This window comes from Pseudomonas sivasensis (assembly GCF_021391435.1).
Classification (GTDB): Bacteria; Pseudomonadota; Gammaproteobacteria; order Pseudomonadales; family Pseudomonadaceae; genus Aquipseudomonas; species Aquipseudomonas sivasensis.
The window spans coordinates 4,902,665-5,014,830 of sequence record NZ_CP090029.1 but is presented as its reverse complement, the minus strand read 5'-3'; the positions used below and the strand labels follow the sequence as shown (position 1 = coordinate 5,014,830).

107 protein-coding genes and 1 pseudogene (1 of these 108 cut by a window edge) are annotated in these 112,166 nt (G+C 59.9%); 45 read left to right on the top strand and 63 right to left on the bottom strand.

Features of this window, described 5'->3' with window-relative positions; genetic code table 11:
• The 5 genes in view from LRO94_RS22695 to LRO94_RS22675 are tightly spaced (at most 9 nt apart) and all read right to left on the bottom strand, a layout consistent with a single transcriptional unit that may run on beyond the window.
• A protein-coding gene (locus LRO94_RS22695; RefSeq protein ID WP_179179936.1) for a beta-ketoacyl synthase N-terminal-like domain-containing protein crosses the window boundary here: on the bottom strand, positions 1–1,118 show its 5' portion. The gene continues 100 nt to the left of window position 1, outside the view; 1,118 of the gene's 1,218 nt are visible here — the first part of the coding sequence; it begins with the start codon at positions 1,116–1,118; its stop codon lies off the left edge, out of view.
• Positions 1,115–2,413: a beta-ketoacyl-[acyl-carrier-protein] synthase family protein gene (locus tag LRO94_RS22690; protein ID WP_179179937.1), complete on the bottom strand. Its 1,299-nt coding sequence runs from the start codon at positions 2,411–2,413 to the stop codon at positions 1,115–1,117. Before LRO94_RS22690 ends, LRO94_RS22695 begins: the two co-directional genes overlap by 4 nt.
• On the bottom strand, positions 2,410–3,471 hold the full coding sequence (locus LRO94_RS22685; protein WP_233896887.1) for a beta-ketoacyl-[acyl-carrier-protein] synthase family protein: 1,062 nt from the start codon (positions 3,469–3,471) through the stop codon (positions 2,410–2,412). The genes LRO94_RS22690 and LRO94_RS22685 overlap by 4 nt, the downstream gene beginning before the upstream one ends.
• A gap of 1 nt (position 3,472) precedes the next feature.
• Positions 3,473–4,747: a beta-ketoacyl-[acyl-carrier-protein] synthase family protein gene (locus tag LRO94_RS22680; RefSeq protein WP_122680764.1), complete on the bottom strand. Its 1,275-nt coding sequence runs from the start codon at positions 4,745–4,747 to the stop codon at positions 3,473–3,475.
• 9 nt (positions 4,748–4,756) lie between these two features.
• A complete protein-coding gene (locus LRO94_RS22675; protein WP_032890945.1) occupies positions 4,757–5,326 on the bottom strand; it encodes an acyl carrier protein in 570 nt (189 codons plus the stop codon).
• Positions 5,327–5,651: 325 nt separating this feature from the next.
• Between LRO94_RS22675 and nadA the strand changes: the two genes are divergently transcribed.
• Entirely contained in the window at positions 5,652–6,710 is a 1,059-nt protein-coding gene (gene nadA / locus LRO94_RS22670; RefSeq protein WP_032890946.1) for a quinolinate synthase NadA, read from the top strand.
• 138 nt (positions 6,711–6,848) lie between these two features.
• Here nadA and LRO94_RS22665 read toward each other — a convergent pair whose 3' ends face one another.
• The 6 genes from LRO94_RS22665 to gcvH all read right to left on the bottom strand — a co-directional run bounded on the left by LRO94_RS22665 (position 6,849) and on the right by gcvH (position 13,967).
• On the bottom strand, positions 6,849–7,337 hold the full coding sequence (locus LRO94_RS22665) for an RDD family protein (protein WP_032890948.1): 489 nt from the start codon (positions 7,335–7,337) through the stop codon (positions 6,849–6,851).
• Between the two features lie 94 nt (positions 7,338–7,431).
• Positions 7,432–7,644, bottom strand: a complete 213-nt coding sequence (locus LRO94_RS22660; RefSeq protein WP_014339904.1) for a cold-shock protein — start codon at positions 7,642–7,644, stop codon at positions 7,432–7,434.
• Between the two features lie 392 nt (positions 7,645–8,036).
• On the bottom strand, positions 8,037–9,161 hold the full coding sequence (gene gcvT, locus LRO94_RS22655; RefSeq protein WP_179179938.1) for a glycine cleavage system aminomethyltransferase GcvT: 1,125 nt from the start codon (positions 9,159–9,161) through the stop codon (positions 8,037–8,039).
• A 39-nt stretch (positions 9,162–9,200) separates the two neighbouring features.
• A complete protein-coding gene (locus LRO94_RS22650; protein WP_179179939.1) occupies positions 9,201–10,577 on the bottom strand; it encodes an L-serine ammonia-lyase in 1,377 nt (458 codons plus the stop codon).
• Positions 10,578–10,735: 158 nt separating this feature from the next.
• Entirely contained in the window at positions 10,736–13,573 is a 2,838-nt protein-coding gene (gene gcvP / locus LRO94_RS22645; protein ID WP_179179940.1) for an aminomethyl-transferring glycine dehydrogenase, read from the bottom strand.
• Between the two features lie 10 nt (positions 13,574–13,583).
• Positions 13,584–13,967: a glycine cleavage system protein GcvH gene (gcvH, locus tag LRO94_RS22640; RefSeq protein ID WP_032890954.1), complete on the bottom strand. Its 384-nt coding sequence runs from the start codon at positions 13,965–13,967 to the stop codon at positions 13,584–13,586.
• 357 nt (positions 13,968–14,324) lie between these two features.
• On the opposite strand from gcvH, the gene LRO94_RS22635 reads away from it, so the two are divergent.
• Positions 14,325–18,989 carry a hypothetical protein gene (locus LRO94_RS22635; protein ID WP_179179941.1) on the top strand — a complete coding sequence of 1,555 codons (4,665 nt, stop codon included), beginning with the start codon at positions 14,325–14,327 and terminating at the stop codon, positions 18,987–18,989.
• A gap of 9 nt (positions 18,990–18,998) precedes the next feature.
• Here LRO94_RS22635 and LRO94_RS22630 read toward each other — a convergent pair whose 3' ends face one another.
• The 6 genes from LRO94_RS22630 to arcD (LRO94_RS22605) all read right to left on the bottom strand — a co-directional run bounded on the left by LRO94_RS22630 (position 18,999) and on the right by arcD (LRO94_RS22605) (position 25,954).
• Positions 18,999–20,507 carry a sigma-54-dependent transcriptional regulator gene (locus LRO94_RS22630; protein WP_032890957.1) on the bottom strand — a complete coding sequence of 503 codons (1,509 nt, stop codon included), beginning with the start codon at positions 20,505–20,507 and terminating at the stop codon, positions 18,999–19,001.
• Between the two features lie 190 nt (positions 20,508–20,697).
• The gene (locus LRO94_RS22625) at positions 20,698–21,060 is read right to left on the bottom strand and encodes a DUF5064 family protein (RefSeq protein ID WP_032890958.1); all 363 of its coding nucleotides are present in this window, start codon (positions 21,058–21,060) and stop codon (positions 20,698–20,700) included.
• Positions 21,061–21,078: 18 nt separating this feature from the next.
• The gene (arcC, locus tag LRO94_RS22620) at positions 21,079–22,008 is read right to left on the bottom strand and encodes a carbamate kinase (RefSeq protein ID WP_032890960.1); all 930 of its coding nucleotides are present in this window, start codon (positions 22,006–22,008) and stop codon (positions 21,079–21,081) included.
• Positions 22,009–22,166: 158 nt separating this feature from the next.
• Entirely contained in the window at positions 22,167–23,177 is a 1,011-nt protein-coding gene (locus tag LRO94_RS22615; RefSeq protein WP_032890962.1) for an ornithine carbamoyltransferase, read from the bottom strand.
• 68 nt (positions 23,178–23,245) lie between these two features.
• Positions 23,246–24,502: an arginine deiminase gene (gene arcA / locus LRO94_RS22610; RefSeq protein ID WP_032890964.1), complete on the bottom strand. Its 1,257-nt coding sequence runs from the start codon at positions 24,500–24,502 to the stop codon at positions 23,246–23,248.
• Between the two features lie 24 nt (positions 24,503–24,526).
• Positions 24,527–25,954, bottom strand: a complete 1,428-nt coding sequence (gene arcD, locus LRO94_RS22605) for an arginine-ornithine antiporter (protein ID WP_032890966.1) — start codon at positions 25,952–25,954, stop codon at positions 24,527–24,529.
• 450 nt (positions 25,955–26,404) lie between these two features.
• On the opposite strand from arcD (LRO94_RS22605), the gene arcD (LRO94_RS22600) reads away from it, so the two are divergent.
• Positions 26,405–27,832 carry an arginine-ornithine antiporter gene (arcD, locus tag LRO94_RS22600; RefSeq protein WP_179179942.1) on the top strand — a complete coding sequence of 476 codons (1,428 nt, stop codon included), beginning with the start codon at positions 26,405–26,407 and terminating at the stop codon, positions 27,830–27,832.
• A gap of 369 nt (positions 27,833–28,201) precedes the next feature.
• On the opposite strand, the gene LRO94_RS22595 is transcribed toward arcD (LRO94_RS22600), so the two are convergent.
• The 7 genes from LRO94_RS22595 to LRO94_RS22565 all read right to left on the bottom strand — a co-directional run bounded on the left by LRO94_RS22595 (position 28,202) and on the right by LRO94_RS22565 (position 33,659).
• Positions 28,202–29,551 (bottom strand): CoA transferase, encoded by a 1,350-nt coding sequence (locus LRO94_RS22595; RefSeq protein WP_179179943.1) that lies wholly within the window; start codon positions 29,549–29,551, stop codon positions 28,202–28,204.
• Positions 29,552–29,591: 40 nt separating this feature from the next.
• The gene (locus LRO94_RS22590) at positions 29,592–30,935 is read right to left on the bottom strand and encodes a sensor histidine kinase (RefSeq protein WP_095185748.1); all 1,344 of its coding nucleotides are present in this window, start codon (positions 30,933–30,935) and stop codon (positions 29,592–29,594) included.
• 68 nt (positions 30,936–31,003) lie between these two features.
• Entirely contained in the window at positions 31,004–31,468 is a 465-nt protein-coding gene (locus tag LRO94_RS22585) for an LTXXQ domain protein (RefSeq protein ID WP_032890971.1), read from the bottom strand.
• A 124-nt stretch (positions 31,469–31,592) separates the two neighbouring features.
• Positions 31,593–32,270 carry a response regulator transcription factor gene (locus LRO94_RS22580; RefSeq protein ID WP_032890972.1) on the bottom strand — a complete coding sequence of 226 codons (678 nt, stop codon included), beginning with the start codon at positions 32,268–32,270 and terminating at the stop codon, positions 31,593–31,595.
• Positions 32,271–32,277: 7 nt separating this feature from the next.
• Complete coding sequence (locus tag LRO94_RS22575) at positions 32,278–32,655, bottom strand: translation initiation factor 2 (protein WP_179179944.1); 378 nt, start codon at positions 32,653–32,655, stop codon at positions 32,278–32,280.
• 106 nt (positions 32,656–32,761) lie between these two features.
• On the bottom strand, positions 32,762–33,061 hold the full coding sequence (locus tag LRO94_RS22570; RefSeq protein ID WP_027605568.1) for a YciI family protein: 300 nt from the start codon (positions 33,059–33,061) through the stop codon (positions 32,762–32,764).
• A gap of 1 nt (position 33,062) precedes the next feature.
• A complete protein-coding gene (locus tag LRO94_RS22565) occupies positions 33,063–33,659 on the bottom strand; it encodes a septation protein A (protein ID WP_179179945.1) in 597 nt (198 codons plus the stop codon).
• A gap of 87 nt (positions 33,660–33,746) precedes the next feature.
• Here LRO94_RS22565 and LRO94_RS22560 point away from each other — a divergent pair, with 87 nt between their 5' ends.
• From LRO94_RS22560 to LRO94_RS22530, 7 genes are all read left to right on the top strand, one after another.
• Positions 33,747–34,610: a PHP domain-containing protein gene (locus LRO94_RS22560; protein ID WP_032890975.1), complete on the top strand. Its 864-nt coding sequence runs from the start codon at positions 33,747–33,749 to the stop codon at positions 34,608–34,610.
• A gap of 13 nt (positions 34,611–34,623) precedes the next feature.
• Entirely contained in the window at positions 34,624–35,253 is a 630-nt protein-coding gene (locus LRO94_RS22555) for an L-threonylcarbamoyladenylate synthase (RefSeq protein WP_015885581.1), read from the top strand.
• 120 nt (positions 35,254–35,373) lie between these two features.
• Positions 35,374–36,072, top strand: a complete 699-nt coding sequence (locus LRO94_RS22550) for a segregation and condensation protein A (RefSeq protein ID WP_177326464.1) — start codon at positions 35,374–35,376, stop codon at positions 36,070–36,072.
• A gap of 12 nt (positions 36,073–36,084) precedes the next feature.
• On the top strand, positions 36,085–37,011 hold the full coding sequence (scpB, locus tag LRO94_RS22545) for an SMC-Scp complex subunit ScpB (protein ID WP_032890978.1): 927 nt from the start codon (positions 36,085–36,087) through the stop codon (positions 37,009–37,011).
• A gap of 27 nt (positions 37,012–37,038) precedes the next feature.
• Positions 37,039–37,230, top strand: a complete 192-nt coding sequence (locus LRO94_RS22540; protein ID WP_032890979.1) for a DUF1289 domain-containing protein — start codon at positions 37,039–37,041, stop codon at positions 37,228–37,230.
• Positions 37,231–37,374: 144 nt separating this feature from the next.
• Positions 37,375–38,586 carry a 23S rRNA pseudouridine(2605) synthase RluB gene (rluB, locus tag LRO94_RS22535; protein ID WP_032890980.1) on the top strand — a complete coding sequence of 404 codons (1,212 nt, stop codon included), beginning with the start codon at positions 37,375–37,377 and terminating at the stop codon, positions 38,584–38,586.
• A 200-nt stretch (positions 38,587–38,786) separates the two neighbouring features.
• The gene (locus tag LRO94_RS22530; RefSeq protein ID WP_081797857.1) at positions 38,787–39,716 is read left to right on the top strand and encodes a tyrosinase family protein; all 930 of its coding nucleotides are present in this window, start codon (positions 38,787–38,789) and stop codon (positions 39,714–39,716) included.
• A gap of 126 nt (positions 39,717–39,842) precedes the next feature.
• Here LRO94_RS22530 and LRO94_RS22525 read toward each other — a convergent pair whose 3' ends face one another.
• Positions 39,843–40,802 carry a M29 family metallopeptidase gene (locus LRO94_RS22525; protein ID WP_122763784.1) on the bottom strand — a complete coding sequence of 320 codons (960 nt, stop codon included), beginning with the start codon at positions 40,800–40,802 and terminating at the stop codon, positions 39,843–39,845.
• A 70-nt stretch (positions 40,803–40,872) separates the two neighbouring features.
• Positions 40,873–41,010 carry a hypothetical protein gene (locus LRO94_RS22520; RefSeq protein ID WP_003175756.1) on the bottom strand — a complete coding sequence of 46 codons (138 nt, stop codon included), beginning with the start codon at positions 41,008–41,010 and terminating at the stop codon, positions 40,873–40,875.
• A 636-nt stretch (positions 41,011–41,646) separates the two neighbouring features.
• Between LRO94_RS22520 and LRO94_RS22515 the strand changes: the two genes are divergently transcribed.
• Together LRO94_RS22515 and arfB are read left to right on the top strand one after the other, a co-directional pair.
• Complete coding sequence (locus LRO94_RS22515; RefSeq protein WP_032890982.1) at positions 41,647–43,065, top strand: amino acid permease; 1,419 nt, start codon at positions 41,647–41,649, stop codon at positions 43,063–43,065.
• Positions 43,066–43,244: 179 nt separating this feature from the next.
• Positions 43,245–43,658, top strand: a complete 414-nt coding sequence (gene arfB / locus LRO94_RS22510; RefSeq protein WP_032890984.1) for an alternative ribosome rescue aminoacyl-tRNA hydrolase ArfB — start codon at positions 43,245–43,247, stop codon at positions 43,656–43,658.
• On the opposite strand, the gene LRO94_RS22505 is transcribed toward arfB, so the two are convergent.
• From LRO94_RS22505 to LRO94_RS22495, 3 genes are all read right to left on the bottom strand, one after another.
• Positions 43,655–44,851, bottom strand: coding sequence for an MFS transporter (locus LRO94_RS22505; RefSeq protein ID WP_179179946.1), 1,197 nt, complete (start codon positions 44,849–44,851; stop codon positions 43,655–43,657). The two genes, arfB and LRO94_RS22505, sit on opposite strands and share 4 nt — an antisense overlap.
• Before the next feature lie 105 nt (positions 44,852–44,956).
• Positions 44,957–45,139, bottom strand: coding sequence for a hypothetical protein (locus LRO94_RS22500; RefSeq protein WP_032890986.1), 183 nt, complete (start codon positions 45,137–45,139; stop codon positions 44,957–44,959).
• Positions 45,140–45,502: 363 nt separating this feature from the next.
• Positions 45,503–45,814 (bottom strand): DUF962 domain-containing protein, encoded by a 312-nt coding sequence (locus tag LRO94_RS22495; RefSeq protein WP_032890988.1) that lies wholly within the window; start codon positions 45,812–45,814, stop codon positions 45,503–45,505.
• Between the two features lie 162 nt (positions 45,815–45,976).
• On the opposite strand from LRO94_RS22495, the gene LRO94_RS22490 reads away from it, so the two are divergent.
• Positions 45,977–47,035 carry an AraC family transcriptional regulator gene (locus LRO94_RS22490; protein ID WP_032890989.1) on the top strand — a complete coding sequence of 353 codons (1,059 nt, stop codon included), beginning with the start codon at positions 45,977–45,979 and terminating at the stop codon, positions 47,033–47,035.
• Here the strand turns inward: LRO94_RS22490 and LRO94_RS22485 are convergent.
• The 7 genes from LRO94_RS22485 to LRO94_RS22455 all read right to left on the bottom strand — a co-directional run bounded on the left by LRO94_RS22485 (position 46,992) and on the right by LRO94_RS22455 (position 54,524).
• On the bottom strand, positions 46,992–48,446 hold the full coding sequence (locus LRO94_RS22485; RefSeq protein WP_032890990.1) for a TrkH family potassium uptake protein: 1,455 nt from the start codon (positions 48,444–48,446) through the stop codon (positions 46,992–46,994). The two genes, LRO94_RS22490 and LRO94_RS22485, sit on opposite strands and share 44 nt — an antisense overlap.
• A gap of 258 nt (positions 48,447–48,704) precedes the next feature.
• Positions 48,705–50,048, bottom strand: coding sequence for an imelysin family protein (locus LRO94_RS22480; protein ID WP_179179947.1), 1,344 nt, complete (start codon positions 50,046–50,048; stop codon positions 48,705–48,707).
• A gap of 126 nt (positions 50,049–50,174) precedes the next feature.
• The gene (locus tag LRO94_RS22475; RefSeq protein WP_179179948.1) at positions 50,175–52,226 is read right to left on the bottom strand and encodes a putative bifunctional diguanylate cyclase/phosphodiesterase; all 2,052 of its coding nucleotides are present in this window, start codon (positions 52,224–52,226) and stop codon (positions 50,175–50,177) included.
• Positions 52,227–52,422: 196 nt separating this feature from the next.
• A complete protein-coding gene (locus LRO94_RS22470; protein ID WP_163033191.1) occupies positions 52,423–52,587 on the bottom strand; it encodes a hypothetical protein in 165 nt (54 codons plus the stop codon).
• A 153-nt stretch (positions 52,588–52,740) separates the two neighbouring features.
• Entirely contained in the window at positions 52,741–53,337 is a 597-nt protein-coding gene (locus LRO94_RS22465) for a superoxide dismutase (RefSeq protein WP_032862548.1), read from the bottom strand.
• A 177-nt stretch (positions 53,338–53,514) separates the two neighbouring features.
• Positions 53,515–54,117 carry a LysE/ArgO family amino acid transporter gene (locus LRO94_RS22460; RefSeq protein WP_032890993.1) on the bottom strand — a complete coding sequence of 201 codons (603 nt, stop codon included), beginning with the start codon at positions 54,115–54,117 and terminating at the stop codon, positions 53,515–53,517.
• A gap of 5 nt (positions 54,118–54,122) precedes the next feature.
• On the bottom strand, positions 54,123–54,524 hold the full coding sequence (locus LRO94_RS22455; RefSeq protein WP_032890994.1) for an ACT domain-containing protein: 402 nt from the start codon (positions 54,522–54,524) through the stop codon (positions 54,123–54,125).
• A 97-nt stretch (positions 54,525–54,621) separates the two neighbouring features.
• Here LRO94_RS22455 and LRO94_RS22450 point away from each other — a divergent pair, with 97 nt between their 5' ends.
• The 10 genes from LRO94_RS22450 to LRO94_RS22405 all read left to right on the top strand — a co-directional run bounded on the left by LRO94_RS22450 (position 54,622) and on the right by LRO94_RS22405 (position 65,806).
• Positions 54,622–55,515, top strand: a complete 894-nt coding sequence (locus LRO94_RS22450; RefSeq protein ID WP_179179949.1) for a LysR family transcriptional regulator ArgP — start codon at positions 54,622–54,624, stop codon at positions 55,513–55,515.
• A gap of 52 nt (positions 55,516–55,567) precedes the next feature.
• The gene (locus LRO94_RS22445) at positions 55,568–56,566 is read left to right on the top strand and encodes an NAD-dependent epimerase/dehydratase family protein (RefSeq protein ID WP_032890997.1); all 999 of its coding nucleotides are present in this window, start codon (positions 55,568–55,570) and stop codon (positions 56,564–56,566) included.
• Between the two features lie 126 nt (positions 56,567–56,692).
• Complete coding sequence (locus LRO94_RS22440; protein ID WP_032890998.1) at positions 56,693–57,538, top strand: ATPase; 846 nt, start codon at positions 56,693–56,695, stop codon at positions 57,536–57,538.
• 250 nt (positions 57,539–57,788) lie between these two features.
• Entirely contained in the window at positions 57,789–59,048 is a 1,260-nt protein-coding gene (locus LRO94_RS22435; RefSeq protein WP_179179950.1) for a D-mannose isomerase, read from the top strand.
• Positions 59,049–59,152: 104 nt separating this feature from the next.
• The gene (locus tag LRO94_RS22430; protein WP_032891000.1) at positions 59,153–60,439 is read left to right on the top strand and encodes an ABC transporter substrate-binding protein; all 1,287 of its coding nucleotides are present in this window, start codon (positions 59,153–59,155) and stop codon (positions 60,437–60,439) included.
• Between the two features lie 80 nt (positions 60,440–60,519).
• Positions 60,520–61,428 (top strand): carbohydrate ABC transporter permease, encoded by a 909-nt coding sequence (locus LRO94_RS22425; protein ID WP_003175732.1) that lies wholly within the window; start codon positions 60,520–60,522, stop codon positions 61,426–61,428.
• Positions 61,421–62,266, top strand: coding sequence for a carbohydrate ABC transporter permease (locus LRO94_RS22420; RefSeq protein ID WP_032891002.1), 846 nt, complete (start codon positions 61,421–61,423; stop codon positions 62,264–62,266). The genes LRO94_RS22425 and LRO94_RS22420 overlap by 8 nt, the downstream gene beginning before the upstream one ends.
• A gap of 2 nt (positions 62,267–62,268) precedes the next feature.
• Positions 62,269–63,429, top strand: coding sequence for an ABC transporter ATP-binding protein (locus LRO94_RS22415; protein ID WP_179179951.1), 1,161 nt, complete (start codon positions 62,269–62,271; stop codon positions 63,427–63,429).
• An 85-nt stretch (positions 63,430–63,514) separates the two neighbouring features.
• Positions 63,515–64,861 carry a carbohydrate porin gene (locus tag LRO94_RS22410; RefSeq protein ID WP_032891004.1) on the top strand — a complete coding sequence of 449 codons (1,347 nt, stop codon included), beginning with the start codon at positions 63,515–63,517 and terminating at the stop codon, positions 64,859–64,861.
• 99 nt (positions 64,862–64,960) lie between these two features.
• The gene (locus LRO94_RS22405) at positions 64,961–65,806 is read left to right on the top strand and encodes a D-hexose-6-phosphate mutarotase (RefSeq protein ID WP_032891005.1); all 846 of its coding nucleotides are present in this window, start codon (positions 64,961–64,963) and stop codon (positions 65,804–65,806) included.
• A 122-nt stretch (positions 65,807–65,928) separates the two neighbouring features.
• Here the strand turns inward: LRO94_RS22405 and LRO94_RS22400 are convergent, their stop codons facing one another.
• Positions 65,929–66,789, bottom strand: a complete 861-nt coding sequence (locus tag LRO94_RS22400; protein WP_179180114.1) for a MurR/RpiR family transcriptional regulator — start codon at positions 66,787–66,789, stop codon at positions 65,929–65,931.
• Positions 66,790–67,008: 219 nt separating this feature from the next.
• Between LRO94_RS22400 and zwf the strand changes: the two genes are divergently transcribed.
• Genes zwf through LRO94_RS22385 form a run of 3 tightly spaced genes read left to right on the top strand, consistent with a single transcriptional unit; the run spans position 67,009 to position 69,858 of the window.
• Entirely contained in the window at positions 67,009–68,475 is a 1,467-nt protein-coding gene (gene zwf, locus LRO94_RS22395) for a glucose-6-phosphate dehydrogenase (RefSeq protein ID WP_032891006.1), read from the top strand.
• The gene (gene pgl, locus LRO94_RS22390; RefSeq protein WP_032891007.1) at positions 68,462–69,175 is read left to right on the top strand and encodes a 6-phosphogluconolactonase; all 714 of its coding nucleotides are present in this window, start codon (positions 68,462–68,464) and stop codon (positions 69,173–69,175) included. The genes zwf and pgl overlap by 14 nt, the downstream gene beginning before the upstream one ends.
• 17 nt (positions 69,176–69,192) lie before the next feature.
• Complete coding sequence (locus LRO94_RS22385) at positions 69,193–69,858, top strand: bifunctional 4-hydroxy-2-oxoglutarate aldolase/2-dehydro-3-deoxy-phosphogluconate aldolase (protein WP_017735662.1); 666 nt, start codon at positions 69,193–69,195, stop codon at positions 69,856–69,858.
• Positions 69,859–69,950: 92 nt separating this feature from the next.
• Here LRO94_RS22385 and LRO94_RS22380 read toward each other — a convergent pair whose 3' ends face one another.
• Positions 69,951–71,126 carry an aminotransferase class V-fold PLP-dependent enzyme gene (locus LRO94_RS22380; RefSeq protein ID WP_032891008.1) on the bottom strand — a complete coding sequence of 392 codons (1,176 nt, stop codon included), beginning with the start codon at positions 71,124–71,126 and terminating at the stop codon, positions 69,951–69,953.
• A gap of 14 nt (positions 71,127–71,140) precedes the next feature.
• On the bottom strand, positions 71,141–71,377 hold the full coding sequence (locus LRO94_RS22375) for a DUF3820 family protein (RefSeq protein WP_032891009.1): 237 nt from the start codon (positions 71,375–71,377) through the stop codon (positions 71,141–71,143).
• A 208-nt stretch (positions 71,378–71,585) separates the two neighbouring features.
• On the opposite strand from LRO94_RS22375, the gene LRO94_RS22370 reads away from it, so the two are divergent.
• Entirely contained in the window at positions 71,586–72,053 is a 468-nt protein-coding gene (locus LRO94_RS22370) for a ferritin-like domain-containing protein (RefSeq protein ID WP_032891010.1), read from the top strand.
• 136 nt (positions 72,054–72,189) lie between these two features.
• Here the strand turns inward: LRO94_RS22370 and LRO94_RS22365 are convergent, their stop codons facing one another.
• Together LRO94_RS22365 and LRO94_RS22360 are read right to left on the bottom strand one after the other, a co-directional pair.
• The gene (locus LRO94_RS22365; RefSeq protein WP_024077080.1) at positions 72,190–72,660 is read right to left on the bottom strand and encodes a MaoC family dehydratase; all 471 of its coding nucleotides are present in this window, start codon (positions 72,658–72,660) and stop codon (positions 72,190–72,192) included.
• 69 nt (positions 72,661–72,729) lie between these two features.
• A complete protein-coding gene (locus LRO94_RS22360) occupies positions 72,730–73,674 on the bottom strand; it encodes an alpha/beta hydrolase (protein WP_032891012.1) in 945 nt (314 codons plus the stop codon).
• A gap of 200 nt (positions 73,675–73,874) precedes the next feature.
• Here LRO94_RS22360 and fadD2 point away from each other — a divergent pair, with 200 nt between their 5' ends.
• Together fadD2 and fadD1 are read left to right on the top strand one after the other, a co-directional pair.
• Entirely contained in the window at positions 73,875–75,563 is a 1,689-nt protein-coding gene (gene fadD2 / locus LRO94_RS22355) for a long-chain-fatty-acid--CoA ligase FadD2 (RefSeq protein WP_032891013.1), read from the top strand.
• Positions 75,564–75,951: 388 nt separating this feature from the next.
• Complete coding sequence (gene fadD1 / locus LRO94_RS22350) at positions 75,952–77,643, top strand: long-chain-fatty-acid--CoA ligase FadD1 (RefSeq protein WP_032891014.1); 1,692 nt, start codon at positions 75,952–75,954, stop codon at positions 77,641–77,643.
• A gap of 191 nt (positions 77,644–77,834) precedes the next feature.
• Here the strand turns inward: fadD1 and LRO94_RS22345 are convergent, their stop codons facing one another.
• On the bottom strand, positions 77,835–78,212 hold the full coding sequence (locus tag LRO94_RS22345; protein WP_032891015.1) for a hypothetical protein: 378 nt from the start codon (positions 78,210–78,212) through the stop codon (positions 77,835–77,837).
• A gap of 199 nt (positions 78,213–78,411) precedes the next feature.
• On the opposite strand from LRO94_RS22345, the gene LRO94_RS22340 reads away from it, so the two are divergent.
• From LRO94_RS22340 to def, 3 genes are all read left to right on the top strand, one after another.
• The gene (locus tag LRO94_RS22340) at positions 78,412–78,597 is read left to right on the top strand and encodes a CsbD family protein (RefSeq protein ID WP_032891017.1); all 186 of its coding nucleotides are present in this window, start codon (positions 78,412–78,414) and stop codon (positions 78,595–78,597) included.
• A gap of 181 nt (positions 78,598–78,778) precedes the next feature.
• A complete protein-coding gene (locus LRO94_RS22335; RefSeq protein WP_032891018.1) occupies positions 78,779–79,735 on the top strand; it encodes a YihY/virulence factor BrkB family protein in 957 nt (318 codons plus the stop codon).
• Positions 79,732–80,271: a peptide deformylase gene (gene def, locus LRO94_RS22330; RefSeq protein WP_032891019.1), complete on the top strand. Its 540-nt coding sequence runs from the start codon at positions 79,732–79,734 to the stop codon at positions 80,269–80,271. Before LRO94_RS22335 ends, def begins: the two co-directional genes overlap by 4 nt.
• A gap of 70 nt (positions 80,272–80,341) precedes the next feature.
• Here def and LRO94_RS22325 read toward each other — a convergent pair whose 3' ends face one another.
• Positions 80,342–81,160: a class I SAM-dependent methyltransferase gene (locus LRO94_RS22325; protein ID WP_122680747.1), complete on the bottom strand. Its 819-nt coding sequence runs from the start codon at positions 81,158–81,160 to the stop codon at positions 80,342–80,344.
• Between the two features lie 59 nt (positions 81,161–81,219).
• Positions 81,220–81,657, bottom strand: coding sequence for a GNAT family N-acetyltransferase (locus LRO94_RS22320; protein WP_032891021.1), 438 nt, complete (start codon positions 81,655–81,657; stop codon positions 81,220–81,222).
• Between the two features lie 501 nt (positions 81,658–82,158).
• On the opposite strand from LRO94_RS22320, the pseudogene LRO94_RS28130 reads away from it, so the two are divergent.
• Both LRO94_RS28130 and LRO94_RS28125 read left to right on the top strand, forming a co-directional pair.
• Positions 82,159–82,935 (top strand): annotated as a pseudogene (locus LRO94_RS28130) (PAS domain-containing protein); the annotation flags it as partial.
• Entirely contained in the window at positions 82,909–83,478 is a 570-nt protein-coding gene (locus LRO94_RS28125; RefSeq protein ID WP_371854016.1) for a methyl-accepting chemotaxis protein, read from the top strand. The pseudogene LRO94_RS28130 and the gene LRO94_RS28125, both read left to right, overlap by 27 nt.
• A gap of 81 nt (positions 83,479–83,559) precedes the next feature.
• On the opposite strand, the gene LRO94_RS22310 is transcribed toward LRO94_RS28125, so the two are convergent.
• From LRO94_RS22310 to gntR, 4 genes are all read right to left on the bottom strand, one after another.
• Complete coding sequence (locus tag LRO94_RS22310; protein ID WP_179179952.1) at positions 83,560–84,066, bottom strand: hypothetical protein; 507 nt, start codon at positions 84,064–84,066, stop codon at positions 83,560–83,562.
• Between the two features lie 142 nt (positions 84,067–84,208).
• On the bottom strand, positions 84,209–84,946 hold the full coding sequence (locus LRO94_RS22305) for an NAD-dependent epimerase/dehydratase family protein (protein ID WP_179179953.1): 738 nt from the start codon (positions 84,944–84,946) through the stop codon (positions 84,209–84,211).
• Between the two features lie 10 nt (positions 84,947–84,956).
• On the bottom strand, positions 84,957–85,589 hold the full coding sequence (locus tag LRO94_RS22300; protein ID WP_179179954.1) for a glutathione S-transferase family protein: 633 nt from the start codon (positions 85,587–85,589) through the stop codon (positions 84,957–84,959).
• 121 nt (positions 85,590–85,710) lie between these two features.
• A complete protein-coding gene (gene gntR, locus LRO94_RS22295) occupies positions 85,711–86,742 on the bottom strand; it encodes an HTH-type transcriptional regulator GntR (RefSeq protein ID WP_163033195.1) in 1,032 nt (343 codons plus the stop codon).
• Positions 86,743–86,954: 212 nt separating this feature from the next.
• Between gntR and LRO94_RS22290 the strand changes: the two genes are divergently transcribed.
• Together LRO94_RS22290 and LRO94_RS22285 are read left to right on the top strand one after the other, a co-directional pair.
• Entirely contained in the window at positions 86,955–87,488 is a 534-nt protein-coding gene (locus LRO94_RS22290) for a gluconokinase (RefSeq protein WP_032891028.1), read from the top strand.
• Between the two features lie 84 nt (positions 87,489–87,572).
• Positions 87,573–88,925, top strand: coding sequence for a GntP family permease (locus LRO94_RS22285; protein WP_032891030.1), 1,353 nt, complete (start codon positions 87,573–87,575; stop codon positions 88,923–88,925).
• Positions 88,926–89,083: 158 nt separating this feature from the next.
• On the opposite strand, the gene alaC is transcribed toward LRO94_RS22285, so the two are convergent.
• Positions 89,084–90,295: an alanine transaminase gene (alaC, locus tag LRO94_RS22280; RefSeq protein ID WP_032891031.1), complete on the bottom strand. Its 1,212-nt coding sequence runs from the start codon at positions 90,293–90,295 to the stop codon at positions 89,084–89,086.
• A gap of 195 nt (positions 90,296–90,490) precedes the next feature.
• Between alaC and LRO94_RS22275 the strand changes: the two genes are divergently transcribed.
• Positions 90,491–90,970, top strand: a complete 480-nt coding sequence (locus tag LRO94_RS22275; RefSeq protein WP_032891033.1) for a GyrI-like domain-containing protein — start codon at positions 90,491–90,493, stop codon at positions 90,968–90,970.
• Between the two features lie 41 nt (positions 90,971–91,011).
• Here LRO94_RS22275 and LRO94_RS22270 read toward each other — a convergent pair whose 3' ends face one another.
• The 3 genes from LRO94_RS22270 to LRO94_RS22260 form a co-directional block, all read right to left on the bottom strand.
• Complete coding sequence (locus LRO94_RS22270) at positions 91,012–92,193, bottom strand: NHL repeat-containing protein (protein WP_179179955.1); 1,182 nt, start codon at positions 92,191–92,193, stop codon at positions 91,012–91,014.
• A gap of 175 nt (positions 92,194–92,368) precedes the next feature.
• On the bottom strand, positions 92,369–92,878 hold the full coding sequence (locus LRO94_RS22265; RefSeq protein WP_179179956.1) for a GNAT family N-acetyltransferase: 510 nt from the start codon (positions 92,876–92,878) through the stop codon (positions 92,369–92,371).
• A 124-nt stretch (positions 92,879–93,002) separates the two neighbouring features.
• Positions 93,003–93,860 carry a LysR family transcriptional regulator gene (locus tag LRO94_RS22260; RefSeq protein ID WP_179179957.1) on the bottom strand — a complete coding sequence of 286 codons (858 nt, stop codon included), beginning with the start codon at positions 93,858–93,860 and terminating at the stop codon, positions 93,003–93,005.
• A gap of 88 nt (positions 93,861–93,948) precedes the next feature.
• Between LRO94_RS22260 and LRO94_RS22255 the strand changes: the two genes are divergently transcribed.
• Positions 93,949–94,461, top strand: coding sequence for a multidrug/biocide efflux PACE transporter (locus LRO94_RS22255; RefSeq protein WP_032891040.1), 513 nt, complete (start codon positions 93,949–93,951; stop codon positions 94,459–94,461).
• Here LRO94_RS22255 and LRO94_RS22250 read toward each other — a convergent pair.
• Positions 94,360–95,118, bottom strand: a complete 759-nt coding sequence (locus LRO94_RS22250; RefSeq protein ID WP_179179958.1) for an SDR family NAD(P)-dependent oxidoreductase — start codon at positions 95,116–95,118, stop codon at positions 94,360–94,362. The genes LRO94_RS22255 and LRO94_RS22250 overlap by 102 nt on opposite strands.
• Positions 95,119–95,226: 108 nt before the next feature.
• On the opposite strand from LRO94_RS22250, the gene LRO94_RS22245 reads away from it, so the two are divergent.
• Complete coding sequence (locus LRO94_RS22245; protein ID WP_179179959.1) at positions 95,227–96,123, top strand: LysR family transcriptional regulator; 897 nt, start codon at positions 95,227–95,229, stop codon at positions 96,121–96,123.
• Here the strand turns inward: LRO94_RS22245 and LRO94_RS22240 are convergent.
• On the bottom strand, positions 96,120–97,037 hold the full coding sequence (locus tag LRO94_RS22240) for a LysR family transcriptional regulator (protein WP_032891044.1): 918 nt from the start codon (positions 97,035–97,037) through the stop codon (positions 96,120–96,122). The genes LRO94_RS22245 and LRO94_RS22240 overlap by 4 nt on opposite strands.
• A 105-nt stretch (positions 97,038–97,142) precedes the next feature.
• Here LRO94_RS22240 and LRO94_RS22235 point away from each other — a divergent pair, with 105 nt between their 5' ends.
• From LRO94_RS22235 to LRO94_RS22225, 3 genes are read left to right on the top strand one after another with little or no spacing between them, the layout of a single operon-like run.
• Positions 97,143–97,898, top strand: coding sequence for a 5-oxoprolinase subunit PxpA (locus LRO94_RS22235; RefSeq protein WP_179179960.1), 756 nt, complete (start codon positions 97,143–97,145; stop codon positions 97,896–97,898).
• Between the two features lie 59 nt (positions 97,899–97,957).
• Positions 97,958–98,836, top strand: a complete 879-nt coding sequence (locus LRO94_RS22230; RefSeq protein ID WP_122753097.1) for a 5-oxoprolinase subunit B family protein — start codon at positions 97,958–97,960, stop codon at positions 98,834–98,836.
• Positions 98,833–99,807 carry a 5-oxoprolinase subunit C family protein gene (locus LRO94_RS22225; RefSeq protein WP_032891050.1) on the top strand — a complete coding sequence of 325 codons (975 nt, stop codon included), beginning with the start codon at positions 98,833–98,835 and terminating at the stop codon, positions 99,805–99,807. Before LRO94_RS22230 ends, LRO94_RS22225 begins: the two co-directional genes overlap by 4 nt.
• Before the next feature lie 63 nt (positions 99,808–99,870).
• On the opposite strand, the gene LRO94_RS22220 is transcribed toward LRO94_RS22225, so the two are convergent.
• Positions 99,871–101,487 carry an inorganic phosphate transporter gene (locus LRO94_RS22220; RefSeq protein WP_032891052.1) on the bottom strand — a complete coding sequence of 539 codons (1,617 nt, stop codon included), beginning with the start codon at positions 101,485–101,487 and terminating at the stop codon, positions 99,871–99,873.
• Between the two features lie 264 nt (positions 101,488–101,751).
• The gene (locus LRO94_RS22215; RefSeq protein WP_179179961.1) at positions 101,752–102,771 is read right to left on the bottom strand and encodes a transporter; all 1,020 of its coding nucleotides are present in this window, start codon (positions 102,769–102,771) and stop codon (positions 101,752–101,754) included.
• Between the two features lie 260 nt (positions 102,772–103,031).
• On the opposite strand from LRO94_RS22215, the gene LRO94_RS22210 reads away from it, so the two are divergent.
• Positions 103,032–104,660: a methyl-accepting chemotaxis protein gene (locus LRO94_RS22210; RefSeq protein WP_032891055.1), complete on the top strand. Its 1,629-nt coding sequence runs from the start codon at positions 103,032–103,034 to the stop codon at positions 104,658–104,660.
• Here the strand turns inward: LRO94_RS22210 and LRO94_RS22205 are convergent, their stop codons facing one another.
• The 3 genes from LRO94_RS22205 to LRO94_RS22195 form a co-directional block, all read right to left on the bottom strand.
• A complete protein-coding gene (locus LRO94_RS22205) occupies positions 104,661–105,833 on the bottom strand; it encodes a GAF domain-containing sensor histidine kinase (RefSeq protein WP_032891057.1) in 1,173 nt (390 codons plus the stop codon).
• A gap of 181 nt (positions 105,834–106,014) precedes the next feature.
• Positions 106,015–106,329: a PepSY domain-containing protein gene (locus LRO94_RS22200; RefSeq protein ID WP_032891059.1), complete on the bottom strand. Its 315-nt coding sequence runs from the start codon at positions 106,327–106,329 to the stop codon at positions 106,015–106,017.
• Positions 106,330–106,424: 95 nt separating this feature from the next.
• A complete protein-coding gene (locus LRO94_RS22195; protein WP_032891060.1) occupies positions 106,425–107,552 on the bottom strand; it encodes a glycerophosphodiester phosphodiesterase family protein in 1,128 nt (375 codons plus the stop codon).
• 232 nt (positions 107,553–107,784) lie between these two features.
• On the opposite strand from LRO94_RS22195, the gene LRO94_RS22190 reads away from it, so the two are divergent.
• A complete protein-coding gene (locus LRO94_RS22190; protein WP_032891062.1) occupies positions 107,785–108,108 on the top strand; it encodes a DUF2025 family protein in 324 nt (107 codons plus the stop codon).
• Here LRO94_RS22190 and LRO94_RS22185 read toward each other — a convergent pair.
• Entirely contained in the window at positions 108,105–108,428 is a 324-nt protein-coding gene (locus LRO94_RS22185) for an antibiotic biosynthesis monooxygenase family protein (RefSeq protein WP_179179962.1), read from the bottom strand. The two genes, LRO94_RS22190 and LRO94_RS22185, sit on opposite strands and share 4 nt — an antisense overlap.
• Positions 108,425–109,126 (bottom strand): CTP synthase C-terminal region-related (seleno)protein, encoded by a 702-nt coding sequence (locus LRO94_RS22180; protein ID WP_179179963.1) that lies wholly within the window; start codon positions 109,124–109,126, stop codon positions 108,425–108,427. The genes LRO94_RS22185 and LRO94_RS22180 overlap by 4 nt, the downstream gene beginning before the upstream one ends.
• Positions 109,127–109,206: 80 nt before the next feature.
• On the opposite strand from LRO94_RS22180, the gene LRO94_RS22175 reads away from it, so the two are divergent.
• The gene (locus LRO94_RS22175) at positions 109,207–110,091 is read left to right on the top strand and encodes a LysR family transcriptional regulator (protein WP_179180115.1); all 885 of its coding nucleotides are present in this window, start codon (positions 109,207–109,209) and stop codon (positions 110,089–110,091) included.
• Here the strand turns inward: LRO94_RS22175 and LRO94_RS22170 are convergent.
• Positions 110,088–110,606 (bottom strand): DUF1003 domain-containing protein, encoded by a 519-nt coding sequence (locus LRO94_RS22170; RefSeq protein ID WP_032891067.1) that lies wholly within the window; start codon positions 110,604–110,606, stop codon positions 110,088–110,090. The genes LRO94_RS22175 and LRO94_RS22170 overlap by 4 nt on opposite strands.
• A gap of 84 nt (positions 110,607–110,690) precedes the next feature.
• Complete coding sequence (locus LRO94_RS22165; protein WP_179179964.1) at positions 110,691–112,010, bottom strand: methyl-accepting chemotaxis protein; 1,320 nt, start codon at positions 112,008–112,010, stop codon at positions 110,691–110,693.
• Positions 112,011–112,166: the final 156 nt, after the last annotated feature.

Sequence of the window (112,166 nt, the reverse complement as noted above, 5' to 3'; positions counted from 1 at the left end):
TAGGGAGCGCCCATCACAAAGGGCAGGTGCGCGGCCACGGGTTGGCTTAGCCCGGCAATCGGTGGCACACGCTGGGCGAGCAGGGCGCAGCGGGCCAGGATCAGGTCCGCCAGGCTGGCAGCCGCACTGAGCAGGCCGGTCACCGGCACGCCACTGGTGATGTGGGCGCCGCCGGTGCGGCCCAGTACGTGGCTCAATTGCCGATCTTTGTCGGGCGTGCCGGTGCCAGTGCACACCAGCAGATCGGTTGGCTGGTCTGGCAGGTTCAGTGCCTCGATAGAGACATGGGCGGTCATTGTTTGCAGGCAGACCTGGGGTTCATCCCCCAGATCTTCGCGACGGCGCAACACTAGGGCTGCCGCGCCTTCACCCGCGATACCGCCCGTGCCTTGCGCGTCGAAAGCTCGCAGGGTCTCCGAGCCGTCCGCACTGATGGTGCCGGCCTGTACCAAGGCGCTGAGTGCCAGGGCATCGAGTTCGCTGCCCGCACCGACAATGATCGCTACATCAATGCGCCCGCTCTGCAACGCGGCACAGGCTTCACGCAAGGCTGCCAGGTTGCCGGAGACGCCCTGCATGTAGGCGTTGCATTCACACTCCAGCTTGAGCGCCAGGCTGGTCACGCCCAGCAGGATATTGCTCAGGCCCTTGAGCACCAGGAACGGATCCTGCGCCCGCTCCTGCAAAATACGTCGGGCCAGCAGGTGCATGTCTGCCCCTTCGCCCTGGCGGCATTCGTGGAGCAATTCGCCGTAGGACGCCAGAGAAGGATGGGTGTATCCACCCTGGCAGCAATAGAGCCCATAGGTCAGGCCGTCTGCACCGGGTGTCAGGTCGGCATCGGCCAGTGCCTGACGAACCGCGCTGATACCCCAGATGACGGCGGGCGTGCAGTAGCGTTGCAGGTTCTGCGCGAGGTCCTGACGACTGCGTTGATGATCGTCATAGTGGATCTGGCCAAAGGCCGTGACCCGCTCGCTATGAAACTGCAAGGAACGCAATGGCTTGATCCCGCTGCGCGACTCGCAGGCCGCAGTCCAGAACGCGTCCACGCCCCATCCGCTGGCCAAGACACAGCCGCTGCCGGCGATAGCGATGGGTGTTTGTGCGGCACTCATTGTGCGTGCTCCTGGTATTTGCCCAGCACCAGGCAGGTATTGAGCCCACCGAAGCCGAATGAATTGCTCAGCGCCACGTCAACTCGGCGGTTGACCGTCTGATGGGCGCAGTAGTCCAGATCACAGTCGTCGGCGGCGCTGTGCAGGTTGAGGGTCGGGGTAATCCGGTCGTGCTGGCAGGCCAGTGCGGTGACGATGAACTCGGGTGCGCCAGCGGCGGCGATCAAGTGCCCGAACTGGGACTTGTTGGCGCTGATTGCCAGCCGTCGATAGTGCTCGTCCTGGGCGAATACCGACTTGATGGCCAGGGTTTCGGCGGCATCGTTGAGCGGGGTGGACGTGCCGTGAGCGTTGATCAGGTCCACCTGTTGCGGGCGGATGCCGGCATCGTGCAAGGCGGTCTGCATCGCCAGGGCGGCGCCTCGCCCTTGCGGGTCGGGTGCGGTGACCTTGTAGCCGTCCAGGCTGCTGCCAAACCCCAGCACTTCGGCATAGGGCACGGCGCCACGGGCAAGGGCGCTCTCCAGGGTTTCGAGCACTACAAAACCACCGCCTTCGCCAGCAACCAGGCCGCTGCGATGGCGATCGAATGGACGGCAAAGCCCGTCGCCCCAGCGTTGCTCGCTGCTGGCTGCGCCCAACAGGTAAAGCGCGGTCATGGTGTCCAGGCTCAACACCGAGTCGGCCCCGCCGGCGACAGCGACGTCGACTTCACCCCTGCGGATCATCTGGAAGGCATTCCCGATGGCCTGGGACGCCCCGGCGCAGGCGCTGCTGATGTTGATCACCGGGCCTTCGCAACCGCTGTCGTCAGCGATCACCCTGGCCAGCCGGTCGTTGCTCTGGCACAGCGAGTGGGCCGCACTGACCTGGTCAGCCTTGGCCATCAAGTGGCGCCATGCAGGGCAAGCCTGCTGCTCGCCGGACACGGTCAGCAGCATGTCCTGAATGTTGTGGGCCGGTGCGCCGGACGCGCACAGTACGGCCGCATCGCGCAGTTGTGCGGCGCTCAGGCCGCTGTCGGTGATCGCTTGGCTGGCCGCCACCCAACCCAACTGGCTGCGTTTTTCCAGGGGTATCTGCCAGGCGCGATGGCCTTTCAAGTAGTCCGGCAGTTGGCGGGTGTCTACTGGCGCAGCGTAACGCACCGGGAAGCTACCGTCGGCCACGCCTTCGGGTTGCCATGGGCGGATGCAGTGCTCACCGCGCAGCATCTGCGCCCACATTGATTGCCACTCGAAACCGAAACCGGTCACGGCACCCAGGCCGGTTATCACAATCCTTGGTGGGCTCATGCCTGTTTCTCCATGGCTTCTTTGGCCAGTAATACGGCGCCCCAATGGCCCGCACGGCTGTGATTGAGCAGCAATGTGTACCCATCGCGCTGGTCGTGAAGGGTCAGGGCGATTTCAGTCAACAGGGCGCTTGCTCCCAGATCGCCGGTCATGGGCCGGGAGCTGTGAAGCGTCGCCTGGGTGTCTGCGAGCAGAAGCGGCAGGAAGGGGGTGTCCGGCGCGGCGACGACATGTGCTACGTCGCGCAAACCTACTTTCTCTCGGCTTAATGCTTGTTGGATGACCTTGTGCGCCACGGCGTTCGAGCGTTCGGGGCAAGCACTGTAACCACGGGCGAACCCGGCGATGCGCAAGGCGCCGTGGGTTGGCGTGCACGACGTCAGCAACAGGCACGCTGCGCCTTCCCCATAACGATCCGGCGCCGGGAGTGCAGGCTGTTCGGTGCTGTCGCGCAGGTACAGCGCGGGCGAGAGGTTCGGGCTACTGCTGACCACAACCCCGGCGTCGGCCCGGCCACCGGCGATGTGTTCGAACGCCTCAATCAGCGCATCGACTCCCGCATTTCCCTGTGAGCAGAAACCGCCCATCGGGCCACGGCAGTGCAGCGCCTCGGCTACATAGGCCATGACGCTGCTGTTGAGCATCATCAGTGCGTGCAGCGGCGGGGTATAAGCGAAGAGTTGTGCGAGCAGTGCGTCCGGTTGTTCGGCGATGGCCTGCACGGCTTCCCAGCAGGAACTGGGGCCGTCCACTTCCGGAATGGCGGCCATCAGCGCCACGCGCTCGCCAGGCAGGTGCAAGTCATTCAACGCGCCGGCAAGCTGCCCGGCGCAATACAGCAAACGGGCGCCCTGAGGTTCGACGCTGCGTTGAATCTTGCGGTCGAACACCGTGGTGGGCAGTCGCGGTACGGTCACGGGATAGGCCAGGTGGTCCGGGGCAAAATCCAACGGCTGGGCGGCCCGCACCGGGCCATGTAAATCGGCGCACTCAGTGCCTGCGTGGTTGAACACCGACGCAGCGATCAAGTAGACGGGTTTTGTCTGGAGGCTGTTCATTTCATGCATTTCCCAACACCAGCGAACTGTTGACGCCGCCGAAACCGAACGAATTGGACAGCACCACCTTGATGGGCTGTTGCTGGGCTTCGGTCAGGAAGTTCAACTCAGGGAACTCGGCATTTGCCGGGTCATAGTTAAGGGTGGGGAGCAGCACGCCTTGCTGCAGACTCATCAGTGACAGCACCGCCTCAATGGCGCCGCTGGCCGCCAGGGAGTGGCCAATGGCCGATTTGTTGGCGGTGAATGTCATGGTGCTCACGGCGGTGCCGAATACCCGCTCAATCGCCAGGGCTTCACTGCGATCGTTGGCCTGGGTCGAAGTCCCATGGGTATTGACGTGATCGACGGCGTCGCAGTCCAAGCCGGCATTCGCGATGGCGGCTTGCATGCAGTGGGCGTAATGGCTGCCATCGCGGCTGCTGGAGGTGATTTTCTGCGCTTCGCAATAGTTGGCGTAACCCAGGACGCGGCCGATCGGGGTGGCCTTGCGTCGTTCGGCATGTTCCCTGGACTCCAGCACGATCATTGCCGCGCCTTCGCCGAGGACGAAACCGCAGCGGTCGTTCATGAACGGGCGGCTCTGTTGTTCGGCAGTGAGGTCGGCCCGCTGGCAAATGGCACCGAGGCCGTCGAAGCTGTAATAGGACAGTTCATGGGCCATCAACTCAACGGCGCCACAGATGGCCAAGTCGATCTCGCCGCGCTCAATGGCGCGAAACGCACTGCCGATCGCCATGGTGCCGGCCGCGCAGGCATCGGAATGGGTGCTGATATGGTCGCGAATGCCGAGCAGGTTGGCGATGTGCCAAGTCTGCTGATCAATCCGTCGAGCAAACGGGCCGCCCGCCAGTGTGTGCTGATCCAAGTAGCGATCAAGGTCGACGCTGCCGGCGTCGTCCATATAGCGGCTGGCCTCTTGCAGGTCACGGCTCACGCAATGCTTGTTGGCGCCGAGGAACACACCGCTGGCCGCGCGGGAGAAGTCCGCGGGAACCAGGCCGGCCTGCTGGAGCGCTTGCCTGGCAACAAACTCCGCGAGCAGGCACTGACGGGGCAGTGGCGTGGCGCCCACCGCAACCTGAGCGCCAATGGCGTGCCACTGATCGTGATCGATATAACCTGCGGCGTTTACCGCAAAACCCAGCTCGGCAAACACCGGGTGTTGACGAATGCACGACCGCTTGGAGCTGATCTGCGAAAACAACGTTGCAGCGTCCAGTACCGTGGGCGCTACCAGCCCGTAGCCTGTGACTAAAACCTCTCGCGGCCCCATGAAAAACTCCTAGGCCGTTTCTGGCAAACGGGACGCGGCAAACTGCTCTACCAGTTGGCGAGAAATTTCGTCGCCTTCCAGCGGCGTCAGTCGCGCACTGCAACCGCCGCACACCACTTGGCGACGCTCATTGAGACGTGCCTGCTCGGCGTTGCACTCAGGGCAGGTGGCGGGCAAGTGGTCAAACATCCGGTAGCACTGTTCGGCCCAATTGCGCACGGTCGTGGCCGCGAACACATCTGCCGGCTGCATGCCTGGACGCAATTGGCCGGGCGCAAATGCGCTCAGGCTTTGCTCCAGAAGGTCCACGCCGGACTGGGTGATACGGCCTTTTTCGACCAGCTCGCTCACGTCGCCAAACACCGCTACCGCATGGTCCAGCACGCTGGTCTTGGGCAATGTGCAGCCGTAATGGCGACCCAGCTGAAAACTCAGGTCGACGATATCCAGGGAGTCGGCATTGAGGTCCTCGACGATGCTGCTGTGTTCGTTCACCTCTGTGAGGTCCATCACCAACAGCTGCGCGAGGATTTCGCGGGTAGTGGTAATGACGCTGTTCAAGTCCAATGGATTGTTCATCGGCTATCTCCCTATAACGCGTGAATGGGGGGCTAAGCAGTGGCGCTGAGGGGCCATTTGCTTGAGGTGATGTGTGAAGGCGGCGCAGCGTAAACCCTCCCCTGAGGGGGAGAGTCAATGTGCCATTACCCTTTTTTGTCGGACAATCGAACGCGTCAAAAGCCAGATTAGGCTTTTGAATCCATTCGATATTCTGTAGCCTTGCGCAGCTTCACTTTTAGCCGTGCTTGATGAACACAATCACTTCGTCCGGCGGCGCCCGAAGGGCTCCAGAGCCGGTGGTACACTCGACTTTCGCGCTACTGCGCCTGCAGGTCTTGCGAACATGACGCAGATATCTGAACGCCTACTGGTTCAAGCCCACCTCGACGCCAAGCAGCCCAAGGCCCTCAGCGCCGATGAAGAGGCGAGCCTGCGTGCCGCCATCGCCGCCGAGCTGAAAGCTCAGGACGCGGTATTGGTTGCCCACTTCTATTGCGATCCGGTGATCCAGGCCCTGGCCGAAGAAACCGGCGGCTGCGTCTCCGACTCCCTGGAAATGGCCCGCTTCGGCGCCGCCCACCCGGCCAAGACCGTACTGGTCGCCGGTGTGCGTTTCATGGGCGAGACCGCCAAGATCCTCACCCCCGAAAAACGCATCCTCATGCCAACCCTGGAAGCCACGTGCTCCCTGGACCTTGGTTGCCCGGTCGATGAATTTTCGGCGTTCTGCGACCAGCATCCCGAGCGCACGGTGGTGGTGTATGCCAACACCTCGGCGGCAGTCAAAGCCCGAGCCGATTGGGTGGTGACCTCCAGTTGCGCGCTGGAAATCGTCGAAAGCCTGATGGACAACGGCGAGACCATCATCTGGGGACCGGACAAGCACCTGGGCACTTACATCCAGCGTCAGACCGGTGCCGACATGCTGCTGTGGGACGGTGCCTGCATCGTCCACGAAGAGTTCAAGTCCAAGCAGCTCGAAGACATGAAGGCGCTATACCCGGATGCAGCGATCCTGGTACATCCGGAATCGCCGACCGCGGTGATCGAACTGGCGGATGCCGTAGGTTCTACCAGCCAACTGATCGCTGCGGCGCAACGACTGCCGAACAAAACCTTTATCGTCGCCACCGACCGCGGCATCTTCTACAAGATGCAGCAGCTGTGCCCGGACAAGGTCTTCGTCGAAGCGCCCACGGCCGGTAACGGCGCGGCGTGCCGCAGTTGCGCGCATTGCCCGTGGATGGCGATGAACACGCTGGAGCGCACGTTGCAGTGCCTGCGTGAGGGCAGCAACGAGATTTTCGTCGAGCCGTCGGTGATTCCTCACGCTGTTCGACCGCTCAAGCGCATGCTGGATTTCACCCAGGCGGCGCGCCTGAAGCTGGCGGGCAACGCCTGAACCGAGGCAAGCTCGGTTAAAAATGTGAGAGGAGGCTTGCCCCCGATGATGGTGTGTCAGTCAATAGAAATATTGAATGTAGAGCCGCTATAGGGGGCAAGCCCCCTCCCACATGTAGATCTTTAATTAAGAAGGGTTTTATTTCTTTTGCTTCGGGATGCGCACTAACTGGGTGTCCGAATAGATGTCATGCCAGCCGCGTTTCTGTTTATCGAACAACGCCCAGATAAACCCCAGCCCCACGCACAACCACGACGCAATCGACACCACAAAGCGCAACAGCGCCTGCCACAGGCTGATGCGCGAGCCATCGGCGTTCTGCACGCGCACGCCCCACACCTGCATGCCCAGGGTCTGCCCGGAATGGGTCCAGAACTTGGCGAAGAAGCCGAACAGCACAAAGAACAGAATCGTCGACAGCAGCGGGTCGCCGTCCAGGGCACCGGATTCGGTGAGGGTGCGCATCCTGGCTTCGCCTAGAAATGCCATCCACACCAGCTTGTAGATAAATGCGGTGACGATCAGCAGGGCGGTGCACAACAGGAAGTCATAGAACATCGCTGCCAGGCGACGGCCCAGGCCAACGGCGGGGAATTCGCCTTGGGGGCTCAGCAGGGGTTTGGACATGGCAGGATTCTCTGAGGAAAAAACGCATTTTACGGAATCGCGTCCATAAAAAAGCCCCTGATGTCATATCAGGGGCTTTTTGTCGCAGTAAGGATCAACCTTCTGCTTGTACTTCGTCAGCCTGCATGCCTTTTTGGCCCTGCACCGCAACGAATGTCACTTTCTGGCCTTCTTTGAGGCTCTTGAAACCGTTGCCCTGAATAGCGCGGAAATGCACGAACAGATCCGGACCGCTTTCTGGAGTGATAAAACCAAACCCTTTTTCGTCGTTAAACCACTTGACGGTACCGCTCTGACGATCAGCCATTTTCTTATTTCCTTGACGCTATAAATTAATGACAGCCCCTTTCACATGAAAGAGTACTGGGCTGGGTTGCAGGAAAGTAAGAGACGTCGAACGGGTTGTAGCACAACTACTTCAGCTACTGCCCAGGTCCAGGTTCCAAGCGACCCATGCAAACACAGTGGGCAAACTCTACGCCAACTAATAGAGAAAAAACAAGCCCTGCAAAACCCCATGTTTTGCTCGGCCTCATGACACTTCGTTGAATAATGTAGAGCGGACTTATTCGATAGATTCGCTCACTTGTTATAGCGGTACACCTATAACAATAACTATCGTGAATGCACTGTTTTATGGCGGTTGCGTTACAGATTAGTGCACGTTAACGCAACCGCGTTACTTATAGGAACAGTCAATCAACCACGATAGTAACGCTGTGGCACGAATGGCATTTTACTTACACGAAGCGGCACCTTTTTCCCACGCACCAACGCAGAGACTTCGGTATCCAGTGCAATGTATGCGCTGTCCAGGTAACCCATGGCCAAAGGGCCGCCGAGGCTTGGGCCAAAGCCGCCGCTGCAGACGCTGCCGATCACAGTGCCGTGCTCATCGACAATTTCTGCCCCTTCGCGCACCGGAGTGCGTTCCTGGGGTAACAGGCCGACGCGTTTGCGGCTTACACCGGTCTGCTGCTGGGTGAAGATTCGGTCGGCACCCGGGAAGCCGCCGGCACGTGCGCCATCGGCACGGCGGGCCTTGGAGATGGCCCACAGCAGGCTGGCTTCAATCGGTGTGGTTTCGGTGTTCATGTCGTGGCCGTACAGGCACAGGCCGGCTTCCAGGCGCAGGGAGTCGCGGGCGCCCAGGCCGATGGCCTGTACTTCGCTCTCGGCCAACAGGCTGCGCGCGAGGCTTTCGGCATTGGCCGCAGGCACGGAGATTTCAAAGCCGTCTTCACCGGTATAACCGGAGCGGCTGACGTAGCAGTCCACACCCAGCAGGCGCAGCGAAGCGAACTGCATAAAGGTCATCTTGGTCACTTCCGGCGCCAGGCGCGCCAGCACCTTCACCGCTGCGGGGCCTTGCAGGGCGAGCAGGGCGCGCTCTTCGAACAGCGGCTCGATGGTGCACTGATCACCAATGTGTTTGCGCAGGTGCGCCAAGTCCTGGTCCTTGCAGGCGGCGTTGACCACCAGGAACAGTTCGTCGTTGCCCAAGTTGGCGACCATCAGGTCATCCAGGATGCCGCCTTGTTCGTTGGTGAACATTGCGTAGCGCTGCATACCTACCGGCAGGTCGATGATGTCCACGGGCACCAAGGTTTCCAGGGCCTTGGCGGCATTGGCACCGGTCAGGCGGATCTGGCCCATGTGGGACACGTCAAATAACCCGGCGTGTTCACGGGTGTGCAGGTGTTCCTTCATCACACCCAGTGGATATTGCACCGGCATGTCATAGCCGGCGAAGGGCACCATGCGTGCGCCCAGTTCGATGTGCAGGGCGTGCAATGGGGTTTTCAACAGGGTTTCGGTGGACATATTCAGCTCCTGAAAAACGTGCTGCCGCGCCTTTAGGCGTCAGCACTCGATAATGTTGACCGCCAAACCGCCACGGGCGGTTTCCTTGTATTTGCTTTTCATATCGGCACCGGTCTGGCGCATGGTGCGGATGACCTTATCCAGCGAAACGAAATGCTGCCCGTCGCCGCGCAAAGCCATGCGCACCGCATTGATGGCCTTCACCGAGCCCATGGCGTTGCGCTCGATGCACGGCACCTGAACCAGGCCGCCAATCGGATCGCAGGTCAGGCCGAGGTTGTGTTCCATGCCGATCTCGGCAGCGTTCTCCACTTGGGACACGCTGCCGCCCAGCACTTCGCACAGCGCCCCGGCAGCCATGGAACAGGCCACGCCGACTTCGCCCTGACAACCGACTTCGGCGCCGGAGATCGACGCGTTTTCCTTGTACAAAATCCCGATGGCGGCGGCGGTGAGCAGGAAGCGCACCACGCCGTCTTCGTTCGCGCTTGGGATAAAGCGCATGTAGTAATGCAGCACGGCCGGAATGATCCCGGCTGCACCATTGGTGGGCGCCGTGACCACGCGCCCGCCGTTGGCGTTTTCTTCGTTGACCGCCAGCGCGTACAGGTTGACCCAATCGAGCACCGACAACGGATCACGCAGCGCCGATTCCGGGTGCTTGCACAGTTGGCGATGCAGCGCGGCGGCACGGCGTTTGACCTTCAGGCCACCGGGCAAAATCCCTTCATTGCGACAACCGGCGTCCACGCAGTCCTGCATCACCTGCCAGATTTTCAGCAGGCCAGCGCGGGTTTCCGCTTCAGGGCGCCAGGCACTTTCATTGGTCAGCATCACTTGGCTGATGGACAGGCCGTAAGTGGCGCAATGGCCGAGCAAGTCCTTGGCGTGCTTGAAGGGGAATGTCAGCGGCGTGGCATCTTCGACAATCCGGTCGGCACCGGCGGCGTCTTCATCCACTACAAAACCACCGCCGACCGAGTAGTACTCGCGGCTGCGAATCTGGATGTTGGCAGCGTCGAAGGCACGAAAAATCATGCCGTTGGGATGGTAGGCGAGGGGCTTGCGAATCATCGCCAAGTGTTCTTTCTCGTTGAACGCAATGCTGTGTTCGCCGAGCAGGTTCAAGCGGCCATCGCTGCGCATCTGTGCCAGGCGTGCGGCGACGGTTTCAGTGTTCACGGTGTCCGGGTGTTCGCCTTCCAGGCCAAGCAACACAGCCTTGTCGCTGCCGTGACCTTTACCGGTGGCACCGAGGGAACCGTAGAGTTCCACCTTGATGCTGCAGGTGGTGGTCAGCAGGTTGTCACGTTTGAGGCCTTCGACGAATCGAGCGGCGGCGCGCATGGGGCCGACGGTGTGGGAACTGGAGGGGCCGATGCCAATCTTGAACAGGTCGAACACGCTTAAAGACATGAGTGGTTCTCCGGTTTCTTATTATGTTTTGGGTGTACTCGGTCAGTGTGGGAGGGGGCTTGCTCCCGATGGCAGTGCGTCAGTCAACAGAGATGTTGAATGTAAAACCGCCATCGGGAGCAAGCCCCCTCCCACATTTGATTGAGTTCAGCCTCAGGTTACGCGTAGCTCTCGATTGAAGGGCATGCGCATACGAGATTGCGATCACCAAACACGTTGTCGACCCGACCAACCGGCGGCCAGTACTTGCCTTCGATCAGCGAAGCAACCGGATACACCGCCTGTTCACGGCTGTAGGGGTGGCTCCATTCGCCCACCAGTTCCGCCGCAGTGTGCGGAGCGTTCTTGAGTGGGTTGTCGTCCTTGTCCAGTGTGCCGTTTTCCACTGCGCGGATTTCTTCGCGAATGGCGATCATGGCGTCGCAGAAGCGGTCCAGTTCTTCTTTGGATTCACTTTCCGTCGGCTCGATCATCAAGGTGCCGGCCACCGGGAACGACATGGTCGGTGCGTGGAAACCGAAGTCGATCAGGCGCTTGGCCACGTCATCCACGCTGATGCCGCTGCTGTCTTTCAGTGGGCGCAGGTCGAGGATGCATTCATGCGCCACCAGGCCGTTGCTGCCGGTGTAGAGCACGGGGTAGTGCTCTTCCAGGCGGCGGGAGATGTAGTTGGCATTCAGGATCGCCAGTTGCGAAGCGCGCTTCAGGCCCGCGCCGCCCATCATGCTGATGTACATCCAGGTGATCGGCAGAATGCTCGCGCTGCCGAACGGTGCCGCACAGACCGCGCCTTCCTTGCGCTCCATGGCCGCGTGGCCCGGCAGGAATGGCGTGAGGTGGGACTTGACGCCAATCGGGCCAACGCCCGGGCCGCCACCGCCGTGAGGAATGCAGAACGTCTTGTGCAGGTTCAGGTGGGACACGTCGCCGCCGAACTTGCCCGGGGCGCAGAGGCCGACCATCGCGTTCATGTTAGCGCCGTCGATGTACACCTGGCCGCCGTTGTCGTGGATGACGCCGCAGATCTCGCGGATGCCTTCCTCGAACACACCGTGGGTAGACGGGTAGGTGATCATCAGTGCCGCGAGGTGATCGCGGTGCTCGATGGCCTTGGCGCGCAGGTCTTCAATGTCCACGTTGCCACGTGCGTCGCAGGCGGTCACGACCACGCGCATGCCAGCCATGTTGGCGGTGGCCGGGTTGGTGCCGTGGGCCGAAGACGGGATCAGGCAGATGTCGCGGCGTTCTTCGCCACGGCTCTGGTGATAGGCACGAATGGCCAACAGACCGGCGTATTCGCCTTGGGAACCGGCGTTCGGCTGCAGCGAGATCGCGTCATAGCCGGTGGCCGCGCAGAGCATGGCTTCCAGGTCGGAGGTCAGTTGCAGGTAGCCGGCGCTTTGTGCGGCCGGTGCGAAGGGGTGCAGGGCACCGAATTCGGCCCAGGTCACCGGGATCATTTCGCTGGCGGCGTTGAGCTTCATGGTGCACGAGCCCAGCGGGATCATGGTGCGGTCCAGGGCCAGGTCTTTGTCTGCCAGCTTGCGCAGGTAGCGCATCAACTCGGTTTCGGAGTGATAACGGTTGAACACCGGGTGGCTGAGGATCGGCGACTGGCGCAGCAGCGCGGCCGGCAGGGTGCTCTCAGTTTCCGCGAAGGCTGGCAGGGCCTTGCCGTCGGCGAAGATCGCCCACAGGGTTTCGATATCGGCTGGGGTGGTGGTTTCGTCCACCGACAGGCCAACACGCTCAGCGTCCACCACACGCAGGTTGATGCGCTGGGCGCGGGCCTTATCGTGCAGGGCGGCGGTGTGGGCGCCGGTGTTGAGGGTGAGGGTGTCGAAGAAGTGTTGCTGCTCGACCTTCAGGCCCAGCGCGGTCAAGCCCTTGGCCAGGATCGCGGTCAGTTGGTGAATGCGCTGGGCGATCTGGGTCAGGCCTTTAGGCCCGTGGTACACGGCGTACATGCTGGCGATGTTGGCCAGCAGCACTTGGGCTGTGCAGATGTTGCTGGTGGCCTTCTCGCGGCGGATATGTTGCTCGCGGGTCTGCATGGCCAGGCGCAGGGCCGGCTTGCCGAAGCGGTCAACAGACACACCGACCAGACGGCCCGGCATGTCGCGCTTGAACGCATCCTTGGTGGAGAAGTACGCCGCGTGAGGGCCACCGAAGCCCAGCGGCACGCCGAAGCGTTGCGCGCTGCCGATGGCGACGTCGGCGCCGAATTCGCCCGGAGGGGTCAGCAGGGTCAGGGCCAGCAGATCGGCGGCCACGGCTACCAATGCGTTGGCGGCGTGGAAGCGTTCGGTCAGTTCGCGGTAGTCGAACACGTCACCGTTGCTGGCCGGGTATTGCAGCAGGGCGCCGAAGAACGGGCTGACGTCGGTCAGTTCACGCTCATCGCCCACAACCACATCAATGCCCAGCGGTTCGGCGCGGGTACGCAGCACGTCGAGGGTCTGCGGGTGACTGTGCACCGAGGCGAAGAAGGCGTTGCTGCCTTTGTTCTTGCTCAGGCGTTTGCAGAAAGTCATGGCTTCGGCAGCGGCAGTAGCTTCGTCCAGCAGCGAGGCGTTGGCGATCGGCAGGCCGGTGAGGTCGCTGATCAGGGTCTGGAAGTTCAGCAGCGCTTCCAGGCGGCCTTGGGAAATTTCTGGCTGGTACGGAGTGTAGGCGGTGTACCAGGCTGGGTTTTCCAGCAGGTTGCGCAGGATCGGTGACGGCGTGTGGCAGTTGTAGTAGCCCTGGCCGATGTAGGTCTTGAACAGTTGGTTCTGGCTGGCGATGGCCTTGATCTTCGCCAGGGCCTCGGCTTCGCTCAGGCCGTCTTCCAGGCCGAGCACGCTGGTGCCCTTGATGCTTTCCGGGATCACACTGGCGCTCAGGGCTTCCAGGGAGTCAAAGCCCAAGCTGGCGAGCATGTGCTGCTCATCTTCCTGGCGCGGGCCGATGTGGCGGGCGATGAATTCGTTAGCGGTGCTGAGATTGATCGTCATGGTGCGCTCCTCAGGCTTCAGCGTTGGCTTTGATCAGGCGGTCGTACGCATCCTGATCCAACAGCTTAGCCACTGCGTCGGCATCGGCCGGTTTAAAGCGGAAGAACCAGCCTTCGCCCATCGGATCTTCGTTGACCAGTTCCGGGCTGCCATCGAGCTTGTCGTTCACTTCGAGGACTTCACCGTCCAACGGCATGTACACACCGCTGGCAGCTTTTACCGACTCCACGGTGGACGCTTCGGCGCCCTTGTCATAGGTCTGCAGCTCAGGCAGTTGCACGAAAACCACATCACCCAGCGCGTTCTGCGCAAATGCGGTAATGCCCACGGTGACGCTGCCATCGGCTTCGGCACGCAGCCATTCGTGATCTTCAGTAAAACGCAACTCGCTCATGGAAATTCCTCAGGGCCAGATTCGTCTGGTGGACGGGATTGGAATAATGGGGAGTTACTTAGCAAGATCGCGGCCAATGTTGTTAATCCTTTATAAATCAATAGCTTAATAATTAAGTCTGCAACGTTGGCCACGGCGGCTGTAGCGATTTCGATACAGTGCGGTGCGCGAAAAAAAGCCTATGTGGATCAAAGCCTTGCATGGCGCGTAAAAAGCAGGGCTGTAGCGATATCGTTCCGCTGTAGCGCTTTCAGTACGGTGAAGGTCGCTTTCAGCCCTTTGTGCAAGATAGATGTACTGCTTTGGGCGTTCCCTGACGCTTTAACGTGCCGTGATCTCGTTATCAGGATGCATCCCATGCGTGCTTCAACTGCAAATTCTCCGGAGCTCACCCAGGCGCGGATGTCCCGCGATTACTTATCCAAAGTGTTTGCCCATCGCTTGAGCCTGACCGCTGTGGCCCAGTCCATGATCCAGGGCTGGCTGGAGGAGCGGTTCGTCGGTGCGCGCCTGCGGGCGCCCACTGCTTGGATCGGTGTGATACAGGCTGGCGGTGGTTACACACAGCTCATCACGTTGAGCGATGCGCTGATCAAACGCTGCATGAGCGGCGAAGCGCTGAACTACACGCCAGGCCATCATCAACTGCTGACTCGCTCGGGCGAGCGGGTGTTCGAGGCGGTGACCGACGCGATCACCGTGGACGACATCGAACAGATGCTCAACGCCCTGGCCCCCGGTGTGCTGGAGGGGTTTGCCGAGCGGTTGGTGGACTACTGGAACGAGCGCGTGTCGGACGGTTCGGCGCACAGTCGCTGGGACGCGGTCGGCCGCCAATTGCGTGCGTGCCTGATGACGGCGCGGCAGAACCCGCCACTAAGCTCGGAGCACGCGCGCGCGCTGCTGGGGCAGGGCGATGAACATACCCAGGTCTGGAGCGACCGCGCGGATCGCGAAGCGTTGGGCCAGCCGCATGTATTGCGGATCTATCAGGTGTTTGCGGTCCAGAACGAACGCCAGGGCGAATGGCTGCCTTTGCTGGTGTTGCAACGTCAGGTGCAGGGCCAGCGTGTCACGCTGCTGTACGTCCCGGCGCTGAACCTGCTGACGCTCGATAACCTCGACGCGTTGGGCAATCTGTTGCCGCGCTATATGAACCACTATTTGCCCGGGGTTCCCGTCCACTGGGTGCTGCGTGAGCCCGAGGGCAACGTGTTCGATGCCCTGGCCCAGACGTTGTTGGAGCGCCAGTTACGCAGCCTGTATCGGGTCGATTGGTCGGCACTGCCGGAGATTGGCAGTTATGAACAGTTGTTCATTTCACTCACCTCACCGCTGGCCTGGTTCGACCCCGACGCACTGCAACAACCCCACGAAGAACAGTTGCCGCTCTGGTTGCAACTGGCCGGCAGCGCAGATCGTCTGGTTTATGGCCAGTGGCTTGAGCGCCTGCAGCAAACCACCGGTGGCGCATCATTTCTGGATGGCCTCGACTCAATAGATGTCTACGCGCGCAACGCCCTGCGCCGGCAAATGCGCCTGGACCGCCCCGGCCAGGCGATCATCGACCCGGATGATTACCAACTGACCTTCGAGCGCACCCAGGGCGGCACCGTTGGCTGGACCCAACGCACCGCCAGGACCTTGACCCAATGGTCGCTGGAAAACCCCTTCGTCACGGCATATGCCAGCGTGCAGATCAGCCATCAGACCCAGCCGGAAAGCGTGCCCGGCTGGCTGACAGCTGCGTACCTCAAGCAACTGATCGAACGCGTGGACGTGGGCAAGCACTATCCGACGCTGCTTGAGCGCGCGTTGATTTCGGACCCGGTGGACTGCCCACGTCGGCGTCGCTTGTTTGTTGATCAGATGACGATCCAACTGCCCATGCGCGCCTTTGAAAACAGCCTGCGCCGGCGCCACGGTTTTACCCGGACCGGCGCCCTGGTGGTGCGCACGATGCTGCAGGACGACCCGCTCAAGCGTGTGCTCAGTGGCGAGGTGATTGTGGCGCGGCCCCTGGCGTTCCTGCTCCATGCCGGCGGGCGTGCCCACAAGGCGGATAACCTGTTTGTGATCGGCCCGCGCGATAACAGCCCGCTGCCCCACATTCTTTATCGGCCGGATCACGTCGACGCCGTGTTGCAACAATTCCCCAGTCGCCAGGCGCTACTTGATGAAATCGCCCGCGTCGACAGCGATCTGCAGCGCCTGGTGCTGCAACGCTTGCCGGACGCCAGTCGGGCGTTGTTCGGCAATGGCGGTTTTCTGCGGCCCCACGTTCAGCGTTTTCTGCCGGGGGATGAATACGACGCGCAGCCCACTTCAAGCCCGGTCCTGCTCAGTGATGAAGTGATATCCGGTGATTTTCTGGCGGTCGTGTTCGATGAAAACGCCCACAGCCTCTGGCAACTGGCGGTGAAGCAGTCGGCGTCCAACGAGGCGTTGCGCTGGGCCGTGTTCAAGAATGATCTGTGGCAATTGTTCAATGCGCTGCTGCCCATGATTCGCGGGCCGGTGGCGGTCGCGGGCTGGCTGTTTCAAACCTTCAAGACGTTTCGCACGGTCCTGGCGCTGCCGCCAGACGCCAGCCAGGAAGACGCCGCCGCTGCCCTCACCGAACTGATCGGTAGCCTGGCCGGGTTGCTCCTGAGCCCGGTGGTCAAACTGGATGAACGTTTGGGCCTGAGTGCGAGCAAAGCCGTCACCACCGGCACGGTGCACACCACGGACGTCATCCCGGTCGGCCACGTTCGCCAACCAACGTCGACGTTTGCCTGGCCGCGTTCGCTCGCGGATATCACCGCTATGGATTATTCCTGGGCTAATTCACGGCTCAAGCTCAATCCGCAGCAGCAGGCAAAGCTTGAGACCTTCCAGTGGGCGCCTGGTCGGGGAGAGCGTGGGCCCGACAGGCCCGCGGTGTTCTCGGCCGACAGCCCGGTGCGCGGCCAGGTCCAAGTGCTGCGCGACGGTGGCGCTGCGAGCCAGGAAAACTACACGTTGCTCGACAGCAAGGTATACGGCGTGACGGCAGTGGAAGGTGGCTGGCGAATAGCTGATCTCAGGGATTCCCAGCGCCTGGGGCCGTGGCTCAGAAAGAGCGCGGATGACGTATGGACAATCGACCTCGGCCTGCGCTTGCTCGGTGGGCAGAAGAGAAGCCCGGCTGCGCGGCGCTATGCGCAAGTCGAGCGCAAGAGTCTCTTGATTAAGGATGAGTACGACGCGGCTGTCGCTGAACTCATAGCGTGCGAACGCAAAGTGAAGGCGGCCGAAAGCCTGTGCGAAAAGGCCCATTCAAGCGCTCAAGGGCAATTTACCGACCAGCACCGGCGCGATGCCAGGATGCGCTTTTTGGCGGAAATGGAAAAACAAGAGGGCGCGCAACAAAAACAACTCAATCTGCTTATCCGCAAGAACAGCATTAAGCCCATGGATGGTTTTGAAAGAGAGCATTGCGCGCAACTGAAGACCATGCTGGAAACCATGCGCCGACGCATGTACGTATTGACCTTCAATCGTCGTGAGGAGCAGTTGCCACCAGCGCGCATAGAGCAAGTGACCGCGCAGTTTGAGGATGCTGACGTGACGGTGTCCCAGGCCGCCGAGCGTGTGCTGAACGAAGAAGCGCATAAGATCGGCGAGTTTCAGCAATCCATGGTTAACCTGAGCTTCTGGGAACGGGTGTTCTACCAGCGTTTGCAGGGTATACCTGGCTATAAATCCTTCGTCGGCGACTTGGCGCCTTCGTCCTATGGTGCGCCGCTCGACTGGAGGACGCTGCAGTTGCAGACCCTCAAACAGATGATCTGGCGTCGACGGCCGACGCCCGAAGAACACGACGATTGCATGCGGGTCAAGTGGGCGATCGACGAGGCGATTCAATCGGCCCAGTCGCAAAAAACCATTGATGAAGCGGGCGTGCTCAGTGTGCGGCAGCGCATTGAAGGTATTCGGGCGATTCTGCACGAGTACGCCAGCACCCTGGCGATACTCGCGGAGTACCGCGAAGCACTGCCGGAGGTGATTCACAGCGACATTGAAGTGCCTGTGGAGTCGACAATCCTCAGCCTGGATCAAGAGTCCCGAATATCGTTGGCCAAACTGCTGCGCGAGCAGGAGGGTAGCCCCCAGGCTACGGCATTGCGACGCCCTGGCGCCGATCAACGGCTGGTCCGTGACTCGAAAAAACGCTACCAACTGGGGCGGGTGCGTGCGCGTACGCCGGATTCGGGTGAAGAGATCGTCGACCTGATCAGCCCGGTTGATCAGCGCGTGGTGGTCAGTTTGCAGGAGCGGGCCGGTTCAACTGAGTTCGAAGCGATTGCCGAGGCGGCGCCCGTTGTGCCGCGTCCGACACGGTCCCTGGAAAACCTCAAGGGCGACGCCCGCCGTTTGTTGCAACGCGAACCCATGGTGCTGCAACAGGCGCGCAATGAGGCGCTCGGCAATACCCCGCCGGAGAACGTTGAGGCGCGGCTGACGCGGCAATCCGCGACCGTCCGGGCGGTTGCCGACAAGTTGCGCAAGGCGCTGCCAGCCGCGCCCGATGTTGTGTCGCAGACGTTGTTGGATGATCTGGAGAAGGCCGCGCGGCGGTACCTGGAACAGGGGCGATTGTTGCGCATCGAGATGATCAAGCGTATGCCGCCCAATGAAAGCGGGATCGCCTGGCTTCATGCTCAAGACCAACTGCAGATCGTGCGCATCGAGGGGCGTATTGCCCTCAAGCGCGTCGATGATTTTTTGCAGGAGTATGTGGTCAAGGACAAGCAGGGCAGGGTGCTGGCGTACGCGCACTTTCATTATTTGACGCCCACCGCAGCGGATGCCGATTTCAAGGCCGGGCATCTGAAACTTCCGGAGCAGCGCTTCACTAGTTTCCGCAGCCTGGCCGACAAGACCGATTCGGATGTGGTCGCGATCTATTACTCGCGCATCAGCGCGCCCATGGCCGAGCGGCTGTTCTTTCGCGCAACTGACTCGGTCAAGCACCGAGGGCGGCGGGCGTTCTGGTGACGATTGGGTTCAGGATTTGCCGGGAATGCCGTACTTGCGCAGGCGATGGGCGATGGCGGTGTGAGAGGTCTGCAGGCGGCTGGCCAGTTGTCGGGTCGAGGGGTAGCTGACGTAGAGTGTCTCCAGCAGGCCGCGTTCGAAGTCCTCGACCGCCTGTTCGAGGCTGTCGACTTCGCCGTCGCTCTGGCGTGCCACCGAGGTGCCGGCGATGTCCAGATCGCCGATGTCCACCAGGCTGCTTTCGCAGATGGCGGCGGCGCGGAAGATCACGTTCTGCAACTGGCGCACATTGCCTGGCCAGCGATTGCCCAACAGCGCCGGGTAGGTGCCTGGCGCCAGGCGGCAGACCGGACGCTGGATCTGCGCGCAGGCTTGCTGCATGAAGTAACGCGCCAGCAACAGAATGTCCTGGCCACGCTCGCGCAGCGGCGGTACTTCGACGTTGAGCACGTTGAGGCGGTAGAACAGGTCTTCGCGGAACGTGCCTTCGGCGACCATTTTTTCCAGGTCGCGGTGGGTGGCGCTGAGGATGCGCACATTGACCTTCACTTCACGGTCGCCACCCACCCGACGAAAACTGCCGTCATTGAGGAAGCGCAGCAGCTTGGCTTGCAGGTACGGCGACATTTCGCCGATTTCATCGAGGAACACCGTGCCCTGGTTGGCCAGCTCCATCAGCCCCGGCTTGCCGCCGCGCTGGGCACCGGTGAAGGCGCCGGGGGCATAACCGAACAGCTCGCTTTCGGCGAGGTTCTCCGGCAGCGCCGCGCAATTCAACGCCAGAAACGGTGCGCTGTGGCGCGTGCTGATAGCGTGGCAGGCGCGCGCCACCAGCTCTTTGCCGGTGCCGGTTTCGCCCTGGATCAACAGTGGCGCATCCAGTGCCGCGACCCGTTGGGCGCGTGCCTTGAGGGTGCGGATCGCCGGTGATTCGCCGAGCAGCGCATCAAAGCCTTCGGCGTGGTCGTGGTGCAGCGCCGACAGTTGTTCGCCGATGCGGTTGGGTTGGTACAGCGTGAGCAGGGCGCCGGCGTCGGTGATCGGCGTGGCGTCCAGCAGCCAGGTCTGACCGTTGATGCTGATCTCGCGCAAGGGCAGGCGAAAGCCCTGCTCCAGCAAGGTATCGAGCAACGCCGTGTCATTGAAAAGCTCGGCGATACTTTCTCCGGCCGGTTCGCGCCCGTACAACGCAATCAGCGCCGGGTTGGCCAGCAGGATCTTGCCCGCACTGTCCAGGGCCAGCACCGGGTCGGTCATCGCTGCCAGCAAAGCATCGAGTTGCAGGTGGCGGCGTTGGCCGGGGAGGATGTCCACCACCCTTACCGCTTGCACGCCCTGAACGCTGAACAGCGCGTCGCGCAATTCTTCCAGTACCTCGGCGCTCAGCGTCGGGGCGTCGATATAGACGTTGGGCGGCACCATTTCCACCGCATCCAGGTTGAGATTGCGCCCACCGAGCAAGGCCAGGACTTCCTGGGTAATGCCGACGCGGTCGATGAAGCTGACGTGGATACGCATGGGGCGCTAACAATTCTGGGGAGCGGGAGGCGGCAAGTATGCCTTGGCGCGCATGTAGATCAAAATGTGGGAGGGGCGGAGCGACGATTCGACTTGCCCCCGATAGCAGGGTGTCAGTCAGCGTATTTCCAGCTGACACACCGCCATCGGGAGCAAGCCCCCTCCCACATTTGGAGCAGGGTTGTGTCAGTTATTCTAAGTGCTCAGGCTTGATCGGGTCGCCGGATTTCACATCCAGCTGATGCCGCACATCCTCGAACATCTGGTCGTACTGCTTGTGCATCGAGCCATTCAACACTGCGATCTTCGGCATCCCGTACTTCTGCGCGATGTTCATCGCGTGCCGCGCGAAGTCGAAGGCCTGGTCCTTGGGCAGATAGAACTCTTCGTTGATGTCCTTACCCTGCACCGAGCCGTGCAGCTTGAACAGCATGCCCGTGCCTTCCTTTGGGTCCTGGCTGACTTCATAGTCAATGCACAGGTTGTAGCTGTAGTCGTCCTTGTTAAGGGCGTGACGTTCGACGTGCAGGTGACCGGGTTCAAAGGTGGCCATAGGCGTATCTCCTCTACTTCACAGATAGGTGATGCCAGGTGTTGCCGTGCTGATGCGCGTGCCGGCGCTGCCCTGGACGATGGCTTCGATGTCCGAGAGTGAACCGATGACCGCAGTTTTGCCAGTCTGACGGGCGAATTCACAGGCGGCCTGCACCTTGGGCCCCATGGAGCCGGCGGCGAAGCCGAGTTTTTCCATGTCATCGGGATGGGCCTGGCCGATGGCCTTTTGCGTCGGTTTGCCAAAGTCGATGAACGCTGCGTTGACGTCGGTGGCGATCACCAGCAGATCGGCGTTCAGTTGCGAGGCCAATAGCGAAGAGCACAGGTCTTTGTCGATGACCGCTTCAATACCTCTGAGCTTGCCGTCTTCACCGTACATGGTCGGGATACCGCCACCGCCGGCGCAAATCACAATGGCGCTTTTTTCCAGCAGCCACTTGATTGGGCGGATTTCAAAGATGCGTTTGGGGCGCGGGCTGGCGACGACGCGGCGATATTTATCGCCATCCGGGGCAATGGCCCAGCCTTTCTCGGCGGCGAGTTTTTCCGCTTCCGCCTTGGAGTACACGGGGCCGATGGGTTTGGTGGGGTTCTGGAAGGCCGGGTCCTTGGCGTCCACTTCCACCTGGGTGAGCAGGGTGGCGAACGGCACTTCAAAGTCCAGCAGGTTGCCCAGTTCCTGTTCGATGATGTAGCCGATCATGCCTTCGGTCTCGGCGCCAAGCACGTCCAGCGGGTAAGGAGAGACGCCGGTATAAGCGGCCGCCTGTAACGACAACAGGCCGACTTGCGGGCCATTGCCGTGGGCGATCACCAGCTCGTTGCCGGAGTGAATCTTGGCGATTTGTTCGGTGGCGATGCGGATATTGGCGCGTTGGTTGTCTGCGGTCATGGGTTCACCACGGCGCAGGAGGGCGTTGCCGCCCAGGGCTACGACGATGCGCATAATTCAATCCTTCTATGGGTGTGAGCACAGAGGCCAATGTGGGAGGGGGCTTGCTCCAGATAGCGGTATGTCAGGCAACTTATCTGTAGCTGATCCGCCGCCATCGGGGGCAAGTCGAATCGTCGCACTGCCCCTCCCACACTTAACCCGTGTAGCCTTTAGATATCCGCGAGTGCCGACACCAGGATCGCCTTGATGGTGTGCATGCGGTTTTCCGCTTGCTCAAAGGCGATGTTGGCCGGCGACTCGAAGACTTCCTCGGTCACTTCCACGCCATTGGCCAGGTTCGGATACCGCGCGGCAATGTCCTTGCCGACCTTGGTCTCGCTGTTGTGGAACGCCGGCAGGCAGTGCATGAACTTCACACGTGGGTTGCCCGAGGCTTTCATCATCTTGGCGTTGACTTGGTACGGCAGCAGTTGCTCGATGCGCTCGTCCCACGCTTCCACCGGCTCGCCCATGGACACCCAGATATCGGTGTGGATGAAGTCCACGCCTTTGACTGCTTCTTTCGGGTCTTCAGTGATGGTGATGCGCGCGCCGCTTTCCTCGGCGAATGCCTGGCACTGTTTGATGAAGTCTTCATGGGGCCACAGGGCTTTCGGCGCGCCGATGCGCACGTCCATGCCGAGCTTGGCGCCGATCATCAGCAGCGAGTTGCCCATGTTGTAACGGGCGTCGCCTAGGTAGGCGTAGCTGATGTCATGCAGCGGCTTGTCGCTGTGCTCGCGCATGGTCAGGGTGTCGGCGATCATTTGGGTTGGGTGGAATTCAGCGGTGAGGCCGTTGAACACCGGGACCCCGGCGAACTTGGCCAGTTCTTCGACGATTTCCTGTTCGAAGCCACGGTATTCAATGGCGTCAAACATGCGGCCCAAAACGCGGGCGGTGTCTTTCATGCTTTCTTTGTGGCCGATTTGCGACGAAACCGGGTCGATATAGGTGACGTGGGCGCCTTGGTCATGGGCCGCCACTTCGAACGCGCAGCGGGTGCGGGTCGACGTTTTTTCGAAGATCAGCGCGATGTTCTTGCCTTTGAGGTGTGGGCGCTCGGTGCCGGTGTATTTGGCGCGCTTGAGGTCGCGGGAAAGGTCCAGCAGGTAGTTCAGCTCGCGAGTGGTGTGGTGCATCAGCGAGAGCAGGCTGCGGTTGCGCATATTAAAAGCCATGGTGGATCTCCTTAGGTTTCGGTTATCCCCTCGGCTGCTGCTGGATAAGCAGCGGCCAAGGCCAAAAATTAATAGTCGATAGGGTCGCGGATGATCGGGCAGGTCATGCAGTGGCCGCCGCCACGGCCACGGCCGAGTTCGCCGGCGCTGATGGTGATGACTTCCACGCCAGCCTTGCGCAGCAGGGTGTTGGTGTAGGTGTTGCGGTCGTAGCCGATCACCACGCCTGGCTCCAAGGCCACTACGTTGTTGCCGTCGTCCCACTGCTCGCGCTCGGCGGCGAAGCTGTTGCCGCCAGTCTCAACCACGCGCAGGGCCTTGAGGTTGAGCGCGGCGGCAACGGTCTCGAGGAAGTTGGTTTTCTCCCGTTGGATGTCGATGCCGTGGGGCTTGCTGTCGTCAGGGCGCAGGGTGAAGGGCACGATCTGGTTGACCACTTCCGGGAAGATGGTCACCAGGTCGCGGTCGCAGAAGCTGAACACGGTGTCCAGGTGCATCGCCGCGCGGGATTTCGGCAGGCCGGCAACGATCACCCGTTCCACAGCTTTGTTCTTGAACAGGTTGCGCGCCAGTTGGCCAATGGCCTGGTGGGACGAACGCTCGCCCATGCCGATCAAGACCACGCCATTGCCAATGGGCATGACGTCACCGCCTTCCAGTGTGGCGGCACCGTGTTCCTGGTCGGGGTCGCCGTACCAGATCTGGAAGTCGGCGTTGGTGAACTCGGGATGGAATTTGTAGATGGCGCTGGCCAGCAGGGTTTCCTGGCGTCGCGCCGGCCAGTACATCGGGTTGAGCGTCACGCCGCCGTAGATCCAGCAGGTGGTGTCGCGGGTGAACTGGGTGTTGGGCAGCGGCGGCAGAATGAAACTGGCGTGGCCGAGGAAGTCGCGGAACATCTCGATGGTCTTGCCACCGAAGCTGCTCGGCAGGTCATCGGCCGACACGCCACCAATCAGGAACTCGGCGATCTTGCGCGGCTCCAGGCTGCGCAACCAGGAGCTGACTTCATCGACCAGGCCCAGGCCCACGGTGTTGGAGGTGATCTTGCGTTCCAGGATCCAGTCCAGGGCTTCGGGGATGGCAACGATATCGGTCAGCAGGTTGTGCATTTCCAGCACATCAATATCCCGCTCGCGCATTTTGGTCACGAAGTCGAAATGGTCGCGCTTGGCCTGGGCCACCCACAACACGTCATCGAACAGCAGTTCATCGCAGTTATTCGGGGTCAGCCGTTGGTGGGCCAAGCCTGGGGAGCACACCATGACTTTGCGCAGTTTGCCGGCTTCGGAATGTACGCCGTACTTCACTTTTTCCGTGGTCATTACAGATCCTCCAAGGAGCAACAGTTACAGAGTCAGGAAGCCGTCGTAGAGGCCATAGGCTGCCACCAGGGCGCCAATGACGACTGCGGCGAAAATCAGCTTCTCGACGTTGGTGAAAATCGGTTTGCCCAGTTCATGCTTAGCCTTGGCGAACAGGATCGCGCCGGGGGCATAGAGCAGGGCGGACAACAGCAGGTACTTGGTGCCGCCGGCGTAGAGCAGCCAGACCGCGTAGATCAGCGCGACTGCGCCGATGAACAGGTCTTTCTTGCGCTCTTTGAGGGCGTTTTCGTAGGTTTCGCCGCGCACCGCCAACAGCAGCGCGTAGGCCGCCGACCACAGGTAAGGCACCAGGATCATCGAGGTGGCGAGGTAGATCAGCGACAGGTAGGTACTGGCGGAAAACAGCGTGATCACCAGGAACACTTGGACCATGGCGTTGGTCAGCCACAGGGCGTTGACCGGCACATGGTTGGCGTTTTCCTTACGCAGGAACTCCGGCATGGTGTGGTCCTTGGCGGCGGCGAACATGATCTCCGCACACAGCAGCACCCACGACAGCAACGCCCCCAGCAGCGAGATGATCAAGCCGACGCTGATCAGCACCGCGCCCCAGTGGCCTACCACATGCTCCAGCACCGCAGCCATTGACGGGTTCTGCAACTTGGCCAGTTCCGGCTGGGTCATGATGCCCAGGGACAGCACGTTCACCAGCATCAGGAACAACAGCACAGTGATAAAGCCGATCACGGTGGCCTTGCCGACGTCGCTGCGTTTTTCCGCACGGGACGAGAAGATGCTCGCGCCTTCGATGCCGATGAACACCCACACGGTGACCAGCATCATGTTGCGCACTTGGTTCATCACGCTGCCCAGGTCTGGGTTTTTTACGCCCCAGATGTCAGCGGTGAAGATGTCCAGCTTGAACGCGAACACGGCGATCAACACGAACAGTACCAGTGGCACCACCTTGGCGACCGTGGTCACCAGGTTGATGAACGCCGCTTCCTTGATCCCACGCAGCACCAGAAAGTGCACGGCCCACAGCAACACCGACGCGCCAATCACCGCTGCGGGTGTGTTGCCTTCGCCGAAGATCGGGAAGAAGTATCCGAGTGTGCTGAACAGCAATACGAAGTAGCCAACGTTGCCCAGCCAAGCGCTGATCCAGTAGCCCCAGGCTGACGAGAAACCCATGTAGTCGCCGAATCCGGCCTTGGCGTAGGCGTACACGCCGCCATCGAGGTCGGGCTTGCGATTGGCGAGGGTCTGGAACACGAACGCGAGGGTCAACATGCCGATGGCGGTAATCACCCAACCGATCAATACCGCGCCAACATCAGCGCTGGCGGCCATATTTTGCGGCAGGGAAAAGATCCCGCCGCCGATCATTGAGCCCACGACAAGTGCAACCAGTGCACCTAATCGAAGTTTTCCGGGGGATTCAGACATTGCATAACTCCAATGCAGGAGAAGAGAGACCACAGAATAATTCCGTGTGCTAATCAAACAGCTGACTCAGATCACTTCATTGGCACATCCCATTGTGAATAAATGACTTAGGCTGGAAACTCGTGGGCGATGAAAATCCTTGGAAACGCGCTGCGCAGAGCGGTTAACCCCATTAAATTTAATTATTTGGCCGGTGAGATGGACGTTTGAAGCTAAACCTTTTTGCCGGATGTGCAAACTATTTGAGCGGTGTTTCACTTATTCGCTATAAATATTAAGAGTTGATGCACTATTTAAAATCTAAATAAGCCTAAATGTTGTTAATTTAAATGCCATTTGGTTATGAACGGATTGATTTAATCGCCATCCCTAATAAACGCTACACTCGCTGATTTAATTAGTTGAGTGCTCAGTTGTCAGCTCAACTCGGTTTTTCAGTCAGGAGTGTTCATGTCTCAACCGGCCCAGAAACTTCGACTCAGCGCCCTGATCGCCTTGGTGGTGGGGTCGATGATCGGCGGCGGGATCTTTTCCCTGCCGCAAAACATGGCCGCCCGTGCCGAGGTGGGCGCGGTATTGATCGGCTGGGCGATCACCGCCGTCGGCATGTTGACCCTCGCGTTTGTGTTCCAGACCCTGGCCAATCGCAAACCCGAGTTGGACTCAGGGGTGTATGCCTACGCCAAGGCCGGTTTTGGCGATTACATGGGGTTTTCGTCGGCTTGGGGCTATTGGATCAGTGCCTGGATGGGCAACGTCGGTTACTTCGTGTTGCTGTTCAGTACCCTTGGCTACTTTTTTCCGGTATTCGGCCAGGGCAATACGCCGGTTGCCATCGGCTGTGCATCGTTGTTGCTGTGGGCGGTGCATTTCCTGGTCATGCGTGGGATCAAGGAGGCGGCATTCATCAACCAGATCACTACCGTGGCGAAGCTCGTGCCGCTGCTGATGTTTATTGTGATCGCGGCCGTGGCCTTTAAAGCCGATATTTTTACCCGTGACATCTGGGGCCTGGGCAACCCGCAGCTCGGCAGCGTGGTGGATCAGGTGCGCAACATGATGCTGGTCACGGTGTTCGTGTTTATCGGCATCGAAGGCGCCAGCGTCTATTCGGCGCGGGCCGATAAACGCTCGGACGTCGGGCGCGCCACGGTGATTGGCTTTCTTGGCGTGCTGGCGCTGTTGGCGCTGGTGAATGTGCTGTCGCTTGGGATCATGAGCCAGCCAGAGCTGGCCAGCCTGCAAAACCCCTCCCTGGCGGGCGTGCTGGAGCATATTGTCGGCCCTTGGGGCGCCCTGCTGATCAGCCTGGGCCTCGCGGTGTCGCTGTTGGGCGCATTGCTGTCCTGGGCGTTACTCTGCGCGGAAATCCTCTATGCCACGGCTCACGACAAGACCATGCCGGCGTTCTTGAAGAAGGAAAACGCCAACCAGGTGCCGGTCAATGCCTTGTGGCTGACCAATGTGATGATCCAGATTTTCCTGGTGATCACGCTGTTTTCCCACAGCACTTACACCACGCTGATTTACCTGGCGTCGTCGATGATTCTGGTGCCGTACCTGTGGTCGGCGGCGTATGCCGTGCTGTTGAGCGGGCGGGGAGAAACCTATGAAGGTGCCCACCGCCATCGCATCAAGGACCTGCTGGTGGGGTTGATCGCCCTGGGCTACGCCCTGTGGCTGCTCTACGCGGGGGGGCTGAAATACCTGCTGCTGTCGGCGCTGCTGTATGCGCCGGGCGTGATCCTGTTCGCCCTGGCCAAGCGCGAACAGGGCCAGCCGTTGTTTACCCATGTTGAGAAGGGCATTTTCAGCTGCGTGATCGCCGGTGCAGGGCTGGCGGCGTATGGGTTGTACAGCGGGGTATTGTCGTTGTAGTTGGGGGACGGTGCTTGCCTCATCGGGAGCAAGCCGCCTCCCACATTTTGATGGGTGAACCTATTCAAAATGTGGGAGGTCCCACTACCTTTTCGACGTAGCGCTGTCGCGCAGCAAACGGGCGAGCTGGCTTGCCTCGCGTTGTGGGGGAAGCGCCCCTGATTAAGACGAATGGGGTGTATCGGGCACTCCTCTGCGCCTGGTTTTGGGGCTGCTTCGCAGCCCAACGCGGGGCAAGCCCGCTCGCCACAGTTACAGTGTTCCTCCTTAACTGACTGGCATTAGGACAAGCCCGCTCGCCACAGGAATGCGCTCGTCTGAAATGGTTTATGCAAGACTCAGGGCTTGCTCCCCATAGCGGCGGTCAAGTCACCATTGCGGCCTGTGCGAGCCCAACTCTCCAGCCGGTAAATCCCATTGCAATGGCGTACCGCCGATGGTCAGCGGGGGCAGCAGCCGGTGGGCCTGGCCCCAGGCGGTTTGTTCCACGACCAGGCCTTGATCTCCAGGTTCTTCCTCTCGCAACGCCGGTTGCTCCGGAGCCTGGCCTGCTTCCACCAGTAACGTCGCGGTGCGCGCCAACGACAACCGCGCCGAACCACCGCGCCCGGACTGCAACCGTTCGCCCAGCGCCTGAATCGCACTGGCCGCCATGAGGTACCCGGTCGCGTGATCCAGCGCCTGCAACGGCAGCGGCACCGGTTTATCCGCGTGTTTCCAGAGCATGCCCTCCTCGGCGATCCCGCTGCTCATCTGCACCAGGCTGTCGAAGCCCCGACGATTTCGCCACGGGCCGCTCCAGCCGTAGGCGTTGAGGCTGACGTCAATCAGGCCGGGGGCTATGTGTTGCAGTTCTGGGGCGGTGTAGCCCAGGTGCTCCAGGGCGTCAGCGCGGTAACCGTGGAGCAGGATGTCGGCGTCCTTGAGCAAACGCTCGAACATCATCCGGCCTTCGGGCGTTTTCAGGTCCAGGCGCGCGCAGCGTTTGCCCAAGGTCATTTCCGGGACCACGCCGGGTTCGTTCCAGGTCGGGGAGTCGATGCGCAGTACATCCGCGCCGAGGCCGGCAAGAAAACGACTGGCCACGGGGCCGGCCAATACGCGGGTCAGGTCCAGCACCTTGAGGCCGGCCAGCGGGCGTGCGGCCGAGCCGAGCCAGGGTTTGTCGGTTGTGGTTTCGAAAGTCCGGCGTTGGACCAACGCCTCGGCGTTCACCGCCAACCCTTGCGGATGTTGCTGCCAGGCGCGCCACGCACGCATCTGCGCCGCGCAGCCACCTTGGTCGACAATCGCCTGTTCCAGTTCGGCGGCGTTCCACGCAGCGACCTTGCCGGCCATCTCGGCGCGGTCGGCGACCTTGCCCAGCACCCGTTCGGCGGCGGCGCGGTGATGGGGCGCGTTGGTGTGCAGGCGAATCCAGCCATCGGCGCTGGCGTAGTCGCCGGCTACCGGGTCCCACAGTGGCGGCACTTGCCAGCCTACCGGGCGGATCGAGGAAGAAAACCAGAAAGAGGCGAGGCGCCGGTCCACACTCACGCTGGGCAAGCGCCTGGTCTGTTGCTGGATCAGTTGTGCGACGGCCTGCCCGGCGGCGCCGATGCTGGCACTGGCCAGTTCGGTGACGGCGTAGGTCGAGGGCAGGGCGCCAGCCTCGGTGAAGGTCAGCGGGGTGTGGGGTAGATCGAGTGCGGCTTGGATGGGAGTCAGCAGGTCAGTCATCGAAGGCCCTCCGTAAGAGAAGGGCCACTATAGAAGATCATCACACCGGCGTTGCAACCCCTGGTTCCAACGGCAGGTCGATGCTGGCGATAAAGCCGCCGTCAGGATGATTGGCCAGGATCAGGCTGCCGCCATGGCGTTCGGCTGCACGCCGCGCAATCGCCAGGCCCAGGCCGTGGCCTTGGGCAGTCTGGCCGGGCGCGCGGTAGAACGGCTCGCCCAGTTGGCTCAGGTGTTCGGCGTCAACACCGGGGCCATGGTCGCGCACGCTGATCAGGATGCGCTCGCCGTGGCGCTGTGCCCGTAACTCGATCGCCTGGCCTGGCGGGTTGAACCGTTGGGCATTGCGCAGCAGGTTGTCGACGGCGCGTTCGATCATGGTCGGCCAGCCCTTCAGCTGCAGGTCATGTTCGCTGGCCAGTTGCACCACTTGGTCTGGCGCGCCGAGCTGGGCGTCTTTTTGCAGGGTCTTGAGCAGGGGGTTGAGGTCGACATCCTCAGCGCTGGCGTTGTCGGCATCGACGCGTGCCAGTACCAGGATCTCGCTGATCAGAGCTTCCAGGCGGTCGCATTCGCGAGTCAGGCGCGGCCAGAGTTTTTCTCGTTCTTCGGGCCCGGCGCGTTCGGCCAGGGCCAGCGCGATCCGCAGGCGGGCCAGGGGCGAGCGCAGCTCGTGGGACACATCGCGCAGCAACTGGCGCTGGCTGCCGATCAGGCTTTGCAAGCGCGCGCCCATGCGATTGAAGTCAGTGGCGAGTACACCGAACTCATCACGCCGATTGGCCAGGCGCGCCAAGCTGTTTTGCTGGTAGGTGGCCTGGCCAAGGTCATGCACCGCACCGCGCAGGCGGCTCAGCGGGCGGGTGATGGATAAGGTGACGAACAGGCTGAACAGGGTCAGCACCACTAGGGCAATGGCCAATGCGCTCAATGGCCACGTCAGGCTGCTGCGGTGCCATTCGTCGAGCTCCGGGTGGGCGATGCGGTAGATCAGCAGGTACGTGTCGCCGGTTTTCTCGCTGGTGTACTCGGCGGTCAGACGGCGCCAGGGAAGGTGGCCTTCCTTGCTGTCGTTCTGTCGGGCTTCAAAGGCGGCGGCGCGGCGCGGGAAGGTGCCACGCACCACTGGCTCGCCGCTTTCGTTCAGCACTTGCACGTCGAGGTGATACTGGCGCTTGCGCTGTTGCAGCAATTCCTGGGCAGCATCTTCGCCCTGGGTTTCGTAGAGTTGGGTCCACTCTTCGGCCAGGTTTTTGAGGCCAGGGTGCCGGCTGAGAATCCAGGCGTCTTGATTGAGCATATGCCCAAGCAAGATCGACAACCCGGCAACCAAGGCGATGGCCAGCCAGAAACTGGCCAGGATGCGCCAGAACAATGAACGCACAGGAAACCCTCAAACAGGAAAAGCCCAGTGGCGGGAGCCACTGGGCTGGGAGCTTTAACGCGGGAGCATTATTGCGCTTTTTGCGGCTGTTGCGCTTTCCAGGCCTGGAATTCCTTCCATTCGGCTCGACGCTGTTCCTGCTTCTTGACGATCTCGTCAAACTTCTTCTGCTGGTCAGGTTTGAGCACGGCACGGATATCGGCCTGCGTTTTCTGCTTGCCGGCGGCGATTTCATCCTGCATGGCTTTCTGGTCAGCGGCCGGGAGTTTGTCCAGGTACTTTTTGGTCAGGTCTTTGCGAGCGTGCCATTGGTCGCCCATCAGCTTGCCGATCTGCTGGCGCTGTTCCTTGCTCAGGTCCAGTTGGCTGAAAGGGCCGCCTTTGCCACGCGGACCGTGTTCACCGCCGTGGCCCGGGCCGCCCATCATGTGGCCTTCAGGACCGCCCATCGGGCCTGGGCCTTCGGGCATCGCGGCCATGGCAACGGTTGGCAGGGCAGCGGCGAACATCAAAGCGATAAGGGTCTTGCGCATGGTGATTCTCCTGTCTCTATTCCGGTGAGTCCGGATGTGAGTAGGTTACCCAGATCAAGGTCAGCGGCAGTCAGGGGAGCGTAAAGCTTGGGTAAAGACGATTTTGTGCTAACTGACAAAACTTTCAGGGGGCGTAGTAATAGCCTCGGCTGCGCAACGCCACGATCCGTGGACGTCCGTCCGGGTGCGGGCCGATCTTTTTGCGCAGGTTGCTCACGTGCATGTCGAGGCTGCGGTCGTACAGGGTCAACTTGCGGCCCAGGGCGATCTGCGCCAGTTCCTGCTTGTCCAAGGGCTCGCCGGGCTGGCGCAGCAAGGCTTCCAGCAGGCGGCTTTCGGAGACGGTGAGGGTAAATTCCTGTTCATCGATGCTGACCACGCCACGCACCGGGCTGAAACACAGGTCGCCCAGCTCAAGCTGGCTGGACACGGCGGCCGGGTGGCTGCGGCGTAATACCGCGCGCAGGCGGGCGGTCAGTTCACGGGGGTCGCAGGGCTTGGCGAGGTAATCGTCGGCACCCAGTTCCAGACCGAGGATGCGGTCCAAGGGTTCGCCCCGGGCCGATAGCATCAGCACCGGCAGCTCCGGGTGATCGTTGCGCAATTGCTTGAGCAGCTCCAGGCCGCTGCCGTCTGGCAGCATTACGTCGAGCACGACCGCTGCCGGAGCACTGTCGGCCAAGGCCTTGCGCGCGCTCAAGCCATCGTGGCAGGCATGCACCTGAAAGCCTTCCTGGCTCAACCAACTGGTCAGCAGCTCGCAGAGCTCCTGGTCATCATCTATCAGTAACAGCTCGCTCATGACTCACTCAATTTAGCCATTGTCGACGGCGACGGTGCCCCCCGCTGGCGAAGATCCCGCACAGCAAGGCGATCAGTGCGACGGCCCCGCCGGTGACAAACCACTGCTGTTGCTCGGTCAGCCATCGGCTCAAGGTACCGCCCTGTGAATCTTTGAGTTGCTGGGCCAGCTTTTGGTTCTCTTGGCGAAGGCGACTCAATTGGGCGCTTTCGCGCGTAGCATCCGCGCTTTGCAGTTGTTTGGTCAGTGCTTCACGCTGCCGTTCGCTTTCTTTCAAACGTTGCTGCAGCTCGCTGATCTGGCTGCCGGTGTTCGAGGTTTCTTCAGCGTGGGCCGTAGCCCCGATTGTTAACACTGCCAACAGACAAAACTGACGTAAGCGCATCGGAACTCCTGATTCCACACGAATATTCAGAACGTTGTCGGCAGGTTACCGAGAATAATGAGTAATAAGCAGCGCGCCGAACGCAATCGGTTCGGCGCAGCTTGGGTTAAGGCAGGACTTGTTTGAACGGCTTGATCACGACATCGGCGTAAACGCCCGCCGCGACATAAGGATCAGCCTTCGCCCAGGCCTGGGCATCGGCCAGGGAGGCGAACTCGGCGACGATCAGGCTACCGGTGAAGCCAGCGTCGCCTGGGTCGTTGCTGTCTACGGCCGGGTGCGGGCCGGCCAGTACGATGCGGCCTTCGGCTTGCAGCACTTTGAGGCGCTCGACGTGTGCCGGGCGTACGGAAAGGCGTTTTTCCAGCGAGTTGGCAACGTCAGTAGCAATGATTGCGTAGAGCATGTCAGTCCTCGGTTTTCGGCGTAGTGGTCTCGGCATCATGCAGGTGGCGCGACAGATAAATGCCCTGGGCGACCAGGAACAACACGGTCATGCCCAGGCTGCCGAACACTTTGAAGTCGACCCAGTAATCCTGGAAGGTAAAGGCCACGAACAGGTTGGAGGCGCCGCAGAAGATGAAAAACACGATCCAGGCGATGTTCAGGCGCGTCCAGACCGGTTCTGGCAGGGTGAGCGCGTGGCCCATGATTCGCTTGATGAGCAGGCGGTCGCCGATGAAGTGGCTGCCGATAAACGCCAGGGCAAACAGCCAGTTCACCACCGGGGCTTTCCATTTAAGAAAGGTTTCGCTGTGGAAGGCCAGGGTCAGGCTGCCGAAGACCAGGCACGCGACCAGGGTCAGCCATTGGCTTTTTTCCAGTTTGCGCTGGGAGATGAAGATAGCGCCGTAGACCACGACAGAGCTGATGATCAGCACAGCGGTGGCGCTGTAGATGCCGCCGAAGGTGAGCTCGTGGCCGGCCAGATCGATGACCCGAGGGTCGAGTTTGTAAACGATGAAGAACAGCAACAGCGGGATGAAGTCGATGAATTGTTTCACAGTAAGAGCCAGAAGCTGGATGTGGCGGCATAATAACAAACATCCTTGGTTGCGAAAGCGCCAGCTGACTTGAGGTTACACACTCCCGTGAATGTTGATTTGCACTGCCACAGCACGGCCTCCGACGGCGCCCTGGCGCCTGCGGTATTGGTTGCGCGTGCGTTTGAAAAAGGCGTGCGAGTCCTGGCGTTGACCGACCACGACACCCTTGAAGGTCTTGACGAAGCGCGCGCAACCGCCCATTCGTTGGGCATGCAACTGGTCAACGGTGTCGAATTGTCCTGCACCTGGGGCGGGGCCACCATTCACGTGCTCGGTTATGGTTTCGATCAAAACGCCGCGCCGTTGATGGAGGCTATCGCGCAATTGCACGATGGCCGCTGGCTGCGGTCCGAAGAAATAAGCCGCAAGCTGGCCCTCAAAGGCATGCCTAATGCCCTCGACGGCGCCCGCGCGATCCAGCAGGAGCTGGGCGACAGCGGCAATGCGCCGGCCCGTCCGCACTTTGCCGATTGGATGGTGCGTGAAGGTTTTGTTAAAGACCGCGCCGAGGCTTTTCGCAAATGGCTGGGCGCCGGCAAGTTGGGCGATGTGAAGCAACATTGGCCGACCCTTGAAGACACCGTCGAGACCCTGCGGGCCTCCGGGGCCTGGGTCAGCCTGGCGCATCCCTGGCATTACGATTTCACGCGCAGCAAGCGCCGCAAGCTGATCAGCGACTATATTGGAGCGGGCGGCCACGCAATCGAAGTGGTCAACGGGCATCAACCCGCCGAACAGGTCGGCAGCCTGGCGATTCTTGCCCGCGAATTTGGTCTGCTGGTCAGTGCCGGCAGTGACTTTCATGGCCCAGGCGGCTGGTCCGAGATCGGCGAGTACCGCGCGATCCCGGAAGATTTGCCGCTTTTGTGGGGGCGATTCAAGCATGACCCCATTGTTGCCACCGTCTGAACAGGTAGAGCTCGTGAGTCAATTCTTCCAGATTCATCCGGAAAATCCCCAGGCGCGCCTGATTAAACAGGCCGTGGAGATTATTCGCGCCGGCGGCGTGGTGATCTACCCAACAGATTCGTCCTACGCCATCGGTTGTCAGATCGGTGACAAGGGCGCGGTCGAACGTGTGCGGCGCCTGCGTCAGCTGGACGACAAGCATAACTTTGCACTGATCTGCAGCGATCTGTCCCAACTGGGGCTGTTCGCCAAGGTCGATACCGGTACTTTCCGCCTGCTCAAGGCCCACACGCCGGGGCCTTACACCTTCATTCTCAACGCCACACGCGAAGTGCCGCGCCTTCTGCTGCATCCCAAAAAGCGCACCATCGGCCTGCGTGTGCCGGAGCACCCGATTGCCCTGGCGTTGCTGGCGGAGCTGGGTGAACCGCTGATGAGCGTTTCGTTGATCATGCCCGGCGACACCGAGCCGCTGGAAGACCCGTACGAAATGCGCCAATTGCTGGAAAAGCAGGTAGACCTGATCATCGATGGCGGCTTCGGCGGCGGCAAAGCCTCCACCGTGATCAACCTGGCCGACGGCGAACCTGAAGTGATCCGTGTGGGTTGTGGCGATCCGGCGCCCTTTATGGTCGAGGCCTGAATGTCGTCAGTGGAAACCGTCGACCCCCAGGCAGGTGCGCAGCAGGAGCTGCCGTTTGCGATGGTGTACGGCCAGGCCGTGCTGGAAATGCCCCTGGATCTGTACATTCCGCCGGACGCCCTGGAAGTCTTCCTTGACGCCTTCGAAGGCCCGCTGGATTTGTTGCTGTACCTGATCCGCAAGCAGAACATCAACATCCTCGACATCCCGGTGGCGGAAATCACCCGGCAGTACATGGGTTATGTCGAGTTGATGCAGTCGGTGCGCCTGGAGCTGGCAGCCGAGTATCTGGTGATGGCCGCCATGCTGGCCGAGATCAAATCGCGCATGCTGTTGCCGCGTTCGGAGACGGTGGAAGCCGAAGAGGACGACCCGCGCGCCGAACTGATCCGTCGCCTGCAAGAGTACGAACGCTTCAAGGCGGCCGCCGAAGGCATCGACGGTCTGAGCCGCGTGGGCCGCGACGTGGTGGTGCCCAAGCTGGATGCTCCCGAAGCTCGCGCACGCAAGCTGCTTCCGGATGTAAGCCTGGAAGAGTTGCTGATGTCCATGGCCGAGGTACTGCGCCGGGGCGATATGTTTGAACACCACCAGGTCAGCCGCGAGGCCCTGTCTACTCGCGAACGCATGAGCGATGTGCTGGAGCGCCTCAAGGGCGGCGGCTTTGTGCCGTTTGTCGAGCTGTTCACTAAAGAAGAAGGGCGACTGGGGGTGGTGGTGACCTTTATGGCGATCCTCGAATTGGTCAAGGAATCCTTGGTCGAGCTGGTCCAGAATGAGCCTTTTGCGGCTATCCACGTGCGGGCGCGAGCCGAATAAAGAGCTGAATCGATGAATCTGACTGAACCCCGCGAACTGGCGCCGTTGCTGGAAGCCTTTCTCCTGGCCTCGGGTAAACCGCAATCCCTGGAGCGCCTGTTCGAACTGTTTGAAGAGGCTGAGCGCCCTGAGCCGCCGGTGTTCAAGAAAGCGCTGGAGATCTTGCGCAAGTCCTGTGAAGGCCGCGCGTTTGAACTGCGCGAAGTGGCGTCGGGTTATCGTCTGCAAATTCGTGAGAAATTTTCCCCGTGGGTCGGCCGCCTATGGGAAGAACGCCCTCAGCGTTACTCACGGGCGATGTTGGAGACCATGGCGCTGATCGCCTATCGCCAGCCGATTACTCGGGGTGAAATCGAAGATGTGCGGGGCGTGGCGGTCAACAGCCATATCGTCAAGACGTTGCTGGAACGCGAGTGGATCCGCATCGTCGGCTACCGCGACGTGCCGGGCAAACCGGCGATGTTCGCCACTACTAAGGTGTTCCTCGACCACTTCAACCTGAAAAACCTCGACGACCTGCCGCCGCTGGCCGAATTGCGTGAGATGGAAGCCGAGCCGGTGCTGGACTTCGACGACGCCCCGGTGCCACCAGGTTTGCAGGAACTTGCCGATGCCACGGCCGAGCCTGAAGAACCGAAAGACGAAACCAGTTTCCACACCCTTCTGCTGGAACTGGACGACATGGAGCAGGGGATCAAGACCGACTTCGATGATTTGCTGCGTGATGGTGCGGCTGAGCCTGAAGCCGAAGTGAACGTTGAAGTTGAGCCTGAAGTCGAAGCTGAACCTGAGGAAGATATCCTTGGCGTGGCTGAAGCCCGCGAGAAACTCCTGGCTGCCGTTGCCGCTCTCGAACCGCCGCCGCTGAGCGATGAAGAAGACGAAGCCCGTGCATTGGCCGAAGCTATTGAGGCGGAACGCCGCGAATTTGAAGACTGATGCGGTCAATGCGGGATGTGAGAAGACATGAGTTCACCCAAAGACCCTTGCATCAGCGTCTGCAAATTCAGCGATGAGATCTGCGTCGGGTGCGGTCGCAGCAAACGCGAAATCCGTGCCTGGAAGAAACTCGACAAGACAGACAAGCGCACTGTCCTGGCCGAAGCCGAACTGCGTTTGTTGGCCTTGGGCGCCACCGGTCGGCGGAAAAACAAATGACTTGGCGCATATCGACTAGTCTCTGATGCGCAACGCGCGCCTTACGCGTATGATTCGCGACCCTTTGCCGACCTATTCGGCCAAAGCCCCGCTTTCAACACTCTTCAGGCCACGCCTGAATCGACCCACCGGGAGGTGCTTAAGATGAACGATAAAGACCAGAACGACAGCCAGGAAATCGGCCCTGCAGGCGAAAAGCTGCAAAAGGTGCTGGCGCGTATCGGCGTGGGCTCGCGCCGCGACGTCGAAGCCTGGATCACTCAGAAGCGCATCAAGGTCAACGGCGTCGAGGCCACCCTCGGTCAGCGCGTCGATCTGCACGATGCAATCACCATTGATGGCAAAGTCATCAAGCGTGAAGAGGCCGCCGAATCGGTGCGCCGCGTGATCATGTACAACAAGCCCGACGGCGAGATCTGCACCCGTGACGACCCGGAAGGCCGTCCGACCGTGTTCGACAAAATGCCTAAGCCTAAAGAAGGCCGCTGGATCAACATCGGTCGTCTGGACATCAACACCACCGGCTTGCTGATGTTCACCACCGACGGTGAACTGGCCAACCGCCTGATGCACCCGTCCTACGAGATGGACCGTGAATACGCGGTACGTGTACGTGGCGAAGTCGATGACGAGATGATCGAGCGCTTGAAAGCTGGCGTCGTCCTCGAAGACGGCCCGGCCAAGTTCACCGACATCAAGCAGGCTCCAGGTGGTGAAGGTTTCAACCACTGGTACCACTGCGTGGTGATGGAAGGCCGTAACCGTGAAGTACGTCGCCTGTGGGAATCCCAGGGCCTGGTGGTCAGCCGCCTGAAGCGCGTGCGTTTTGGTCCGGTGTTCCTGAACTCCGACCTGCCGATGGGCCGCTGGCGCGAAATGAGCCAGTACGAAGTCGACATCCTCAGCGCCGAAGTGGGCCTGACGCCGGTTGCCATGCCGCAGATGAACGCCAAGAGCAAAGACAAGCTTGAGCGCATGCAGCGTAAATCGTCGCGTCCTGTGGCACGTGCCGAGCGCGTGGCGCGCACTGTGCGCCCGGCGCTGGATGCTCCGGCGACCGGCGGGCGTATCTCCCGTCAGCCGCATATTGAAGGTGAGCGTCGTCCAACGGCCCCATCGCGTCAGGAAGGCGAGCGCGCACCGCGTGCACCGCGTCCTGCGCCGGCCGGTGGTCGCAGCAACCGTGGCGAAACGGATCGCCCGGCCGACAACGCCAGCACCAAGCGCCCAGCCAAGCCGGCGGCGAACAAGCGTCCCGGCCCGAAACTGGTCGCGGACGAGCCGTCGGGCAAGCGCCGTGGCGCTCCAGCGGGTTCGGGTCAGCGTCCGGGGTTTGGTCGCAAGAAGCCGCAGTGATGCAATAAGCGCTGCATAAAAAAACGCCAACTGTTGAAGTTGGCGTTTTTTTTTGCGGCGGGATTTGCGCCTGGAGCGTTTCACCGGATCGTTATTCGTCGAGTGATGGTGTGCGGTGTGGGCTAAACAGTTACCACCGGCGTTCACCACCGCGGCACTAGATTGAGCCCTGCACTCACTTATGCCACGAGGCGACGACCATGGATATCCGCATCAATCACCGCTACATGACCCGTGAACAGAAAGCCCTTTTTATCCAGGCCATCCTGCTGCTGAAAAACGACGTCCAAAGTGTCCTGCGTCCCGGACAGCAAATGCGCTATGACGATTACGTACAGGTTCACAGCAACGCCTTCGACGGCCCGGAGGCTTTCACGCCGATGCCGCACCGCTCGCCGCTGTTTTTCCCTTGGCACCGCGTATTCCTGCGTCAATTCGAGCGGGATCTGCAAAGCGCGGTTAACGATACCAGCGTCACCCTGCCATTCTGGGACTGGTCGATGGAGGGCTCAAGCAATCCATTCACGCCTGGCTTTTTGGGCGGCGATGGCGACAGTGCTCAAGCCCAGCGTGTAACGTCGGGCCCATTCGCTTATCAGGACGGGCGCTTTGAAATTCGCCAAGGGGTTCCGGAGGGGGATAAGGGCTTGCGCCGCGAACTGGGCGCAGGGCCCGGCGCGCATCTGCCGAACTCCGAACAAGTGCTGGATGCGCTGGCCAAGACGCCGTATGCCCCAGGGCCGGACAGTTGGGGCAATTTCTGTGAAGGCGTGCTGCATGACCCTGTGCATCGCTGGGTGGGCGGTAACATGTCGATGCCGTCCTCACCCAACGATCCGGTGTTTTTCCTGCACCACTGTTACCTTGACCTGTTGTGGGAGCGCTGGAAGCGTCAGCATCCCACCTCTTTGCCCTATTATCCGGTATCGGATATGCCTGGGCTGGATCGTCAGGCCACACTGGTCTTCCATGCTCCGAACAATCCCGCTCCTTGGCCGGAGACCTGGACTGTTGACAGCGTGATCACGACTGAGAGTCTGGATTACACCTACGGTCTGTTCACCTCAGTACCTGCATCCCTCGGCTCGCCGACGCTGACGACATGCGAGATGGGCTCGCAGAACGTGTGACTCTCCTCTGACACACCTGATCGATCAAGAAAACAGCAGGAGGCTTGCTCGCGCAGACGGTGTGTCAGGCGCTTCACACAGGCGTTGTCATACGGCCTCGCGAGCAAACCCATACTGGCAATATCGTTAGAACGCAAAGGTGCCATCGAACACGGGCTTGTCATCCAGTGCCAGCACCCCACTGGCGAAGATCAGGTCCAAGTGATGGCTGCCTTTCTGCCCTCCACCCAGACCCAAGTGCAGTCCACAGTGGCGCTCCTCGAACCCGGCATTGCGCGCATACAAGTCTTTCACCCCTTCATTGGTGCCAATTCCCAATTCCTCCACCCGACGATTGGACGGGTTGGCGTTCAAGTATTTGTTGAAGTCATCCACCAGCCCAGGCACTTCGCTGGCCACGCTGCAGACGGTCGAGTTCTCAATCCACAGCTCCAGCGGTGATTGCAGCACGCCGTATTTGCGCGCGAACGGGATGGTGCTGAGAAAGGTGCCGACAAACCGTACCTGCCCGTTGATGGCCTCGCTGTGGGTGGCGATCTCACCGGGGGCAAGGTCGTGGTTGCCCACGCCGTTTATATTGGTCCACTTCTTGATGCTGCTCAGCGGCGCCTCAAGGCGTGAGCCGTGCTTATCGGTAAAGCTCAGCACAGTGGCCTGGCCCATGCGCCGGATCAGCGTGGCGTTGAGGTCGGCAATGCGTTGCGGTTCGACGCTGAAGGTGTCGTAGAAGTAGTCACCGTAATCCTTGAACAGTAAGGACTTCTTCCAGTGTTCAGCCATCACACCCTGCAGGGCACGGATAAAGTCAGGGCCTTCGGCGCGAGGGTTGGGCAGGGTCGAGGAATCGTAGAGAAACAGATACAGGTCACAGCCTTCAATAGCCTCGGCCAGGGTGTCGCTGGCGGTCAGGTCCAGGCGCTGCACCTGGAAGTTGAAGCGTGCGGCGTTGCTGTGGTTGATGGCTTGGGCGATGGCATCGTAGCGCTCAGTATGGCCCAGCAGTACGTTTGGGCAGTTCAGGCCGCTGAGGGCCGGGTGGTGGGCGAGGTAGTAGAGAAAGTGTTCAACGGCGCGGGCCTTGTCCATGACGTCTGTCCTTGTGTGCCTTGGGTAAGGGGGCAGGCGCCGTGCACAGCACCTGCCGGATGCCTGCCGGTTAGAAAGGCCACATCGCGGTGCCAAATGGCACTACGGCATCAGCTTGCATCATTTCTACGGCGGCCTCATGGGTCGGCGCTTCAAACCAGTCGTCGAGTTGCAGTTCGGTTTCCAGGTCGTTTTCCAGTGCTTGCATGGTGTATCTCCTAGAGGACGGTGTTTGAGAACGGCCTGCCAACGGGCGTCGCTGGCAAGTGGAATGAACCTAGGAGACCCTGTTGTTTAATGCAAAATATTTATTGACACGGTTTCATTTGGATTTTTTCTTCTGTTTTTTTAGCGGGCGTTTTTTCTGAGGAAATACAGTGAGCTGCCAGCGCCTTTTGCGCGGAAATTTCTTACCGCCAATTTTTCCAAAGATGACAGCTGTAACGCAGTGTTTCCGCTATGTAACGATTAGTTTACGAGTAAGTCTCGGCGTTGTTGGTCAACTCAAGGCTGTAAGGAATCCCTGACAGATCGTCGCACGCACCGTTCGGGGGCGGGCGTAAGCTGTCGAGCGGTGTACAATGCGCCGCGTTTTACTGTGACCCCCTTTGCGTAACCCGCAAAAGGCCAAGACCTCGGGGTTTGCCGACCCTGATCATTCCGCCTGGCCACGAGCCTGGCGGGTTCGATTTCGTCACAGATAAAAACAAACAGGTGACGCATGACCGTTAGAAAGACGCTGTACTCCTTGTGCCTTCGCTGGGGTTTGAGCGGCGCTGCTTGAGGCGGAATTCAAGTCAGCCACGTGCATTCACATCATCAAACCTTGCGTGAGACCCTTTTCATGAGTGGACCCAATTCCTCTTCAGGCGAGCTGAAACGCGGCCTGAAAAATCGGCACATCCAGTTGATCGCCCTCGGTGGCGCCATCGGCACCGGCTTGTTCCTCGGCTCGGCCGGGGTGCTCAAGTCCGCCGGCCCGTCGATGATCCTGGGCTATGCCATTTGCGGCTTCATCGCCTTCATGATCATGCGCCAACTCGGCGAAATGATCGTCGAAGAGCCGGTCGCCGGTTCCTTCAGCCACTTTGCCCACAAGTACTGGGGCGGTTTTGCCGGCTTCCTGTCGGGTTGGAACTGCTGGATTTTGTACATCCTGGTGGGCATGTCCGAGCTGACCGCCGTCGGAAAATACGTGCACTACTGGTGGCCGGAGATCCCGACGTGGGTCTCGGCAGCGGCGTTCTTCGTGTTGATCAACCTGATCAACCTGGCCAACGTCAAAGTCTTCGGTGAAGCCGAGTTCTGGTTCGCCATCATCAAGGTAGTGGCGATCGTCGGCATGATCGCCTTGGGCAGCTATCTGCTGGTCAGCGGCAGCGGCGGCCCGCAAGCCTCGGTGAGCAACCTGTGGGAACACGGCGGGTTCTTCCCCCATGGCGTGGGTGGCTTGGTGATGGCCATGGCGATCATCATGTTCTCCTTTGGCGGCCTGGAAATGCTCGGCTTCACCGCCGCCGAAGCCGATCAGCCACGCACTGTGATCCCCAAGGCGATCAATCAGGTGATCTACCGCATCCTGATTTTCTACATCGGCGCCTTGGTGGTGCTGTTGTCGCTGACGCCATGGGACAGCCTGCTGGCGACCCTTAATGCGTCCGGCGATGCCTACAGCGGCAGCCCGTTCGTGCAGGTGTTCTCGATGTTGGGCAGCAACACCGCCGCGCACATCCTCAACTTCGTGGTCTTGACCGCAGCGTTGTCGGTGTACAACAGCGGCACCTACTGCAACAGCCGCATGCTACTGGGCATGGCCGAGCAGGGCGATGCGCCCAAGGCCCTGGCCAAGATCGACAAACGCGGTGTACCGGTGCGATCCATCCTCGCCTCGGCGGCCGTGACCCTGGTGGCCGTGCTGATGAATTACTTCATCCCGCAACATGCCCTGGAACTGCTGATGTCCCTGGTTGTGGCAACGCTGGTGATCAACTGGGCGATGATCAGCTTCTCCCACTTCAAGTTCCGCCAGCACATGAACCGCACCGGCCAAGTGCCGCTGTTCAAGGCGCTGTGGTACCCGTATGGCAACTATGTGTGTCTGGCGTTCGTGGTGTTTATCCTGGTCATCATGCTGATGATTCCGGGGATCCAGGTGTCTGTGTATGCGATCCCGGTGTGGGTGGCGTTTATGGCGGTGTGTTACTGGATCAAGAACAAGCGCAGTGCCGAAGCGGCGCTGACTGCGGCAAGTGTGCTGAAGTAAGCCCGCTGGCATAAACAGGAAACCCGGCGCTTTGCCGGGTTTTTTGTTGGCGGGGCGGTGATTTGAGCGGATTTCGTCTCAATGATGCCAAACTGTTCAAAGGCGCCGTGATTTCCAAAGCCCAGGCGTCGATGTTGTTGTCCGAGTAGGGCTTGTCCGTTTCGTAAGGTTTTTGATTGATGCTGGTTATTTCCAACAACGTGCACCTGCCCGACGCCGAGATCGAGCTGACCGCCATCCGTGCCCAGGGCGCGGGTGGGCAGAACGTCAACAAGGTGTCGAGCGCGGTGCACCTGCGTTTTGACATTTCGGGGTCGTCGTTGCCGGAGTTCTACAAGGAGCGGTTGCTGGCGCTGCGCGACAGCCGGATCACCAGCGAAGGGGTGCTTATACTCAAGGCCCAGCAATATCGCACGCAGGAACAGAACCGTGCCGATGCGTTGGAACGTCTGGTGGAGTTGATCCTCAGCGCCACCAAGGTGGAGAAAAAGCGCCGGCCGACCAAGCCTACCCTGGGTTCGAAGAAGCGGCGCCTGGAATCCAAGACCAAGCGCGGCAGCATCAAGGCGGGGCGTGGCAAGGTCGACTTTTAGTCGCCGCGTGCCTCGCGGGCCAGGGGCGCTTGCCGGTAGAGGTACACGCTCAGCAGCAAGCCACCGAGGGCGGCGAGGGCGGCGAACAGGAAGATCGACGCAAAACCGAAGCCTGCCGCCACGGCCCCGGCCAACGGACCGGTGATGCCCAGGGACAGGTCGATAAACAGCGAGTAGGCGCCCACCGCCGAACCGCGGCTGGACGCGGGCACCAGGTTGACCGCTTCCACCCCCAGTGCCGGAAACACCAGGGAAAACCCGAACCCGCTCAATGCCGCGCCGGCCAAGGCCAGGTTGGCGTCAGGCGCCAGCCACAGCAACAGCAGGCCGAGGATCTCTACTGACAGGCACGCAATCGCCACGCGAAAGCCGCCGATGCGGTTGATCAAATTCCCGAACAGTAGCCGTGCGCCGATAAAACTGGCGCCAAACAGGCTCAGGGCCCACACCGCGTTATCCCAGTGCTGAGTGGTGTAATACAAAGTGATAAAGGTGGCGATGGTGCCAAAGCCGATGGAACCCAAGGCCAGCGCGCAGCCGTGGGGCAATACACGGCCCAGCACGTTCATGAACGGTAAGCGCACACCGGCCACGATCGGCGCGGCAACCTTGTTCCAGGCCAGCAAAAGGCCGACGACGGCCAGCAGGATAATGCTGACGCCCATGCTCCACAGCCCGAATTTTTTCACCAGCACTACGCCCAACGGCGCGCCGACGGCCAGCGCGCCATAGCTGGCAATGCCGTTCCAGGAGATGACCTTGGCCGTATTCGCCGCGCCAACTCGGCCGATGCCCCAGCCGATGGCGCCAGACCCCACCAGGCTTTCTGCGCTGCCCAGTACCAATCGACCGACGAGCAGGCTGCCCAGGCTGACAGCCGGCAGGTTTGAAAACCACGCAGCGAGCAACATGAACACGCCACTCAGGCCGCAGCCCGCCAGGCCGATCAGCACCGCGCGCTTGCTACCCAGGTTATCGATGATTTTGCCCGCGTAAGGACGGCTCAGCAGGGTGGCCAGGTATTGCACGCTGATCACCAGCCCTGCGATCACCGCGCCATAGCCCAACTCACTGTGGACATAGCCCGGCAATACGGCCAGGGGGATACCGATATTCAGGTAGCCGATAAAGGTGAACAACACGATGGAAACAACTTGCAGCGTGACCGCCATGGGGCGCTGGGTATCTGGCATGGGAAGAGGTCCACTGTCGCAGCAGGTAAAGATAGGCTGCTAATGATACCGGTGCTTTGACGTGTGCAGGGCGGTAAAACGCAAAAACGTCAGATCAAAAAGACGTCAGGTTTTGGTCGGGGCCAGTAATTGGGTGGTGACCAGAGCAGCCAAGGCGTTTTCCTGGGTACCGAAGCGCTTGAGCAGTACGGCTTGCTTGTCCGCGCTGAGGCGGTTCCACACCTCGACCATCTGCAAGGCAGCGTCGAGTACGGCGGTGTCCGGGGTATTGGGGAGGGTATCGGTCATGGCGGGGATCTCGGAGGATTCAGGCAGTGTGGAAAGCGCTCAAAGCTGCGCTTTCCACACGGTCTGGTACGGCGTCAGTCCTGGCTTTTGCTGTCGACTGGTTTTGCTTCTTTGGCCTCAGGCTGCTTCGCGCTGGCCTGCTGCGGTGTTGGCTGCTCAGTTTCGTGCAGGCTTGGGAAGGGGAGATTAGGTATCTCGTGCATCGTCGTCGCTCCTCGCAAGGTCTGTTTTTTCAATCGCAGGTGATTCCGCGCTCTCAAAAAGCTTTGGCAGGATACAGCACTGTAAATGACAAAAAGACTTTTATATCGGCGGATGCACGAACCTTTATGGCTTCACGCAAGTGACAAGAGGTCACACCGTTCAGAACGGCACCTTGCCCAGGATCATGTCGCGGTACATCACAAAATCTCCCAGCAGGCTGTAGAACGGGTGCTGAAAGGTTGCCGGGCGGTTCTTTTCGAAGAAGAAGTGTCCGATCCAGGCAAAGCTGTAGCCGGCAATCGGCACGGCCAGCAATAGGCCTAACGACCCCCTGCCAATGGCATAGGCCAAAATACCGATCACGAGGGTGGTGCCGATAAAGTGCAGGCGACGGCAGGTGCTGTTGGCATGTTCGGCCAAATAGTAAGGGTAAAACTCGGCGAAGCTATTGAATCGCTTGACGTTTTCCACGGTGACCGGCCCTTTTGATTGTTGTGCCGCCCAACAGATGTTCGGCGGGGAGCTTATTTGAGTCTAGAGTGATCAGTGGTAACAGCCAGTGACATTAGATGCCACTTTAGTATCCTTGGATTCCTGGCTGCCGTTATGAGCCTGCTTTATTAAGAAGACGCCATGAGCGAACGAACAACTTCTGCAAGCTGGGCGATGGGGATAGTCAAGGCACTGGAAATGGATGGTCTGGATTGCCGCGCCCTGTTCAAGCAACTGGGCCTTGACTACGCCGCCCTCAATGACCCCGATGCTCGGTTCCCGCAAGACTCCATGACGCGCCTGTGGCAACGGGCAGTCGAGCTGTCGGGCAACCCCGCGATTGGCCTGAACATGGGCAAGGTAGTGCGCCCGGCGTCGTTTCATGTGGCGGGTTATGCGCTGATGTCCAGTAACACCCTAGCCGAGGGCTTCATGCGGCTGGTGCGTTACCAGCGGATCATTGCCGAAAGCGCCGACTTGAGTTTCCGACTGCTACCCGAAGGCTATGCGCTGATTCTGACGGTGCATGGCGATCATCTGCCGCCCACAAGGCAAAGTGCCGAAGCCTCTCTGGCCTGTGCATTGGCACTATGCGGCTGGCTGACCGGCCGTACCTTGCAGCCGCGAAAAGTCATGTTGCAAGGTGAACAACCGGCGGACCTGGAGCCTTATAAGCAAGCTTTCCACGCACCATTGGAGTTCAACGCGCCCTATGACGCGTTGATTTTCGAACGCGCCGACATGGACGCACCGCTGCCGACGGCCAACGAGGCGATGGCGTTGTTGCACGACCGTTTTGCCGGTGAATACCTGGCGCGTTTTTCCGAGAGCCGCGTGACCCACAAGGCGAGGCAAGTGCTGTGTCGTCTGCTGCCCCAAGGCGAACCCAAGCGTGAAGTGGTGGCCCAGACGTTGCACCTGTCCCAGCGCACCTTGCAGCGGCGTCTGCAGGAGGAGGGCACGAGTTTCCAGACCCTGCTCGACGACACCCGCCGCGAACTCGCCGAGCAATACCTGGCACAGCCGAGCATGACGCTGCTGGAGATTGCCTACCTGCTGGGCTTTGCCGATCCGAGCAACTTCTTTCGCGCGTTTCGCCGCTGGTTCGATACCACGCCCGGCGAATACCGGGCGCGGTTGCAAGACACGTCGACCGTCAGTGACGCCAGAACGCCGGGATGCACAGAACAAAGACTGTGATGATCTCCAGCCGGCCCAGCAGCATGCCCAGGGACAGGATCCACTTGGCCGCATCCGGCAGGCTGGAGAAGTTGCCCGCCGGGCCGATCGTTTCCCCAAGGCCGGGGCCGACGCCGGAGACGGTACTGGCGGCGCCGGTGAGTGCGGTCATCCAGTCCAGGCCCAGGAGCGACAGGGCTAACGCGATAGCGCAGATGGTGATGGCAAAGAAAAACGAGAAGGTCAGGATCGAGCGCACGATCTCTTCGTCGAGACGGTGGCCGTTGTACTTCTGCTTGATCACCGCGCGCGGGTGAATCAGCTGGTTCAAGTTGGCCTTGAGCAGGATATAGGCGACCTGGAAGCGGAAGATCTTGATCCCACCGGCGGTGGAACCTGAACAGCCACCGATAAAGCCCAGGTAGAAGAACAACATCAGTGAGAAGTTGCCCCACAGACTGTAGTCCCCCAGCGCAAAGCCGGTGGTCGTGACGACTGAGGTGACGTTCAACGCCACGTGGCGCAGTGCATCCAGCCAGTGCAGGTTGGTGGTCCACCAGTACCAGGTGCCGAGCACCAGCCAGGTCACTACCAGCAAACCGAGCAAGCCCTGTACCTGCTGGTCCCTGAGCAGCGCCCGGCGGTTGCCGCGTAAAGTGGCGACGTACAGGGTGAATGGCAGGCTGCCGAGGATCATCACCACCACCGCGACCCAATGCACCGCCGGTTGTTTCCAGTGGGCCAGGGATTCGTCGGAGGTAGAGAACCCACCGGTGGAAATCGCCGACATCGCATGGTTGATCGCGTCAAACAGGCCCATGCCGGCCCACCAGAACGCCAGGCTGCCGAGGATGGTGATGCCTACATACGCCGCCACAATCAGCCGCGCCACCATGTGAGAGCGGGGCATAACCTTTTCCGAACGATCCGAGGACTCGGTCTGGAACAGGCGCATGCCGCCAATGCGCAGCAGCGGCAGGATCGCTACCGCCATGCCGATAAACCCGATACCGCCTAGCCAGTGCAGCAGCGAACGCCACATCAGGATGCCCGGCGACATGCTGTCCAGCCCGCTGAGCACCGTAGAACCGGTGGCAGTAATGCCGGACATGCTTTCGAAAAACGAGTCGGTGTAGCTGATGTGCTGGGTCAGCAAAAACGGCAGCGCGGCGAACACACACACCACCACCCAACTGGTGACCGTCAGCAGGTACATGTCCCGCGGGCGCAGGTGCACGTGCTCGGGGCGACCGGGGATTACAAGGGCAAGGCCGGCGATAAAGGTGATGAGGCTGGCCCACAGGAACGAGGGCAGGTCGCTGGTGCGTTCGAAGATCACCAGGGTGGCCATGGGCACGACCATGGCGATCGCGAGGGTGATCAGGAAGATGCCGATGATGAAACCGATGATGCGTAGGGTCGGCAACGCCATGAAATGAGCTCGAAATAGGGCAGAGGCGTCATTCTACCTAGGGTGCAGGGCATGTAAACCGGGCCTTGAAAGCGACGCAAATCAAATGAGGGAGGGGGCTTGCCCCCGATGGCGGTGTATCAACGAAGGAAATATCTGCTGAACCAGCGCTATCGGGGGCAAGCCCCCTCTCGCATTGGTTCCTGGGTGGTGGTACTGCTGTGAAAGGCAGGTAAAAAAAAGGCGACCCGAAGGTCGCCTCATTCAACACGGCACTGATCAGAACTCGTGATCAGCGTTATCCGGGTTCAGGTCGCTGATGCCCAGCTTGCCCGCTGCGGCTTCGATCGAACCGGTCTGCTTGACCAGCGAAGCAATCGCGTCGCGCACGATTTGGTTGCCTGCGTCGTTGCCGGCCGCGATCAACTGGTCGTAGTGCTCACCCTTGTTGGCATGATCAACGATGACCTGCATCTTGGCTTCGGTCGCAGCCAGGTCGGCCTTCAGAGCGGTGTCGGCAGCCGGATCGGCCTTGGCTACCAGGGACGACAGGCTCGCGCCGGTCATCTTGGTGCCGTCGACGCGGGTGTATTCGCCCAAGTAGACGTTGCGGATGCCCTTGGCGTCGTAGAACTGCGAGTTGTGGGTGTTATCGCTGAAGCAATCGTGTTCGTCTTCCGGCGAGTTGGCTTCCAGGGAAACCTTCATGCGCTCACCGGCCAACTCGCCCAGGGACAGGCTGCCCATGCCGAACAGCATTTTGCGCAGGCCGTCGGTGGCAGGTTCTGCCTCCAGGGTGGCGCGGTAGTTGTCTTCGACGTTGGGTTTCCAGTTGCCGACCATTTCCTGCAGGTCGCTGACCAGCAATTGGGTCACGGCGCTGAGGTAGGCACGACGACGCTCGTTGTGGCCGCCAGTGGCGCCATCGCCGGTCAGGTAGTCCGAGGCAGGACGGTTGCCGGCGCCAGGGCCGGTGCCGTTCAGGTCTTGGCCCCAGAGCAGGAATTCGATGGCGTGGTAGCCGGTGGCGACGTTGGCTTCGGAACCACCCAGCTCGTTGAGACTGGCGAGTTTTTCCGGGGTGATGTCCTTCACTTCGATCTTGTCTTCGCCGACCTGGATCTCGGTGTTGGCGATGATGTTGGCAGTGGCGCCAGGGTTACCCAGGGCGTGCTCGTAGGATTTGTCGACGTAGTCGATCAGGCCTTCGTCCAGGGGCCAGGCGTTAACCTGACCTTCCCAATCATCAATGATGGTGTTGCCGAAGCGAAACACTTCGCTCTGCAGGTACGGCACGCGCGCTGCAACCCAAGCGGCACGGGCGGCTTTCAGGGTTTCGTCGTTGGGCTTGGCGAGGAAGGCGTCGATAGCGGTTTGCAGGGTTTTTGCGGTGGATTCGGCATCGCTGTACACCGCGAAGACCATATCGGCGTAATGCGCGACAACGGCCTTGGCAGCCGCTTCGTCGACCTGACCGGCAGGAGTGGCAGCCGCTGGAGCGGTGGTGCTGGCGGCCGGGGTCGGCGCCTGGGGCGCTGCGGCCTTGTCTTTACCTTCGCCGCAACCGGCGAGAGAAATGGCAATGGCCAGCAGACTGGCGGTGGCCAGGGGCATACGAATCATGGCGAACATCCTGCTTCGGTTGTTAATAGGGCACGCGGGGGCGCGCAAAACTGCAACATAATGCGAAAGATTTGCATTTTGTGTAAAGGGTTAAACGTGGGAAATATTCAGTATCGTTTTGCCACGTCAGAGAATGGCTGCGTTATTACGCTCAGCCTGCTTCAGAAAAATTGCCAGCTCCCGGGCCTGCAAGGGTTTGCTGTAGTAGTAGCCCTGACCTTCATGACAGCCCTCAGAGATGATGTAGGCCTCTTGCTCGGCGGTTTCCACGCCTTCAGCGATGACCTGCATGCCCAGGCTTTTGCCCAGTTGGATAATCGCCCGCACGATGGTGGCATCGTCGTCGTCGTCCAGCAGGTCTTGGACGAAGCTTTTGTCGATCTTGATCTTGTCCAGCGGCAGGCTCTTGAGATAGCTGAGCGATGAATAGCCGGTGCCAAAGTCATCGATGGCGATCAACGCCCCGGAGCGGCGCAGGCTCAGCAGGTGTTGGGCGGCGGTGCTGATGTCTTCCATCAGCCCGGTTTCGGTAACTTCCAACTCCAGGCTGCGCGGCGGTAAACGGTAAATCTGCATCAGGTTATTGACCACCCGCGGCAATTCGGCGTGGTGCAACTGCACGGTGGACAGGTTGACCGCCATGCGCAGGTCGATGAAGCCCTGGTCATGCCATTCGCGCAATTGCCGGCAAGCCTGGTCCAACACCCATTCGCCGATCGCAATAATGGTGCCGTTCTGTTCGGCCAGCGGGATAAACAGGTCCGGCGGCACCAAGCCGTGTTCTGGATGTTGCCAGCGGATGAGCGCTTCCACACCGACCACATGCTGGTCGCGATAGCTGATCTGCGGTTGGTACACCAGGTGAAACTGGTCACGTCCCAGGGCTTCCCGCAGGTCTTTCTCCAACTCACGGCGACGGCGCATCTCGCTGTCGACGCTGGCGATATAAAACTGATAGCGGTTGCGCGAACGGCTCTTGGCCAGGGTCATGGTCTGTTCGGCTTTTTGCAGCAGCTTCTCGGTGCTGTCGCCGTCTTCCGGGAACAGGGTGATGCCGATGGTGGCCCGCAGGCGAATCTGTTCGTGGTCGAGGGCGAATTCCCCTTCCAGATCGTCGAGGATACTTTGCGCCAGTTCGGCGGCTTCATAAGGCTGTTCGATATCGGCCTGTACCAGGGCGAACTGGTCACCCCCCAAGCGGGCGAGCGCGCCGAGGCGGCCGCTGTGGGCCCGCAGACGGTCGGCCAGGGCGAGTAGCAATTTATCGCCGGCCTGGTAGGTGAACTGCTCGTTTACGCTTTTAAAATCATCCAGCCCCACGCACAACACCGCTACGCGGCGCTGACGGCGGCCGGCGTCGATCAGGATCTTGTCCAGTTGCTCCTGCAGTTTCTGGCGATTCGGCAGGCCGGTCAGGAAATCATACTGGGCCATGCGCAGCAGGCTGCTTTCTGCTTCGTGGCGCAGATGGGTATTACGTTCGATAGATTCGAGTAACTGATTGGCGGTATTGATCCACAACCCTAATTCGTTGCGTTCATGGCCCTTGAGCTGCGGGATCTTGTGTTCGCTGGGGCGGTCCGGGTTGATCGACGTCAGGTGCCCGATAATCCGCGACAGCGGCTTGGTCAGCAGCCAGTGATACACCAAGTACAACACCAGGCCCATGGCCAATGCGCGTAATACCCCGGAAATAAAGATGATCACTGAGCTGACAATAAAGCCTTTGCCATAGGTGGCGGTGTCGAGGGTGATGCTCAGGTCGCCGTAGTACTCGCTGTAGGGGCCTTTGCCGACCAATGCGGTGGTGAACGTGCGCTCCTGTCCCAGAATCAGGTCGGTCAACCAGCGGCTGGAGGAATGCTGCAAAGCGCGGCTTTTTTCCGCGAGCATGGTTTCGTTGGGATGGCCGATGGAGGCCATGCGCACGGCATCGTCCTGAAACAGGCCTTCAATCACCTGCATACCCATCTCGCGGTCCAGGCTGTAGACAGCCTGGGTCGAGGGGTCGCGGAACATGTCGAGGATGCGCTGGGCATCTTCGGCCACGGCCTGGCGCGTCTTGTAGGCATCGAAAACGATCTGCGCCACGCTCAGCGCAACGCCCACGATCAATGCCGACAGCAGCACAACCCGTAGCAACTTCACCGACAAGCTGTTTTTGAGTTCCAGCTTCAAAGGGGCATTCCTTGTCTCATGCGGGTGGCCTTCAATATGCCATGAGTATTGGCAATCTGGTGATGGCAGTCAAAGGAACATTGCAGGGAGAAGGGGATGGATGTTTTGTTCGGGCATGGGGCAGGAAAACGGCGGATTTGATCCGCCGTTATTTGTTACGCGTGCGAGTGCGAAGGGGCGTTAAGCGGGTGGCGGATTAAAACTCAATTTTTGGCGGGGCTGGTGGCTGTTGATCCGCCCCTAACTGAGGAGCCTTGGCGCCCAATATGTCCTTAACCACATCCATCCCTATTTCCGCCGCTTTACCCAGGACAGGCAAGAGCGCGGAGGCTGCGCCGCCGATCATCGACATTGGATTCATCACTGATTCTCCGACATTGAGTGAGAGGTGTATTCCTCTCACCGGTTGGGTGGCGTATTCCTCTTATTGAGTTCCGCACTTCCCGGTCGGTCCAGAGTCGACGCCCACAAAAAAGCCCGGCAATCGCCGGGCTCTTTCTACTGCAAGGGTTGCTTAGGCAGTGAAGGTCTTGCCTTCGAACTGCTCAGCCACGAACTTCCAGTTGACCAGGTTCCAGAACGCTTCCACATACTTTGGACGTACGTTGCGGTAGTCGATGTAGTAGGCGTGTTCCCATACGTCGCAGGTCAGCAGCGGGGTGTCGCCGCTGGTCAGCGGGTTGCCGGCGCCGATGGTGCTGGCCAGGGCCAGGGAACCGTCAGCCTTTTTCACCAGCCAGCCCCAACCGGAACCGAAGGTGCCGACGGACGTCTTGGTGAACTCTTCCTTGAACTTGTCGAACGAACCGAACGCAGTGTTGATGGCTTCAGCCAGCGCGCCGGTTGGTTGGCCGCCGGCGTTTGGCGCCAGGCAGTTCCAGTAGAAAGTGTGGTTCCAGACCTGAGCGGCGTTGTTGAAGATGCCGCCCGAAGAAGATTTGACGATCTCTTCCAGAGTCTTGCCTTCGAACTCGGTGCCAGGCACCAGGTTGTTCAGGTTCACGACGTAGGTGTTGTGGTGCTTGTCGTGGTGGAACTCCAAGGTTTCCTTGGAGATGTGCGGCTGCAGGGCATCGTGTGCGTAGGGCAGCGGCGGCAATTCGAAAGCCATGATGATTCTCCTAATCAGGTCAGTTGCGGTGAGCGCAAGGCCGATCACGGGCGGCCAAACAAGCGCCGGGGAGTTTGTACTCTTTGCGGCGCAGGGGCAGGATCATAGCACCGGGGGTGCGGCAAAACCACGCAACAACTGTGTGGGATAGAGGTTCCAGAGCCTTTTGGAATAAGTTCATGGCGCGCTTATTAATTGGTAAGCCACGCTGAACATCATCACTGCCACCACCAAGTCCAGCAGCCGCCATGTGGCCGGGCGTGCGAGCCAGGGGGCCAGCCACGCGGCGCCGAGTGCCAGGGTGGCAAACCACAGGAATGATGCACTTGCGGCCCCTGCTACGTAGGCGCCAGGTTCGGTCTGTTGCGCGCCGAGTGAGCCGATCAGCAGCACCGTGTCCAGGTAAACGTGGGGGTTGAGCAGTGTCACCGCCAAGGCACTGAGCATCACCGCGCGCAACGAGCGCACTTTGAGGTTGCCGCCTTGTTCCAGGCTCTGTGTCGAGAACGCCCGACGCAGTGCCAGGGTGCCGTACCACAACAGGAAGGCCGCGCCGCCCCAGCGGGCAACTGCCAACAGCAGCGGGTTCTGCGCAAGGACAGTGGCCAGGCCGAACACCCCGGCCGCCACCAGTAGCGCATCACACACCACGCACAACGCCGCCACCGGCAGGTGATGTTCACGGCGCAGGCTTTGCGCCAATACAAAAGCGTTCTGCGTACCGATGGCCATGATCAGGCCCAGCGCCACCAACAGCCCATTCAGATAGCTTTGCCACATAGGGTTTACTCCGAGTCCGTAGCCAGTTGCCGCAACACATGCATCGCGCGTTCTGCATCGGCCCGGCCGACAAATAGATGGTCGTGGTAGTAGCCGGCAATCACGTTACAACTGATCCCAGCCTTGCCCAGCGCACTGGCGAAGGCGGCCGTCAAGCCAACGGCTTCCAGGGCTGAATGCACATTCAGGGTGATCCAGGCGGCTACGTAATCGAAGGCCAACCCAGCGTGTTCGGCTTGCTGGCGTTCCAGGATCAGCGTCAGGCCTTCCTGTTCACGGAAGCTGCCGATCACTTCGCATCCTGCCGGGATGTTGTGATCGGGCAGGGTGCAGAACACGTAATCACCGTCATTGAGGTGAGGGCTCATACTGCGCAACAGGGTTGCCAGGGCGGTTTCGCCGGCCATGTGAGATTCCTTAATAGAAGTAAGCAATGCTGGTCATTCTCACGGGCTTACCTGTATAAGAAAAACCAATACTGCTGATCGCTCATTAGAGAAACTGATGTTCGACTATAAATTGCTTTCCGCCCTGGCGGCGGTGGTGGAACAGGCTGGCTTTGAACGAGGCGCCCAAGTGCTGGGGCTGTCGCAATCGGCGATTTCCCAGCGCATCAAATTATTGGAAGCGCGCATCGGCCAGCCGGTGCTGGTGCGCGCCTCACCGCCGACGCCGACCGATATTGGGCGACGTCTGCTTAACCATGTGCAGCAGGTGCGCTTGCTGGAGCGCGATCTGCAAAGCCAGGTGCCCGCGCTGGACGAAGAAGGCATGCCCGAACGCCTGCGCATCGCCCTCAATGCCGACAGCCTTGCCACGTGGTGGGCTGAGGCCGTCAGTGACTTCTGCGCCGAACAGCATTTGCTGCTGGATCTGATTGTGGAAGACCAGACCGTTGGTCTCAAACGCATGCGCGCCGGTGAAGTGGCTGCGTGTATCTGCGCCAGCGAACGTCCGGTGGCCGGCGCCCGCAGTCTGTTGTTGGGCGCCATGCGCTATCGGGCCCTCGCCAGCCCTGCCTTTATTGCCCGTCACTTTCCACAGGGAGTGCGCGCCGATCAACTGGCCCGCACACCAGCGCTGGTGTTTGGTCCGGACGACTTCCTACAGCACCGCTACCTGGCATCCCTCGGCGTGGACGGTGGTTTCGAACACCACTTATGCCCATCGTCCGAAGGCTTTATCCGCCTGGCGGAATCCGGGCTTGGCTGGGGATTGGTGCCTGAACTGCAGGTGCGCGACCAGCTGGAAAAGGGTGTGCTGATGGAGTTATTGCCAGATAAGCCCATCGATGTGCCGTTGTACTGGCATCATTGGCGCAGTGGCGGGCAGTTGTTGGGCCTGCTGACCGATCACTTGGCCCACGCATGTGGCCAATGGTTGGTGCCGTTGGACTGAGAGCGGTCGTCAAGGCAACAGCGATGAAAAACGAAAGAACACGGGGTAATACATGAAGATTCTGGTCACCGGCGCAAGCGGCTTCATCGGCGGGCGCTTTGCGCGTTTCGCCCTGGAGCAGGGCCTGGACGTGCGGGTCAACGGGCGGCGCGCCGAGGGTGTGGAACACCTGGTACGGCGCGGCGCCGAGTTTATCCAAGGTGATCTGAACGACGCCGACCTGGTGCGCGACCTGTGCCGCGATGTCGAAGCCGTGGTGCACTGCGCGGGTGCGGTGGGACTGTGGGGGCGTTACCAGGACTTTCACCAGGGCAACGTGCTGGTCACCGAAAACGTCGTTGAAGCCTGCCTTAAACAGCGGGTTGGGCGCCTGGTGCACCTGTCGTCGCCTTCGATTTATTTTGATGGCCGCGATCATCTGGGCCTGACTGAAGAACAAGTGCCAAAACGCTTCAAACATCCCTACGCTGCGACTAAATACCTGGCGGAACAAAAGGTTTTCGGTGCCCAGGAGTTCGGCCTTGAAGTGCTCGCCCTGCGCCCGCGTTTCGTTACTGGTGCCGGGGACATGAGCATTTTCCCGCGCTTGCTGAAAATGCAGCGCAAGAAGCGCCTGGCGATCGTCGGCGACGGCCTGAACAAGGTCGACTTCACAAGTATCCATAACCTCAACGAAGCCCTGCTCAGCAGTTTGCTGGCCCCCGGTTCGGCGTTGGGGCGGGCCTACAACATCAGCAACGGCGCGCCAGTGCCGGTGTGGGATGTGGTGAACTACGTGATGCGCCAAATGGAACTGCCTCAGGTCACCCGGTATCGGTCCTACGGCTTGTCCTACAGCGTGGCGGCGTTGAACGAGGCAGTCTGCGCACTGTGGCCCGGGCGCCCGGAGCCGGCGTTGACGCGTCTGGGCATGCAGGTGATGAACAAAGATTTCACCCTCGACATCAGCCGCGCCAGGCATTATTTGGATTACGAGCCGAAGGTCAGCCTGTGGACCGCCCTCGACGAGTTCTGCAGTTGGTGGAAGGCGCAGGATCCGGGGCTCAAATAAGGTCACACCAGGCAACACATCGGGAACCGAATTCAGGGTTCCGGGTCGATCAGTGCGACGGGGCTGGGGTTTATACTCCCGTCGCTCGGCCACCAGCCAGCTAACTCACCGATTCAGGGTTGATTCATGCGTAACGATGCTAAAGACGATTTCGACAACGTTCCCAGCCTGCGGGCCGATCATGGGGATGACGATGATTTCGAACCTTCCCCGGCCACCTCGGTGCGTTCGCGCAACGTGCCGGTCGTCAAGGTCAAGGGCGCCAGCACCGGCCCGCTGTGGGCATTGATCGGCGCGCTGCTGATCGCCTTTGCCGGCCTGGCCTGGTGGAGCTTCCAGCAGATATCCCTGATGGGCCAGCAGTTGGTTGCCACCCAGGAAAGTTTTGCGCGGATCAGCGAAGAAGCGGCGGGGCGCCTGCAGGATATCTCCGGCAAAGTGGTGGCCAGCGAAGCCAGCGTGAACAACGGCAGCGAAGCATTGAAACTGCAGATCAAGCAGTTGGAAAGCCAACTGCTGGAGCAGGGCAAGCAGCAACTCGGCGTAGCCGGCCAGGCCACCGAACTGGACAAGCGTCTCGCACAAATGACGTCCAGCACCAACGAGCTGTCGAGCGCCAATGCCAAGCTGCAAGGTCAGGTGCAGGCCCTGACCGACGCCGTAGCCAGCCTCAAGGCTGCGCAAGGTGATGCAGGCAAGCGCGACGGTGAGATAAAAGAGTTGGTCGCCGACGTTGCCGCGTTGAAAAAACAAGGCAACCCAAGCGCCGCCATCGCCCGTCTTGAGCAGGATTTGGTTGTGCTCAAAAGTGCGCAGGACAACCAGCCGGCCAATAACGATGCGCCGACCAATAAAGAGTTCGATGTGTTCCGCATCCAGACCACCCGCAATATCACTACCCTGCAAAGCCAGGTGCAGAACCTGCAACAACAGCTCAACGCACCGGCGAAGATCACCCCTCTGGGTCAATGACCAAAACCAGCCTTAATGTGGGAGGGGGTTTGGTCCCGATGGCGGTGGATCAGTCAATAGATGTAACGACTGACACTCTGCTATCGGGAGCAAGCCCCCTCTTACATTTGGATTGGATGCTGAGGGTGGAATAATGCTCACCTTTAACATTGTCACTGCTTGGTGACATTTACCTTCCCCTTCGTTACTTGCCCTCATCTCGCCCTTGTTTAGACTCCGGTCACCCCACAAAAAATAATAAGGGCCACCCATGACTACGCAACGACTGCCTGCCAGCAGTTGGCTGAATGCACCTGCCCATCACGCTTGGCTCGCCGCCGAAGGGCAGCGCTTGCTGGCATTCGCCAAGGCCTCGCGTCTGCCTGAAGGTTTTGGCAACCTCGACGAAAAAGGCCAACTGCCAGCCAATGCCCACGCCGAAACCATGAATACCGCACGCATGACCCACAGCTTCGCCATGGCCCATGCCATGGGCTTGCCGGGCTATGCCGAATTGGTTGAGCACGGTGTTGCGGCCCTCAGTGGCCCTTTGCGTGATAGCAAACACGGCGGTTGGTTCGCCACGCCTCAGGCCTTCGATGGCAATACCGGCAAGGCCGCCTACCTGCATGCTTTCGTCGCCCTGGCAGCCAGTTCTGCCGTGGTGGCGGGCGCGCCTGGTGCGCAAAACCTGCTCAATGATGCGACCCACATCATCGACCAGTTTTTCTGGAGCGAAGAGGAGGGCGTTATGCTCGAATCCTTTGCTCAGGATTGGAGTGGCGTCGAAGCCTATCGCGGCGCCAACAGCAATATGCACGCGACCGAAGCCTTCCTTGCCTTGGCCGATGTGACGGGCGATACCCGCTGGCTGGACCGTGCACTGCGTATAGTCGAGCGCGTGATCCACACCCACGCCGCCGGTAACCAGTTTATGGTCATCGAGCATTTCGACCCGCACTGGCGCCCGTTGCTGAACTACAACGAAGACAACCGCGCCGACGGCTTCCGCCCCTACGGCATCACCCCAGGCCACGGTTTTGAATGGGCGCGGCTGGTGCTGCACCTCGAGGCCGCCCGCCTGCAAGCGGGGCTGGCCACGCCGGATTGGTTGGTGAGCGAGGCCAAAGGCTTGTTCGCCAGCGCCTGCGAATACGCCTGGGCCGTGGATGGCGCCCCCGGCATCGTTTACACCCTGGACTGGAACCACCAGCCGGTGGTGCGCGAACGCTTGCATTGGACCCACGCCGAAGCCTGCGCCGCAGCCCAAGCCTTGCTTAAACGCACTGGCGAACTGCATTACGAAACCTGGTATCGGCGCTTCTGGGAGTTCTGCGAAACCCACTTTATCGACCGCATCCACGGCAGTTGGCACCACGAACTCAACCCGCATAACCAGCCCAGCAGCACTATCTGGGGTGGCAAGCCGGACCTGTACCATGCCTGGCAAGCGGTGGTGCTGCCTGCACTGCCCTTGGCACCGAGCATGACCAGCGCATTAAGCGCTGGGCGCTATGTCACCAACTGGTGACATTTGTGCGTCCCTTTGTTACCCGCGCTCGAAAAAACCATGTTTAAACTCCGTGCAGCGCAAGCTCTAGACTTGCATGCATAACAACAAGAAAAGGTATTCAGATGAACGCGATTAATCGCCTCGCCGTAGCTATTTCCGTTGCCTCGTTGTTTCCCCTCAGTGCATTTGCCGCCGACTCCAAAGGTACGGTTGAAGTTGTGCATTGGTGGACCTCGGGTGGCGAAAAAGCGGCTGTAGATGTCCTGAAGGCCCAAGTCGAGAAAGACGGCTTCACCTGGAAAGACGGTGCCGTTGCAGGCGGCGGTGGCGCCACTGCCATGACCGTGCTCAAAAGCCGCGCGGTCGCCGGTAACCCTCCCGGCGTTGCCCAGATCAAAGGCCCCGATATCCAGGAATGGGCGTCCACTGGCCTGCTCGACACTGACGTGCTCAAAGACGTCGCCAAAGAAGAAAAATGGGACTCCCTGCTCGACAAGAAAGTCTCCGACACCGTGAAGTACGACGGTGACTACGTCGCCGTGCCGGTCAACATTCACCGTGTGAACTGGCTGTGGATCAACCCGGAAGTCTTCAAGAAAGCCGGTATCACCAAGAACCCAACCACCCTCGAAGAATTCTACGCAGCCGGCGACAAGCTCAAGGCTGCGGGCTTTATTCCGCTCGCCCACGGTGGCCAGCCTTGGCAGGACAGCACCGTGTTCGAAGCGGTCGTGCTCTCGGTGATGGGTGCCGATGGCTACAAGAAAGCCCTGGTTGACCTGGATAACGCCGCGCTGACCGGCCCGGAAATGGTCAAGTCCCTCACCGAGCTTAAGAAAGTCGCGACCTACATGGACGTCGATGGCAAAGGCCAGGACTGGAACCTCGAAGCCGGCAAAGTCATCAACGGCAAGGCCGGTATGCAGATCATGGGTGACTGGGCCAAGTCCGAATGGACTGCCGCCAAGAAAGTCGCCGGTAAAGACTACGAGTGCGTAGCCTTCCCGGGCACCGACAAAGCCTTCACTTACAACATCGACTCCCTGGCGGTGTTCAAGCAGAAAGACAAAGGCACCGCTGCCGGTCAGCAGGACATCGCCAAAGTCGTGCTGGGTGAAAACTTCCAGAAAGTGTTCAGCATCAACAAGGGTTCGATCCCTGTTCGTACTGACATGCTCAATGAAATGGACAAACTCGGCTTCGACTCCTGCGCCCAGACCGCTGCCAAAGACTTCCTGGCAGACGCCAAGTCTGGCGGCCTGCAGCCAAGCATGGCGCACAACATGGCCACCACACTGGCCGTGCAAGGCGCGTTCTTTGATGTCGTGACCAACTTCATCAACGACCCGAAAGCAGACCCGGCCGACACCGCCAAGAAACTCGGCGCTGCGATCAAGTCAGCCAAGTAAAAGCTGACCTTGTGAGGGGGACCCCTAACCCCTCACAAGGCCTGTTCCTGTAGTCCTTTTTCCCTGTATTGGATTTCCCCATGAGTTCTGTTGCTGTGTTCAGCAAAGCCTCGCCGTTCGATGCACTGCAGCGCTGGCTACCCAAACTGGTGCTGGCGCCCAGCATGTTCATCGTCTTGGTGGGCTTCTACGGCTACATCCTGTGGACGTTTGTGCTGTCGTTCACCACATCCACGTTCCTGCCAAGCTACAAATGGGCGGGTCTGGCGCAGTACGAGCGTTTATTCGACAACGATCGCTGGTGGGTGGCGAGCAAGAACCTGGCGCTGTTTGGCGGCATGTTTATCGGCATCACCTTGGTGATCGGCGTGACGCTGGCGATTTTCCTCGACCAGAAAATCCGCCGCGAAGGCTTCATCCGCACCATTTACCTGTACCCGATGGCGCTCTCGATGATCGTCACCGGTACCGCCTGGAAATGGCTGCTCAACCCGGGCATGGGCCTGGACAAACTCCTGCGTGACTGGGGCTGGGAAGGCTTCCGTCTCGATTGGCTGATCGACCCGGATCGTGTGGTCTATTGCCTGGTAATCGCTGCTGTGTGGCAAGCGTCCGGATTCATCATGGCGATGTTCCTCGCCGGTTTGCGTGGCGTTGATCAATCGATCATCCGCGCCGCGCAGATCGACGGCGCGAGCCTGCCGCGCATCTACTGGAGCGTGGTGCTGCCGAGCCTGCGTCCGGTGTTCTTCAGTGCGGTGATGATCCTGGCGCACATTGCCATCAAGAGCTTCGACCTGGTAGCGGCGATGACCGCTGGAGGTCCGGGCTACTCGTCCGACCTGCCAGCGATGTTCATGTATTCGTTCACCTTCAGCCGTGGCCAGATGGGCATGGGGTCGGCGAGTGCAATCCTGATGCTCGGTGCGATCCTCGCGATCATCGTGCCTTACCTCTACTCCGAGCTGAGGACCAAACGTAATGACTAGTCTCGCCTCTAAACCGTCCATCAGCCTGAGCCGCATCGCGATTTACGCGGTGCTGATCCTCGCCGTGCTGTTGTACCTGGTGCCGCTGGTGGTGATGCTCCTCACCAGCTTCAAGACCCCGGAAGACATCACCAACGGCAACCTGCTGAGCTGGCCCACCGTGGTCACCGGCATCGGCTGGGTCAAGGCCTGGGACACCGTCGATGGTTACTTCTGGAACTCGATCAAGATCACCGTTCCGGCCGTACTCATTTCCACTGCCATCGGCGCATTGAACGGTTATGTGCTGTCGTTCTGGCGCTTCCGTGGCTCGCAGCTGTTCTTCGGTCTGCTGCTGTTCGGCTGCTTCCTGCCGTTCCAGACCGTGCTGCTGCCCGCGTCGTTCACCCTCGGCAAGATGGGCCTGGCCAGCACCACCACAGGCTTGGTGTTCATCCATGTGGTTTACGGCCTGGCGTTCACCACGCTGTTCTTCCGTAACTACTACGTGAGCATTCCGGATGCGCTGATCAAGGCTGCGCGCCTGGACGGTGCAGGATTCTTCACCATCTTCCGTCAGATCATTCTGCCGATGTCGACGCCGATCATCATGGTCTGCCTGATCTGGCAGTTCACTCAGATCTGGAACGACTTCCTGTTCGGCGTGGTGTTCTCCAGTGGCGACTCCCAGCCCATCACGGTGGCGCTGAACAACCTGGTCAACACGAGCACCGGGGCCAAGGAATATAACGTGGATATGGCGGCGGCGATGATCGCCGGGCTGCCGACCCTGCTGGTCTATGTGATCGCAGGCAAGTATTTCGTGCGCGGCCTGACGGCCGGCGCGGTCAAGGGGTAATCATGGCTACGCTTGAACTTCGCAATGTAAACAAGACCTATGGCGCCGGCCTGCCCGACACCTTGAAGAACATCGAACTGTCGATCAAGGAAGGTGAATTCCTGATCCTGGTCGGCCCTTCGGGTTGCGGTAAATCCACGCTGATGAACTGCATCGCCGGTCTTGAGACCATCACCGGCGGCGCGATCATGATCGGTGACCAGGATGTGAGCGGCATGAGCCCCAAGGATCGCGACATCGCCATGGTGTTCCAGTCCTACGCGCTGTACCCGACCATGAGCGTGCGCGAGAACATCGAGTTTGGCCTGAAGATCCGCAAGATGCCGCAAGCCGACATCGACGCCGAAGTGGCGCGCGTGGCCAAGCTGCTGCAAATCGAACACCTGCTTAACCGCAAGCCGGGCCAACTCTCCGGCGGCCAGCAACAGCGCGTGGCCATGGGCCGTGCCCTGGCGCGTCGGCCGAAGATTTACCTGTTCGACGAACCGCTGTCCAACCTCGACGCCAAGCTGCGCGTCGAGATGCGCACCGAAATGAAACTGATGCACCAGCGTCTGAAAACCACCACCGTCTACGTGACCCACGACCAGATCGAAGCCATGACCCTGGGCGACAAAGTGGCGGTGATGAAGGACGGCATCATCCAGCAGTTCGGCACGCCGAAAGAGATTTACAACAACCCGGCCAACCAGTTCGTGGCGAGCTTCATCGGTTCGCCGCCGATGAACTTCGTACCTCTGCGCCTGCAACGCAAGGACGGTCGCCTGGTGGCACTGCTCGACAGCGGCCAGGCCCGTTGTGAGCTGGCGCTGAACGTGACGGATGCGGGTCTTGAAGACCGCGACGTGATCCTGGGCCTGCGCCCGGAGCAGATCATGTTGGCGACAGGCGAGGGCGACAACGCATCGAGCATTCGTGCCGAAGTTCAGGTCACCGAGCCAACCGGACCGGACACCCTGGTGTTCGTGCAACTCAATGACACCAAGGTCTGCTGCCGCCTGGCGCCCGATGTGGCACCCCAGGTGGGCGAGACCCTGACCCTGCAATTCGATCCGGCCAAGGTGTTGCTGTTCGACGCCAAGACGGGGGAGCGTCTGGGCACTGCTGCCTCAGTGCCGACACAGGGACATGCCGATAACGTGGCTCAGTTCAAGGGTCGCTGAACGATATAAGTCGTTGTTTTAGTTAAAAAATGTAACCCGCGTTAGATAAAAACAGTTTAATAACAATAAAGACGAGGATGTAGGGATGAAAAAGCAACACAACAACACTCGGCTGATCTGCCAACTGTCAGCAGCAGCAGCCCTGGTATTGTCCGCCAATGCGATGGCGGCCGATGCATTCAGCGCCGATTCCAAGTGGATGACCGGCGATTGGGGCGGCGAGCGTACCAAGCTGATCGAGCAAGGTATCGATATCAAGGCCGACTACGTTGGGGAGATGGGCGCCAACCTGCATGGTGGCTACAACGACGACAAGACTGGTCGTTACTCCGACCAGTTTGGTTTGGGCGTAGCACTGGATCTGCAAAAGCTGTGGGGCTGGGATAACACTCAGGCCAAGATCCAGTTGACCAACCGTAATGGCCAGAACATCTCCAACGACCGCATTGGCGATCCGCGTGCCGGCACGCTGAGCTCGTCGATGGAAGTCTACGGTCGTGGCCACATGGTGCGTCTGACCCAGTTCTGGATTCAACACCAGATGTTCGACAACAAGCTGGATGTGAAGCTCGGCTACTTCGGTGAAGGCGAAGACTTCAACACCTTCCCATGCGACTTCCAGAACCTGTCGTTCTGCGGCTCGCAAGTCGGTAACTACGTGAACACTTGGTACAACTGGCCTGTCAGCCAGGCGGCCATTCGCGTTAAGTACAACATCACGCCTGAGTTGTACGCGCAGATCGGTGCCTACAACCAGAACCCATCGCAGCTTGAGCACGGCAATGGCTTCAAGCTCAGCGGCAGTGGCACCAAGGGCACCGTGATTCCGGTGGAATTGGTCTGGTCGCCGAAAGTTAACAACCTGCCGGGCGAATACCGTGTGGGTTACTACAAGAGCGCGGCTGATGCACCGGACGTGCGTGAAGACGTCAACGGCGGCAATGCGGTCCTCACTGGCGCAGACTTCCGTACCCGCAGCAGCAAGAAAGGCTACTGGTTCGTTGCACAACAGCAGCTCACCACGCACAACGGCGATGCTTCGCGCGGCCTGAACATCGCAGCGAACGCCACCTTCCACGACAAGGAAACCAACCTGGTCGACAACTACCAGTCCTTGATGCTGGTGTACAAAGGTCCATTCGACGCGCGTCCAAAAGATGACGTCGGCATTGGTGCTGCTCGTCTGCACGTCAACAATGATGTGAAGAAGAACGCTGAGCTGCTGAACGCCGATAATGGCGTAAGTGACTATGACAGTGCGCTGTACACGCCGATTCGCGAAACCGAGTACAACTTCGAAATCAACTACGGCTTCCACGTCACCAACTGGCTGACCGTGCGTCCCAACCTGCAATACGTTGTCCAACCGGGCGGCGTGGATAAAGTCGACAACGCGTTGGTGGCTGGCCTGAAAATTCAGTCTACGTTCTAACGTTGTTGCGATAAGCTCCTTCTCTCTGTGCGCATTTGCGGGTAGCCATGGCTATCCGCTTTTTTTTGGGTGGCACTGTGATATTCGGGACCGTGGCACATGCATGAGCATCCGCTGCAACGCTTTTTCAAATCCTTGCGCGAGCGTCCAGTGTTCGCCTGGGAGCGCTTTCAGATGCGCGATGTGTTGGTGATTGACCATCCGCTGTGTCAGGCGGTGTTCAGTCGGCAGGGCGCGCAACTGTTGCATTTCCAACCCCGTGGCCAGAAACCCTGGCTGTGGTGCGCGGCTAAGTGGCCGCAAGTCGGCGCCATCCGTGGTGGCGTGCCGGTGTGCTGGCCGTGGTACGGCCGTCACCCAAGCGAGAACGCGTGGCCATCCCATGGCTGGGCGCGATTGATCGACTGGAAACTGCTCGACAGCAGCACCGACGACGACGGCGTACGCCTGCACTGGCAATTGCAGTTGTGCGACTGGCAGGTCGACCTGCACGCGCACCTGGGTGAAACCCTGGAACTGCGCCTGAGCACCGAGCATCAAGACGAACTCCCATGCCAGTTGAGCCATGCTTTGCACGCTTACTGGCGTATTGGTCACGTCGATGAGATAGCGCTGTCTGGGCTCGACGGCGCCCAAGGTTATGACCAGCTCAATCGTCAGGCTTGCCAGCAGGAAGGCGAGTTGCGGGTGGACGGTGGGTGCCAGCGGGTGTTCCAGCACGAGGGTGAACTGCAGCTCAAGGATCACGCCTGGCAGCGTGAACTGTGTATCGACACTGGCGACAGTGCGGACACCGTGGTGTGGCATCCAGGCAGCCGGCCGTTGCTGGGGGTCAGTTTTAACGAGGCGTCGGGGTTTGTGTGCGTGGAGTCGGCGATGGCTGGCGCAAGTCTGGCGCCGGGGGAGCGGGCGCATCTCAGCTTGCAGGCGCGGGCTGGGGTTTAGCGGTGTGGCTGATGGCCCTATCGGGGGAAAGCCCCCTCCCACAGTTTGATTTGTGAATACATTTCAAATGTGGGAGGGGGCTTGCCCCCGATGAGGCCAGTGAAGCCAACACACAGACTGGCTTAGTTGAACTCATCCCCAACCGGATACCGGCTGTCATTCAAACTCTCTTTGATCTTGCGCAGATGCGGCTGGAAATCCACGCCGCGGCGCAACGTCATACCGGTGGCCAGCACATCCAGCACCGTCAGCTGAATGATCCGCGAGGTCATCGGCATATAGATGTCGGTGTCTTCCGGCAGCGGAATGTTCAGGCTCACGGTACTGGCCTTTGCCAGCGGTGAATTCTCGGCAGTCACGCCCAGCACCGATGCGCCGTTTTCCCGTGCGATACGTGCTACTTCCACCAACTCGCGGGTACGCCCGGTGTAGGAAATAATCACGAACAGCTCGCCGGTGTGCGCCACTGAGGCGATCATGCGTTGCATCAGCACGTCGGCGTGGGCGGTCACCGACAGGTTGAAGCGGAAGAACTTGTGCAGCGCATCCATGGCCACCGGCGCAGACGCGCCCAGGCCGAAGAAGTGGATCTGCCGCGCCTGGATCAACAAGTCCACGGCCTTGCTGATCAGGTTCGGGTCCAAGGCCTGGCAGGCGCTGTCCAGGGACGCAATGGCGCTGCCAAAGATCTTCAGGGTGTAGGCCTCGGGGTTATCATCGGCCTCCACGGCACGGCTGACATAAGCTGCGCCACTGGCCAGGCTTTGCGCCAACTGCAATTTGAGTTCAGGGTAACCGCTGACGCCGAACGAACGGCAGAAACGGTTGACCGTCGGTTCACTGACCGAAGCGGCCTGGGCAAGGGCGGCAATAGAGAAGCGGGTCGCCTGCTGCGGGTTGAGCAGGATGACCTCGGCGACTTTTTTCTCAGCCTTGTTCAATTCTTCGAGGCGGTTCCGGATCTGTTCCAGAAGATTTCGCACGCGGTCCATTCAGTCTTTCCTTCGGGCGACGATGCAAATAAAGGGCGGCAGCCAATCGACGAGTGGCTTTTCGCGGTGGCCTATCCTACTGAGGGTAGCTGAACACCACCACTCGGAATGCGTATTTCGGGAAAATGTTGTGGTTATTACTACATTTTTCCTTGAGTGATGCCTTGAAAAAAGGTATTTGTAGCTTAACTTGATAAAAGAACAAACATCATGCCTTCGATAACCGTAGAACCCTGCACCTTTGCCCTGTTTGGCGCCTTGGGTGATCTGGCGCTGCGCAAGTTATTTCCTGCCCTCTATCAACTTGATGGCGCTGGGCTGCTGCACGACGACACGCGCATCCTGGCCCTGGCCCGTGAAGCCGGTTCCGAGCAGCAGCACCTGGCTCATATCGAAAAAGAACTGCGTAAATATGTCGGCAACGAACTGGACGAAAGCATCGCCCAGCGCTTCCTGGCGCGCCTGACTTACGTCCACGTCGACTTCATGAAGGCCGACGACTACGTGGCCCTGGCTGAACTGGCGGGTACCGAGCAACGTCTGATCGCTTATTTCGCCACCCCGGCCGCGGTGTACGGCGCGATCTGCGAGAACCTGTCCAAGGTCGGCCTGGCGGAAAACACCCGCGTGGTGTTGGAAAAACCCATCGGTTCGGACCTGGAGTCCTCGCGCAAGGTCAACGATGCCGTGGCGCAGTTTTTCCCGGAAAACCGCACCTACCGTATCGACCACTACCTGGGCAAAGAGACCGTCCAGAACCTGATCGCCCTGCGTTTCGCCAACAGCCTGTTCGAAACCCAGTGGAACCAGAACTACATCTCCCACGTGGAAATCACCGTGGCCGAGCAAGTCGGTATCGAAGGCCGTTGGGGCTACTTCGATAAGGCAGGCCAGTTGCGGGACATGATTCAGAACCACCTGCTGCAACTGCTTTGCCTGATCGCCATGGACCCACCGGCCGATTTGTCCGCCGACAGCATCCGTGACGAGAAGGTCAAGGTGCTCAAGGCCCTGGCGCCGATCAGCCCGGATGGCCTGACCACTCAGGTTGTACGTGGCCAGTACATCGCCGGCTACAGCGCCGGTAAAGCGGTGCCGGGTTACCTGGAAGAAGAGAATTCCAACACCCAGAGCGACACCGAAACGTTCGTCGCACTGCGGGCCGATATTCGTAACTGGCGTTGGGCCGGGGTGCCGTTCTATCTGCGCACCGGCAAGCGCATGCCGCAGAAGCTGTCGCAGATCGTCATCCATTTCAAGGAACCGTCTCACTACATCTTCGCCCCCGAGCAGCGCTTGCAGATCAGCAACAAACTGATCATCCGCTTGCAGCCGGACGAAGGGATTTCCCTGCGTGTGATGACCAAGGAGCAGGGCCTGGACAAGGGCATGCAACTGCGTAGCGGGCCTCTGCAACTGAATTTTTCCGACACCTATCGCAGCGCGCGCATCCCCGATGCCTACGAGCGTTTGCTGTTGGAAGTGATGCGCGGCAATCAGAACCTGTTTGTCCGTAAAGATGAAATCGAAGCCGCGTGGAAGTGGTGTGACCAGTTGATCGCCGGGTGGAAAAAATCCGGTGATGCGCCCAAGCCGTATGCGGCGGGGTCCTGGGGGCCGATGAGCTCCATTGCACTGATCACGCGGGATGGGAGGTCTTGGTATGGCGATATCTGAATTGAAACTGCCTCGTGGCGTAACTGCCCATGAGTACCGCACGCCAGTGCAACTGGCGGACGGCCTGGCCAATGACGTGGCAGAGCAACTGCGCACGGCCATCAGTGCCCGTGGCGAAGCGACCCTGGTTGTGTCCGGTGGCCGCAGCCCTGTGGCGTTTTTCCAGAACTTGGCCAAGCAAGGCCTGGACTGGTCCAAGGTCACGATTACCCTGGCCGACGAGCGCTGGGTGCCGGTGGAACATGCCGACAGCAATGCTGGCTTGTTGAAACAGCATCTGTTGCAAGGCCCGGCCGCCAAGGCCAAGTTTTTGAGTCTGTACAGCGCCGCCGCCAATCTAGAAGACGCTGCCGAGCAGGCCGATCGCCTGCTGGCCGAGTTGCCAGCCATTGATGTGCTGGTACTGGGCATGGGCGATGACGGTCACACCGCATCGCTGTTTCCCAACAGTCCGAACCTCGCCGAAGCGTTGCAGGCCGACGGTACCCGCCGTTGCTGGCCGATGCTGGCGCCGACCGTGCCGCACCAGCGCCTGACCATGAGTCGCGCGTTGCTGGCCACGGCCAACTACACCGTGCTGTCGATTTCCGGCAGTTCGAAATTGACCACCTTGAGCGCCGCCCTGGCCAGTGACGACGTTGCTGCCATGCCGATTCGCGCGTTTTTGCAACCTACTTTAGAGATTTACTGGTGCCCATGAGCCAAGGATCAGCCGCTATGAAAAGCCCCCAACCGACCGTGTCCATGGCGGATAAAGTTGCCTTGATCGACAGCCTCTGCGCCAAGGCGCGGATCCTGCCGGTGATTACCATCGCCCGCGAACAGGACATCCTGCCGCTGGCCGATGCCCTGGCAGCCGGTGGTTTGACCGCATTGGAAGTGACCCTGCGTTCCGAGTTCGGCCTCAAGGCCATTCAGGTACTGCGCGAGCAGCGTCCGGAACTGTGCACTGGTGCCGGCACCGTGCTCGACCGTCACATGCTCGAAGCGGCCGAAGTGGCTGGCTCGCAATTTATCGTCACCCCCGGGATTACCCGCGACCTGCTGGAAGCCTCGGTGCACAGCCCGATTCCTTTGCTGCCAGGCATCAGCAACGCCTCCGGCATCATGGAAGGCTATGGCCTGGGCTACCGCCGCTTCAAGCTGTTCCCGGCCGAAGTCAGCGGCGGCGTGGCGGCGATCAAGGCTCTGGGCGGCCCGTTCGGCGAAGTGAAATTCTGCCCGACCGGCGGCGTTGGCCCGGCCAACATCAAGAGCTACATGGCGTTGAAAAACGTGATGTGCGTAGGCGGTAGCTGGATGCTTGACCCTGAGTGGATCAAGAACGGCGACTGGGCCCGTATCCAGGAAGTCACCGCCGAGGCGCTGGCGCTGCTGGATTGATCTGATTTACCGAATCGTTGTTGCTGTGCTTAACGGCATTTTTGCGGTGCACTTGGTCGGTGTACCGCTTTTTTTTGCCTGTAGAAAAGCGCTTATTCGGCGCTCAACTCGGTAATAGCGTTGATCAGCGCATGAATGTCCTGCGCGGAGGTCACCAACCCTGGCGTCACTCGAATACACGTGCCAAACGCTGCTCCGGTTCGCGTGGTGGCAAACAGGTCGTACTCTTTGAGTAACCGATCGACCATGCCCTGCTGATCGCGGCCGACGAATTTGAACGCGGTAATCCCGCAATACAGCCGTGGATCATCCGAGGTCAGGACCTCAATGCCTTTCAGTGGTCGCACCTGACTTACCCATAAATTGCGCAGGTAATTCACCCGAGCACCTTTGGCTGCTGCGCCACCCAATGCCCGATGTTCTTCAAATACCAATGGCAGTGTCATCAGCGCCGGAAAGTTCGGCGTGCTGTAAGACGTGCGTGCGCGAACATCCGTGATGGGGTAGTGGAATTCGCCCATGTCCGGATCGATGTCTGCCAGGCGTTCCGGAGCGATATACAGAAAGCCCAGGGTCAGCGGTGCACCGATCCATTTATGCAGGTTGAAGCCGGCGAACTGGATACCCAGCTCGGCGAGGTTGAAGTCGATCTGGCCCAGGGCATGGGCGCCATCGAGGATCACGTCGACGTCATGTTCACGCGCCGCCTTGGCGATGGCTGCGACGGGCATCACCAGGCCGGTGCGGTGGGTGACGTGAGTCAGCGCCATCAGCTTTAAACGCGGGTACTCAGCGAAGGCACTGCGATAGGTCTGCAACAGACTGTCGAAACTGGCCGGGTGCGTGTGGGAAAGCTCGATCACCTCTACACCGCGAACCCCGGCCAGCCAACGCATGGCGCCCTTGACGGTGTCGTACTCCAAATCACTGATCAACACCTGGTCGCCCGGTTGCAGACGGTTGTAGTTGCGGATCAGCGACTGCAACGCTTCGGTGGCATTGCGGGTAAAGGCCACCGACTCAGGATCTACATCGATTAATTCGGCCAATTGGCGGCGGATCTCGACGTTCTCGCCCTGTTCAAAGCGCTGGCGCACGTGCAGCGAATTGCTGCGGTTGATAAACGCCACATGGTCCAGATACTGCGCCTGTACTGCGCGGCTCATGCGCCCGAAGTAGCCGTTTTCAAGATTGATCGGACCCGGTTCCAGGTCATACCGCTGAGCGATGGCGTGCCAGTGACGTTCGTTGTTTGCATTCCCTTGCATGGCGCAGTTCCTGATTAATGGCGCGGGGCGGGCTTGCCGTGTTTAGTGCGCAAGGGTTCGAGCAGTTCCGACAAGCCGTTGTGGTCGATTTCCTGCATCAAGGCCAGCAAACCGCCCAGCTCGCCGTGGGGAAAGCCTTCGCGGGCAAACCAGTTCAGGTAAGGACCCGGCAGGTCGGCGATGATCCGGCCCTTGTATTTGCCGAAGGGCATTTCGCGGGTGATCAGCAGTTCGAGTTTTTCGGGGTTCATGGGGGATTCAATGGCGTGAGTCGAGACGTTCGAAAATACAGGCATTCTGCATGAAGGCCAAATGACAGATCATGCAAATAACGTACATACAGATCGTTCAAATATTTTTAAGTTGTTGAAATTAAACATAAAAGTTGTTTTTCAAAACCTGGCACGAGCGCTGCAATCATTAAGACAACCCTTCGTAACCTGCCTAAGGAATTGAAAAATGACTGACATCAATAAAGAATCGATCTCCGTACTCAATGACCTGATCGAGACCAGCATCGACGGCCAGAAAGGTTTCAAAGAATGCGCCGAAGACATCAAACACCCAGAACTCAAGGCGCTGTTTGCCAAGCGTTCCGCTGACTGTGCAACCGCCGCCGCCGAGCTGAAAACCGCCGTGCGTGCCCTGGGTGGTGATCCGGAAGATTCGGGTAGTGTGGCCGGCGCCCTGCACCGTGGCTGGGTCGACGTAAAGTCGATGGTTACCGGTAAAGATGAAGAGGCTGTGCTGAACGAAGCCGAGCGCGGCGAAGACCACGCACTCAAGGCTTATAAAGAAGCGATCGAGAAGATCAACAAGCACAACCTGCTGGGCATTCGTGACTTGGTTGAGCGTCAGTATCACGGCGTACAGCGCAACCACGACCAGGTGAAAGCCCTGCGTAACCAGGCTCGCGCTCAGTCGTAAGCCCTGCTGTGTAACAACTGTGGGAGGGGGCTTGCCCCCGATAGCGGTGGATCAGTCGATATTTCAATGACTGACACACCGCAATCGGGAGCAAGCCCCCTCCCACATTTGTATGGCGTTGGCCTTGAAACCAGACTCAGCCGATGCTGATCGGCGGAAGCTCGGTCAAGGTCACGACCTGCTGTTTGCGTGGCGCGAGGATTTCCGCCTCGCCATCCACTACCAACTCGTCACGCTGATTGAACACGCGAGTGGCGATACGTACGCGAAACTTCGGCAGCTTCTCGAGGATTTCCAGACGCACGGTCAGGGTATCGCCGATTTTGACCGGCTTCTGGAAGGTCATCTGCTGGCCGATATAGATAGTGCCCGGCCCAGGCAGCTCGCAGGCAACGGCCGCGCTGATCAAGGCGCCGCTGAACATACCGTGGGCGATACGCTCCTTGAACATGGTCGCCTTGGCGTATTCGGCATCCAGGTGCACCGGGTTGTGGTCGCCGGACATGGCGGCGAACAACTGGATGTCGCGCTCTTCGACGGTCTTGCTGTAGCTGGCGGTCTGGCCGACTTCAAGGGCTTCGTACGGGGTGTTGGTTACCTGAGTCATCTAAAGGTGCATCCTGTGGCTAAACGGTAAGTATCGGCCGATTTTAAACGGCTGATTTTAAAAGAAAAGTTATTCGCAGCGGGCTGGCCTGCGCAAGGTCAGGGCCTGGTCGAGCCACGTCAGCACATCCGCGGTGACGGCGTCGCGGTTGGTTTCGTTGAACACTTCGTGACGCGCCTGCGGGTACACATTCAATTGCAGATGCTGGCAGCCGGCCTCACGCAGGGCGTGGGCCAGGTTTTTGAGACGCTTGCCCTCACTCACCGGATCACATTCGCCGCCCATCACGAGGATCGGCAGGCCCGGATCAATCTGGGCGAGATTGGACGCTTTGCTGATTTGCTGCAAGCCGCCAAGCAGGTCGATCCACAGCTGGTTGGTACACCGGAAGCCGCAGAGTGGATCGCTGATGTATTTGTCCACTTCATCCGGGTCACGGCTGAGCCAGTCGAACGCCGTGCGGTTGGGCTTGAAGGCCTTGTTGAACGAGCCGAACGACAGGAACTCGATCAGCGCACTTCGCCCCCGTACACCCTGGCGCAGACGTTCGGCCCGAGCGATCACCCGCGCTGCGCGGTACAGCGCTACCGGTTGGAAATTCGAGCCACTGAGAATTGCCCCGTGCAGGCTGGCGCTGTGGTGCAGCAGGTAGGCTTGGGCGATGTAGCTGCCCATGCTGTGGCCCAGCAGGATGATCGGCAGCCCTGGTTGCTGCTGGCCGATGTGTTGATTGAGGCTTGCCAGGTCGCCTACCACTTTGTTCCAGCCATCCTTCTCGGCGTACAACCCCAGCGTACCTTCGTCGGCGGTACGTCCATGGCCACGCTGGTCCGGTGCATACACGCCATAGCCTGCGCTGCATAACGCTTCGGCCAAGCGTCCATAACGCCCGCTGTGCTCGGCCATGCCGTGGGACAGCATGACTACGGCGTGAACCGGGCCGTCGGGCATCCATTGATTGACGTACAGGCGGCTGCGGTCATTCGCGGTCAGCCAGAAGGTGCTGTGGTTCATGGCGCTTCCTTTGCTATGGGTCGTTGCAGTGTATAGCTGATCTGCCGAGGGGCGGGGTATCTGCCTACGCATCAGCGGCAAGATTCATACAATCAATGACACGATTTAGCGTATTTGCCTGTTTGGTCATAGCTGCTAACGTCCCCAAAGCTCCGCTTGTTATAAGCGGCCGGACATACTCAGGTAAGGGGACAAGAATAATGCAACCTGGTTTCTGGAATGACAAACGCGCGGCGGGCGTTCCCAACGATATCGACCTCACGGCCTACAAGTCGGTGATCGAAGTCTTCGAGCGCTCGTGCAAGGCCTTTGCCGACCGTCCGGCATTCAGCAACATGGGCATCACCCTGACCTACGCCGAGCTTGAGCGCCAGAGTGCGGCGTTCGCCGGTTACCTGCAACAGCACACCGACCTCAAGCCCGGCGAGCGCATCGCAGTGCAGATGCCCAACGTGCTGCATTATCCGATTGCCGTGTTCGGCGCCTTGCGCGCGGGGCTGATCGTGGTCAACACCAACCCGCTGTACACCCCGCGCGAGATGCGCCACCAGTTCAAGGACGCCGGCGTGCGTGCGCTGGTCTACCTGAACCTGTTTGGTTCGCGGGTACAGGAAGTGTGCAACGACACCGAGATCGACTACCTGATCGAAGCCAAGATGGGCGACTTCCTGCCCGCCGCCAAAGGCTGGCTGGTCAATACCGTGGTCGACAAGGTCAAGAAGATGGTCCCGGCCTATAGCCTGCCGCGCGCGGTGTCATTCAAGCGTGCCCTGCGCATGGGCTCGGGCCTGGCGGTGACCCGTCACCCCGTGACCCTGGATGACATCGCCGTGCTGCAATACACCGGCGGCACGACCGGCCTGGCCAAGGGCGCGATGCTCACCCATGGCAACCTGGTGGCAAACATGCAGCAGGCGCGTGCGTGCATGTCTCAGGTCGGCGACGACGGCCATCCTTTGATCAAGGAAGGGCAGGAGGTGATGATCGCGCCGCTGCCGCTTTACCACATCTATGCCTTCACCGCGAACTGCATGTGCATGATGGTCACGGGTAACCACAACGTACTGATCACCAACCCGCGGGACATCGGCGGGTTTATCAAGGAGCTGAAAAAGTGGCGCTTTACCGGGCTGCTGGGGCTTAACACGCTGTTTGTGGCGTTGATGGACCATCCGGAATTCAAGACCCTGGATTTCTCCCACCTCAAACTCACCAACTCCGGTGGTACGGCACTGATCAAGGCCACGGCCGAACGCTGGCAGCAAGTCACCGGCTGTACGATTGGCGAGGGCTACGGCCTGACAGAAACCTCACCGGTGGCGTGCACCAACCCCTACGGCAACAAATCGCGCCTCGGTACCGTGGGCATTCCCGTGCCGGCTACCGCGATGAAGGTGATTGATGACGAAGGCGTGGAGTTGCCTCTGGGCGAACGCGGCGAGCTGTGCATCAAGGGCCCGCAGGTGATGAAGGGCTACTGGCAGCAACCGGCCGCCACGGCCGAGAGCCTGGACGCTGAGGGTTGGCTCAAGACCGGCGACATCGCGGTGATCGATGAGGATGGCTTTGTACGCATTGTCGATCGCAAGAAAGACCTGATCATCGTCTCGGGTTTCAACGTGTACCCCAACGAGATCGAAGACGTGGTGATGGCGCACCCGGCCGTGGCCAACTGCGCGGTGATCGGCGTGCCGGACGAGCGCACGGGGGAGGCGGTTAAGTTGTTTGTGGTGGCGCGTGCCGAAGGCGTGAGCCTTGAGGAGTTGAAGACCTACTGCAAGGCCAACTTCACGGGGTACAAGGTGCCCAAGCAGATTGTGTTACGAGACTCGTTGCCGATGACGCCAGTGGGCAAGATTCTGCGCAGGGAGCTACGCGACATCGCCTGACCATGAATTGAAATGCAATCAAATGAGGGAGGGGGCTTGCTCCCGATAGCGGTGTATCAGTCACTGAATGTGTTGACTGAACCACGGCAATCGGGAGCAAGCCCCCTCCCTCATTTGTTTTTGATTGTTCTGAAGGCCCCATTCCAGAGCCTTTCAGTGGGTAATTCGAGCGCCAAAATAATTGTGACTAAATATTGTCCTACAGTCGAGTTTATGACTGTGAGGCCCGCTTTTGGCTCTAGTCGGCCCTTGGCAAAGCTGCTACTCTCGGCGCGCTTTGTGACGTCTAGGCCTGCTTGTAAGCGCCAGATTCACCTAAAAAAACATACACCAATAATAATCGCATCAAATGCGATGATGAATTCGCGTCGCTGAGGAGTGGGCTTCCATGAACGAAGACTTTTGGAAGGATAAGTACCCCGCCGGGATTGCTGCAGAAATCAATCCAGACGAGTATCCAAATATTCAGGCGGTACTGAAACAGTCCTGCCAGCGCTTCGCTAACAAACCGGCTTTCAGCAACCTGGGCAAGACAATCACCTACGGTGAACTGTACGAATTGTCCGGCGCCTTCGCCGCGTACCTGCAACAACATACCGACTTGAAACCCGGCGATCGCATCGCCGTGCAACTGCCCAACGTCCTGCAATACCCGGTCGCGGTATTCGGCGCCATCCGTGCCGGCCTGATCGTGGTCAACACCAACCCGCTGTACACCGCGCGGGAAATGGAACACCAATTCAACGACTCCGGTGCCAAGGCCCTGGTCTGCCTGGCCAACATGGCCCACTTGGCGGAAAAGGTCGTGCCCAAGACCGCCGTCAAGCATGTGATCGTCACCGAAGTCGCCGACCTGTTGCCGCCGCTCAAGCGCCTGCTGATCAACAGCGTCATCAAGTACGTTAAGAAAATGGTCCCGGCCTACCACTTGCCACAGGCGATCAAGTTCAACGACGTACTCGCCAAGGGCAACGGCCAACCAGTCAACGACGTCAACCCGGCGAGCAGTGACGTGGCCGTGTTGCAATACACCGGCGGCACCACCGGCGTAGCGAAGGGCGCGATGCTCACCCATCGCAACCTCGTTGCCAATATGTTGCAGTGCAAGGCGCTGATGGGCTCCAACCTCAATGAAGGCTGCGAGATCCTGATCACGCCGCTGCCGCTGTACCACATCTATGCGTTCACCTTTCATTGCATGGCGATGATGCTGATCGGCAACCACAACATCCTGATCAGCAATCCGCGTGACTTGCCGGCAATGGTCAAGGAACTGTCGAAGTGGAAGTTCAGCGGCTTTGTCGGTCTCAACACCTTGTTCGTGGCGCTGTGCAATAACGAAGGCTTCCGCAAGCTGGACTTCTCTGCACTCAAGGTCACCCTGTCGGGCGGCATGGCCCTGCAACTGGCGGCCGCCGAGCGTTGGAAGGCCGTGACCGGGTGTGGCATCTGCGAAGGTTACGGCATGACCGAAACCAGCCCGGTGGCCACTGTGAACCCGATCCAGCACATCCAGATCGGCACCATCGGCATTCCGGTGCCGTCCACGGTGTGCAAAGTCATTGCCGATGACGGCACCGAGCTGGCGCTGGGCGAAACTGGCGAGCTGTGCGTCAAGGGCCCGCAGGTGATGAAGGGCTATTGGCAGCGCCAGGACGCCACCGACGAGATGCTCGACAGCGAAGGCTGGCTGAAGACCGGCGACATCGCGATCATCCAGCCGGACGGCTACATGCGTATTGTCGACCGCAAGAAAGACATGATCCTGGTCTCAGGTTTCAACGTGTACCCCAATGAGCTGGAAGACGTACTGGCAGGGCTGCCGGGTGTGCTGCAATGCGCGGCCATCGGCGTGCCGGACGAGAAATCGGGGGAGATCATCAAGCTTTTCATCGTGGTCAAGCCGGGCGCGACCCTCACCAAGGATCAGGTGATGGAGCATATGCGCGCCAACGTCACCGCCTACAAGGTGCCCAAGGCTGTTGAGTTCCGCGACGCATTGCCGACCACCAACGTGGGTAAGATCCTGCGTCGTGAATTGCGTGATGAAGAGTTGAAGAAGCTGGGCCTGAAAAAGTAAGCCGATAAAAAACCCGCCGATGCGGGTTTTTTAATGACTGGATTGGAATGCAATCCAATGTGGGATGGGCGGTGCGACGATTCGACTTGCCTCCGATAGGGGGGATCAGTCACCAGATTCAGTGACTGACACTCTGCTATCGAGAGCAAGTCATATCGTCGCACCGCGCCTTCCACCTTTAAATCCGGTGCTTACAGGGCGAAATGCGCGAAGCTCACGTTAGCGCCGGCTGGGCGTACGTCTTTAAGGAACGAATCCTTGTCCGCGCTCAATTCCAACGTAATCTCGGGCTTGCGCTTGCCCGAATTGCGCACTACCAGACCTTCGATATGCTCGCGCAGGAACGCCGTCGGCACCTTCAGGTGCAGCAACTGGTCCGTCTCGGCGTTGTGCATCAACAAGTGAATCCACTCGTAATGGCCCACCGCAATACGACCTAGCGGCAGGTCGAACCACCAGATATTGCGCTTGCGGTCCAGGTCGGTGAAATGGCAGTTGTTGACGCCGAGTACGGCACCGCCCAGTTCCTGGTTTCTACGGGCGATGGCCTGTGCTTTATTGAGTTTCATAACCTTCCTACGGGATCTGTTATTCAGCGTTATAGCCTGAATGTGCCGCGCATTCTCGTGGGTTGGTCGACAAACATAAAGTCAAACCTGCCGTTTTGGACGAAATGCCCGCTGAAAATAATTGAAACTCTGCCGAACGGCCTCTGGTCAATCTTTGTGTAATCACCAAAACCCTTGATTGTTCTTTCGGAGAAATACCATGAGCAGCACATCGGACAAGGCAAAAGGCTTGGCAAACGAAGCGATCGGCAACATCAAGCAAGGCGTCGGCAAAGTGACCGGCAACGACAAGCTTCAAGCTGAAGGTGTGATTCAGGAAAAGAAAGGCGAAGTGCAGAAAGCAGTCGGCGATACCAAAGATGCGGTCAAAAAAGCGACCAAGTAAGTCTGTATCACTGGCTGTATTCGTACAGCCCGGCGGCCATCCACGGATGGCCGTTTTTGTATCCCTTATTGCAACTAAATTTTCGAAATTGTTTCAAAGTCGCCATATGGGCTACTTTGATGTAGAAAACGGCCCCTGAGTCGCCCACGATCTCACCCTCTTTGCGGCGAAAGGAGACGCTATGATCTTTCCGGTTCTCGATGGTCTCAAGCTGCACAAGGTGCTGGTACGCACCGTCAAGGAATTCGTCGACGACGAGATGTCCACCTACGCGTCTGCACTGGCCTACCAGATGCTGTTCTCGCTGTTTCCCTTCCTGCTGTTCCTGATTGCCCTGATCGGTTTCCTGCACCTGCCAGACTTCTTTACCTGGCTGCGCCTGCAGTCGGAACTGGTGTTGCCGCCCCAGGCTTTGGAGCAGGTCAACCCGGTGATCGACCAGTTGCAGCAGTCCAAGGGTGGCCTGCTGTCGGTGGGTATCGTGATTGCGCTGTGGACCGCTTCGGCTGGTGTACGGTTGATGATGAGCGCCATGAACGCAGCCTACGACGTGGTGGAAGGGCGGCCGATTTGGAAGCGTTTTCCGCTGTCGATTTTCTACACCATTGGTATCGCCGGCATGCTGTTGGCCGCTGCGGCGTTGATGGTGCTCGGCCCCCAAGTGATGGAATGGGTGGCGGGGCAGATCGGCATGCAGGAGTTCGTGGTCACCTTGTGGACCATCCTGCGTTGGCCGCTCATCGTGATTTTGCTGATGTTTGCCGTGGCCTTGATGTACTACGTGATGCCTGACGTCGAGCAGAAATTCCGCTTTATCACCCCAGGCTCGGTACTCGCAGTGGTGGTGTGGATCGTGGCCTCCCTAGGGTTTGGCTACTACGTCAAAACCTTCGCCGACTACAACGCCATGTATGGCAGTATCGGTGCGATCATCGTCCTGCTTTTGTACTTCTATATTTCCGCTGCCGTGCTGCTGCTCGGCGCGGAGATGAATGCCGTGATCGAACACATGTCGGCCGAGGGTAAAGATCCCGGTGAAAAAGAGTTCGATGAACCCGGCCACACCGATGAAAAACAGCACGTCTCAGGCCTAGGCCGTGACCACTCCAAGCCCACCCCCGTTGAGCCTGATCAATGATTCGTGAAATCCTGAAAATGGGCGATGAGCGCCTGCTGCGTATCGCGCCACCGGTTCCGCCGGAGATGTTCGACAGCCCCGAGCTGTGGCAATTGATCGACGACATGTTCCAGACCATGGAGCACGTCGGCGGTGTAGGTCTGGCGGCGCCGCAGATTGGCGTCGACCTGCAACTGGTGATCTTTGGATTTGAAGCCAGCGAGCGCTACCCGGACGCGCCGCCGGTGCCGCAGACTATTCTCATCAACCCGTTGATCACGCCGCTCAGCCCAGTGCTGGAAGAAGGCTACGAAGGTTGCCTGTCGGTACCCGGTCTGCGCGGCGCAGTGGACCGTTACCAGCAGATCCGCTACGAAGGTTTCGACCCCAAGGGTGAGCCGATCGTCCGCACTGCCGACGGCTTTCATGCGCGGGTGGTGCAGCACGAGTGCGATCACCTGATTGGCCGGTTGTATCCGTCGCGGATCACCGACTTCAGCAAGTTCGGGTTTATCGAAGTGATGTTCCCCGACATGGACCCAACGGCTGACGAGTAATCCCCCAGACACACTGAAAAAATGTGGGAGGCCAAGCGCCTCCCATATTTGAATCGCGCTTCATATCGGGTTATCGGGTCGGCTTCACGAACTTCAACGTCATCCGATCCGATTCGCCAATCGCCACATACTTGGCCTTGTCCTGCTCTCCCAGCTTCAATGCCGGCGGCAATGTCCACACGCCCTCCGGGTAGTCTTTGGTGTCTTTCGGGTTGGCATTCACCTCGCTTTGCCCCTCCAGTTTGAAGCCCGCGTCGGTGGCCAGTTTCACCACATACGCTGTGGTCAGATAGCCGCTGTGCTTGATGTCTTCCAGCGACGCTCCGTCTTTGGCGCGGTGATCCACAACACCTAGCACGCCACCGGGTTTAAGCACCTTGTAGAACGCGTTGAAAGTGGCCCTGTCGGTATCAGCCAGCACCCAGTTGTGCACATTGCGGAATGTCAGCACCGTATCGACCGAGGCCGGTTTGCCGAATACCGGTGCCTTGGGGTCGAACTCGATCACCTCGGCCTTGGCATAACGCGTAGGGTCGGCGGCAAATTTTTTCTTGAGGTTTTCTTCGGACGTACGCGCGTAAGCGCTGCTGCTCGCGGCCTGCACCGCAGCGATGTAGTGCCCTTGGTCCTTGAGCAATGGCGCCAGCACCTCGCTGTACCAGCCGCCGCCGGGGGTGATTTCGATCACGCTCTGTTTGGCGCCCAGGCCAAAGAATTCCAAGGTCTGCTGTGGATGCCGATACCCATCGCGGGCGCTGTTTGCTGGGTCGCGCCAACTGCCGGCGAGCACGCTGGCGTATTGCTGGGCACTGATGGGGGCGTCGGCTGCCTGGCTCAAGGCCGGGGCGAGGAGGGCGGTGAGGGCGAGGGCTGCAAGCGTCGGTTTCATGATCATCCTGGTAAAGGCCACTGTGCTGCCGAGGCTAGCATGGGCGCTTTACCGGCCGATCACACATTATCTGAGGTCGACCTCACCAACGGTTCTAAGCCCATGGCGATCATCGGTTTGTTGCGCTTGTAACGCACCAGCCGTTCGCTGAGGGATTGGGGCAGGATCGTATCCTGGGTGAATCCAATGCGCTGATACAGGCTTTCCAGGTCTGGATGGCACAGCAGCCATACCGTGCCTTGCACATCAGCTATTGCCTGAAGAATCAAGCGCGCCGCCAACCCTTGGCGGCGATACGCCGGAGCCACAAACACTCCGGTCAGCCATTGCCCGCCTACCACCGGCGACAGGCACAGCCCGGCGACAATTTCACCATCGCGCGCCACCCATAAACGCCCACCTTTGAGGGCCTTCATCGACGAGTCGTGGCTGCGGTAGAACTTGTTCAGCAGCGGCCACAGAGGCTCTGCCAGCAGATCAATGGACAACTCAGTCATGGTGTTCAGACAGGCTTTATAAAGGGGCGCGGATTATAAACCCCTTCTGGCGGGTGATCGGTGTTATACCCAGTGTTACATCCCCTTTCAGTGGAGCACGCATCATGGCCAAAGGTATGGATTCAAAGAAAGCAGCGAAGAAGAAACCGGCAAAGACCGCCGATGAAAAACGCGCCGACAAAAAAACCAAGAAATCCGAGAGCGGCCTGTTCGGTCACTGATCACCGTTCAACTGAAGGATTTTAAGCGGCCAACGCAACCCTCTCTGTTGGCCGTTCCCTGCCCCGCGCTCAACCTCCCTTCCTGCCCCGCCTTGCCATAACTAATGGCTGACTGGTGGCCTTGCATAGCGCCAAGCCCTGTCTATGCTCACCCAGAACCGTTGATGACGCTCGGCGTGTAAAGCGTTTCGGATGGTTATCCCATAAAGGTCTGCCAGCACTATCCAACTGATGAATGGAATGCGCCTAGCCAGGCGCGGGTTACTTAAGGGTGTCCGACATGTTCAACCTCCATCACAAGTCTGACCTGCTTGAAATCCAGCGTTTCTCCTGTGCACTCACCGAATCCAACGCCAAACTCGCCGCTATCAGCCGTTCCATGGCCATGATCGAATTTGATCGCGATGGGGTGATACTCGATGCCAATGACAACTTTTGCAAAACCATGGGCTACAGCGCCGAGGAAATTCGCGGCCAGCATCATCGGATCTTTTGTGACGAGGCCTACACCCATACCGACGCCTACGCCAAGCTTTGGCGCGACCTGGCGCGGGGCGAGGCCCTCAGCGGCACGTTCGTACGCTTGAACAGGCACGGCCAGGAGGTGTGGCTCGAAGCCAGCTATATGCCCGTGCTGGACAGCGACAACCACGTACAGAGTGTGATCAAAGTCGCGTCCGATATTTCCGCGCGGGTCCACCATGAACATGAAAACCAGAGCCTGATCGACGCCATCAGCCGCTCCATGGCGATGATCGAGTTCACCCCTCAAGGCCAGATTCTCAAGGCCAATAACAACTTTCTGAAGACCGTGCAGTACTCACTGGATGAAATCGTCGGCCAGCACCACAGCCTGTTTTGCCATCGCAGCGAAGTAGAGTCGCCGGCGTACAAAGCGTTCTGGGCGTCCCTCAATCGCGGCGAATACCACTCGCACCGCTTCGAGCGCAAAAACAAATACGGCAAAACCCTGTTTTTGGAAGCGTCCTACAACCCGATTTTCGACACCAACGGGCGCCTGTACAAAGTGGTGAAATTCGCCAGCGATATCACCGACCAAGTGACCACCCTGCGCACCGCCGCCGATTCGGCTCACGCCACCTCGGTACAAAACGACGCCTGCGCGCGCAAAGGATCGGAGGTGGTGCAGCAAACCGTGCAGATCATCGAAGAGATTTCTCACAATTTGAACCAGGCGGCACAGAGCATCGACGCGGTGAGCAAGCAGTCGGACATCATTGGCGCCATTGTGCAGACCATCCGCAGCATTGCCGAGCAAACCAATATGCTGGCGCTCAACGCCGCGATTGAAGCGGCACGAGCCGGTGAGCACGGACGCGGGTTTGCGGTGGTGGCCGACGAAGTGCGCAGCCTCGCCGCACGTACCAGCCACGCCACGGTGGAGATTGTGGAGGTGGTGCGCAAGAACCATGATCTGTCGTTGAGCGCAGTGTCGAGCATGCAGTCGAGCTTGAGCCGAACGGGGTTGGGGGTGGAACTGGCGAACGAGGCGGGGCAGGTGATCCTGGAGATTCAGGAAGGGTCACGGCATGTGGTGGATGCGATCGGGCAGTTCAATTCGACGCTTCAACTGCAATAGCCAACCTATCCATTTCCAATTTGGAAAGCCAATCCCTGTGGGAGAGACCAAGTTCTCCCACAGGTTGACCCGATGTGTGGCTTAGATTGCCGCCAGGGTTTCTTTCACCGAGTGCGCAGGATCAGTGGCTTTCGCCGCTACTTGCTGCTCTTGTTGCTGCTTCAACCGGTCGGCCACTTGCCTGGAAATCGCGTCCTGTTTTTCCAGGGACATGTTCTGTACATCCGCCTCAGTCAAACCCTGCTCCTTGAGCAACTGCTCACGGATGCGTTCGGCCGGGGTTTTGCTCATGTACTCCGTGAATTCAGAGCGCGCGCCAGAGGTGGATGTGGTGGCAGGCGTCTCGGTCGAGGAGGTGGTTGCCGTGGTGGAGGCTTGCAACTGCACGCGGGTCTCGGCGAAGGCTTCGTCGATACGGTCGGTGGCTTTGTCCAGGTCCTTCTGCGCGACCGGTACGGTCACACTTTGCTGCGCGGCTTGAACGGCGCCGCTGTACAGCGCACTGGCGGCAGCGTTGGCTGGATCCATATCGGGGCGTTTGAGCTGTTGGACGGTCGATACGGCTTGGGTGTTGTTGTTAACCAGCATGATCGGGCACCTGGAGGAAATGTACGGTGCTACAGCTGGAGCAAATAGCGTGCCGGGCGCGAAAGTCCAGGTTTTGCTGGGGTCGGCTCGGCTGTTGCGGCAAGTGCTGGCCCATCGACGGCCAGCCATTGCCGCCTGCAACTCAGTAGGTGATGGGAATCTCGAATGTCTGAAACGCATCATCCACCGGTTGATAGCCCAGCACACGCGTGGTTTCGCTCAAATCCAGACGCTTGAAACGGTTATTGGAAATGCCGTGGGCGATCAAGTGCTTTACGTCTTTAGTTTCAACCGAACGTTGCAGCAATTGCACTGCATCCCGTGGGCTGAGCCAAGCGCTGAGGTCGCGGGCGTTGTTCAGGTCGTGGCTTTCGGGGAATTCAAAGGCGCCAATGCGCAGTGCGATGGTCGACAGTGGCGTTTTCGCCGCGTAGTAGCCGCACAGCGCCTCGCCATAGCATTTGCTCACGCCATACAGGTTGGCGGGCAGCACTGGCATGCCAGGCGTGATCTGCCGATCCACCGGGTAGCCTTCGATGGTCTGGGCGCTGCTGGCGAAAACCAGACGCTTTACCCCGGCGGCCACGGCAGCTTCGAACAGGTAGGTGGTGGTGAGGATGTTGTTTGGCAGCAGTTCGTCGAACGAGGCGCTGGCATGGGGGATGCCCGACAGGTGCACGATCACGTCGATGCCATCGAGCAGCGCGACGAGCGCGGATTTATCGCTCAAGTCGGCGTATACAAAGCGATGGTCGCCCAGTTCAAAATCCGGCGTGACGCGGTCTGTAAGCGTAAAGCGGTAGCGGTCTTTCGAGGCTTCGAAAAACGTCTTGCCGATTCTGCCGCAGGCGCCGGTGAGCAGTATGTTGAGTCCTTTCACGTGCATGTCCTTAGTTGTGGCCGTCGAGGGCGAAGGTCTGGAAGCCCGGATGCTGGCTGAGGCGTTCGTAATGCGCTGCGATGGCGGGGTAGGGCGGATGTTCCATGGGCGTCATGCGCCAGCGGTGCACCGAAAGGCCGATAAGGACGTCGGCGAGGGTGAATTCGTCGCCGGTGACGTAAGCGTTGGTTTTGGTCAACTGTTGTTCCAGCAGGCCCATCTTGTCATTCCAGCCCTGTACGCCGGCTGCGATTCGTTGCGGGTCCTGATGCTCAGGACTCTGACGCACCAGCGCTTGGAACGCGTAACCCCAGGAAGGGTTGAGCTCGGTGGCTTGCCAGTCCATCCACTGCTCCACCCTGGCCCGTGGCGCGGGTTCGGCGGGCAAGAGGTCGTGGCGTTGGTAGAGGCTGACCAGGTAGCGGCAGATGGTGTTGGATTCCCACAGCACGCCGTGGTCGTCGATGAGCACGGGTATTTGCGCGTTAGGGTTCAGGGCCAGGAATTCGGGGGATTGGGTGGGGGTGTAGCCGATACCCCAATCTTCGCGTACGTATTCGATGCCCAGTTCGTGGCATGTCCACAGGACTTTGCGTACGTTGATGGAAGAGGTGCGGCCCAAGATTTTCAGTGAGTGTCCCATGGTGCTTCCCTGGCAGTGGAGAAGGGACAATCTAGCAGGGGCCGGGGAGGTTAAGCGAGCGCGGTCAAATTGAGGGAGCCGGCAGGCTAGCTCCCTTGATGGATCACGTTCGGCTTGAAGGTCAGGTGCTTTCCCGCACCTGCAACTCAAAGCCCATGTCCACTACCGGCTTGGCGACCTTGTTGCCCGCCATGATCGTGAGCAGATGCTCCGCCGCACGGCGGCCAATGGCTTCGCGTGGCGTGCTGATGCTGCTCAGGCGCGGCACCATAAAGGACGACGCGGGCAAATCGTTGAAACCCAGCACCGCCACGCGCTCTGGCACCTTGATGCCATGGCGCAGGGCTTCCAGCAGCGCGCCTTGGGCCAGGTCGTCGTTGCCGAAGAAGATCGCATCCACGTCCGGATGGGCGGCCAGCAACTGCAGGAACAACTCACCGCCCAGGCCCACGGAAGAAGGACGCGGTGTCAGCAGCTCCAGCGCCGGGTCGTACATTCCGGCCTGTTGCAGGGCGCGGCGGAAACCCTCGCCACGCAGCAAGGTACGTTGGTCCAATTGCGCGCCGATATAGGCCAGGCGCTTGCGGCCACGGGACAGTAAATGCGCCGCGGCTGTTTCACCGGCGGCCAATTGCGAGAAGCCCACGCAATTCACGCCAGCGTTAGGGTCCAGGTCCATCATGTAAACGCAAGGCACATTGCTGGCCTCGACCATTCGTCGGGCGCTTTCGGTGCGATCGAAACCCGTCAACAGCAAGCCCCGTGGCTGATAGGCCATGTAGTTGCGCAGCAGGTTTTCTTCTTCATCGCGGGAGTAGTGAGAGTTGCCGATCAGCACTTCAAAGCCTTTAGGCCGTAGCACCTGATGGATGGCTTCGAGGGTTTCGATAAATAGCAGGTTGGACAACGACGGTACCAACACCACCACCGAATGGCTCTGAGCAGAGGCCAGGGCGCGGGCGGCGGGGTTGACCACGTAGTTGAGCTCGGCAGCTGCCTGTTGGACTTTTTCTACCAGTTCGATGGCCACAGTGCTGATGCCGCGCAGGGCGCGTGAAGCGGTGATCGGACTGACGCCAGCCAGGCGGGCAACTTCGTTGAGGGTCGGGCGACCCGTGGTGCGCGTATTTTTATCGTTCTTAGAGGTCATCAGGCGGCTTGCCAAACAAAAATCGAGGCACTAAGGTAGCGCTGTCTCCAAATGGCTGCAAATTATTGAACTTTGGGTTGCCTGATCCGGTTCAAATGATTGGAGCGGATGCACGCGTCACTCCATAAAAATGACAAGACGGCGCGGGAAAAGCCTGTTTTTGCACGTGCCTTACAGCGTGTGAAGGTAGCGCTATCTGCGTCTTGAGGTGTTTCATGAGTCAACCTGTTACCGCCCTGGTCATCATGGGTGTTGCCGGCTGTGGCAAGACCAGTGTCAGCGAGGCCTTGTGCCGGCTGAACGGCGCCACCGCCATTGAAGGCGACAGCTTTCACCCTGCCGCGAATATCGAAAAGATGAGCGCCGGCCACCCCCTCAACGACGACGACCGCGCCGGCTGGCTCGACATCCTGTGCGATGAACTGCGCCGCTCGCTTAAAGCGGGTGAACATCCGGTGCTCACCTGTTCGGCTCTCAAGAAGAAATACCGTGACCACCTGCGCGAAGCCGCGCCAGGTCTGGGTTTCGTATTCCTGGAACTGACCCGTGAAGTCGCCTCGGACCGCGTGTCCCATCGCCCCGGCCATTTCATGCCGGCCAGCCTGATCGACAGCCAGTTCGCCACCCTTGAATCGCCCAAAGGCGAGCCACTGACCCTGGCCCTCAACGCCAGTGAAGACAGTGTCGAGGCGTTGGCCGAGCAGACCAACGCTTGGTGGCTGCAACACGGCTTTGAACGAACTCATTAATTTTTTGCCGGAAAAGATAGCGCTATCCCCGGCAAGAAATTCAACACCCGCTTTAATAACAACAACAAACAGGAGAGACCCCCCATGTTTGGCATGTCCCACGAGTCGTACCTGCTGCTAGACGCAGTCGTCACTATCATCGGGTTGATCGTTCTGATCACCAAGTTCAAGGTCCACCCGTTCATTGCACTGATCATCGCGGCCGGCTTCCTCGGCCTGACCTCGGGCATGCCCGTGGACAAGATCATCAAAGCCTTCCAAGACGGTTTCGGCGGGGTGCTCGGCTTTGTCGGCATCATCCTCGCGCTGGGCACCATGCTCGGCAAGATGATGGCCGAATCCGGCGGTGCCGATCAGATTGCCCAGACCCTGATCCGCGCCTTCGGCAAAGAGAAGGTCCAGTGGGCCATGATGTTCGCCGCGTTCCTGGTGGGCATCCCGCTGTTCTTCGAGATTGGCTTTGTGCTGCTGATCCCGCTGGTGTTTATCGTCGCGCGCCGCACCGGTGTGTCGCTGATCAAGATCGGCATCCCGCTGCTCGCAGGCCTCTCGGCAGTGCACGGCCTGGTGCCACCGCACCCGGGCCCGCTGCTGGCTATCGGCGTGTTTGGCGCGGACATCGGCAAGACCATCCTGTATGGCCTGATCGTCGCACTGCCGACCGCCATCATTGCCGGCCCGATCTTCGGTACGTTCATCGCCAAGTACATCCCCGGTAATCCCTCCCAGGAACTGGTGGATCAACTGGCCCGCGAGACCGATAACAAGTCGCTGCCAAGCTTCGGCATCACATTGGTCACCGTGCTGCTGCCGGTGTTTCTGATGTTGCTCAAAACCTTCGCCGACATCGCCTTTGCCGAAGGCAACGTGGTGCGCAACTGGATGGACATGATCGGTCACCCGATCACCGCCTTGCTGCTGGCGCTCCTGCTGTCGCTGTACACCTTTGGCAGCCGCCAGGGCATTCACTCCAAGCAAATCCTTAAGCTGCTCGACGCCAGCCTTGCGCCGACGGCCGCGATCATCCTGATCATCGGTGCCGGTGGTGGCTTCAAGCAGATGCTGGTGACCAGCGGCGTGGGTGACGTGATTGGCCATATGGCGGTGAATGCGCAGATCAACCCGATCCTGCTGGCCTGGCTGGTGGCGGCGGTGATTCGTATTGCGACCGGTTCGGCGACCGTGGCGACCATTACCGGCGCGGGCATCGTAGTGCCGGTGGTGGGGATGATCCCTGGGGTTAACCGTGAGCTGTTGGTGCTGGCGACGGGTGCGGGTTCGTTGATCCTGTCTCACGTCAACGATGCGGGGTTCTGGCTGGTGAAGCAGTACTTCAACATGACCGTGGCCGAGACGTTCAAGACCTGGACGGCGATGGAAACCATTCTGTCTGTGGTGGCGTTGATCTTCATCATGCTGCTGTCGTTGGTGGTCTAACAGGCACACCAGCAGCAAGGGTGAAAACCCAATGCAGATGTGGGAGGGGGCTTGCCCCCGATGGCGGTGGGTCAGTCACCAGATGAAGTGATTGAACCTCCGCTATCGGGGGCAAGCCCCCTCCCACATGTTGACCACATTTGTTCAGGTGGATCGGGTCAGGCTTTAGCGACCAGCCCATCCGCCCGGAACATCCCGCGAATCCCGCGCACCGCCTGGCGAATCCGGTCCTGGTTTTCGATCAGCGCAAAGCGCACATGATCATCCCCATACTCGCCAAATCCAATCCCCGGCGACACGCAGACCTTGGCTTCCAGCAGCAGCTTCTTGGCAAACTCCAGCGAACCCATGGCGGCATACGCCTCCGGGATCTTCGCCCAGACGTACATCGACGCCTTGGGATTCTCCACCATCCAGCCCAACTCATGCAGGCCCTTGACCAGCACATTGCGGCGCTGGCGGTACTGCTCGGCGATGTCTTTCACGCACTGTTGATCGCCTTCCAGCGCAGCAATCGCGGCGACTTGCAGCGGGGTGAAGGTACCGTAATCGTGGTAACTCTTGATCCGTGCCAGGGCGTTGACCAGTTCCGGGTTGCCCACCATGAAACCGATGCGCCAGCCGGCCATGTTGTAGCTCTTGGACAGGGTGAAAAACTCCACCGCAATGTCCTTGGCCCCCGGCACTTGCATGATCGATGGGGCTTTCCAGCCGTCGTAGACGATGTCGGCGTAGGCCAGGTCATGCACCACCAGCACGTCGTACTGCTTGGCCAGGGCGATCACCCGTTCGAAGAAATCCAGCTCCACGCACTGCGCAGTCGGGTTGGACGGGAAGCCGAGGATCATCATCTTCGGCTTCGGGATCGACCCACGAATCGCCCGTTCCAGCTCGGCGAAGAAGTCCACGCCCGGAATCAGCGGCACCGAACGCACCTGGGCGCCGGCAATCACGGCACCGTAGATATGAATCGGGTAGCTCGGGTTGGGCACCAGCACCGTGTCGCCCTGGTCCAGGGTGGCCAGCATCAAATGCGCCAGGCCTTCCTTGGAACCGATGGTGACGATGGCTTCCGTCTCGGGGTCGATGTCCACCTCGTAGCGGTCTTTGTACCAGCGCGAAATCGCCCGGCGCAGACGCGGAATGCCTTTGGAGGTGGAGTAGCCGTGGGTGTCTTCACGCTGGGCGACGGTAACCATTTTCTCCACGATATGGGGAGGCGTGGCACCGTCGGGGTTACCCATGCTCAAGTCGATGATGTCTTCGCCGCGCCGACGCGCAGCCATCTTCAGCTCGGCAGTGATATTGAAAACGTAAGGGGGGAGTCGATCTATGCGCGCAAAGCGGCGCGGCGAACCTTGGTCGGCCATTGTTGCCTCGAAGTACGTAAGCGCCCGGAACCGTCCGAGCGACGTCGGCCACTGCGGTGGCCTGCGGAGCAGACAATACGGTCGATGATGGCCAGTTGTCCATATGCGTAGGAAAATTTTCTGCATGGAGTACGGCACGGATATGCCCCTATACTCGATGCGGGTTTGTTCCCTCATAAGAAGGAGACTGTTCGTATGGATCAGCAGACAAAACAACCGTTAGAGCCACGCATGGAAGCAGGCAAGGCCTTGGTGATTGCTGGGGTACAAGGGCGTTATTCCAAGGCGACGGTGGGCGATATTCCCAAGTTGTGGGAGTTGTTCGACACCTGTATCAAGGACATCAAGAAGCGCATCGGCGGTGTGACCTATGGCGTTTGCCATAACCCCAATCACGGCGAATTCGATTACATGGCGGGGGTGGAAGTCCCGAGCAAAAGCGACGTCCCGAGCAACTTCGAAGCCATTGAAATTCCACCGCTCAACTATGCGGTGTTCCCGCATTACGGACCGGTGCAGGCATTGGAACAGACGTACGAGCGCATCATGTTCGAGTGGTTGCCACATTCGGGCTACAAAGTGGCAGGGCCGGATTTTGAACGCTATAGCGCTGATTTTGACGTGAGGAAAGGCACGGGGACGGTGGAGATCTGGTTGCCGGTAGTCAAGGCCTGATGTCACACGACTGAGCTGCGTTGGCAGCTCAGTCGTGGGTATCACTGGCTGAGCAGGCGGCCGATGAAGGAGTGGACACCTTCCAGCACACCGCTGGTTTGCAGTGTTTCACCCGCATTTACCCATTCAAGCTTGTTGATGTTGGAGATTTGGGGTCTTGATTGCGGGTCGCGCCATGCATCGGCCACACCCTGATCGCCAAAGGTGAGGTCCAACTCCCCAGTCGCGGTGTACCTGATCAGTTCGACGAGGCTGCCGTTTGTATTGCGCCACAAGACGACGATTTTCCCATCGGGTTGAACCGTCACGCTGTCATAACTTCCATGACGAGCATCGTTCTCCTTGGGGATTCCGCCATTGAACTGCGGATCAGGTTGGCCGTTGGCAAGCAGGCTCGTCACGAAGTTCTGCTTGCGCGGCAACCGGTGCTCACCGCCGACGACAACTATCCGGCCATCGGGTCCTTTGGCCAGCGCTGAGGCCAGTTTTTCCTCAGTACCTGAAAGCTCCAATTGGACGTAACCTGCGTTACCAAAAGCCGTGTCCGCATCTCCAGCATGTGTGAATCCTTTAATAAGGGCCTTGCCGTTTATAGAGCCCGCAATCAAAAAACCCCTCTCAGTGGTCAATACTGGGCCCATAAGGGCGCCGCGCTCTTCAAGCGGATCTAAAAAGCCGAAGTTGAGTTCCTGGCCGGAACTGCTGAGTTGATAGATAAAACTGCTTGTACCGTCATTAAATACACAAATGATCTTGTCATCGGACTGTAAAGCTAAACCGGCTTTGCTGTTTAAATTCAACTGAATCCGCTTATTCAGCACCACCTCGCCATTATTGCCGAACCTGAAGTCTGAATTGCCGTTTGCTTCGTTGAATCGACTGATAGAGACCGCCACATTGTTGATATGGGTGGCCAGTAACAGTTGCCTGCCATTAGGCTGAATGAGCATGTCGATGAAGGTTTGGCGTTGCTGCATCGCCGTCAGCCCTCGCCCGAATCGAGCGTCGTTCTCTCCCGTAGGCGTTTGTTTGGTGATGCCAATGAAGGGGCCATCCGGCTCGCTATACGGGCCTGCTGTGATGGTTGAACCGTCTTCGAGGACTCGGGAGATCCCTGCGGTGCGGGTGTTTATAACGGTACCGTCTTTGAGTGGAGGGGTGCCAAAGGAAAGATCCGGGCTCCCCGCAGTGTTAAGCGTATTGTTGCTCGGTGGAGTATTCATGGAGGGTCTCCGTGCTGGGCGTTGAGCGTTTCCACGCCTGCTCGTTGCACCGCTTGAGCGACTACCTTGGCATTCCAGTACAGAGCAATCGGCAACGCCTGTATAGCTGTGAACTTTGACAGTGGACAGCCAGGGAGGGTGGGCCAGAGTGGTCGATTTATCGGCGTTGGGATATTTAAAGCAGGCTGGGGTCGTCTCGTCCAAACACCCACTTTAACTTTCGCTCATACCCAACTCGCCCCTTATACGCCTCCCCGCTGTCTACCCATCCCGCGCCCAGATACAACCCCATCGCCGCCACATTGTCGGTGTCCACCGACAACTCCAGCGCCTTGATCTGTGGCCACGTCTCTATCGCTGCCGCCGGCAATGCCTGCAAACACGCCTTGCCGAACCCACTGCCTTGTTGCCGCCGATCCACCTGGAACGCATGCAGCGTGGCGCTGTGTGCATCGGCCCAATGGGGCAGGCAAGGTGGGCGTTTGAGCAAGAGGAAGGCCACCGGAATGTCATCGGCCAGCAGGACGAACCCTTTGACGCCTGGGCTTGGTTTGGCCAGCAGCGAATTGAGCGCGCAATACATATCGCCGCAAAACGGCAGTTGTTCGGGATGAACTTCGATGGCGCTGGCTTGCTGTCGTTGCACAGCAGTGAGCGCCTCGTAGGCGACAAGGCGGGTTTGCATCGGAACGTCCGAACGGCTGCAAGGAAGCGCGCAGTCTAGCGGGTTTGAGGGCGACACAGTGCTTAGTGATAAGCAGGCGGGCCCAGAGCGAGGCGCGCCAATTCACCACATACTCTGAGCCTGATCACTCATCCAGCATCTGCGCCAGCATCCAGCTGCCCGCCGGTCCCGGTGGATACTGCCGCGACCACAGCGCATCCACCGCTACCAGTCGCGGCCAACCGCGCACTGGGAGTTCCACCAGCCCAGTGTTGCCAAAGCGTTCCACCAGCCAACGCGGCAGCTCGGCCCAACCGAAACCGAGCTGGGCCATTTCCATCAGCATCAGAAAACTCGGCGCCGACCAAACGCGGCCGCTGGGGCGGGTTTCATTCGGGTTGATGATGCTCGCCAGCCGAAGTTCGCGGTGTTGCTGCAAGCGCTGCGCGTCGACGTTCGGCAGCGTGGCCAACGGATGCTCGGGCGCGACGAACAGCCCGATTTCCGTGCGTTCAGCCACGGGCGCGCGGCTGAGGTCGGGTGGGTAATTCGCCTGGGCTTCGACAAACGCGATCTGCGCACGACCGCTCTGCACCAGCGCGATCAAGTCTTCGCACTCGGCGATCAGCCATTCCAGTTCAAGGTCCGGGTAACGCTGCTCGAAGGCCTTGAGCGCGAGTTCGAAGCGCTCAGATTGATAGGTATCGGACATGGCAATCGTGACTTTCGGCTCCAATCCCATGGCCAACTGACTCGCGGCCAGCGACAGGCGACTGCTGGCTTCCAGGACTTGCTCGGCGCGTTGCAGCAACACCAGGCCGGCGGGCGTGAGCGTCGGCTTGCGGCTGCTGCGATCAAACAGCACCACATCCAAATCAATCTCCAGGCTGGCTACCGCCGCGCTGACGGTGGACTGGCTCTTGCCCAGTTTGCGCGCCGCCGCCGAAAACGAGCCTTGGGTGGCCGCCTGCACAAACGCCTGCAGCACTTCATTAGAGGCCATGACTATCGCCTTGATCGATGGTTATTGGTTATGAAGTATCGATTCAAAGGGTAATGATGGCAACCGTCGTCACTCTCGGAGACGGGTCATGAACCCTACCAAATCCATCACTGAACGCGTTTGCCAGGCTGTTGGTTTCGAAGCCCTGGCGTTGTTGATCTGCACCCCTTTGTTGGCGTGGATCATGGACAAACCCGCCCTGGAAATGGGCATGGTCACCCTGGCGATCAGCCTGATGGCGCTGACCTGGAACGTGATCTTCAACGGCCTGTTCGACCGACTCAAGGCACGCCTGCAACTGGCCAACAATGGCTGGACCCGTGTGTTGCACGCGCTCATGTTTGAAGGTGGCTTGATTTTGGTGTGCGTACCGCTGATTGCGGCGTGGCTGAATATCAGCCTGATGCAGGCATTTATCCTCGACATAGGTGTATTGCTGTTCTTCCTGCCGTACACCTATGTGTATCACTGGGGCTATGACGTACTGCGCGACAAGCTCCTACAGAAACATTCCGCCCGACGCCTCGATGCGCTGGCCGGTGATCCAGTGGCTGCCGTCGGCCAGCAGGCTGGCAATCGCTCCACCGATATCGTCCGGTAAGCCGGCGCGGCCCAGGGCGGTGTTGCTCGCGACCATGGCATTGAGGTTGGCGTTGTCGCGTACAGCGCCGCCGCCGAAGTCAGTTTCGATCGCGCCAGGGGCCAGGATGTTGACGCTGATCCCGCGCCCACCCAGCTCTTTGGCCTGGTAGCGGGTCAGCACTTCCATGGCGCCTTTCATCGCCGCGTAGGCGGCATAGCCCGGCAGGCTGAAACGCGCCAGGCCGCTGGAGACGTTGAGGATGCGGCCGCCGTCGCGGATCAACGGCAACAGCTTCTGCGTCAGGAAAAACGGGCCCTTGAATTGGATCGCCACCAGTTGGTCGAACTGGGCTTCGGTGGTCTCGGCAAAACTGGCGTGAATGCCGATCCCGGCGTTGTTGATCAGAAAGTCGATGTGATCCTGTGCGAAAACATCCTTGAGCACGCCGGCCACGTCGCCGACAAAACCTTCGAATGTTGCGCTTTGGCTCACATCCAATTGCAGCATGGCGGCGCGGCCACCCAATTGTTCGATCTCGGCCACCAATGCCTGCGCCTCGTCGGCCTTGCTGTGATAGGTGCCGATGATGTCTACGCCTTGCGCCGCCAGGTGCAACGCAGCGTTTTTACCCAAACCACGGCTGGTGCCGGTGATCAATGCGATTTTGCGGGTCATGGTGCAGTCCTCTTCAGATGTGAACGTGGGACTGAGTGTATTTGTCCGCTGCTAACGTGATAAACAGGGCCACACCGGAATCACTGGCCGGATAAGGCGAACAATCCCATGAACAAACTTGAGTTGCTGCGCACCTTCGTGCGGGTCACCGAACTGTCGAGTTTTACCCAGGCGGGCGAGAGTCTGGGGCTGCCGCGATCCACGGTGTCCGAGCATGTGCAGGCGCTGGAAGAACTGCTCGGCGCGCGTCTGTTGCAGCGCACCACACGCAAAGTGCAGGCGACCCAGGACGGGCGCGTGTTGTACGAGCGCAGCAAGGACCTGCTCGCGCATATGGAGGAACTCGAAGGGCTGTTTCGCCAGGACGAAGCGCAACTGAGCGGGCGCATCCGCGTCGACATGCCCAATGTGATGGCGCGGGAACTGATCCTGCCGCGCTTGTCGCAGTTCATGGACGCGCACCCGTTGATCGAATTGGAGATCAGTTGCACCGACTGCCAGGTCGACCTGCTCGCCGAAGGCTTCGACTGCGTACTGCGCGTCGGCGCCCAACCGGACCACAGCGTGGTCGCACGCGTGCTGTGCCGCATGCCGATGATCAACTGCGCGAGCGCGGGTTACGTGCAACGTTACGGCGTGCCCGCGACCTTGGCCGATCTGGCGCAGCATCAATTGGTGCATTACGTGCGGCCGTTGGGTTCACGCTCGGCCGGTTTCGAGTATCAGCAAGGCAACAAGGTGCAGCGCATCCCCATGGCCGGGCGGGTGACGGTCAATAGCACGGATGCGTATCGCGTGGCGTGCCTGGGCGGTTTTGGCATTACTCAGGTGCCGGCCTTGGGTATTCGTGACTTGCTCGCCAGTGGCGAGTTGGTTGCCCTGCTCCCGGACTACCCGGCGCCGCCGCTGGATGTGTCCTTGCTCTACGCGGGCCAGCGGCATTTGCCGTTGCGGGTGCGCGTGTTCATGGACTGGCTGGCGGCCACCCTGCAAGCCCATCTTTAACGGCGCGCCGACAGTTGCTGCGGCGCCAGGAACGCGTCGTGAAAGTAATCCCGGAACGCCTGCATCGCCGGGGTAAATGCCCGCTCGCGGTGCCAGGCCAGTCCGACGCTCATGGGCGTGACCGGGTCGGTGACGGTCAGGGTTTCGATGCGCTTGCCTTCCAGTGACCACGGGCGGTGCACCAAGTCCGACAGAATCGCCACGCCGCTGCCATTGGCGACCATGCTGCGTACTGCCTCCACCGAACTGGTGCGCAGCCGCACCTTAGGCGTTTGCCCGGCCTGTTCCCAATAGCGCATGGCGCTGTGTTCGGCTTCATCGACGGTCAGCAGGATGTAGGGCTCCTGCGCGACATCCGCCAGGCTCACGGCGCCGCGCTCGCACAATGGGTGATGGCTGGGCAGCCACAGGCGACGTTCCGAGTTGAACAGAATCTCGGAAACGATCGCCGGGTGAGTCAGGTTGGCGGTGAGCACCACGGCCATGTCGAACTGGCCGTCGAGCAGACCTTGCTCGATCGCCTGGCGCTCCTGCTCGAAGACCTCGATGGTCACGTCCGGATGCCAATGCTCCATGCGCTGCAAGTGATGGGGCAGGAAGTAACCAAGCACGGTGTAACTGGCCGCTACCCGCAGCACGCCGCTGGCGCGGTAGTCGGGCAATGGACTGTTCAGCGCATCGTCCACGCTGCGCACAATCACATAGGCGCGGTTGAGAAAGTGCCGCCCGGCATCGGTCAAGTTCATGCCTTGGGCCGAGCGCACAAACAGTTGCACGCCGAGCATCGCCTCCAACTCCTTGATCGCCGTGGTCACCGCCGACTGCGAGATGTTCAGGTGGATCGCCGCCTGAGAAATCTGGCCGATCTCAGCGGTGGCAACGAAGTAGCGGATTTGGCGCAAGGTCAGCGACATGAGCGATATCTGTTTTTCAGAAGATAGGGCATCTGATAATAGATCTTCCCAAGGGGTCAAGGCGCAGCCTACTTTTCCAACATCATTTCTGGCGGAGCGACCCCGATGCAGGCAGTGGATTTCAATTCGGACATGGGCGAAGGTTTCGGCCCCTGGACCATCGGTGATGGCGTCGACGCGGAGCTGATGGTCTACATCAGCTCGGCCAATATCGCCACCGGCTTCCACGCCGGCGACCCCGGCACCATGCGCCGCACCGTAGAACGCGCCAAGCAACTGGGCGTGGCCATCGGCGCCCATCCCGGCTTTCGTGATCTGGTCGGCTTTGGCCGTCGGCATATCAACGCACCGGCCCAGGAACTGGTGGACGATATCCTCTACCAACTCGGTGCCCTGCGGGAAATCGCCCGCGCCCAAGGCATGACGCTGCAACATATCAAGCCTCACGGCGCGCTCTACATGCACTTGGCCCGTGACGAAGAAGCGGCCAGGCTGCTGGTGCAAAACCTGCAACTCATCGAACCGACGCTGTTGCTGTACTGCATGCCCAACTCGGTGATCTGGCGGGTGGCCAAGGAGTTGGGGCAACCGGTGGTCCGGGAATTTTATGCCGATCGTGAGTACGATCTGACGGGCTCCATCGTGTTTACTCGCACTGTTCGCGCGCTTGATCCTGCAACGGTGGCGGCACGTGTCCTGCGGGCTTGTCAGACGGGGTTGGTGCGCACCGTAGAAGGCGAAGACCTGTTTATCGAATTCGATTCCATCTGCCTGCACAGCGACACTCCCGGCGCCCTGGAACTGGTGGAAGCCACCCGCGAAGCCTTGGACCAGGCGGGTATCACGGTCAAAACACCCTAATAAGATCGACCCCTTACTTTTTTGCCTGCCTTTCCATAACCATTCCAAGAGGAAGCGACATGGCTGAAACGACCCCCATCCGCTACAGCTTCGGCGGTGATGAACACCTGTTTGCCGAGGTCAGCGACAGCATGTCGTTGGAGGCCTTTTTCAAGGGCATGGCGGTGACCCGAGCGGTGGAGCGCCTGGCGCTGGAAGGCGTGCTGGATGTGTGCCTGGCCAATGCCTCGTTCCAGATCCGCTTCGACCCCGACCGCATCGCGCCCCATGTGTTGCTCGACGCCGTGCAAAGCGCCGAAGCCCAGGCCGTGGCCGAACGCACCTTGCGCACGCGCATCATCGAAATCCCGGTGCTGTACAACGACCCCTGGACCCATGAAACCCTGATGCGTTTTCGCGATCGCCATCAAGACCCCAGCGGCACCGACCTGGAGTACGCCGCGCGCATCAATGGTCTGGCGGATGTGGACGCGTTTATCGCCGCTCACAGCGGCGCGCCGTGGTTTGTGTCGATGGTCGGGTTTGTCGCGGGTCTGCCGTTCATGTTCCAAATGGTCGAGCGTGAGCGGCAGTTGCAGGTGCCCAAATACCTGCGCCCGCGCACCGACACGCCCAAACTCACCCTCGGCCATGGTGGCTGCTTTGGGTGTATCTACTCGGTGCGCGGCGCTGGCGGTTACCAAATGTTCGGCGTGACCCCGGCACCGATCTACGACCCGGCGCAGCAGTTGGCCTACCTCAAGGAGCACATGGTGTTCTTTCGCCCCGGTGACATCGTGCAGTTCAAACCCATAGAACGTGATGCCTACGACCTGGCCGTCGCCGAGGTGGACGCAGGACGTTTCGATCTGCGCATCCGCCCGGTGGAATTTTCCCTCGACGCCTTTCTGGCCGATCCGGTGGGCTATCCGAAAACCCTGCAGGAGGCGCTGGCATGATCAAAGTCCTCAAACCCGGCCTCGCCACCTCTGTGCAGGACCTTGGCCGCGAAGGTTATTACCACTTGGGCATTCCGCCGTCGGGGGCGCTGGACCAATACGCGCTGAGCGCGGCCAACCATCTGGTGGGCAATCCGGTCGGTGCGGCGGGCCTGGAATGCACCTTGATCGGGCCTGAATTGGAATTCCAACAGGATGCGTTGGTGGCACTCAGCGGCGCGCTCATGTCGCCGCGCCTTGACGGTGAAGTGGTGCATCAGGACACCGCGTTCCAGGTGCGTGCCGGGCAGGTGCTGCGTTTCGAATTTCCCAAGGCCGGCGCACGGACTTACCTGGCGGTGGCCGGCGGCATTGATGTGCCCGTGGTGCTCGGCAGTCGTTCCACTTACACCCTGGGCGCGCTTGGTGGGTTTAAAGGTCGGCGCTTGCAGGAGGGTGATGAATTGCCCATCGGTGAGCTCTGCGGGCAGGGCCGGGCGGGCAACAGTTTGCCGATGGCCTTGCGCCGGTCGGTAGGGGGCGATATCACCCTGCGTGTGGTGCCTGGCCTGTATTACGAGCGCCTGACCGATGCCGCCAAAAGCAGCTTTTTTGCCGAACCGTGGACCGTGGGTTCCGAAGCGGACCGTATCGGCTATCGCTTCAAGGGCGGTAGCGCGTTGAGCTTTGAACCACGGGAACAGCCGTTTGGGGCGGGCTCGGATCCGTCGAATATTGTCGACAGTTGCTACCCCATCGGTTCTATCCAGGTACCGGCGGGGCTGGAGCCGATTGTGTTGCATCGAGATGCAGTGTCGGGCGGAGGCTACGCGATGATCGGCACGGTGATCAGTGCCGATCTGGATTTGATCGGGCAGATGCAGCCCAACCAGCGCGCGGGGTTTGTGGCGGTGACGCTGGAGGAGGCCCTTGAGGCGCGGCGGGTGTACAAGAAGCGGCTCAAGGCAATGACGGGACTTTTCAACAACTGACACAACACACATCCAACTGTGGGAGGGGGCAAACCCCCTTCCACAGTTTCAATCTATGTTGTGTCAGAAAAGTTGGGTGAACAGCCAGTAGAGGCTGCCAGACAGAAGAATCGCCGCCGGCAACGTCAGCACCCACGCCATCAGCAAATTGCGGATCGTCCGCATCTGCAACCCGGCACCATTGGCCACCATGGTCCCCGCCACACCGGATGACAGCACATGGGTTGTCGACACCGGCAACCCATACATATCTGCGGCCCCGATGGTCAGCATCGCCACTGTTTCCGCCGCCCCACCTTGGGCGTAGGTCATGTGGGTCTTGCCGATTTTCTCGCCCACCGTGACCACGATGCGCTTCCAGCCGACCATGGTGCCCAGGCCAAGCGCAATGGCCACCGCGATCTTCACCCAAAGCGGAATAAAGCGCGTGGCGTTGTCGATCTGTTGCTTGAACAGCTGCAGTTTGTCTTGGGTGTCGGCGTCGAAATTGCCGACCTTGCCCTTGTCCATCAGGCGAATGGTTTCGCTGGTCAGGTACATGTCGTTACGCACGTTGCCGACCGCCTCGGCGGGGACTTTGGCCAGGGAGCCGTAGCCTTTGACTTCTTCGCCGATATGCCCGGTGAGCGCGGCGAGGGCCGGCACCAGGTCCGGTGTGGCTTGCTTGGTGCGCACGTAGGTCGACAGGACGGGGCGCGGGTCGCCGGGCAATGCCTGCGCCGTGGTTTTCATCAGGGCGGCCTGGGTCACTTCGGCCACCGCCGCGAACTGCAAAGACTGTTCGGCGGGCATGGTGCGGTTCAACGCATAGGCCATGGGCAATGTGCCGACCAGAATCAGCATGATCAGGCCCATGCCTTTCTGCCCATCGTTGGAGCCGTGGGCGAACGACACGCCGGTGCAGGTGGCGATCAACATGCCGCGAATCCACCACGGCGGCGGAGTGTTGCCTTTGGGCGCCTTGTACAGCGACCGGTTCTTCACAAAGGCGCGCATGGCCAGCAGCAACAAGGCTGCAAACGCAAAGCCGATCAAGGGGGACAGTAGCAACGCATAACCAATCTTGGTCGCCTGGGCCCAATCTACCCCGCTGGTGCCGTCACGCCCGTGCATCAAGGCATTCGCCACGCCGACGCCGATGATCGAACCGATCAGCGTATGGGAGGACGAGGCCGGTAAACCCAGCCACCAGGTGCCGAGGTTCCACAGGATCGCAGCGATCAGCAGGGCGAAGATCATCGCGAAACCGGCCGATGAGCCCACCTGCAAAATCAGCTCCACCGGCAGCAGGGCGATGATGCCAAACGCCACCGCGCCGCTGGAGAGCAGCACGCCGAGGAAGTTGAAAAAGCCCGACCACACCACCGCGAAATGCGGTGGCAGCGAGTTGGTGTAGATCACCGTCGCGACGGCGTTGGCGGTGTCGTGGAAACCGTTGACGAACTCGAAGCCCAGAGCGATCAACAACGCGACGCCCAGCAGCAGGAACGGCGTCCAGGTGGTGACCACCGTGCCCAGTTCGTGCATGTCATGCATCAGGCTGTAGGCGGTGAACAACAGTCCCATGGCGAGGACGGCGAAGAAAATGATCACGGTCACCAGGCCAGGTTTCTTGTCCAGGCGCGGTTTTGAATCGACGGAAGATGAGTGCGTGGAGGCAGTCAGGGAAGGGGTGGCCATGCCGGAGCATCCAGGTGATGAAGGATGTCGTTCATAGTCATTGCAGAATGTTACAACGGTGCTGCCGCAGGTCAGTGTTTGGTCAATCAGGCACGCCATTAGTCTGTCTTGCAGCGCACACAGCCGCGAAACTCATAGACACCACCGATCCCTGTGGGAGATGTCGAGCTTCAGCGAGGCTTCGATGGCGGCGGCAGGGCTGGCAGAGGTGTTGGCTGACACATTCTCATCGGGAGCAAGCCCCCTCCCACAGCGGATCTCATTTCAATTTGAAAATCTGCGAAACGCCCAGCGCCCGGCAATCAAGGTAAAGGTCGCGACCAGCGCCACCAAAATCCAGAAGCCTTCCGGGTCTTGTGAAAGCGGCACGCCGCCGACGTTCATGCCAAAAAAACCGGCGATGATGTTGATCGGCAGTGCCAGCACCGTCACCACCGTAAGGGTGAACAGTGTGCGGCTGCTTTGCTCGTTGAGGTTGGCGGCGATCTCTTCCTGCAACAGTTTGATGCGTTCGCCCAGAGCCGTCAGGTCGTTGATGATCAGCGCAAACTCTTCGGTGGATTTGCGCAACTCCTTCACGTCTTCCTTTTGCAGCCATTGCGGCGGTCGGTTGAGCAGGCGCAGCAACGAGCCCGGCTCCAACGCCAGCAAGCGTTGCAGGCGCACCAGTACCCGGCGCGCGGCACCCAGTTCGGCGCGGTTGGTGGACAGGCGCGAGGACAGTAATTGGTCTTCGATATGGTCGACGCTGATGCTGGTATTGCGCACGATCTGCGTCAGCACTTCGCCCTGGTCGCGCAGCAAATGCACCAACAGTTCCAGTGGCGAGCGAAAGTGTTCTCCGGCCTTTACCGACGAGCGCAACTTGTCCACCGAGTGCAACGGTTGCAGCCGCGCGCTGATCAACAGGCGGCTGCGAGCGCATACCCACAGCGTGGAAATATCCGACGAGACCATGCTGCTGAAGTTGAACACCACGTCGTTGACCACCGCCAGCAAGGCCGAGTCGACGTGTTCGATGCGGGTGGAGCGCGAGCCCTCGTGAAGGGCCTCGAAAAACTCTTCAGGCAGTTCCAGGTGTGCCTGCATCCAGCGCTCGCAGGCGGCGTGGGCGAGGTTCAAGTGCAGCCACAAGAACTCCTCCGGGTCCTGCGGTTGCTTCAATGCCGCCAGGGCGGTAGCCGAGTCAATCTGCTCCCCCTTAACACCTGGGCGAAAACGAAAACCGTAAAGCAAGCCAAACAGATCGGAGTCCTGATGGCTGTGATCGATGCTGTGATTCATGGAGGCTCGCAGAGAAAAGGCCTGTAGGACATTTCACAGGTCGCGTGGCGAATAATTACAGGGTTGTTTGACATTTTTATGACAGTCGTTGGTTTATTTCGCATTCGTGACATTTTATTGACCATTTGTCCGAATCCCTTCAAGAAGGCTCTATTCCGGCCGATTCAGCTCATTAACAACCGTTAGGGATGTGCGGTGTCTTTGTCGACAGGGAGGTCAAGGCGTGCACACGCCACTTACCTGTATCGAGGCTTTCCCCGATGAATGTTTTGCGAACCTCCTTGAGAGCACAAATCCTGTCGCTGCTCGGTGGCAGCTTGCTGGCGATATTGTTGATCGCCCTGGCCTGTTTCAACTTCCTCTCCAACGGGGTGCAGAGTTATCGCAGTTTGATTGACGGGCCGTTGCTCACTTCGCAATTGATCGACGAAGCCAACCTGCAGTTCAAGGTGCAGGTGCAGGAATGGAAAAACGTGCTGCTGCGCGGCAAGCAGCCTCAGGATATGGAGAAATATTGGGGCCAGTTCCAGGACCGGCAGCGCGATGTGCAAAGTATCCTCGCTCGCCTGGTCACCCAGACCAGCAGCGACGCGCCGTTGAGCCGACGCATCGAAACCCTGCGCCTGGAGCACCAGCAACTGGGCGTGGCCTATCAGAAGGGCCGTGATGCCTATATGGCGGCGGGTGGTGATGCAACCGTCGGAGATACGGCAGTCAAAGGCGTAGACCGCGCCGCCAGTGAGCAGATGAGCGCTCTGGTCAGCGACCTGCGTGCCCAAGGCAGCCAGCAATCTCAGGCCATCAGTGCCTACGCCGAGCGCACCGTGCTGGTGGGGCTGGCGATTATGTTGCTGTCTGGTGTGCTGATCGGCCTGTTCAGCCTGTGGCTGATCAACCGCAACCTGATCCTGCCGATTCGTGGCTTGATCGACTACGTCACGCAACTCAGCCACGGCCGCTTTGCCGAGCGCGTGGCCAGCCGTCGTCAGGATGAACTGGGCCACCTGGCCGCCGCCGCGAATACGCTGCGCGACTTCCTCGCTGAAACCTTCAGCCGCTTGCAGCGCAGCGCCACCGACTTGGTCAGCGCCAGCGGCGAGTTGAACTCGATTGCCGGCCTGATGGCTACCGGCACCCAAGAACAATTCAACCGTACCGACCAAGTGGCCACGGCCATGACCGAAATGTCGGCCACAGCCCAGGAAGTCGCACGCCACGCTGCCAGTGCCTCGCGCGCGGCCGACGAGGCAGATCACTCGGCCCGCGAAGGCGGTGAAGTGATGAAGGTCACCATCGCTACCATCGGCCAGATGCGCACGGAAATCCTCAACACCGGCACCATCATCCGACGCCTGGAAGCTGACAGCGTACGTATCGGCAAAGTGTTGGAAGTGATTCGCGGCATCGCCGAGCAAACCAACCTGCTGGCGCTCAACGCCGCTATCGAGGCGGCGCGGGCGGGCGAGGCGGGGCGTGGTTTTGCAGTCGTCGCCGATGAAGTCCGCAGCCTGGCGCAACGCACGGCCGCGTCGATCATCGAGATCAACCAGATTATTCAGGCGGTGCAGACCGGCGCGATCGATGCGGCCGAGGCGATCGTCAGCGGCCAGTCGTGCAGCGATGACAGCGTGGAAAAAGTCAGCCAGGCCGGCGCCATGCTCGACCACATCACTCAGGCGGTGGAAGCGATCCGCGACATGAACCGCCAGATCGCCACGGCGGCCGAGGAGCAGACGTCGGTCGCCGAGGACATCTCGCGCAATATCACCCAGATCACCACCGTGGCCACGGCCAACCTCGACAACGTGCAACGCACCGAAGCCGCGAGCCACAATCTGCGCGGTTTGTCCGGTGAGTTGAATGAGGTGACGGCGCGCCTGGGCGCCTGATCAGCCGGTTGGCAGGCTGAAGCTAAACATCGTGCCGTGCTCCGCGGTGGTGGACACTTTGAGTTCACCGCCATGAGCTTCGGCAATCTGCTTGACGATATACAACCCCAGGCCCAGGCCGGCCTGGGGCGTGTTCGTCGCTGGGCGTGAGTAAGGCTCAAAGAGCCGGGGCAAGGCTTGCGCGCTTATCTGGCCGGCGTTTTTCACTGACAGGTGGAAATGGTCGTCCTCAACCTGCGCGCGCACCTCCACCGGGCCGTCATGGCTGCCATGGTGAATGGCATTGGCCACCAGATTAGACAGCAACTGCGCCAAGCGGTCGCGGTCGCCACTGACCCCTTGCAGATCACCGATATCCGCACGAATCTCGCGCTGCGGGTGCACGCTCTGCACTTCCGATACCACATGCTGCAACGCCGCCTGTAACCCCTGGCAGTCGCCGATGTTCAGTGGAATGCCGCTGCCCATGCGGCCCCTGGCGAAATCCAGCACGTCTTCCACTAACTGCGCGGCGCGTCGGCCGCTGGTGAGAATGTGCCGCACGAGGGTATCGGTGGCGGGGTCCGGGTATTTACGCAGCAGTCGTTCGGCACCGAAGTTAATTGCAAACAACGGGTTGCGCAGGTCATGGCCGAGCACGGCGATAAATTGCTCGCGCAGTTCGGCGGTACTGCGTTCTTCCTGCAATTGCGCTTGTGTTTGCTGCGCGGCTTCTTCGGCTTCGATCTGCAATGACAACACCCGCGCAAACGATTCCATGGTCGATCGGATCGTGCTGCTGCGCAGCATGGCGGGATTGGGGTCCAAGGCGCAGATCGTGCCGAAGAAGCGCCCGTCGGTGCGGAATACCGGCACCGAAATGTAGCTTTCGAAGTGGTACAGGCGCGGTGTGTGGTGGTCGTGGTAGATCGGGTCTTCGCTGGCCTTGTCGATCACCACGGAGATATGGGAACCGCGAATCTCGTGGCAAATGGTGGTGGTCAGGTCCAACTCGCCTCCGACGCCGAGGCCGAATCCCAGGCGGTCGAGTACAGCGCAGGCGGTCCAGGTTTCGTCGGTCACCCGCGCAACGGCGGCAAAGCGCAGGCCAGTCATGTCGCTGATCACTTGGAGCATTGCGGGAACGGCACTGATTCGGCCAATGGTGGCAATGTCGACGGCTTTTTGCTCCATGACGTGTTCTCGGTGTGCTGTGCGATGGCGTAATGCCCTGGCTGATGCGGGGAAGTCTAACGACCTTGAATTGAGTCGGGGGAATTTGATTCATAGCGACGGCGCTTTTTCCAGGCATTACTGACGAGCGCCCATAAAAAAACCGCGCCACCCGAAGGTGGCGCGGTTTTGAGGATTCAACTCAGGTGTCTTGCTTGTTTTCCAGCACGGCACCGGTCTTGGCATCGAGCTTGACTTCAAACTTCTTGCCAGCGGTGTCGGTCAGGTCTACGTCGTAGACATATTGATCGGCTACACCGTGTTTGTTGTCCAGCTCGGTGTCGGTAATTGTCGCGCCAGGGTGAGTGGCTACGGCCGCGGCGTTGAGCTTGTCAAAAGGCATCACTGCGCCGGATTTGACCAGGCCTTCAATATGATCCGGACGAACATCCGCTTGGGCCAGGCCGGCAGTCAGCGTCAGGGCAGTTGCGGCGAACAAAGTGGTCAAAGTTTTCATGGTGTATGTCCTTCTTTGGTGAGCTGTTTAAGTGGCGCCAGATTAACTGGCGCAACTTAATTCATCCTTAATGGCGCACTGACACCAACGATGCCTCAGTACTTATAGTCGTTGAGCAAATCCTGCACGCTGGACGACGGCCAGCGCTTGTAGAACTTCAGCAGCTCGGCGGCGCGGTTGGTGAAGATGCCGTCGACGCCGGCTTTCATCACTTTCTCGAAATCCACTGGCTCATCCACGGTGTAGACATGCACCAGCAGACCTTTGTCGTGGGTCAGCTTGTTCATTTCAGGCTTCACCAGGTCCGAATAGCTCTGGTCGCCGTGGTCGGTCAGCTCGGCGGATGGGCCGGTGCCGATGGCGCCGAGGCTCTTGGCTTCGTCGACCCATTTTTCGAACTCGGCGGCGTCTTTCGGTTCTTGCTTGGCGTAGTAGGCGGCCTTGGTCGGCTCGCCGGATTCGGCGAAGGTCTGCTTGGATTTCGGCTCGATGCTGCCTTCACCCACCCACAACAGCAGGATCTTCGGGGTGTTCGGCATTTCTTTCTGCAGCTCTTTGAGGCTGGCGGTCTCGAAGGTTTGCAGCACTACGCGGCCCTTGCCCTGGCCGACGCCGGTGTTGCTCTTGCCCAGCTTGGAGCCGGCGGAGCTCAACCAGCCTTTATCCAACAGCTTGTTTTTGAGGTCGGCTTCGATGCCCGGGAACTGCTTGGGCTCCTTGGTCTCGATGTACAGGCCGGGTTTGTGCTGCGGATTGCCTTCGGCGATCTTGATGATGTCGTCCAGGCTCAGGATCTTCAGACCGACGAAGCCTGGACGCGCACGGTCCGGGTAGGCGGCGTTGAACCAACTGCCGGCATCGAGGCTTTGCAGTTCCTTCCAAGTGAATTCGTTGGCCGGCGCGTCTTTACGCTCGGGAAACTTGGTGGCCACATCGGTGGTGCGCTGCAGGTTGTTGTCGTGCAGGGCGAACAACACGCCGTCCTTGCTGCGCTGCAGGTCCAGTTCCAGGTAGTCGGCACCCAGGTCGCGCGCAACTTTGTAGGCGGCGGCGGTGGATTCCGGAGCGTCGTAGGAGGCGCCTCGGTGAGCGATCACGGCAGGGTGGGGAATGCCTTCGTTGGTTGCCAATTCAGCCGGGCTGATCGGGTCGGCAGCCTGCGCCTGGCCAAGGCCGAGCATCAGGGCCAGCAGCAGGGCGCTCTTGGTAAACGTGACAGGCATATGCGAAGTCCTTTCGTGGAGGTAGCTTTTAGAAGGCCTCCTTTTTAACAATTGATTGCGAAAGGCGCTATCACCAAACCGACATTAACGTGCGCACCCGTCAATTTTCTCGGTTTTTTTGCCAGGCATTGCAGTACTCTTGACCGCAGCCGCCCCGCTAGAGGGCAGTACTTTCCGCCACGCGTGTAAACCATCTTTCCAGTCCCTGTGGGACTTTTCAGTGAGGTTTACCATGCGCATCACTTCCGAGCTTATCTGCCAGGCCGCCGACCAACTCCACGGATTTGTGGGCCTTAATCGCAAGACTGGCCAGTACATCGTACGTTTCAGCGAAGACTCCTTCGGCATGGACGTGGCCGATGACGGGATCATTCCTACCGCCGAATTTGTCTGGCTGCCCGCCCCCGAGCAGACCATGACCCTATCGCGTGAACGCATTCAGTTGCTGCTGGACCAAAACATCGATGACCGCATCAACATCACTGAGCCGCTGCGCGTGTATATGCGTCGGGTTGAGATTCCACAGATCAGTGCGTTGCGCAGTCTTGTGAGCTAGTTCGCTTCAAAACCGTAGGCCCGCTCCACCTTGCACACCCGTGTCTGAAATGCCGAGTACCAGGTGGCGCGGCCCAGCTCACGCACGTTCCGGTGCTCGGCCTGCTGCTTCCACGCCAGGATTGCCGCCTCGCTGCTCCAGTACGACACGGTAATCCCCAGGCCATCTTCCCGCGCCGATTCCACGCCCAGAAAACCAGGCTGCTGCCGTGCCAGTTCCAGCATGTGTGCGGCGGCCTCGCCGTAGCCGTGATCGCCCTCGGTGCGCAGTGAGCTGAAAATCACTGCGTAGTAGGGCGGGGTGGGTGTCTTGGCGATCATGCCGATTGCTCCTGGCACGCCTTGAGCAGGGCGATCGCCAGGGGCGGCGCGATGCCCTTGAGCGCCGCGCGTTCGGGCTGGAACAGAGTGGCGACGAAGAACGGATGGCCGAGCAATTCCACTGCTCGCAGGTCCCCTGCGCAGTCGTGGCCGGTGGCGATCAGATCGCCCTCCAGCAACGCGCTGGCGAATTCGGGGTTCACCCCGTAACGGCAACGATAACCTTCTTCAAGATCAAGGGTCCCGTAGGCCTCGGCGATACGCGTGTAGGGCATTAAACGTACGGTGTCGGTCGCCTCCACCAGCGCGCAGGTCAAGGGTGTGATCACGGCGCGTTTTGCGTCAGGAGCCACTTCACCGTGTTCGGCGTCGGCCCAACCCAGCGCGTTACGGGCATATTCCAGCAATGCATGTTGAAAACCACCGCAGGTGCCGAGCAATGGTCGGCGCTGCTCGCGGGCGAAGCGGATCGCCCGCAGTGCGCCATCGGTATCCCGGTAAGGGGTGGCGGGTACACACCAGAAACCGTCGAAGTCGTGCAGGGATTCCGGCAGGGTGTCGGTGTCGAGCCAGTGCACATCAACAGTCATGCCCAGCGTATCGGCCGCCCGTTGCAGGGCCACGGGAATGGCTTGGTGCGCGGTGACATGCGGGTTGTAATCGCCAATCAGCGCGAGGCGTAAGGGGGTGGCTTTCATCGTGTGCGTTCCATGGCTTGTTGTGGGCTGAGGCGCACTATAGATTGGCGTTCACGCAATCAATATTGGCGTTTGCCCATATGCTCAATGCACCGACGCACTATTCAATTGACTACGCTGACCTTTCGCTGATCCTTGCACTTGTGCGCGGCGGCTCCCTGGCGCGGGCGGCAGCGTTGTTGCGGGTGGATGTGTCCACGGTGTTTCGCGCGATACGACGCTTGGAGGCGGCACTGGGCCAGACACTGTTTGAAAAAAGCCGCGCCGGCTACCTGCCCACCAGCCTGGCCAACAACTTGGCGCAGCAGGCTGAACGCGCCGAACTGGCCCTCGAAGCGGCGCGTATCGGGGTGGAGCAGGGGGGCGAGGTGATCAGCGGCACAGTGCGCCTGACCTGTACTGACTTGGTGCTGCAAGGTCTGTTGCTGCCAGCATTGGCGCAGTTCATGCCGGACTACCCTGCGCTGATCCTGGAACTGAGCACCTCCAATGATTTCGCCAACCTCAGCCGCCGCGATGCAGATATCGCCCTACGCCTGACCAAGACTCCGCCTGAGCATCTCGTAGGACGTTGCCTCGGCACCGTGTCGTACCAAGTCTACGCAAGCGCCGACTATGCCCGCCGTCATGCAGGCCGTGAACTGGCCGACCTGACCTGGATCGCGCCGGATGACTTCCTGCCCGATCATCCCACCGTCGCCTGGCGCCGCGAACACTTGCCGGGAATTCGGCCCAGCTATCGCTGCAACAGCATGTTGTCGGTGACCGAATTGGTGCGGGCGGGAATGGGTGTGGCGGCGTTGCCGGACTTTCTGCTTGATGAGGGTCTGCAACCACTGGGCCCTGCATTGGCAGGGTATGACACGGCGCTGTGGTTGCTCACACGTCCCGATTGCCGGGCATTGCGCTCTGTGGTCACGTTGTTTGATGAGTTGGGACAGCATGTACGATTGCCGGATCGTTAGGTTTTTCGTACGAAGTGCTCATGCATTTCGCACGTCAGGCTTTCGATATGCTCGGTCAGTTGCTTGGTCATTTCCGTCAGTCGGGTGTTTTGCTCCAGCAATTCCAGCAGCTGTTTGGTGGTCTGAGCGGCCTGGGCCTGGCGTTCGGTATTGGCAGTGGCCAAGGCTTCGCGATGCTGTGCGTCGGCGTCTGACTGCGCCTTGTCTCGCGCAGCCTGGCGAGTCTGGGCCAACAGGATCAGCGGCGCGGCATAGGCCGATTGCAGGCTGAACGCCAGGTTGAGCAGGATGAACGGGTACACGTCGAAGTGAGTGATGCCGGTCGCATTCAGAACCACCCACAGCACCACAATCGCGGTTTGCGCGCCGAGGAAGGTCGGGGTGCCGAAGAAACGGGCGAAGGCTTCGGCCTTCAGCGCGAAGGTATCGTTACCGAAAGTCGGCGCCAGGTGAGCGTGGGGGCGGTGGAAACGCATGTGGTCAATAGGTGCGGTTTCAGGCTTCTCTGGGGTCATGGCGGGCTCGGGTCATCACGGTTAAGACGTTGGTTCACTATAGTCCTGGCGACCTGTCTTACACATGAATAACCCAAATCCTACTTAGTGGCGGACACGGTCATTGGCAAACGCACTCACCGCCTGTAATGCCTCGTTAGTGCCTTGGCGTATTTGCAGGATCACGGTGCCGGCGCGGTTGGCCAAGTCCACGCCCTGGGCTGCACGGTCGCGGGTACCGTCCATACTGTCGATGGCTTGGCGCGTTTCGTTCTGGATCATTGCGATCATGCTGGAAATTTCCGCCGTCGAACGGCTTGTGCGTGCGGCCAGTTGCCGAACTTCATCGGCCACCACGGCAAACCCACGCCCTTGCTCACCCGCGCGCGCCGCCTCGATGGCCGCGTTGAGCGCCAACAGGTTGGTCTGGTCGGCGATGCCGCCAATGGTGTTGACGATGGCGGTGATCTGCTGCGAACGCTCACCCAGCTTGGCGATCAGTTGCGAAGAACCGTCGATGTCTGAGGCAATTTCGCGCATGCCGTTGGCACTTTGCTGAATCACTTCGGCGCCTTTTTCCGCGATGTCCTGGGTGTTCAGGGAAATGTGATACGCCTGAGACGCGCTTGCCGCATCGGCGGCATGTTGCTCCACCTTGGCGGTCACGTCCGAGGCGAATTTCACCACTTTGCACAGGCGCCCGCTGGCGTCATATACCGGGTTGTAGTTGGCTTCAAGCCACACCGTCCGGCCGTTCTTATCCACGCGTTCGAATTGGCCGCTGAACAGCTCACCTTGGTTGAGGCGCTTCCAGAACTCGGTGTAGGCCGAACTGTTGGCCAGCTCCGCAGAACAGAACAGGCGATGATGCTTGCCCTGGATTTGCGCGAGGCTATAGCCCATGCGCTGCAGGAAGTTAGCGTTGGCCGTGATGATGGTGCCGTCGAGGTTGAACTCGATCACCGCCATGGCCCGGTCGATCGCCTCCAATTTGGCGCTGGCTTCGCTCTCGGCTTGCAGGCGCGGGGTCACGTCCAAGGCGAACTTAACCACCTTTATCACGTGCCCTGCCTCATCACGGACTGGGTTGTAGCTGGCTTCCAGCCACACCGATTCCCCATTGCTCGCCTGGCGTTCGAACGTTCCGGACTGAAATTGGCCATTGCGCAGGTTCGACCACAACTGGTGATACTCGGCGCTGCGGGCGAACGCCGGTGTGCAGAACATTCGATGGGGCTTGCCCACAACTTGCTCTGCGCGATAGCCCATGGTGTTGAGGAAATTGTCATTGGCCCGCAGTACATTGCCTTGCGGATCGAATTCGATCACCGCCATGGAGCGCTCGATGGCATCCAGCATGCTGGCCTGGTGGGAAACCGTGTTTTGCAGGGCGTTGATGGTTTTTTTATGGGTGTTGAATAGCATGGTAGCGGCTCGGGCAGGCAGCGTCTGAGTTTTCCATGTATAGGCGCCTGCCCCGTACGGCGCTCGGCCTACGGTTGACGTGCTCATTGTCGGCTTCCTGCTGCCGACAGAGGGAGGTGGAACAAGGGATTCAGAGTGATCAGATTGCCAAGAAGT

Excerpts from the sequence above, each read along its gene's own strand:
- LRO94_RS22690 (WP_179179937.1), bottom strand. The coding sequence starts at position 2,413 with ATGAGCCCACCAAGGATTGTGATAACCGGCCTGGGTGCCGTGACCGGT.
- LRO94_RS22685 (WP_233896887.1), bottom strand. The coding sequence starts at position 3,471 with ATGAACAGCCTCCAGACAAAACCCGTCTACTTGATCGCTGCGTCGGTG.
- LRO94_RS22680 (WP_122680764.1), bottom strand. The coding sequence starts at position 4,747 with ATGGGGCCGCGAGAGGTTTTAGTCACAGGCTACGGGCTGGTAGCGCCC.
- LRO94_RS22675 (WP_032890945.1), bottom strand. The coding sequence starts at position 5,326 with ATGAACAATCCATTGGACTTGAACAGCGTCATTACCACTACCCGCGAA.
- nadA (WP_032890946.1), top strand. The coding sequence starts at position 5,652 with ATGACGCAGATATCTGAACGCCTACTGGTTCAAGCCCACCTCGACGCC.
- LRO94_RS22665 (WP_032890948.1), bottom strand. The coding sequence starts at position 7,337 with ATGTCCAAACCCCTGCTGAGCCCCCAAGGCGAATTCCCCGCCGTTGGC.
- LRO94_RS22660 (WP_014339904.1), bottom strand. The coding sequence starts at position 7,644 with ATGGCTGATCGTCAGAGCGGTACCGTCAAGTGGTTTAACGACGAAAAA.
- gcvT (WP_179179938.1), bottom strand. The coding sequence starts at position 9,161 with ATGTCCACCGAAACCCTGTTGAAAACCCCATTGCACGCCCTGCACATC.
- LRO94_RS22650 (WP_179179939.1), bottom strand. The coding sequence starts at position 10,577 with ATGTCTTTAAGCGTGTTCGACCTGTTCAAGATTGGCATCGGCCCCTCC.
- gcvP (WP_179179940.1), bottom strand. The coding sequence starts at position 13,573 with ATGACGATCAATCTCAGCACCGCTAACGAATTCATCGCCCGCCACATC.
- gcvH (WP_032890954.1), bottom strand. The coding sequence starts at position 13,967 with ATGAGCGAGTTGCGTTTTACTGAAGATCACGAATGGCTGCGTGCCGAA.
- LRO94_RS22635 (WP_179179941.1), top strand. The coding sequence starts at position 14,325 with ATGCGTGCTTCAACTGCAAATTCTCCGGAGCTCACCCAGGCGCGGATG.
- LRO94_RS22630 (WP_032890957.1), bottom strand. The coding sequence starts at position 20,507 with ATGCGTATCCACGTCAGCTTCATCGACCGCGTCGGCATTACCCAGGAA.
- LRO94_RS22625 (WP_032890958.1), bottom strand. The coding sequence starts at position 21,060 with ATGGCCACCTTTGAACCCGGTCACCTGCACGTCGAACGTCACGCCCTT.
- arcC (WP_032890960.1), bottom strand. The coding sequence starts at position 22,008 with ATGCGCATCGTCGTAGCCCTGGGCGGCAACGCCCTCCTGCGCCGTGGT.
- LRO94_RS22615 (WP_032890962.1), bottom strand. The coding sequence starts at position 23,177 with ATGGCTTTTAATATGCGCAACCGCAGCCTGCTCTCGCTGATGCACCAC.
- arcA (WP_032890964.1), bottom strand. The coding sequence starts at position 24,502 with ATGACCACGGAAAAAGTGAAGTACGGCGTACATTCCGAAGCCGGCAAA.
- arcD (WP_032890966.1), bottom strand. The coding sequence starts at position 25,954 with ATGTCTGAATCCCCCGGAAAACTTCGATTAGGTGCACTGGTTGCACTT.
- arcD (WP_179179942.1), top strand. The coding sequence starts at position 26,405 with ATGTCTCAACCGGCCCAGAAACTTCGACTCAGCGCCCTGATCGCCTTG.
- LRO94_RS22595 (WP_179179943.1), bottom strand. The coding sequence starts at position 29,551 with ATGACTGACCTGCTGACTCCCATCCAAGCCGCACTCGATCTACCCCAC.
- LRO94_RS22585 (WP_032890971.1), bottom strand. The coding sequence starts at position 31,468 with ATGCGCAAGACCCTTATCGCTTTGATGTTCGCCGCTGCCCTGCCAACC.
- LRO94_RS22580 (WP_032890972.1), bottom strand. The coding sequence starts at position 32,270 with ATGAGCGAGCTGTTACTGATAGATGATGACCAGGAGCTCTGCGAGCTG.
- LRO94_RS22575 (WP_179179944.1), bottom strand. The coding sequence starts at position 32,655 with ATGCGCTTACGTCAGTTTTGTCTGTTGGCAGTGTTAACAATCGGGGCT.
- LRO94_RS22570 (WP_027605568.1), bottom strand. The coding sequence starts at position 33,061 with ATGCTCTACGCAATCATTGCTACTGACGTTGCCAACTCGCTGGAAAAA.
- scpB (WP_032890978.1), top strand. The coding sequence starts at position 36,085 with ATGAATCTGACTGAACCCCGCGAACTGGCGCCGTTGCTGGAAGCCTTT.
- LRO94_RS22540 (WP_032890979.1), top strand. The coding sequence starts at position 37,039 with ATGAGTTCACCCAAAGACCCTTGCATCAGCGTCTGCAAATTCAGCGAT.
- rluB (WP_032890980.1), top strand. The coding sequence starts at position 37,375 with ATGAACGATAAAGACCAGAACGACAGCCAGGAAATCGGCCCTGCAGGC.
- LRO94_RS22530 (WP_081797857.1), top strand. The coding sequence starts at position 38,787 with ATGGATATCCGCATCAATCACCGCTACATGACCCGTGAACAGAAAGCC.
- LRO94_RS22525 (WP_122763784.1), bottom strand. The coding sequence starts at position 40,802 with ATGGACAAGGCCCGCGCCGTTGAACACTTTCTCTACTACCTCGCCCAC.
- LRO94_RS22520 (WP_003175756.1), bottom strand. The coding sequence starts at position 41,010 with ATGCAAGCACTGGAAAACGACCTGGAAACCGAACTGCAACTCGACGAC.
- LRO94_RS22515 (WP_032890982.1), top strand. The coding sequence starts at position 41,647 with ATGAGTGGACCCAATTCCTCTTCAGGCGAGCTGAAACGCGGCCTGAAA.
- arfB (WP_032890984.1), top strand. The coding sequence starts at position 43,245 with ATGCTGGTTATTTCCAACAACGTGCACCTGCCCGACGCCGAGATCGAG.
- LRO94_RS22505 (WP_179179946.1), bottom strand. The coding sequence starts at position 44,851 with ATGCCAGATACCCAGCGCCCCATGGCGGTCACGCTGCAAGTTGTTTCC.
- LRO94_RS22500 (WP_032890986.1), bottom strand. The coding sequence starts at position 45,139 with ATGACCGATACCCTCCCCAATACCCCGGACACCGCCGTACTCGACGCT.
- LRO94_RS22490 (WP_032890989.1), top strand. The coding sequence starts at position 45,977 with ATGAGCGAACGAACAACTTCTGCAAGCTGGGCGATGGGGATAGTCAAG.
- LRO94_RS22485 (WP_032890990.1), bottom strand. The coding sequence starts at position 48,446 with ATGGCGTTGCCGACCCTACGCATCATCGGTTTCATCATCGGCATCTTC.
- LRO94_RS22480 (WP_179179947.1), bottom strand. The coding sequence starts at position 50,048 with ATGATTCGTATGCCCCTGGCCACCGCCAGTCTGCTGGCCATTGCCATT.
- LRO94_RS22470 (WP_163033191.1), bottom strand. The coding sequence starts at position 52,587 with ATGAATCCAATGTCGATGATCGGCGGCGCAGCCTCCGCGCTCTTGCCT.
- LRO94_RS22465 (WP_032862548.1), bottom strand. The coding sequence starts at position 53,337 with ATGGCTTTCGAATTGCCGCCGCTGCCCTACGCACACGATGCCCTGCAG.
- LRO94_RS22460 (WP_032890993.1), bottom strand. The coding sequence starts at position 54,117 with ATGTGGCAAAGCTATCTGAATGGGCTGTTGGTGGCGCTGGGCCTGATC.
- LRO94_RS22455 (WP_032890994.1), bottom strand. The coding sequence starts at position 54,524 with ATGGCCGGCGAAACCGCCCTGGCAACCCTGTTGCGCAGTATGAGCCCT.
- LRO94_RS22450 (WP_179179949.1), top strand. The coding sequence starts at position 54,622 with ATGTTCGACTATAAATTGCTTTCCGCCCTGGCGGCGGTGGTGGAACAG.
- LRO94_RS22445 (WP_032890997.1), top strand. The coding sequence starts at position 55,568 with ATGAAGATTCTGGTCACCGGCGCAAGCGGCTTCATCGGCGGGCGCTTT.
- LRO94_RS22440 (WP_032890998.1), top strand. The coding sequence starts at position 56,693 with ATGCGTAACGATGCTAAAGACGATTTCGACAACGTTCCCAGCCTGCGG.
- LRO94_RS22435 (WP_179179950.1), top strand. The coding sequence starts at position 57,789 with ATGACTACGCAACGACTGCCTGCCAGCAGTTGGCTGAATGCACCTGCC.
- LRO94_RS22430 (WP_032891000.1), top strand. The coding sequence starts at position 59,153 with ATGAACGCGATTAATCGCCTCGCCGTAGCTATTTCCGTTGCCTCGTTG.
- LRO94_RS22425 (WP_003175732.1), top strand. The coding sequence starts at position 60,520 with ATGAGTTCTGTTGCTGTGTTCAGCAAAGCCTCGCCGTTCGATGCACTG.
- LRO94_RS22420 (WP_032891002.1), top strand. The coding sequence starts at position 61,421 with ATGACTAGTCTCGCCTCTAAACCGTCCATCAGCCTGAGCCGCATCGCG.
- LRO94_RS22415 (WP_179179951.1), top strand. The coding sequence starts at position 62,269 with ATGGCTACGCTTGAACTTCGCAATGTAAACAAGACCTATGGCGCCGGC.
- LRO94_RS22410 (WP_032891004.1), top strand. The coding sequence starts at position 63,515 with ATGAAAAAGCAACACAACAACACTCGGCTGATCTGCCAACTGTCAGCA.
- LRO94_RS22405 (WP_032891005.1), top strand. The coding sequence starts at position 64,961 with ATGCATGAGCATCCGCTGCAACGCTTTTTCAAATCCTTGCGCGAGCGT.
- zwf (WP_032891006.1), top strand. The coding sequence starts at position 67,009 with ATGCCTTCGATAACCGTAGAACCCTGCACCTTTGCCCTGTTTGGCGCC.
- pgl (WP_032891007.1), top strand. The coding sequence starts at position 68,462 with ATGGCGATATCTGAATTGAAACTGCCTCGTGGCGTAACTGCCCATGAG.
- LRO94_RS22385 (WP_017735662.1), top strand. The coding sequence starts at position 69,193 with ATGAAAAGCCCCCAACCGACCGTGTCCATGGCGGATAAAGTTGCCTTG.
- LRO94_RS22380 (WP_032891008.1), bottom strand. The coding sequence starts at position 71,126 with ATGCAAGGGAATGCAAACAACGAACGTCACTGGCACGCCATCGCTCAG.
- LRO94_RS22375 (WP_032891009.1), bottom strand. The coding sequence starts at position 71,377 with ATGAACCCCGAAAAACTCGAACTGCTGATCACCCGCGAAATGCCCTTC.
- LRO94_RS22370 (WP_032891010.1), top strand. The coding sequence starts at position 71,586 with ATGACTGACATCAATAAAGAATCGATCTCCGTACTCAATGACCTGATC.
- LRO94_RS22365 (WP_024077080.1), bottom strand. The coding sequence starts at position 72,660 with ATGACTCAGGTAACCAACACCCCGTACGAAGCCCTTGAAGTCGGCCAG.
- LRO94_RS22360 (WP_032891012.1), bottom strand. The coding sequence starts at position 73,674 with ATGAACCACAGCACCTTCTGGCTGACCGCGAATGACCGCAGCCGCCTG.
- fadD2 (WP_032891013.1), top strand. The coding sequence starts at position 73,875 with ATGCAACCTGGTTTCTGGAATGACAAACGCGCGGCGGGCGTTCCCAAC.
- fadD1 (WP_032891014.1), top strand. The coding sequence starts at position 75,952 with ATGAACGAAGACTTTTGGAAGGATAAGTACCCCGCCGGGATTGCTGCA.
- LRO94_RS22345 (WP_032891015.1), bottom strand. The coding sequence starts at position 78,212 with ATGAAACTCAATAAAGCACAGGCCATCGCCCGTAGAAACCAGGAACTG.
- LRO94_RS22340 (WP_032891017.1), top strand. The coding sequence starts at position 78,412 with ATGAGCAGCACATCGGACAAGGCAAAAGGCTTGGCAAACGAAGCGATC.
- LRO94_RS22335 (WP_032891018.1), top strand. The coding sequence starts at position 78,779 with ATGATCTTTCCGGTTCTCGATGGTCTCAAGCTGCACAAGGTGCTGGTA.
- def (WP_032891019.1), top strand. The coding sequence starts at position 79,732 with ATGATTCGTGAAATCCTGAAAATGGGCGATGAGCGCCTGCTGCGTATC.
- LRO94_RS22325 (WP_122680747.1), bottom strand. The coding sequence starts at position 81,160 with ATGAAACCGACGCTTGCAGCCCTCGCCCTCACCGCCCTCCTCGCCCCG.
- LRO94_RS22320 (WP_032891021.1), bottom strand. The coding sequence starts at position 81,657 with ATGACTGAGTTGTCCATTGATCTGCTGGCAGAGCCTCTGTGGCCGCTG.
- LRO94_RS22310 (WP_179179952.1), bottom strand. The coding sequence starts at position 84,066 with ATGCTGGTTAACAACAACACCCAAGCCGTATCGACCGTCCAACAGCTC.
- LRO94_RS22300 (WP_179179954.1), bottom strand. The coding sequence starts at position 85,589 with ATGGGACACTCACTGAAAATCTTGGGCCGCACCTCTTCCATCAACGTA.
- LRO94_RS22290 (WP_032891028.1), top strand. The coding sequence starts at position 86,955 with ATGAGTCAACCTGTTACCGCCCTGGTCATCATGGGTGTTGCCGGCTGT.
- LRO94_RS22285 (WP_032891030.1), top strand. The coding sequence starts at position 87,573 with ATGTTTGGCATGTCCCACGAGTCGTACCTGCTGCTAGACGCAGTCGTC.
- alaC (WP_032891031.1), bottom strand. The coding sequence starts at position 90,295 with ATGGCCGACCAAGGTTCGCCGCGCCGCTTTGCGCGCATAGATCGACTC.
- LRO94_RS22275 (WP_032891033.1), top strand. The coding sequence starts at position 90,491 with ATGGATCAGCAGACAAAACAACCGTTAGAGCCACGCATGGAAGCAGGC.
- LRO94_RS22270 (WP_179179955.1), bottom strand. The coding sequence starts at position 92,193 with ATGAATACTCCACCGAGCAACAATACGCTTAACACTGCGGGGAGCCCG.
- LRO94_RS22265 (WP_179179956.1), bottom strand. The coding sequence starts at position 92,878 with ATGCAAACCCGCCTTGTCGCCTACGAGGCGCTCACTGCTGTGCAACGA.
- LRO94_RS22260 (WP_179179957.1), bottom strand. The coding sequence starts at position 93,860 with ATGGCCTCTAATGAAGTGCTGCAGGCGTTTGTGCAGGCGGCCACCCAA.
- LRO94_RS22255 (WP_032891040.1), top strand. The coding sequence starts at position 93,949 with ATGAACCCTACCAAATCCATCACTGAACGCGTTTGCCAGGCTGTTGGT.
- LRO94_RS22250 (WP_179179958.1), bottom strand. The coding sequence starts at position 95,118 with ATGACCCGCAAAATCGCATTGATCACCGGCACCAGCCGTGGTTTGGGT.
- LRO94_RS22245 (WP_179179959.1), top strand. The coding sequence starts at position 95,227 with ATGAACAAACTTGAGTTGCTGCGCACCTTCGTGCGGGTCACCGAACTG.
- LRO94_RS22240 (WP_032891044.1), bottom strand. The coding sequence starts at position 97,037 with ATGTCGCTGACCTTGCGCCAAATCCGCTACTTCGTTGCCACCGCTGAG.
- LRO94_RS22235 (WP_179179960.1), top strand. The coding sequence starts at position 97,143 with ATGCAGGCAGTGGATTTCAATTCGGACATGGGCGAAGGTTTCGGCCCC.
- LRO94_RS22230 (WP_122753097.1), top strand. The coding sequence starts at position 97,958 with ATGGCTGAAACGACCCCCATCCGCTACAGCTTCGGCGGTGATGAACAC.
- LRO94_RS22225 (WP_032891050.1), top strand. The coding sequence starts at position 98,833 with ATGATCAAAGTCCTCAAACCCGGCCTCGCCACCTCTGTGCAGGACCTT.
- LRO94_RS22220 (WP_032891052.1), bottom strand. The coding sequence starts at position 101,487 with ATGGCCACCCCTTCCCTGACTGCCTCCACGCACTCATCTTCCGTCGAT.
- LRO94_RS22215 (WP_179179961.1), bottom strand. The coding sequence starts at position 102,771 with ATGAATCACAGCATCGATCACAGCCATCAGGACTCCGATCTGTTTGGC.
- LRO94_RS22210 (WP_032891055.1), top strand. The coding sequence starts at position 103,032 with ATGAATGTTTTGCGAACCTCCTTGAGAGCACAAATCCTGTCGCTGCTC.
- LRO94_RS22205 (WP_032891057.1), bottom strand. The coding sequence starts at position 105,833 with ATGGAGCAAAAAGCCGTCGACATTGCCACCATTGGCCGAATCAGTGCC.
- LRO94_RS22200 (WP_032891059.1), bottom strand. The coding sequence starts at position 106,329 with ATGAAAACTTTGACCACTTTGTTCGCCGCAACTGCCCTGACGCTGACT.
- LRO94_RS22195 (WP_032891060.1), bottom strand. The coding sequence starts at position 107,552 with ATGCCTGTCACGTTTACCAAGAGCGCCCTGCTGCTGGCCCTGATGCTC.
- LRO94_RS22190 (WP_032891062.1), top strand. The coding sequence starts at position 107,785 with ATGCGCATCACTTCCGAGCTTATCTGCCAGGCCGCCGACCAACTCCAC.
- LRO94_RS22185 (WP_179179962.1), bottom strand. The coding sequence starts at position 108,428 with ATGATCGCCAAGACACCCACCCCGCCCTACTACGCAGTGATTTTCAGC.
- LRO94_RS22180 (WP_179179963.1), bottom strand. The coding sequence starts at position 109,126 with ATGAAAGCCACCCCCTTACGCCTCGCGCTGATTGGCGATTACAACCCG.
- LRO94_RS22175 (WP_179180115.1), top strand. The coding sequence starts at position 109,207 with ATGCTCAATGCACCGACGCACTATTCAATTGACTACGCTGACCTTTCG.
- LRO94_RS22170 (WP_032891067.1), bottom strand. The coding sequence starts at position 110,606 with ATGACCCCAGAGAAGCCTGAAACCGCACCTATTGACCACATGCGTTTC.
- LRO94_RS22165 (WP_179179964.1), bottom strand. The coding sequence starts at position 112,010 with ATGCTATTCAACACCCATAAAAAAACCATCAACGCCCTGCAAAACACG.